This window comes from Brumimicrobium sp. (genome assembly GCA_023957385.1).
GTDB lineage: Bacteria > Bacteroidota > Bacteroidia > Flavobacteriales_D > Crocinitomicaceae > Brumimicrobium.
Genome location: JAMLGZ010000001.1, coordinates 1,903,156 through 2,018,498 on the forward strand (window position 1 = coordinate 1,903,156; position 115,343 = coordinate 2,018,498).

General features: G+C 33.6%; 100 protein-coding genes, 1 tRNA gene, 2 other RNA genes and 1 pseudogene (2 of these 104 only partly in view). 62 read left to right on the top strand and 42 right to left on the bottom strand.

Going from position 1 to position 115,343, the window contains the following annotated elements; all coding sequences use genetic code 11:
• Together M9897_08350 and M9897_08355 are read right to left on the bottom strand one after the other, a co-directional pair.
• Positions 1-540 carry the 5' portion of a VTT domain-containing protein gene (locus M9897_08350; protein MCO5268891.1) on the bottom strand. It extends 12 nt beyond the left edge of the window, so 540 of the gene's 552 nt are visible here — the first part of the coding sequence; it begins with the start codon at positions 538-540; its stop codon lies beyond the left edge, outside the window.
• Positions 541-553: 13 nt separating this feature from the next.
• Positions 554-1,645 (bottom strand): ionic transporter y4hA, encoded by a 1,092-nt coding sequence (locus M9897_08355; protein ID MCO5268892.1) that lies wholly within the window; start codon positions 1,643-1,645, stop codon positions 554-556.
• A gap of 787 nt (positions 1,646-2,432) precedes the next feature.
• Here M9897_08355 and M9897_08360 point away from each other — a divergent pair.
• The 8 genes from M9897_08360 (at position 2,433) to M9897_08395 (ending at position 15,814) form a co-directional block, all read left to right on the top strand.
• Positions 2,433-3,236 (top strand): SWIM zinc finger family protein, encoded by an 804-nt coding sequence (locus M9897_08360; protein ID MCO5268893.1) that lies wholly within the window; start codon positions 2,433-2,435, stop codon positions 3,234-3,236.
• Between the two features lie 26 nt (positions 3,237-3,262).
• The gene (locus M9897_08365; GenBank protein ID MCO5268894.1) at positions 3,263-5,941 is read left to right on the top strand and encodes a DEAD/DEAH box helicase; all 2,679 of its coding nucleotides are present in this window, start codon (positions 3,263-3,265) and stop codon (positions 5,939-5,941) included.
• 208 nt (positions 5,942-6,149) lie between these two features.
• A complete protein-coding gene (locus M9897_08370) occupies positions 6,150-7,460 on the top strand; it encodes an ATP-binding protein (GenBank protein MCO5268895.1) in 1,311 nt (436 codons plus the stop codon).
• A 307-nt stretch (positions 7,461-7,767) separates the two neighbouring features.
• A complete protein-coding gene (locus M9897_08375; GenBank protein MCO5268896.1) occupies positions 7,768-9,468 on the top strand; it encodes a site-specific DNA-methyltransferase in 1,701 nt (566 codons plus the stop codon).
• Between the two features lie 141 nt (positions 9,469-9,609).
• Complete coding sequence (locus M9897_08380; protein ID MCO5268897.1) at positions 9,610-10,017, top strand: GxxExxY protein; 408 nt, start codon at positions 9,610-9,612, stop codon at positions 10,015-10,017.
• Between the two features lie 74 nt (positions 10,018-10,091).
• Positions 10,092-12,641 carry a DEAD/DEAH box helicase family protein gene (locus M9897_08385; protein MCO5268898.1) on the top strand — a complete coding sequence of 850 codons (2,550 nt, stop codon included), beginning with the start codon at positions 10,092-10,094 and terminating at the stop codon, positions 12,639-12,641.
• 541 nt (positions 12,642-13,182) lie between these two features.
• Positions 13,183-14,469, top strand: a complete 1,287-nt coding sequence (locus M9897_08390) for a hemolysin family protein (GenBank protein ID MCO5268899.1) — start codon at positions 13,183-13,185, stop codon at positions 14,467-14,469.
• Between the two features lie 220 nt (positions 14,470-14,689).
• Positions 14,690-15,814, top strand: coding sequence for a hypothetical protein (locus tag M9897_08395; GenBank protein MCO5268900.1), 1,125 nt, complete (start codon positions 14,690-14,692; stop codon positions 15,812-15,814).
• A gap of 295 nt (positions 15,815-16,109) precedes the next feature.
• Here the strand turns inward: M9897_08395 and M9897_08400 are convergent, their stop codons facing one another.
• Entirely contained in the window at positions 16,110-16,760 is a 651-nt protein-coding gene (locus tag M9897_08400; protein ID MCO5268901.1) for a T9SS type A sorting domain-containing protein, read from the bottom strand.
• Positions 16,761-16,785: 25 nt separating this feature from the next.
• Here M9897_08400 and M9897_08405 point away from each other — a divergent pair, with 25 nt between their 5' ends.
• Entirely contained in the window at positions 16,786-17,202 is a 417-nt protein-coding gene (locus tag M9897_08405; protein MCO5268902.1) for a hypothetical protein, read from the top strand.
• A 2-nt stretch (positions 17,203-17,204) separates the two neighbouring features.
• Positions 17,205-18,113: an IS3 family transposase gene (locus M9897_08410; protein ID MCO5268903.1), complete on the top strand. Its 909-nt coding sequence runs from the start codon at positions 17,205-17,207 to the stop codon at positions 18,111-18,113.
• 200 nt (positions 18,114-18,313) lie between these two features.
• Here the strand turns inward: M9897_08410 and M9897_08415 are convergent, their stop codons facing one another.
• The gene (locus M9897_08415) at positions 18,314-19,054 is read right to left on the bottom strand and encodes a beta-lactamase family protein (protein ID MCO5268904.1); all 741 of its coding nucleotides are present in this window, start codon (positions 19,052-19,054) and stop codon (positions 18,314-18,316) included.
• Positions 19,055-19,211: 157 nt separating this feature from the next.
• The gene (locus M9897_08420; protein MCO5268905.1) at positions 19,212-20,873 is read right to left on the bottom strand and encodes a T9SS type A sorting domain-containing protein; all 1,662 of its coding nucleotides are present in this window, start codon (positions 20,871-20,873) and stop codon (positions 19,212-19,214) included.
• Positions 20,874-20,943: 70 nt separating this feature from the next.
• Between M9897_08420 and M9897_08425 the strand changes: the two genes are divergently transcribed.
• From M9897_08425 to M9897_08435, 3 genes are all read left to right on the top strand, one after another.
• The gene (locus tag M9897_08425; protein MCO5268906.1) at positions 20,944-21,282 is read left to right on the top strand and encodes a hypothetical protein; all 339 of its coding nucleotides are present in this window, start codon (positions 20,944-20,946) and stop codon (positions 21,280-21,282) included.
• A 55-nt stretch (positions 21,283-21,337) separates the two neighbouring features.
• Entirely contained in the window at positions 21,338-21,616 is a 279-nt protein-coding gene (locus tag M9897_08430; GenBank protein ID MCO5268907.1) for a hypothetical protein, read from the top strand.
• 241 nt (positions 21,617-21,857) lie between these two features.
• Positions 21,858-22,223, top strand: a complete 366-nt coding sequence (locus M9897_08435; GenBank protein MCO5268908.1) for a nucleotidyl transferase AbiEii/AbiGii toxin family protein — start codon at positions 21,858-21,860, stop codon at positions 22,221-22,223.
• A gap of 81 nt (positions 22,224-22,304) precedes the next feature.
• Here M9897_08435 and M9897_08440 read toward each other — a convergent pair whose 3' ends face one another.
• The 4 genes from M9897_08440 to asnB form a co-directional block, all read right to left on the bottom strand.
• Positions 22,305-22,712, bottom strand: a complete 408-nt coding sequence (locus M9897_08440) for a lactoylglutathione lyase (protein MCO5268909.1) — start codon at positions 22,710-22,712, stop codon at positions 22,305-22,307.
• A gap of 108 nt (positions 22,713-22,820) precedes the next feature.
• Positions 22,821-26,006, bottom strand: a complete 3,186-nt coding sequence (carB, locus tag M9897_08445) for a carbamoyl-phosphate synthase large subunit (GenBank protein MCO5268910.1) — start codon at positions 26,004-26,006, stop codon at positions 22,821-22,823.
• Positions 26,007-26,045: 39 nt separating this feature from the next.
• Positions 26,046-27,134, bottom strand: coding sequence for a glutamine-hydrolyzing carbamoyl-phosphate synthase small subunit (carA, locus tag M9897_08450; protein MCO5268911.1), 1,089 nt, complete (start codon positions 27,132-27,134; stop codon positions 26,046-26,048).
• Positions 27,135-27,429: 295 nt separating this feature from the next.
• Positions 27,430-29,349, bottom strand: a complete 1,920-nt coding sequence (gene asnB, locus M9897_08455) for an asparagine synthase (glutamine-hydrolyzing) (protein ID MCO5268912.1) — start codon at positions 29,347-29,349, stop codon at positions 27,430-27,432.
• Positions 29,350-29,640: 291 nt separating this feature from the next.
• Between asnB and M9897_08460 the strand changes: the two genes are divergently transcribed.
• Positions 29,641-30,666, top strand: a complete 1,026-nt coding sequence (locus M9897_08460; GenBank protein MCO5268913.1) for a rod shape-determining protein — start codon at positions 29,641-29,643, stop codon at positions 30,664-30,666.
• Between the two features lie 55 nt (positions 30,667-30,721).
• An RNA gene (gene ffs, locus M9897_08465) (signal recognition particle sRNA small type) lies at positions 30,722-30,819 on the top strand.
• A gap of 42 nt (positions 30,820-30,861) precedes the next feature.
• Here ffs and M9897_08470 read toward each other — a convergent pair.
• Together M9897_08470 and M9897_08475 are read right to left on the bottom strand one after the other, a co-directional pair.
• Positions 30,862-31,827: an aminodeoxychorismate synthase component I gene (locus M9897_08470; GenBank protein ID MCO5268914.1), complete on the bottom strand. Its 966-nt coding sequence runs from the start codon at positions 31,825-31,827 to the stop codon at positions 30,862-30,864.
• A 1-nt stretch (position 31,828) separates the two neighbouring features.
• Positions 31,829-32,338: a gamma-glutamyl-gamma-aminobutyrate hydrolase family protein gene (locus M9897_08475; GenBank protein MCO5268915.1), complete on the bottom strand. Its 510-nt coding sequence runs from the start codon at positions 32,336-32,338 to the stop codon at positions 31,829-31,831.
• Between the two features lie 352 nt (positions 32,339-32,690).
• On the opposite strand from M9897_08475, the gene M9897_08480 reads away from it, so the two are divergent.
• From M9897_08480 to M9897_08495, 4 genes are all read left to right on the top strand, one after another.
• Positions 32,691-33,929, top strand: coding sequence for an IS4 family transposase (locus M9897_08480; protein MCO5268916.1), 1,239 nt, complete (start codon positions 32,691-32,693; stop codon positions 33,927-33,929).
• A 323-nt stretch (positions 33,930-34,252) separates the two neighbouring features.
• Positions 34,253-35,884 (top strand): CTP synthase, encoded by a 1,632-nt coding sequence (locus M9897_08485; protein ID MCO5268917.1) that lies wholly within the window; start codon positions 34,253-34,255, stop codon positions 35,882-35,884.
• A 65-nt stretch (positions 35,885-35,949) separates the two neighbouring features.
• Positions 35,950-37,854 carry a membrane protein insertase YidC gene (gene yidC / locus M9897_08490; GenBank protein ID MCO5268918.1) on the top strand — a complete coding sequence of 635 codons (1,905 nt, stop codon included), beginning with the start codon at positions 35,950-35,952 and terminating at the stop codon, positions 37,852-37,854.
• Positions 37,855-37,894: 40 nt separating this feature from the next.
• Positions 37,895-38,506, top strand: a complete 612-nt coding sequence (locus tag M9897_08495) for an L-threonylcarbamoyladenylate synthase (GenBank protein MCO5268919.1) — start codon at positions 37,895-37,897, stop codon at positions 38,504-38,506.
• 38 nt (positions 38,507-38,544) lie between these two features.
• On the opposite strand, the gene M9897_08500 is transcribed toward M9897_08495, so the two are convergent.
• The 8 genes from M9897_08500 to M9897_08535 all read right to left on the bottom strand — a co-directional run bounded on the left by M9897_08500 (position 38,545) and on the right by M9897_08535 (position 47,081).
• Positions 38,545-39,444, bottom strand: a complete 900-nt coding sequence (locus M9897_08500; protein MCO5268920.1) for a hypothetical protein — start codon at positions 39,442-39,444, stop codon at positions 38,545-38,547.
• Positions 39,445-39,446: 2 nt separating this feature from the next.
• Complete coding sequence (locus M9897_08505) at positions 39,447-40,274, bottom strand: phosphosulfolactate synthase (GenBank protein ID MCO5268921.1); 828 nt, start codon at positions 40,272-40,274, stop codon at positions 39,447-39,449.
• Positions 40,274-41,689 (bottom strand): tetratricopeptide repeat protein, encoded by a 1,416-nt coding sequence (locus M9897_08510; GenBank protein MCO5268922.1) that lies wholly within the window; start codon positions 41,687-41,689, stop codon positions 40,274-40,276. Before M9897_08510 ends, M9897_08505 begins: the two co-directional genes overlap by 1 nt.
• Positions 41,690-41,759: 70 nt before the next feature.
• A complete protein-coding gene (locus M9897_08515; protein ID MCO5268923.1) occupies positions 41,760-42,224 on the bottom strand; it encodes an FKBP-type peptidyl-prolyl cis-trans isomerase in 465 nt (154 codons plus the stop codon).
• Between the two features lie 80 nt (positions 42,225-42,304).
• Positions 42,305-43,024, bottom strand: a complete 720-nt coding sequence (locus tag M9897_08520; GenBank protein MCO5268924.1) for a hypothetical protein — start codon at positions 43,022-43,024, stop codon at positions 42,305-42,307.
• 101 nt (positions 43,025-43,125) lie between these two features.
• Complete coding sequence (locus M9897_08525) at positions 43,126-43,908, bottom strand: MBL fold metallo-hydrolase (protein ID MCO5268925.1); 783 nt, start codon at positions 43,906-43,908, stop codon at positions 43,126-43,128.
• 25 nt (positions 43,909-43,933) lie between these two features.
• The gene (locus M9897_08530) at positions 43,934-44,728 is read right to left on the bottom strand and encodes a DUF4249 domain-containing protein (protein MCO5268926.1); all 795 of its coding nucleotides are present in this window, start codon (positions 44,726-44,728) and stop codon (positions 43,934-43,936) included.
• Position 44,729: 1 nt separating this feature from the next.
• Positions 44,730-47,081, bottom strand: coding sequence for a TonB-dependent receptor (locus tag M9897_08535; GenBank protein MCO5268927.1), 2,352 nt, complete (start codon positions 47,079-47,081; stop codon positions 44,730-44,732).
• A gap of 151 nt (positions 47,082-47,232) precedes the next feature.
• On the opposite strand from M9897_08535, the gene M9897_08540 reads away from it, so the two are divergent.
• From M9897_08540 to ung, 6 genes are all read left to right on the top strand, one after another.
• The gene (locus tag M9897_08540) at positions 47,233-48,138 is read left to right on the top strand and encodes a hypothetical protein (protein ID MCO5268928.1); all 906 of its coding nucleotides are present in this window, start codon (positions 47,233-47,235) and stop codon (positions 48,136-48,138) included.
• 42 nt (positions 48,139-48,180) lie between these two features.
• Positions 48,181-48,612: a hypothetical protein gene (locus M9897_08545; protein ID MCO5268929.1), complete on the top strand. Its 432-nt coding sequence runs from the start codon at positions 48,181-48,183 to the stop codon at positions 48,610-48,612.
• 22 nt (positions 48,613-48,634) lie between these two features.
• The gene (locus M9897_08550; protein MCO5268930.1) at positions 48,635-51,715 is read left to right on the top strand and encodes an ATP-binding cassette domain-containing protein; all 3,081 of its coding nucleotides are present in this window, start codon (positions 48,635-48,637) and stop codon (positions 51,713-51,715) included.
• Between the two features lie 115 nt (positions 51,716-51,830).
• Entirely contained in the window at positions 51,831-53,717 is a 1,887-nt protein-coding gene (locus M9897_08555; protein MCO5268931.1) for an LTA synthase family protein, read from the top strand.
• Entirely contained in the window at positions 53,714-54,580 is an 867-nt protein-coding gene (locus M9897_08560) for a hypothetical protein (GenBank protein MCO5268932.1), read from the top strand. Before M9897_08555 ends, M9897_08560 begins: the two co-directional genes overlap by 4 nt.
• The gene (gene ung, locus M9897_08565; protein MCO5268933.1) at positions 54,577-55,242 is read left to right on the top strand and encodes a uracil-DNA glycosylase; all 666 of its coding nucleotides are present in this window, start codon (positions 54,577-54,579) and stop codon (positions 55,240-55,242) included. The genes M9897_08560 and ung overlap by 4 nt, the downstream gene beginning before the upstream one ends.
• 6 nt (positions 55,243-55,248) lie before the next feature.
• On the opposite strand, the gene radC is transcribed toward ung, so the two are convergent.
• The 8 genes from radC to pyrE form a co-directional block, all read right to left on the bottom strand.
• The gene (gene radC / locus M9897_08570; protein ID MCO5268934.1) at positions 55,249-55,941 is read right to left on the bottom strand and encodes a DNA repair protein RadC; all 693 of its coding nucleotides are present in this window, start codon (positions 55,939-55,941) and stop codon (positions 55,249-55,251) included.
• 125 nt (positions 55,942-56,066) lie between these two features.
• A complete protein-coding gene (locus M9897_08575; protein MCO5268935.1) occupies positions 56,067-58,340 on the bottom strand; it encodes an aconitate hydratase in 2,274 nt (757 codons plus the stop codon).
• A gap of 143 nt (positions 58,341-58,483) precedes the next feature.
• Positions 58,484-59,869, bottom strand: a complete 1,386-nt coding sequence (locus M9897_08580; protein ID MCO5268936.1) for a tyrosine phenol-lyase — start codon at positions 59,867-59,869, stop codon at positions 58,484-58,486.
• Between the two features lie 218 nt (positions 59,870-60,087).
• Positions 60,088-61,236, bottom strand: a complete 1,149-nt coding sequence (locus M9897_08585; protein MCO5268937.1) for a toxin-antitoxin system YwqK family antitoxin — start codon at positions 61,234-61,236, stop codon at positions 60,088-60,090.
• Between the two features lies 1 nt (position 61,237).
• Positions 61,238-61,636 (bottom strand): acyl-CoA thioesterase, encoded by a 399-nt coding sequence (locus M9897_08590; protein ID MCO5268938.1) that lies wholly within the window; start codon positions 61,634-61,636, stop codon positions 61,238-61,240.
• Positions 61,633-63,531: a polysaccharide biosynthesis protein gene (locus tag M9897_08595; protein MCO5268939.1), complete on the bottom strand. Its 1,899-nt coding sequence runs from the start codon at positions 63,529-63,531 to the stop codon at positions 61,633-61,635. The genes M9897_08590 and M9897_08595 overlap by 4 nt, the downstream gene beginning before the upstream one ends.
• A gap of 128 nt (positions 63,532-63,659) precedes the next feature.
• The gene (locus tag M9897_08600) at positions 63,660-64,061 is read right to left on the bottom strand and encodes a hypothetical protein (GenBank protein MCO5268940.1); all 402 of its coding nucleotides are present in this window, start codon (positions 64,059-64,061) and stop codon (positions 63,660-63,662) included.
• A 6-nt stretch (positions 64,062-64,067) separates the two neighbouring features.
• The gene (gene pyrE / locus M9897_08605) at positions 64,068-64,709 is read right to left on the bottom strand and encodes an orotate phosphoribosyltransferase (protein MCO5268941.1); all 642 of its coding nucleotides are present in this window, start codon (positions 64,707-64,709) and stop codon (positions 64,068-64,070) included.
• 8 nt (positions 64,710-64,717) lie between these two features.
• On the opposite strand from pyrE, the gene M9897_08610 reads away from it, so the two are divergent.
• Positions 64,718-65,335, top strand: a complete 618-nt coding sequence (locus M9897_08610) for an NUDIX domain-containing protein (GenBank protein ID MCO5268942.1) — start codon at positions 64,718-64,720, stop codon at positions 65,333-65,335.
• Here M9897_08610 and M9897_08615 read toward each other — a convergent pair.
• Positions 65,328-66,185, bottom strand: coding sequence for an OmpA family protein (locus M9897_08615; protein ID MCO5268943.1), 858 nt, complete (start codon positions 66,183-66,185; stop codon positions 65,328-65,330). The genes M9897_08610 and M9897_08615 overlap by 8 nt on opposite strands.
• Positions 66,186-66,261: 76 nt before the next feature.
• The gene (gene priA, locus M9897_08620; protein ID MCO5268944.1) at positions 66,262-68,730 is read right to left on the bottom strand and encodes a primosomal protein N'; all 2,469 of its coding nucleotides are present in this window, start codon (positions 68,728-68,730) and stop codon (positions 66,262-66,264) included.
• Positions 68,731-69,784: 1,054 nt separating this feature from the next.
• On the opposite strand from priA, the gene M9897_08625 reads away from it, so the two are divergent.
• The 29 genes and pseudogenes from M9897_08625 to M9897_08765 all read left to right on the top strand — a co-directional run bounded on the left by M9897_08625 (position 69,785) and on the right by M9897_08765 (position 96,984).
• Positions 69,785-70,153, top strand: coding sequence for a hypothetical protein (locus M9897_08625; protein ID MCO5268945.1), 369 nt, complete (start codon positions 69,785-69,787; stop codon positions 70,151-70,153).
• A 67-nt stretch (positions 70,154-70,220) separates the two neighbouring features.
• Entirely contained in the window at positions 70,221-71,387 is a 1,167-nt protein-coding gene (locus M9897_08630) for a DUF4221 domain-containing protein (GenBank protein MCO5268946.1), read from the top strand.
• Between the two features lie 158 nt (positions 71,388-71,545).
• Positions 71,546-71,949, top strand: a transfer-messenger RNA (tmRNA) gene (gene ssrA / locus M9897_08635).
• Positions 71,950-72,185: 236 nt separating this feature from the next.
• Entirely contained in the window at positions 72,186-72,629 is a 444-nt protein-coding gene (locus M9897_08640; protein ID MCO5268947.1) for a carboxypeptidase-like regulatory domain-containing protein, read from the top strand.
• Between the two features lie 404 nt (positions 72,630-73,033).
• Positions 73,034-73,537, top strand: coding sequence for a hypothetical protein (locus tag M9897_08645; protein ID MCO5268948.1), 504 nt, complete (start codon positions 73,034-73,036; stop codon positions 73,535-73,537).
• Positions 73,538-73,733: 196 nt separating this feature from the next.
• On the top strand, positions 73,734-74,297 hold the full coding sequence (locus M9897_08650; GenBank protein ID MCO5268949.1) for a restriction endonuclease subunit S: 564 nt from the start codon (positions 73,734-73,736) through the stop codon (positions 74,295-74,297).
• Between the two features lie 147 nt (positions 74,298-74,444).
• The gene (locus M9897_08655) at positions 74,445-74,813 is read left to right on the top strand and encodes a four helix bundle protein (GenBank protein ID MCO5268950.1); all 369 of its coding nucleotides are present in this window, start codon (positions 74,445-74,447) and stop codon (positions 74,811-74,813) included.
• 167 nt (positions 74,814-74,980) lie between these two features.
• Entirely contained in the window at positions 74,981-76,498 is a 1,518-nt protein-coding gene (locus M9897_08660) for a type I restriction-modification system subunit M (protein ID MCO5268951.1), read from the top strand.
• 4 nt (positions 76,499-76,502) lie between these two features.
• Positions 76,503-77,270 (top strand): metallophosphoesterase, encoded by a 768-nt coding sequence (locus M9897_08665; GenBank protein ID MCO5268952.1) that lies wholly within the window; start codon positions 76,503-76,505, stop codon positions 77,268-77,270.
• 66 nt (positions 77,271-77,336) lie between these two features.
• Positions 77,337-78,347, top strand: a complete 1,011-nt coding sequence (locus tag M9897_08670; protein MCO5268953.1) for a MarR family transcriptional regulator — start codon at positions 77,337-77,339, stop codon at positions 78,345-78,347.
• The gene (locus M9897_08675) at positions 78,341-79,114 is read left to right on the top strand and encodes a hypothetical protein (protein ID MCO5268954.1); all 774 of its coding nucleotides are present in this window, start codon (positions 78,341-78,343) and stop codon (positions 79,112-79,114) included. Before M9897_08670 ends, M9897_08675 begins: the two co-directional genes overlap by 7 nt.
• A gap of 135 nt (positions 79,115-79,249) precedes the next feature.
• A complete protein-coding gene (locus tag M9897_08680) occupies positions 79,250-79,639 on the top strand; it encodes a virulence RhuM family protein (protein ID MCO5268955.1) in 390 nt (129 codons plus the stop codon).
• Positions 79,640-79,722: 83 nt separating this feature from the next.
• Complete coding sequence (locus M9897_08685; GenBank protein MCO5268956.1) at positions 79,723-79,950, top strand: hypothetical protein; 228 nt, start codon at positions 79,723-79,725, stop codon at positions 79,948-79,950.
• Positions 79,910-80,758, top strand: a complete 849-nt coding sequence (gene dinD / locus M9897_08690) for a DNA damage-inducible protein D (GenBank protein MCO5268957.1) — start codon at positions 79,910-79,912, stop codon at positions 80,756-80,758. Before M9897_08685 ends, dinD begins: the two co-directional genes overlap by 41 nt.
• Complete coding sequence (locus M9897_08695; GenBank protein MCO5268958.1) at positions 80,755-82,011, top strand: restriction endonuclease subunit S; 1,257 nt, start codon at positions 80,755-80,757, stop codon at positions 82,009-82,011. The genes dinD and M9897_08695 overlap by 4 nt, the downstream gene beginning before the upstream one ends.
• A gap of 96 nt (positions 82,012-82,107) precedes the next feature.
• Positions 82,108-82,500 (top strand): GxxExxY protein, encoded by a 393-nt coding sequence (locus tag M9897_08700; GenBank protein ID MCO5268959.1) that lies wholly within the window; start codon positions 82,108-82,110, stop codon positions 82,498-82,500.
• A 5-nt stretch (positions 82,501-82,505) separates the two neighbouring features.
• Positions 82,506-84,146, top strand: coding sequence for a putative DNA binding domain-containing protein (locus M9897_08705; GenBank protein ID MCO5268960.1), 1,641 nt, complete (start codon positions 82,506-82,508; stop codon positions 84,144-84,146).
• Between the two features lie 304 nt (positions 84,147-84,450).
• The gene (locus M9897_08710) at positions 84,451-87,693 is read left to right on the top strand and encodes an HsdR family type I site-specific deoxyribonuclease (GenBank protein ID MCO5268961.1); all 3,243 of its coding nucleotides are present in this window, start codon (positions 84,451-84,453) and stop codon (positions 87,691-87,693) included.
• Positions 87,694-87,788: 95 nt separating this feature from the next.
• Positions 87,789-88,143: pseudogene (locus M9897_08715) on the top strand (four helix bundle protein).
• A 23-nt stretch (positions 88,144-88,166) separates the two neighbouring features.
• Positions 88,167-88,973, top strand: coding sequence for a M48 family metallopeptidase (locus M9897_08720; GenBank protein MCO5268962.1), 807 nt, complete (start codon positions 88,167-88,169; stop codon positions 88,971-88,973).
• Between the two features lie 112 nt (positions 88,974-89,085).
• On the top strand, positions 89,086-90,309 hold the full coding sequence (locus M9897_08725) for an NAD(P)/FAD-dependent oxidoreductase (protein MCO5268963.1): 1,224 nt from the start codon (positions 89,086-89,088) through the stop codon (positions 90,307-90,309).
• Positions 90,310-90,641: 332 nt separating this feature from the next.
• Complete coding sequence (locus M9897_08730) at positions 90,642-91,589, top strand: endonuclease (protein MCO5268964.1); 948 nt, start codon at positions 90,642-90,644, stop codon at positions 91,587-91,589.
• Positions 91,590-91,680: 91 nt separating this feature from the next.
• Complete coding sequence (locus tag M9897_08735; GenBank protein ID MCO5268965.1) at positions 91,681-92,112, top strand: peptidylprolyl isomerase; 432 nt, start codon at positions 91,681-91,683, stop codon at positions 92,110-92,112.
• Positions 92,113-92,276: 164 nt separating this feature from the next.
• A tRNA-Lys gene (locus tag M9897_08740) sits at positions 92,277-92,349 on the top strand.
• Positions 92,350-92,616: 267 nt separating this feature from the next.
• Positions 92,617-93,876: a site-specific integrase gene (locus tag M9897_08745; protein ID MCO5268966.1), complete on the top strand. Its 1,260-nt coding sequence runs from the start codon at positions 92,617-92,619 to the stop codon at positions 93,874-93,876.
• Positions 93,877-94,035: 159 nt separating this feature from the next.
• The gene (locus tag M9897_08750; GenBank protein MCO5268967.1) at positions 94,036-94,884 is read left to right on the top strand and encodes an RteC domain-containing protein; all 849 of its coding nucleotides are present in this window, start codon (positions 94,036-94,038) and stop codon (positions 94,882-94,884) included.
• A 238-nt stretch (positions 94,885-95,122) separates the two neighbouring features.
• Positions 95,123-95,410 (top strand): helix-turn-helix domain-containing protein, encoded by a 288-nt coding sequence (locus tag M9897_08755; GenBank protein ID MCO5268968.1) that lies wholly within the window; start codon positions 95,123-95,125, stop codon positions 95,408-95,410.
• Position 95,411: 1 nt separating this feature from the next.
• Positions 95,412-96,188 (top strand): transcriptional regulator, encoded by a 777-nt coding sequence (locus tag M9897_08760; protein ID MCO5268969.1) that lies wholly within the window; start codon positions 95,412-95,414, stop codon positions 96,186-96,188.
• Positions 96,189-96,417: 229 nt separating this feature from the next.
• Positions 96,418-96,984, top strand: coding sequence for an ATPase (locus tag M9897_08765; protein MCO5268970.1), 567 nt, complete (start codon positions 96,418-96,420; stop codon positions 96,982-96,984).
• 11 nt (positions 96,985-96,995) lie between these two features.
• On the opposite strand, the gene M9897_08770 is transcribed toward M9897_08765, so the two are convergent.
• From M9897_08770 to M9897_08810, 9 genes are all read right to left on the bottom strand, one after another.
• Positions 96,996-97,754, bottom strand: a complete 759-nt coding sequence (locus M9897_08770; GenBank protein MCO5268971.1) for a DUF2971 domain-containing protein — start codon at positions 97,752-97,754, stop codon at positions 96,996-96,998.
• A 92-nt stretch (positions 97,755-97,846) separates the two neighbouring features.
• A complete protein-coding gene (locus M9897_08775) occupies positions 97,847-99,139 on the bottom strand; it encodes a TolC family protein (GenBank protein ID MCO5268972.1) in 1,293 nt (430 codons plus the stop codon).
• A complete protein-coding gene (locus M9897_08780) occupies positions 99,136-100,455 on the bottom strand; it encodes an HlyD family secretion protein (protein ID MCO5268973.1) in 1,320 nt (439 codons plus the stop codon). Before M9897_08780 ends, M9897_08775 begins: the two co-directional genes overlap by 4 nt.
• A gap of 29 nt (positions 100,456-100,484) precedes the next feature.
• Positions 100,485-102,677 (bottom strand): peptidase domain-containing ABC transporter, encoded by a 2,193-nt coding sequence (locus tag M9897_08785; protein ID MCO5268974.1) that lies wholly within the window; start codon positions 102,675-102,677, stop codon positions 100,485-100,487.
• On the bottom strand, positions 102,677-105,505 hold the full coding sequence (locus tag M9897_08790; GenBank protein ID MCO5268975.1) for a lantibiotic dehydratase: 2,829 nt from the start codon (positions 105,503-105,505) through the stop codon (positions 102,677-102,679). The genes M9897_08785 and M9897_08790 overlap by 1 nt, the downstream gene beginning before the upstream one ends.
• An 11-nt stretch (positions 105,506-105,516) precedes the next feature.
• Positions 105,517-106,530 (bottom strand): ThiF family adenylyltransferase, encoded by a 1,014-nt coding sequence (locus M9897_08795; GenBank protein MCO5268976.1) that lies wholly within the window; start codon positions 106,528-106,530, stop codon positions 105,517-105,519.
• On the bottom strand, positions 106,530-107,360 hold the full coding sequence (locus M9897_08800; protein MCO5268977.1) for a lysophospholipase: 831 nt from the start codon (positions 107,358-107,360) through the stop codon (positions 106,530-106,532). Before M9897_08800 ends, M9897_08795 begins: the two co-directional genes overlap by 1 nt.
• 124 nt (positions 107,361-107,484) lie before the next feature.
• On the bottom strand, positions 107,485-107,667 hold the full coding sequence (locus M9897_08805) for a hypothetical protein (protein ID MCO5268978.1): 183 nt from the start codon (positions 107,665-107,667) through the stop codon (positions 107,485-107,487).
• 72 nt (positions 107,668-107,739) lie between these two features.
• Positions 107,740-108,885 (bottom strand): hypothetical protein, encoded by a 1,146-nt coding sequence (locus tag M9897_08810; protein ID MCO5268979.1) that lies wholly within the window; start codon positions 108,883-108,885, stop codon positions 107,740-107,742.
• A 1,108-nt stretch (positions 108,886-109,993) separates the two neighbouring features.
• On the opposite strand from M9897_08810, the gene M9897_08815 reads away from it, so the two are divergent.
• From M9897_08815 to M9897_08845, 7 genes are all read left to right on the top strand, one after another.
• Positions 109,994-111,166: a toll/interleukin-1 receptor domain-containing protein gene (locus tag M9897_08815; protein MCO5268980.1), complete on the top strand. Its 1,173-nt coding sequence runs from the start codon at positions 109,994-109,996 to the stop codon at positions 111,164-111,166.
• The gene (locus M9897_08820; protein MCO5268981.1) at positions 111,148-111,738 is read left to right on the top strand and encodes a hypothetical protein; all 591 of its coding nucleotides are present in this window, start codon (positions 111,148-111,150) and stop codon (positions 111,736-111,738) included. The genes M9897_08815 and M9897_08820 overlap by 19 nt, the downstream gene beginning before the upstream one ends.
• A 26-nt stretch (positions 111,739-111,764) precedes the next feature.
• Positions 111,765-112,280, top strand: coding sequence for a TIR domain-containing protein (locus tag M9897_08825; protein ID MCO5268982.1), 516 nt, complete (start codon positions 111,765-111,767; stop codon positions 112,278-112,280).
• A 7-nt stretch (positions 112,281-112,287) separates the two neighbouring features.
• Positions 112,288-112,593: a hypothetical protein gene (locus tag M9897_08830; GenBank protein MCO5268983.1), complete on the top strand. Its 306-nt coding sequence runs from the start codon at positions 112,288-112,290 to the stop codon at positions 112,591-112,593.
• Positions 112,590-112,925, top strand: coding sequence for a hypothetical protein (locus tag M9897_08835; protein MCO5268984.1), 336 nt, complete (start codon positions 112,590-112,592; stop codon positions 112,923-112,925). The genes M9897_08830 and M9897_08835 overlap by 4 nt, the downstream gene beginning before the upstream one ends.
• 11 nt (positions 112,926-112,936) lie before the next feature.
• Positions 112,937-113,314, top strand: a complete 378-nt coding sequence (locus M9897_08840) for a TIR domain-containing protein (GenBank protein ID MCO5268985.1) — start codon at positions 112,937-112,939, stop codon at positions 113,312-113,314.
• Positions 113,315-113,747: 433 nt separating this feature from the next.
• Positions 113,748-114,155, top strand: coding sequence for a hypothetical protein (locus M9897_08845; protein MCO5268986.1), 408 nt, complete (start codon positions 113,748-113,750; stop codon positions 114,153-114,155).
• 224 nt (positions 114,156-114,379) lie between these two features.
• Here the strand turns inward: M9897_08845 and M9897_08850 are convergent, their stop codons facing one another.
• The 4 genes in view from M9897_08850 to M9897_08865 are tightly spaced (at most 57 nt apart) and all read right to left on the bottom strand, a layout consistent with a single transcriptional unit that may run on beyond the window.
• The gene (locus tag M9897_08850; protein MCO5268987.1) at positions 114,380-114,601 is read right to left on the bottom strand and encodes a hypothetical protein; all 222 of its coding nucleotides are present in this window, start codon (positions 114,599-114,601) and stop codon (positions 114,380-114,382) included.
• 46 nt (positions 114,602-114,647) lie between these two features.
• Complete coding sequence (locus M9897_08855) at positions 114,648-114,866, bottom strand: hypothetical protein (GenBank protein MCO5268988.1); 219 nt, start codon at positions 114,864-114,866, stop codon at positions 114,648-114,650.
• A 57-nt stretch (positions 114,867-114,923) separates the two neighbouring features.
• On the bottom strand, positions 114,924-115,214 hold the full coding sequence (locus M9897_08860) for a hypothetical protein (GenBank protein MCO5268989.1): 291 nt from the start codon (positions 115,212-115,214) through the stop codon (positions 114,924-114,926).
• A gap of 10 nt (positions 115,215-115,224) precedes the next feature.
• Positions 115,225-115,343, bottom strand: the end of a protein-coding gene (locus M9897_08865; protein ID MCO5268990.1) for a hypothetical protein. Its footprint extends 631 nt past the window's final position; the window shows 119 of its 750 coding nt (coding positions 632-750); the start codon falls outside the window, past its right edge; its stop codon occupies positions 115,225-115,227.

A 115,343-nucleotide genomic window follows, 5' to 3' on the forward strand; every position in this document is an offset into this window, starting at 1 on the left:
GGATGAATGTGATCCTATTGTCATTAAACTTCCAACCCATAAAATACCCCCAATAATATTGTAGTAGGCAAATTTCCTATATTCCATCTTTACTGTTCCTGCAATAATAGGTGCAAAGGTTCTTACAATAGGTAAAAATCGAGCAATGGCAATAGCAAAACCACCTCTTTTATCGTAGAACTCCTTTGCTGTTGCAATATGTTTTCTTTTTAAAAACCATGTATCTTTATCCCTATTTATAATATGTGAAAATTTATTTCCAAACCAATACCCAAAGAAATTGCCTAAAATGGTTGAAGTCATAAACATAATCATCCAAAAAGGCAGATTGAATAGACTACTTTCAAACGGATAGTGTACTTCATTTGCCGAGGCAATCACCATTCCTGAAATAAAAAGCAAAGGGTCTCCAGGTAAGAAAAACCCAACGATTATACCTGTCTCAATAAATAAAATTAAAAGAACTAAATAAAGTCCGCCATTTCTCATTATCCAATCTGGATCTAAGATATGTTGAAATGTTTCAATAATGACTTCCATGTTTTGAAGGATTTTAAGGGTTAATAGTTAAGAAAATATAGGCTACGAGATTCACTAATAGAACTACTCCATATACAAAATTACTCCGCCCACCAATTAATGAAAGCATTACTGTAAAAATGGAAATGACCAATAAAATGATTGGGAGAATCTCAAGCCCTAGCACAATTGGAAAGTCATAGATATAACTTGCTACAGACACTGCAGGGATTGTTAATCCAATGCTAGCTAAAGCAGAACCAAGAGCTAAATTTAAGCTCGTTTGTAAGCGGTTGTTTCTCGCAGCACTTACAGCGGCAATTCCTTCAGGCAATAGAATAACCATTGCAATGATGATTCCCACTAAACTTTTCGGAAGACCATAACTCACCAATAAATCTTCAATCGGATGAGAAAGTGATTTTGCCAATAACACAACAATAATCAGACTAATTAACAAAAACACTAAACTGATAACTAACGACCAATTGGAAACATCATCCATTTTCGAGTGTTTTTTATTTGGCTCATCATCAGTTATTTCAGGAATAAAATATTCGCGATGTTGATTGGTTTGAGCGGAAATAAAAGCGACATAAATTGTTAAACACGCAAAAATTTCAAATATCAATTGTGAACGGGTGTAAAAAGGACCAGCATGGCTATTGGTAAACGTAGGTAAAATCATTGTAAAAGCAACGATAGACACTAATGCAACCAATGCAATTTTGACCGAATGAAAAGAAAACGTTTGGGTATGAAATTTTCGGCTACCGATGAATAAAGAGAGTCCGACGATTCCATTGAGAATTAACATCACTGCGGCATATACCGTATCTCTGGCAAAGGAGGCATACTCAGAACCGCCCGTAGTCATTAAAGAAATGATAATTGCCACTTCAATGATGGTGATAGAAACAGCCAAGATAATCGTTCCGAAAGGTTCTCCAACCCGATGAGCCACAATTTCGGAATGATGAACTGCACTCATCACACACAAAATCAGAAGAATACCAGCAATGGATTGATAAAAGATATTGTCATCTAATAACCCTGAATAATATAACCCGCTGGCTATAAGAGGAATTGATGTAGTCCATTGATAGAGTTTTCTGATTTTTTTCATTCAATTGATTTATTTTCGTTTTATCAATTGCCAAAATTATGTTTATCTTGTTTTTTTTTAATTATTAAAATGTTATTTTTTCACAAAAAAAGAATTAAAAACTCATTTCTTTATTATCAATGTAGATGGAATGTGCGACAACCAAAGGCTTTTTGAATCAACTAATTTCTTCCAGCTCCTTTTGACTTAAAGGTAGAACAGTTTCAGAACCTTTTATTTGGAAAGTTTCAACGGTAGTTTTTGGTTGTGTGACTATGGATTTTGTGGCATTACTAAATATTTTGGGAGAAGAAAAAAATAAGTTTTGAAGACGAAGCTACAAGAAACAGTAGTACTACAGTGTTTAGGCTAGAGAACTAAAAAAATGAATTTGTTTTTAACACAGAATCTATGTGGTTTTTTAAACTCGCTCCGCTCAAACACTAATTTTTGTTATAGTGATTACACTGTTTTGGTACCGATTAAAATTTATGCGACATCCCAATCACGGCAATAATTCCAATAGAAATACTTATTTAAAATCGCAGATTAAAAGCAGATATCCTTCTACTCTTTCATAAAATTTTTAGTATAGCCTGATTTTGTTTTCGTTTTTGGAATTGCACGTAGCAAGGATATTCCGGTCAATAGTATTATCTTTTCAATTAAAATTGGTACAAATATTCTGATTCATTTGAAAGGCAATAAAGTCGTCAGTGAACATTGTAAAAATTACCCACATTCAATAATTGTCAAATGCATATATCCTCAAAAAATCCATTATTTTTGAAAATTCAATTTCAAAAAAATGGCAAAAAAATTCGGAAAAACCTGGTGGGGAGAAAAATGGTTGTTGGCATTAAATAACATCGATTACAGTAATCGACTTCCACGAGGGGCAACTTATGCAAGGAAAGGCGCAGTACAGCAAATAAAAATTACTGAAAATAGAATTTCAGCCAAAGTTGCTGGAAGTAGAAGAACACCTTATAAAGTTGATATTATTCTACCGCCTTTTTTTGAACCTGAATTAGGGAAATTTATGGATGCTATTGCCAAAAAGCCATTCATTATTTCCAAATTATTGAATCGAGAATTGGACCCATCTTTATTGGAAATGGCCGAGAAAGAAGGCTTGAAGGTTTTTCCACAGCAATGGACGGATTTCAAGATGCAATGCAGTTGTCCAGATTGGGCGGTGCCGTGTAAACATTTGGCTTCGGTAGTTTATAAACTAAGCGAAGAAATAGACAACAATCCGTTTCTTGTTTTTGAACTCCATTTGCTCGATTTAATTGACGAATTGAAGAAAAGAGGATTGAACATCAATTCAGAAGTAGTAGAAATTCCAGTTTTGACCGATTTTTTCTTTGAGAAAGGAAAAACAAAATCGAAGAAGAAATTCGAATTTGATAATCAGAACGCTTATCAAAAACTTTCTTTTGCTGCACTTTCACCCATTCATGAATCGCTGTTTTTGCTTTTAACAGAAAATCCTGTTTTTATGATAGTAATGCCGACTTTAAAGAAAAATATGCCAAGCAAATTCAACGAATTGTCAAAAATGGACAGCGTATTCTTAGTGGGAAAGTCAGCTTTTCTAATGCATTAAAACAAGCAGAAAAAGACACATCTTCTGTGAATAAACACAGTGTAAATAAAGTTTTGATTGACGAAAATTTTGATGCTTTAATCAAGATTAATGAAACTAATTTCTCTGTTCGGGATTTTATGTTGGAAATCAGTCAAATTCCATCTAATAAAACCTTGGATTATCAACCGTCCACGGCATCTTTGCATACGTTATTTCATTTGGCTCTTCATCTGGTTTCCAACGGTGCAATTGTTCCTCAAATTGTGATAAAACCAAGTAAACAATACGGGATTCGTTGGTTGCCTGCGTTTATCAGTAAAGATGTAAGAGCATTAACGGAGAAAATGACTGAAATTTTACCACCAGATATTTTTTGGTGGCAAACTCCGAAAACTGAAAAAATCATTGAGAAAGATACAACCACTAACTTATTGTCGGTTTTCATTACCGAATTGATGGATTTGTTGTCAGGAGAAGAAACGCAGGATGTTTTTAATAATTTATTTTTCAAAAATCAAGAATATGCATTTGATGCCCCAGGGGAAGGAGCGTCGGCTGGAGGAATTCAAACATGGTTGCAGAAATACTATCTGACGCAAGGAAAAATAAGACCTCAATTAGTAGTTTCAGAAGGCATTAACGACAGTTTTTTATTGGAAATTAACGTAACTGGATTAGATGAAACGTCAGAAGAATATATTCCGTTACGGGAAATTCTTTCATTAAAAAAATATGAAAACCAAAAGTTGGAGGTGCTACAAACCATGGCTACACTCAATGATTTTATTCCAGGTTTGGAAGCGTATATCAATAGCAATGGAGCCGACTTCATGGAAATGAATACCGAAACCTTTACGCCGTTTTTACTTCTTATGATTCCAGTAATTCGTTTGCTGGACATGGATATTTTATTACCCAAATCTTTGCAACAAATTTTAAAACCAAAGCCGAGTGTAAAATTAAAAGCAAAATCAGGGAAATCATTCTTGAGTATTGATAAAATGCTTGAATTTGATTGGCAAGTTGCCATTGGCGATACCGTGATGAGTGAAGATGAATTTAGAAAATTACTCAAAAAATCAGACGGACTGATAAAATATAAGTCGCAGTATATTTATGTTGGGCAAGACGAATTGGCAAAACTTCATAAACATTTTTCTTCCACGAATGAACTTTCTGCTTTTGAGATGCTACGAGTTGCGCTAAGTGGCGAATATGAAGGCGCAAAAGTGGCTTTGGACAAGGAAGTAACCCAATTGATGAAAGAATTGACAGAAGTAAAAGAAATTCCTTTGCCAAAAATCAATGCGACACTTCGTCCGTACCAAAAACGAGGTTATTCCTGGATGTATCGAAATGCCAAAATTGGGTTCGGTTCGGTACTTGCCGATGACATGGGATTGGGAAAAACTTTACAAGTTATCACCACCTTACTGAAATACAAAGAAGATGGAATGCTCGATGAGAAAAAAGCATTGGTGATTGCCCCTACAGGATTGCTAACCAATTGGCAAGCCGAGATTGAAAAATTCGCTCCATCACTTTCTGTGTGTTTATTTCACGGAACAAATAGAAAAGTAGCGGATGAATATGATATTTTACTTACTTCCTACGGAGTTGCTCGTTCAGATGCTACGAATTTAAAGAAAATGCCTTGGCATTCTGTAATTATCGACGAAGCCCAAAACATTAAAAATCATGATACGGCACAATCAAAAGCTATTAAAAGTATCAAAGCCGATAATTTTATTGCGATGAGTGGAACGCCTGTCGAAAATAGATTAAGTGAATTGTGGAGCATCATGGATTACAGCAACCGAGGGTTTTTGGGCAATGCAAAAACGTTTAAGGATGATTTCGGAACGCCGATAGAAACCTACAATGATATTGAAGTTGCTGAAAAATTGAAGAAAGTAACGGCTCCATTTATGATGCGGCGTTTGAAATCCGATAAATCCATTATTAGCGATTTACCAGACAAAATAGAAATGGATGTTTTCGGAACTTTGGCAAAAGAACAAGCCAGCCTCTACGAAAAAACTTTGGAAGAAGCTTTAATGGCCATCGATGCGATTGATGCTACAAATAGCAAGGAATTATTTCACCGACAAGGTTTAGTTTTACAAATGATTTTGGCATTGAAACAGATTTGTAATCACCCTACGCAATTCTTGAAAAACAACAAATTAGACGCTTCGTTAAGTGGAAAAATGGATTTGCTTTTCGATAAATTAGATGCCATTCTTGAAAGCGGTGAAAAAGTATTGATTTTTACACAATTCAAGGAAATGGGCAATTTATTACAGCATTTTATTGCCGAGCGTTATAACGAAACACCTATGTTCTACCATGGTGGTTGCAATGTGAAGCAACGCAATGAAATGGTGCATAATTTCCAAAACAATCCAGCAGATAAAATCTTCATTCTTTCCTTAAAAGCCGCAGGAACGGGATTAAACCTAACCGCAGCCAATCATGTTATCCATTACGATTTATGGTGGAATCCCGCAGTAGAAGCCCAAGCCACCGACAGAGCTTACCGTATCGGACAAAAAAGCAATGTGATGGTGCATCGTTTCATTACCAAAAATACTTTTGAGGAACGCATTAACGAGATGATTCAATCCAAAAAAGCACTCGCAGAAATGACGGTTTCGACAGGAGAAAATTGGATTGGTAATTTAAGTAATAAGGAGTTGAAGGAGTTGTTTGAGATGGGGTAAATGCGTATATAAATAGCAGCATTAAAAATAAAAAGAGCGAATAAGAAGTAAATTAATTCTGAAATGTTGACTTTCTATTTTATTGAAATTTTAAAAGTCCTATTAAAAATGTGATAGATCACACGAAAGTCCTTTGAAAAATGTGATAATTTACACAAAAGTTCCATGAAAAATGTGATACTTGTTGTTTTTATCGTATTTTTGTGGAATGGAAAGAGCGATTTTAACGAAATTAAACCATTGGAAGCAAGCTGATAATAGAAAGCCTCTCTTATTGAAAGGTGCTCGTCAAGTTGGTAAAACTTGGGTTATGAAAGAATTTGGTCGTAAATATTATGAACAGGTGCTTTATATCAATTTCGAACGAGATAAATTATTGCAAAATTTATTCAAAACCGATTTTAATATTTCCCGAATTTTAACTGCTTTACAAGTTCAATCTGGAATAGACCCCAAGGCTGAAAATACACTTATTATTTTTGATGAAATACAAGAAGCTGAAGGTGCATTGACCGCCTTAAAGTATTTTCAGGAGGAAACGCCTGAGTATCATGTTATTGGAGCCGGTTCTTTATTGGGAATTGCATTGAACAAATCATCTTTCCCTGTTGGTAAAGTTCAATTTTTAGAGATGCATCCCATGAGTTTTTCAGAGTTTTTGGAAGCAATGGGAGAAGGTCTTATTTTAAACTTGTTGAAAGAAAAAGATTGGAATTTGATGCAGACTTTTCATGAGAGAATTGTCGATTTATTAAAGCAATATTATTTTGTAGGCGGAATGCCGGAAGCCGTTAAAAATTATGTTGATCATCGAAATTTTGAAGAGGTGAGAAAATTACAAAAAGATATTTTAACAGCTTATGAACTTGATTTTTCAAAACATGCACCTCCGCAAATTATACCTAAAATAAGGATGGTTTGGAACAGTTTGCCTTCACAGTTGGCAAGAGAAAATAAAAAATTTATTTATGGTTTGGTAAAAACCGGTGCAAGAGCGAGAGAATATGAAGACACACTGAATTGGTTGGTGAATTACGGTTTAATTCATCGTATTTATAGAATCACCAAACCTGGATTTCCGATTCGCTCGTATGAGGATCTGAAAGCGTTTAAGATATTTGCTTTGGATACCGGACTTTTAGGAGCTTTGTCGGGTTTGGATGCTCAAATTTTACTTCAAAAAAACAAGCTTTTTACAGAATTTAAAGGTGCGTTGACCGAACAGTTTATTTTGCAACAACTTATTAGCGAAAATGAAATTCATCCTAATTATTGGTCGAATGATACATCGAGCAATGAAGTTGATTTTATTATAGAACATCAACAAAACCTGTATCCGTTAGAAGTGAAAGCAGAAGAAAACCTACAATCAAAATCGTTAAAAAGTTACCATCAGCATTTTGAACCAAAAATGAGTATTCGAACCTCTTTGGCTCATTTCAGAAATGATGATTGGTTAATCAATATTCCGTTGTATGCCATTCGAGAAATTCAGTCGATGATTCAGGGGGTGGAATGATTCTTTGTCGGATACTTTTCAAGTAATTTTGCACACATATTAGATAAAATAAAATTATCTTAGCACCAACAAAAAACAAAGACTATAAGAATAAAATAAAAAATAGATAAAATATTAGCGTTACTAGCTAATTTCTTTCCTCATAAAATCGCCAATTTTAGAGTACAGAGAGAAAAAGCGAAGGGAATGCGCCTGTATAGGCGTGTTCTTTGCTGTTTTTCAATTCTGTACAGGTGTTTGGCGATACCGATGAGGAAGAGAAGATGTAAATGCAAAGACACGCTTCTTTTTTTTAATACAGGCAAATATGAAATTATACCAAACTCTCGAATCCCAACTCAAAAAAGAACCCAATTACGTTTCTGACAATGGCGAACTCAAAAAATGGGTAGTTATTAGCAAAGCGCAAAATTTTGATGAAGAACTTATCGCCCTTTTGTTAGAAAATGAAACAATAAAAGCCTATTTCTTTAAAGAAATTGTAGGCGTAACTGTTTTTAATCAAGTTTTATTTCTTCAGTTTTTAGAACAGAAAAACTACCTCAATGACAGTTATACCCAATTCAAAAACAAAGTGGGCTTAACCATTGATGGGAAATACCTCAAACAACGCAACGAAGTAGCTTTAGTTTGGCCATTTAAGGATTGTATCTTGGAAGGCGGACAATCTCGTGAAGAAGACAAACGAGAAGAAATTTTCTTTAATGAAGTTTTGGCACAAGATGAAATTACGCAATTGTTAGAACCAAAGGTGTTGACCAATGCTAAACATTTTTCTAGTGATGGAGAGAAACCTTTTGAAAAATTCAACAGAAACGAAGAAGGAACAATTACCGACAACTTGATTATCAAAGGGAATAACTTATTGGCATTACACTCTCTTAAACAGGAATTTGCTGGGAAAGTAAAGTTGATTTATATCGATCCGCCGTATAATACAGGAGGAGATTCATTCGGATACAACGATAGATTTAATCATTCTTCTTGGCTGACCTTTATGAAGAGTAGATTAGAGGTGGCGAAAGAAATGCTTTCGAATGACGGAAGTATATTAGTGCAAGCAGATTGGAATGAGATACATTATTTAAAAGTATTACTCGACTCAATATTTAAACGAGAAAATTTCAGGAATGAAATTATTTGGGCCTATCATGGGCCTGGCTCACCAAAAATGAAACAATATAATAGAAAACATGATACTATTTTATGGTATTCAAATACTGATACTTGGATTTTTAATGGTGATGATGTTCGTATGTCTTCAGAGGTACACGTAGGAGGTTTTAATAATGAAATGAGTTCTTCTGTTAGTAATGAATATACGAATAAGGGAAAAATACCGGAAGATTGGTGGGAATTAGGACGAGATAAAGAAGAGTTTGTACAAGAGATGAGTGTTCTCTATGATGAATACGAAAAAATTAAAAATAAAGATTGGTGGAAAATGGCGGTTGCAGCAAGAATTAGGGTTGATGGACAAAGACGATCAGGTTATTTAACTGAAAAGCCATATAAGTTAATAGAAAGACTTATTAAGGCTCATACAGATGAAGATGATTTTGTTCTTGATTTTTTTGCTGGTAGCGGAACTACAGGTTTTGTTGCAAATTATTTAAATCGAAAATTTATATTAGTAGAACAACTTGATAATACGCATTCAATTATTGACAAAAGATTTAAAGGGATTGATTACACCTACCTTGAACTCAAAAAATACAACCAAACCTTTATCGAGCAAATAGAAATAGCAAAAACCACCGATGAATTATTAAGTATTTGGGAGCAAATGAAAGAAAAATCATTCCTCAATTACAATGTAGATATTCAAAAACAAGAGAAACATATCGAAGAATTTAAGTCACTTACATTGACGGAGCAAAAACAACACTTGATTGAGGTTTTAGATAAAAACCAGTTGTATGTGAACTTGTCGTCATTAAATGATGAAAAATTTGAGTGTACGGAGGGGGAAAAACGTCTTAACCGGGATTTTTATGAAGGAAAATAACTATCTTAATGTTAAAACCACATAGATACATAGAAAAAACTATGTTCCTATGTGGTTAGAAAATAAATAAACTGTGTATGTACATAAAAAACTATGTCACTATGTGGTTCAAGAAAAAAACATGTGGTTAAACTATAAATTATGGTAACAAAAAAATATTTAGATGAATTAACTTATGAGGTAATCGGAAGTGCAATTGAAGTTCATAAAATAATGGGTAGAGGCTTATTAGAAAGTGTATATCATCAATGTATGATAGAAGAGTTAAAACATAGGAAAATTAATTTTCAAACAGAGATGAAAATCCCCGTAGATTACAAAGGTAAAACACTAAATATTGATTTCAGATGTGATTTGTTTATTGAGAATTGTTTGGTTGTGGAACTAAAAGCAGTTCAAGAAACGAATTCTATTTTTGAAGCTCAGTTGCTAACCTATATGAAACTATTGCAAATCCCTAAAGGAGTTCTTATCAATTTCAATTGCTCAAACATTTTCCATGAAGGACAACAAACTTTTGTTAATGAATACTTTAGGAAATTAATTTAAACCACATAGATACATAGGAAAAGACTATGTTACTATGTGGTTCAAGAAAAAACAAGTGGTTAAAAAAATAAACTATGGCATTTTTATACGACACATTATTACAAGAATTTGGAAAGAGAGAAATTTCAAGAGTTGAAGTTCCTTCGTCGATTTCCGATAATTTAAAATACCAGCAACGCCCGTATCAAATCGAAGCTTTTCAGCGATTTATATTGTGTCATTCCGAGAATTTTGAAGGAAAACCAAACAAACCCTTGCACTTGCTTTTCAATATGGCAACAGGAAGTGGAAAAACGCTAGTAATGGCAGGTTTAATCCTACATTTATACGAAAAAGGATATCGCAACTTCTTGTTTTTTGTGAATAGCAACAATATTATTCAGAAAACAAAAGATAATTTCTTGAATAGCAATGCTTCTAAATATCTATTTCAAAATAAAATTGTCATTGACGGAAAAGAAGTGCAAATTAAAGAAGTGGAGAACTTTGATGAGGCAGATTTACAAAATATCAATATCAAATTTACCACGATTCAGCAACTGCATATCGACCTAAACAATACAAAGGAAAATAGCGTTACTTATGAAGATTTTGAAGACAAAAAAATCGTGTTGATAGCCGATGAAGCTCACCATTTGAGTTCGGGAACAAAAAGTGGTGATTTGTTTGGAAGTTGGGAACAAACAGTTGTCGAAATTCTCAATCAAAATTTTGATAATTTACTATTGGAATTTACAGCTACATTGGATTATGGAAGCCGTGAAATCGTAGAGAAATACCAAGATAAAGTGCTTTATAAATACGATTTAGCTCAATTTAGGATTGATAAATATTCCAAAGAAATCAATTTGATTCGTTCACAATACGATGAAAAAGAACGGATTATTCAAGCTTTGTTACTGAATTTATACCGTCAGGAATTAGCAAGTTTACACAATATCAATTTAAAACCTGTTGTTCTTTTTAAGGCAAAAAAAACGATTAAAGAATCAGAAGAAAATAAGCTGAGATTTCATCAATTGATAGATGAACTTTCTGAACGAATGATTGAACTAATACAACAGACATCAACCGTTTCTATTGTTCAAAAAGCATTTCATTTTTTTGAAAAACAAAACATTTCTAAGACTGAAATTGTCAACCGTATTCAACGTAATTTTAAAGAAGAAAACTGTTTGAGTGCGAATAATGACAATGAAGCTGAGCAAAATCAAATATTATTGAATACTTTGGAGGATGAAAACAATCCCATTCGTGCGATTTTTGCTGTTCAGAAACTAAATGAAGGTTGGGATGTGCTGAATTTGTTTGATATTGTGCGTCTATACGAAGGTCGAGATGGAAATAACAACAGACCAGGAAAAACAACGCTTTCTGAAGCACAATTAATCGGTCGTGGTGCGAGATATTATCCTTTTGCATTGGAAGTCGGACAAGACAAATACACCAGAAAATACGATGATGATATTGCCAATGATTTAAAGGTGTTAGAAGAGCTGTATTACCACACCAAAGAAGACAGCCGCTATATTTCTGAATTGAAAAAAGCATTGATAGAATCGGGAGTTTATGAAGATGAAAATAATTCTACGATTAAACAATTACAGCTAAAACTAGATTACAAACAATCGGAACATTATCAGAATGATTATGTTTTCTTCAATCAAAAAATACCAAAAAGTTTTGACAACATTCAATCTTTTTCAGATATAGGTGTAACGAGAACCGATTATCGTCATACACTTTCTTCAGGAATCGGAAAGATATCCAGTGCGTTTTTTGAATTGGAAAGTACAATTTCTGATGTAGAGGTTATCAAAACAAAAGAAATTCCGCTAGCTAATATTCCAAAGCATATTATTCGCTATGGGTTGAGTCAGTTGCCATTCTTTTATTTCGACAATCTTTCGCATTATTTTCCAAACATCAAATCCTTGTCTAATTTCATTGAAAACAAAGATTATTTAGGTGGATTGAAAATAACTTTTAAAGGAACACATCAAAGACTACAAGCAATTACGCACTTTGATTATTTACAAGCCATCAACGGACTTTTGCAAATGATTGAAGCAGAAATTAAAGGAAATTCGACAGAATATGAAGGTTCTGAATTTGTAAAGAAATATGTGCATCAAGTTTTTAAAGACAAAGAAATTCGAGTACCAATAGGTGATGAACGAGAAAACGGACAAGAAGATTTAGTCCTCAATGAGCCTTGGTATGCTTATAATGCCAACTATGGGACAAGTGAAGAAAAGCGATTTATTGAATTATTCGCTCGAAAATTTGAAAGTTTACAACAGCGTTACGAAGATATTTACATTCTTCGAAATGAAAGAGAATTAGCAATTTACGACAAAAAAGGAAGAAGATTTGAACCTGATTTTTTATTGTTCTGTAAGCAAAAAGAAGAAAATGTCGCTTATCAAGTTTTTATTGAACCAAAAGGGCAACATTTGATTGCACACGATAGATGGAAAGAAGATTTCTTAAACGAAATAGCAAAGGATAAAACCTTGATTGAAATTCATTCCGATAAGTATTTGTTGACTGCCGTTCCTTTTTATAATTATAACAATGAAAATGAGTTTGCGAAGATATTGATTGATGTTTTGGAAAATTAGATGAATCTAAAAACAGTAAGTTATGGGTACAAAGAAAAAAAATTGCTTGATTAAAAGGGTATTACTAAATATTTTGTGAGAAAATAAAAATAAGTTTTGAAGACGAAGCTACAAGAAACAGTAGTACTACATTGCTTAGGTTAGAGAACTAAAAAAAATGTGTTTCTAACACAGAATCTATGTGGTTTTTTTAAACTTGCTTCGCTCAAACAGCAATTTTTGTCACGGTGATTGCGCAATTTGACTTCCGATTAAAAATTTATGCAACCATCCTATTCACGATAATAATTCTTGTAGAAACATTCATCATTAAAATCGCAAAATGATATCCCATATTCATCTTCTAGCTCTCATAAATTTTTTAGTATAGCCAGAAAATATTAATTTCATTCAAAAACATTTCTTTTATTAAAAACTCTACGTATATTTAATTTAAGTTAGATTAAAAAAGTAGAATGAAAGACAAAAGATATAATTTATTAGGAAATTCTGCATTGTTTAGAATTAGGATAGAATCCAAGAATAAATAGAGATAATATAAGTGGAAATTTTAATAATAATAGGTCTAATCCTTCTTAATGGAATATTCTCAATGGCAGAAATGTCCTTAGTTTCTTCCCGAAGATTTAAATTAGAAAAATCCCAAAAGAAAGGTCATAAAGGAGCTAAAGCAGCTTTGAAACTTACAGATAAACCTACAAGATTTCTAAGTACGATTCAAATAGGAATAACTTTAATTGGAATTTTACTTGGAATTTATAGTGGAGATAGTTTAGTTAAGAATTTTGCTGGATATTTAGACCAATTTGTTTTCCTGCAAGGTTATTCTCACAAGCTGGCAACAGTGATTATTGTTTGTGTTGTAACTTATTTCTCTATTGTATTGGGTGAACTTCTACCAAAAAGACTAGGCATGACTTTCCCTGAATCCATTGCTTCTACATTAGCAATTCCGATGAAGATACTCTCCATTCTAACTTCGCCTTTTGTCTGGCTATTGACTGCTTCTAATGAGGTTTTACTTAAATTATTAGGAATTAATAGTAAATCAAAAAGTAAGGTTTCAGAAGAAGAAATAAAATCTATCATTAAAGACAGTGCAGATGGTGGAGAAATTCAGTATATTGAAAGGGATATTGTAGAACGAATATTTGAATTAGGTGATAGAAAAGTCAATTCTCTATTTACTTATAGAAGAGATATTATCTATTTTACTATTGAAGATACTTTAGACGAAATAAAGTCTAAGATTAATCAAGAAAAACATTCTGCTTATCCAGTTACTAAAGACAACAATATTGATGATATAATTGGAATTGTGCTTTTAAAAGATTTATTTACTCATGTGGATGATGTCGATTTTAATATTATAAACATTATAAGAGAACCTTTATATTTTATCGAAAGTACCTTTGCCTATAAAGTACTTGAGTCTTTCAAAAAAGAAAAGATACACTATGGAATCATTGTGGATGAATTTGGTTTGACACAGGGAATTGTTACCATGGATGACGTGGTGGATGCCTTGGTAGGTGATATGTCTGAAATTGATCAATACGACTACCAAATAACTCAAAGAAATGAAAATTCATGGTTAGTGGATGGTCAATATCCAATTATTGACTTCTTAAAATACTTTGAAATTGAATTAGAAGACCAACACAAACGTAATTATACAACTGTTGCTGGGTTACTGATACATAATCTACAGAATTTACCAAATGTTGGACAAAAAATCATAATTGATAATTATGAGCTTGAAATAATTGATAAGGATGGGCAACGGATTGATAAAATTATGGTTTCAAAAAATATCCCTCGTTCTTAAAAAAAAAATATGAAAAGTAGGAGAAATAAATCAATAAAATCTTTATGTTTTCAGTAAATTACGATTAATAAGATTGAAAAACCTTTAGAAACATACGGTAGGAGATAATATTCAAACATCTTTCTTTCCATCATATTCTCTAAATATACATAGAAATTAGGGTAGTATCGCATTTGAAACTTGAACCTATCTCATTAAATAATTTAAAAAAAATAGTGGTATGAGAATTAAAATTAATTATAACTTAGTAATCTTAAGTAACTTCTTAATTATGAAAAATAATATTTTAATTATTCTATTTGTTTTTGTCTATTCTTCACTTTACTCAAAAGACAATCCAATTGAAACAAATAGCAATCATGACAATACAACTTTTCTTGCAATATCAATGGATGTTGATTCAGATAATTTTGCAAAAAGAACGAGTGAATTTATCCATAAATATGACGATTTAATCAATTTTAGCCCAACTAAGAGATTAACATTAATTGAAGCAAAAAAATTCTCAAGTTTTAAGGATGATAGTGATGAATGGAAAAAAGAATATATAGCAAAAAAAGAAACCTTAAATGATGAGTTCAAAATTGCACATAAAACTACTGGTATAATTGACCATTATAGTAAAACTGCACGATATTCTGAACTCCTTTTAAAAATTGAAAACATAACTTCTAACCTTCCTTTAAAAAAGGAATTGGAAAGAAATGTTCAATATTATATGAATATCTTTAATTCGAATTTCAATGATTACCATAAACTATTCCCCGATTTTTTCATAAGTACAACTGATAAAATTGCCATCTTTTTTGAATTATATAGTGACTTAGGATTTGAGGCTGAAAGTAATTTACTAATCGAAATAGACACAATTTATGCAAAAGAAGAACAACTAATCCTATATAAAACCACACCTGAATTTGAAGCAAATTGTGCCAAAAGCAACAGTAATTTATTGAGTTACGAATACCTCAATACAACCGACAATTCGAGCCCATTTAAAAAATATACTTTCACAAAAGCAACTGTCAATCCAACTTTTTTACGCTGGCTAAACAAAGAAGGATCTATCTTTCAAATTGATACAAAAAATTATTCTATCATAAACATCATTCCTATTTCAGAGCCATTCGGAAGATACAATTGGGGAGTATGGACCGATACTGATGGTACAATTGTTAAAAATGCGTATGCACTAAAACAAAATTTTATTGTTGTTTACAAAGATGTAACATCCAATAAATGTTTTGCTTCAAATTTCACAGCTTCTTTCTTGGAAAAAAACAATGTCTTAGTTAGTAATCAAGATATAAAGTTTACGCACACAAGAATTGTAAGCTGTAAATAACCCGATTCAAAAAAAATCAATACTCAGTGTACGCATAAATTTACTGTAAGTTCAATTAATAAATATAGCACAGGAAAAGACAGTATTCAATTCGAGTTGTACTGCTTAGAGTATTGAATTTATGAAAACAATAAAGATTGGTTAATTGGATTTTTTGTAGATTGCTTGTCATTGACAAACTTTGGTTTCGTAGAAGAAAACACCAATCCATAAGTAGGAAGACCTGTTTATTATCCAAGTTTCATTCTATTGAAGTTGATTTTATATAGCTATATGAGCCACATATTGGCAGTAGTTATTTCTTTATCAGTTTATCTGTCCATATTTTTCCGTCTGTCAAACTTACACATACAAAGTAAAATCCACTTTGTAATTCTTTGATTGAGATGCTAATTTCTTTTGTTGCTGTGTTTTCAGTTTTTACTAACTGTCCGCGAACATCGTAAATTCTTACTTTTGAAATTTCTTTGTCTGATTTTAGACTTACCATTTCATTGCTTGGGTTTGGGAATAATTGAACAAAATTATTCTGATAAACTTCGTTGTCTATTCCTGTCGATGCACATTGCAAGTCATTTACATATTCCCAAATATCGTCATTTAGTAAAAACGGAACTAACGAATTGTTAGGTTCTTCGCCCATTCTTATCCAAACTAAATTTTCACTTGGCACTACGTTTAAGAATTGTCCGCCTTTACCCATTGCAGAAATCATATCACTTGGGGCATTAGGAATTAAAGTACCTGGTATTACCACTTGCAAGCCCGGCACCATATATGACTGTTTTCCGTTCAACCACCACAAATAACCGTAAGATTTGTTTAAGTTTTGTGAAGTAGTTACCATTTGGTTAAAATAAGCGTTGTCCGTCATAATTTGGTTTCCGTTCCAATTTCCATTATTTAAAATCAGCAATCTGTCTTGTCCTGAAATAGGTTTACACATTTATTAACCATAAAAAGTGTAAACAATGCAAAAAAGTAAAGTCAATTTAGGACTAAAATCTTCGGGAGAATTTAATTTAGAAGAACGGAGGCAAATCATTGAAGAATATCTTCAATCAGATTGTACTAAAAGAGAAATCTGGTATAAATATACCGGTCAAGAACATGAAAAAGGTTATCTTTTAAATTGGATGCGTCAACTAGGTTACCAAGTTCCAGAGAAAAGAGTTAAATTTGTTTCGACTAAAACACTAGCTATGAGCAACAAAGCCAAAGAATCGGTAGAAGTAACTCAATTAAAGGAAAAAATTAAACAGCTAGAAAAGGCACTAGTCAGCTCTGAACTAAGAGCCACTGCGTATGAAACAATGATTGAAATTGCAGAAAAGGAGCTAAAAATAAGTATTAAAAAAAAGTCCAATACCAAACAATCTTTACGATAAAAATGCGTCAACCTAAAATAGGATTAAGCAAATTATGCTGGTTGTTTGGTGTTACTCGTCAGGCATATTATCAGAGTTTTTATAGAGCAGAATTTCAAGAAATTGAACAAGCTTTAGTATTAAAAGAAGTCATTTCTATTAGAAATAATCATCCAAGAATAGGAACTAGGAAGCTGTACATTATGTTGGAAAGTTTTCTGCTAGAGCACCAAATAAAAATGGGGAGAGATGCTTTGTTTGACTTGCTTTCCCTACATACTTTATTGATTAGAAGGAGAAAAAGAGTCATCAGAACAACCCAGTCTAATCACTGGATGAGAAAATACCCCAACTTAATAAGAGCATTTATTCCAACTGCTCCTAACCAGTTATGGGTAAGTGATATAACTTATTGGAAAACAGGATTTGGTGTTTTGTATATTTCTTTAATTACAGATGCTTTTAGTCATAAAATAATTGGTTATAACCTAGCTCAATCTCTTGAAGCCATTGAGAGTTTAAAGGCTCTTAAAATGGCATTAAAGCAGGATATATTGTCGCAAAATCTTATTCATCATTCTGACAGAGGGAGTCAGTATTGCAGCTATAAATATGTAAATCTCTTAAATAGTTATGATGTTCAAATAAGTATGACTGAATCTGGAGATCCGTTAGAAAATGCCGTTGCAGAAAGGGTTAATGGAATACTAAAAGAAGAATATTTAGAGTATTATAAAGTAAGAACTTTTAAGCAGGCTAAGGAGTTATTTGACAAGGTGGTTGTTCTGTATAATGAACATAGACCTCACATGAGTATTGGGAATCAAACTCCTAATAAGGTTCATTTAGGAGAGGTGGAAAAGGGCGAAAGGAAATGGAAAACATATTATAGAAAAGTAAATCAAGAACAAAAAAGTGAAGAGTGTGTATAGGTTTTTTTTAGGCATTAAGACCTCTAAAGTATTTAGAAAAGGGCTAACAAAAGTTAGCCCCATAACAAAGTTTAATACTTCGTCGGTCGTCGATTTATCCCTGATAAGTTGCTCCTCAGCAGAGCTTATTTCCGTTTCCATCGATAATGCAAAAATAAATAAAATGTAAATGAATTTTAGGATTAAAATAAAATGTAAATTTATAACAGGATTAAAGAGAAAAAGTGTAAACTTTTTTTAGGACGAGACAATCCGAACCTTGCCATGCTTCTTGCATTACTAAAAAACACGTTATTGTATCCAACCGAAACAAATGTTCCAGTCATTCCTGTTGGGTTTTTGAGTTTTTGTGTTGTATAACTGTTTAGTGTTTGTCCTGTTGCGTTTTCAATTACTTCGTCAAGAAGCGTGTAAGGTCCGTTGTGATATGCCCAACGTGTGCCTGCATCTGCTTTGTAAATTAAACAAGTGTCCAACGTGCAAAAATGGTCGGGAACTCCGTCATCTAACCCTGATGTCATTGATAATTGATGTTTGATAGTTATTTTTTCTTCTTGTGTAGGTGTGCAATCTGTCCAACCCTGACCAAGATAAGTAGAAGTTGTATCGGAAATTGATAAAAGCCCATCTTGCTGAGCAATACCTACCATAAATGCGGTAATTGTTTTTCCTGCTGAAGCCCATTGCCAAGGTGTGGTTTGTGTATGCGTTCCAAAATATTTTTCCAAAACGATTTTCCCGTCTTTTAGCAAAATAAACGCTTTGGTGTTTTCACTTTCCAAAAAATCATATAAACTATCAATTTTTGATTGACAGTAACCTAATGTTTGTGGAGAAATTGTATCCCAAGTATTCCCTGTTGTAGGTGGGAAATAAAGAGACTGTGCGTTAATATTAAACGAAACAAAAGTCGCAACTATAAAAAAGTAAATTTTTTTCATTTCATATTTTTTGTTAAACGAACGAATTGTCAAATGGTTTATTCAAAGTTATCCTTTTTCAACTCGTAAGTGTCGTCCTTATAATTACTGCTAACTATGATTTATTCTTAGTTGTATAGATGATTTTTTTGTCTTCTGATTCAAGTTATACATTTTTCTATTCCTTGATAAAAAGTTTGGAATAAATGGTGTTTGGAGTAATCACCTTAATTAAATAAGTGCCCATTGGTAATGTAGCACAATTTATCATTTTCGTATTTTCTTCTGTAACCAATAACTGGCCTTGCAGAGAATAAATAACCACCTTAAAATTATTTAAAGGCAGTTGAATGTATAATATTTCAGTCGTAGGATTTGGAAAAATCTTTAAATCTGATAATTTAGATTCTTCAACTGAAGCAGTAGAATTTGGAAGTACGATACTAACTACACCAGCATCTTTATCGGTAGCACCCATGGATGAAATCGTATTGTTAAAAGTCAAACTTCCATATAAAATTACATCTAAAAATATGCGATTACCACTTCTGGCAATTTCTCCAAACGTACCGTTCCCTGAATTATTATCCGAAAACTTGGTGAATGATATGTTTCCTTGTTTGTCATATTGCAAAATAAAAGGATAATAATTTCCCATAGCATTAGGCAGAGGAAAGGCGGTAAAATCATTTCCATCTTGCATATAAAGCGTGTCTGTTAAGCCGATTCCCATAACCACTCCACCTTTTCCATCATTTACGATTTCCCCTCCATATAAAATATCATCTGGCGAATATAGGTGTCTTACCCATTGCGAATTTCCATCGGTATCTAATTTCCAAAAATAAAAATCTTCCGTAGCATCTCCCACTATTTGTATTGTATCAAAATTTACAGTCTGGAAAAATGGACCCGCTGCATATACAGATAAGTCATCGGTTGTAGTTAACCCTTTACACATATCATTGCCCGAACCTCCCCAAGTTTTAAACCATCTTAAATTTCCAGTGCTATCCCAGCTTGTCAAATAAGCATCACGTTGACCATTGGACTGAATGTTGTGATGAACATTGTTTTCATCTACAATATAATTAGGACCAATAAAATCACCACCCGCATAAACATTTCCAAGGCGATCAACAGCAATGGATTTTAATTGACAACTGCCTAAACCTGAAATAGTTCTCACCCAGTTTACGTTTCCGTCAGAATCTAAAGAAATTACATAAGAATCCCTTAAAGCGTGATTTGGATTAGTAAAACTGAAGGATTCAAAACTAAAATCACCTAACGAAATAGCTCCTATAATGATTTGACCATTTGTGCCAATGGAAACTTCGTTTCCTCCATCGTCTCCTGTTCCGCCATATTGTTTTGCCCAAATTACATCGCCATCTTTACTTATTTTAGCGATAAAGGCATCAAATCCACCGAGAGAGGTTAGCGTAATGGTATCAAAAGTGATTGTATTTTGAAAATAACCGCTTAAGATTACGTTTCCTGCTTGATCGCAATCAGCATCAAATGTATTGTCTTCTCCTGTTCCTCCATAAAATTTAGTCCACTGTAAAACTCCCAATGAATCGTATTTTGCCAACATAATATCCGCCATTCCATTACTAACGACCCAATCTGGAGAACCGCTAATTTTTAAGGAATCTTCAAATTTTCCACTGATAAAAACATTCCCAAAAGCATCAGCACCTACTGCATCAATTTCATCTTCATTGGAAGGTCCATTTATTTCTCTTCCCCATTCCCATATTCCTGATTGTGCTATGCTATTTGATGTAAATGAAAAGAGTGTAATAATGAGTAGGTAAAATATTTTTTTATTCATAATGCCAATAATAGTTCTAATCAAAAATACAAAATATTAATTGGTTAAGTATAAAACAATCGATTATTGATTGTCTTACAATGAGAATGGCGTGCCTCTTTCTGACGCTAAATATTCTGATTTTAAACCCACGTCAAGAGAAGGGATTTTTGAAGTAACCACAGCTTATGTCAATTCGTTTAGATATATTGCCAATCTTTCAGGCATTGTAACTAACCAAGGAAAGGAACTGATTCCAACCAAATATCTTTGGATTAAATTAACCGACGACGGTGGATATTGTGCTTTAAAATATTCACAGACTTTTCAAATCAAATTTGATGAAAACGGAAAAGAAGGAGAACGCTTCGAAAACAAGTCAAAAAACACCGTATTAGCCATCAGTATAGATGAGTATAGCACTCGGTGAGTATTATTTCACGATAAAAACAAAAGATTTTGATTATTTTTTGTATATTTGAGAGATGGAAACGAGTGAAAAGATACATGATTTTCTAATACGAAACAGAGATCTATTTTGGCATTTTGACAAATCAAAATTAGATACATTGCCTCTTGATGTCATAGTGGAATACATTCTGAATTATGGAAGTCAAGACGATGTCAAAGAATTAATTTCTATTTTTGGTATTAAGAAGGTTTCAGAAACATTTTTCAAGAATACTAAAGGCAGACAACGAACAAATTATTTCCCCGAAGTTTCCAATTTCTTTACCTTATACTTTAACCGGAATGCACACTGAAATTCTAAGTGATGAACAACGAGCATTATTACCTTTCATTCAACGATTTAAAAATAAATTTTATTTGGTTGGATGAACTGCTATTGCGTTACAAATCGGACATCGTTTTTCGATAGATTTTGATTTATTTTGTGAACAACCATTTTCTGTTTCTACACTACATAAAAAAATAGCAACTGAATTTCCAAACTACAAAATACTTCACAGGTCTGAAGACCAAATTCACTATATCTTAAATGGTGTGAAAGTAACTTTTTTTCATTATCCATATCCAATAGAACATCCTTTAAAGTTTGACAAGATTATTACTACACCTAATTTAATGACATTATCTGCTATGAAGGCATTCGCATTAGGTCGCAGAGCAAAATGGAAAGATTATGTTGATTTATATTTTTTGTTTAAAAATCATATTTCTTTGACGGAAACAATTGCTAAGGCAAAGGAAATATTCAAAGATGAATTTAGCGAGAAACTATTTAAACAGCAATTAGTCTATTTCAATGATATTGATTATCAAGAAGATGTTGTTTACTTACCCAATTTTGCCGTTAACGAAGAGGAAGTCAAGACCTTCTTGATTGAAGTAGCGACGAGAGAATTTTGAGCAATTTTCTACCGTTCGTTTTATGATGGAAAAAATGCATCCCTATAACCATTTCTCAATGCGCTTAGTATAGAATCATATTCAAAAGGGAAGATTTACTCGTTTTTCAGCAAAAGCAATAATGTGTCCGTCAATGTCTGCAAAGTAGCAAACTTTGTCGCCCCAATCTCGATTTTTAATTTCACTGATGAGTTTTGCTCCGATTTTTATGGCATTTTCAAATTCGAGTTCGATGTTTTCCACATAAAAATAGAGTTCACACCGTGGTATTCCATTTCCATGGTCTGGATGTGGTGTTTTGTCCGAAAGTATTTTTGCAATTCCTTTGTTGGGCATTAATCCCAATTTGAAATTTTCCGCAAGCTTAAATTCAGCCATTCCCGGAACATTCAGATCGGGTTTTTGTCGAAATAGTTTTGTGTAAAAGTCAGCACTTGCTTGTTGATCATTTACGTAAAGTATCGTTTCTAAAAATTGAATATGTTTCATTTTGTCTGTCATTAAATTTAATTTGCTTAATGATTTTCATTAAAATCAATATCTGTATTTGAATTCGGGAAAGATTACAGTAAATGCGTCTTTTATTTCGGATACCTACTACATCCCCATTGGATCCATTTTAAACGTCATACTCTCAATTACTTTAAGCAATGCCTCTACCGTATCCATTGAAGTTAAACACGGCACACCGTTTTCTACCGATGCTCTTCGGATTTGGAAACCATCTCGTTCTACTTTCTTTCCTACAGTGGTTGTATTCACTACGTATTGCACTTTTCCTTTGTGAATTAAGTCAATCAAATTGAGTTCCTCCTCCCCTATTTTGTACCCGATTTTACACGGAATTTGTTTGCTTTGAAAATAATCGGCTGTGCCTTTGGTTGCCCAAACTTGAAAACCAATATTATGAAAGCGATTCGCCAAAAGCGAGGCCTCTTCTTTGTGCTTATCTGCAACGGTAAACAAGATAGAACCGTGTGTAGGCACTTTGTTTCCAGCACCGACTAATCCTTTATACAATGCTTTTTCCAGAGTAATGTCTTTTCCCATCACCTCTCCTGTGGACTTCATCTCCGGGCCGAGTGAAATATCTACTTTGGACAATTTTGAAAAGGAAAAAACAGGTACTTTCACATAAATACCCGATTTATTTTCAATAATTCCTGAAGAATATCCTAAATCCTTTAATTTTTTTCCTAAAATAGCTTTCGTTGCAAGCTCAGCCATGGGTACTTCTGTGATTTTAGATAGAAACGGTACCGTTCGAGAAGAGCGAGGATTTACTTCAATCACATACACCTCGTGGTTAAATAAAACGAATTGAACATTCATCAAACCAATGGTATTGAATGTTTTTGCCAGTTTAATCGTATAATCTTCAATAGTTTGTATCTCTTCTTTAGTGATGTTTTGAGGTGGATAAACCGCGATAGAATCTCCCGAATGTACACCTGCACGTTCGATGTGTTCCATAATTCCCGGAATAATCACTGTTTCTCCGTCGCTAATCGCATCTACCTCCACCTCTTTCCCAAGTAAATAACGGTCAATTAAAATCGGTTGGTCAGGGCTAGCTTCTACGGCATTTTCCATGTAGTGACTCAATTCAGTTTCGTTGGAAACAATTTCCATTGCACGTCCGCCTAACACATAACTTGGTCGTACCAGCACGGGATAACCAATTTCGTTGGCAATCTTTATCGCTCCTTCTTTTGACGTTGAAGTTTTTCCAAGAGGTTGCGGAATACCTGCTTTCTGCAACCCTTTTTCAAATTTCTCTCTATTTTCGGTACTGTCTAAATCTTCAAACGATGTTCCTAAAATCGAAACTCCGTTGGCTTCTAATTTTTCGGCTAAGTTGATAGCCGTTTGCCCACCAAATTGCACCAATACTCCTTTTGGCTTTTCCAAGTCGATAATGTTCATCACACATTCTTCGGTTAACGGCTCAAAATAGAGTTTATCCGAAATCGAAAAATCGGTAGAAACCGTTTCAGGATTATTGTTGATAATGATTGCCTCATAACCCATCTCCTGAATTGCCCAGATAGAATGTACGGTAGCATAGTCAAACTCCACTCCTTGACCTATGCGGATAGGTCCTGAGCCTAAAACAATGATTTTTTCTTTATCCGAAACTATACTTTCATTTTCTTCTTCATACGTTCCGTATAAATAAGGTGTATTCGATTCAAATTCGGAAGCACACGTATCCACCATTTTGAAAACAGGTAAGATGCCATTGGATTTTCGCAATTGAGAAACCGATTTTTCGGTTGTATTCCAAAGGTGTGCTATAAACGAATCGGCAAATCCCAGGCGTTTTGCTTCAACAAGAATCTCCGTATCATTCGGATGAGTTTGAATTGTTTTCTCAAAGTCGATTAATTTTTTAATCTTCCAAACAAAAAACTTGTCAATTTTACTCCATTCCACCACTTGTTCCCAAGTATATCCGAGGCGCAATGCCTCTCCGATGATAAAAATTCGTTCATCGTCACAAATGCGAATTCGATGTTCAATTTCTTCTTTGGTTAAATCTTGTAATTGCTTCTTTTTCAATCCAATATGATTATGACCAGTTTCCAAAGAACAAATGGCTTTTTGCAAGGCTTCTTCAAAATTTCGACCAATTGCCATTGTTTCTCCAGTAGCTTTCATTTGAGTATATAATCTTCTGTCGGCAGTTTCAAATTTATCAAATGGAAAACGAGGGAATTTAACAATCACATAATCCAAAGTCGGCTCAAAGCACGCATACGTTTTTTGTGTTACGGGATTCATAATTTCATCCAACGTGAGTCCAACCGCAATCTTAGCCGCAATTTTGGCAATTGGATAACCAGTGGCTTTACTTGCCAATGCAGAAGAACGTGAAACTCTAGGATTTACCTCAATAATATAGTAGTTGAAAGAATAAGGGTCGAGCGCCAATTGCACATTACATCCACCTTCGATTCCGAGTGCTCGAACAATTTTTAAGGAAGCATTTCGCAACAATTGATATTCTCTGTCGGACAACGTTTGGGATGGAGCAACCACAATAGAATCACCCGTGTGAACACCCACTGGATCGATGTTTTCCATGTTGCAGACGATAATCGCATTATCGTTGGAGTCGCGCATCACCTCGTACTCTATTTCTTTATATCCGGCAATGGATTTTTCTATCAGGCATTGAGAAACAGGACTGTATTTCAACCCTAATTCAGTAATTTCACTTAATTCGTGTGCATTTTCTGCAATTCCTCCACCGGTTCCTCCCATGGTAAATGCTGGACGTACAATAATCGGATAACCTATCTTTTCGCCGTATTCCAATGCCTCTGCGACTGTGTGTGCAATGTACGATGCAGGAACAGGTTCGTTGAGTTCATTCATCAGCTCACGAAAAAGTTCTCTGTCTTCCGCTTGATTGATGGCCGAAAGTTTTGTTCCTAAGACTTCCACTTTACATTCATCCAGCACGCCCGATTCTTTCAATTTTACCGCCATATTTAATCCGATTTGTCCTCCTAGCGTAGGCAATAATGCATCGGGGCGTTCTTTGCGAATAATTTTAGAGACAAATTCAAGTGAAATCGGTTCGATATACACCTTATCGGCAATATCGACATCCGTCATAATTGTTGCCGGATTGGAGTTAATCAAAATCACTTTGTAGCCTTCTTCTTTCAGAGAGAGACAAGCTTGTGTACCCGAATAGTCAAATTCTGCCGCTTGCCCAATAATGATTGGCCCTGAACCGATGACCAAAATTGTTTTTATATCTGTTCTTTTCATTTTCTTATTTTCAAAAAATTCTACGTTTTTAAAGCCCTATTACCTGTTTTCTTGGTTTTTTTCAAAGGTTTCCATCAAGGTAAGGAAATCATCGAAGAGATAATTCGCATCTTCAGGTCCAGGACTGGCTTCAGGGTGATACTGAACGGTAAAGCAGGGATATTTTTTATGTCTTAATCCTTCGTTTGTTCTGTCGTTTAATGCGATGTGCGTTTCGATTAAATCAGTTCCTTTCAACGACTCTTGGTCAATCGCATATCCATGATTTTGAGCAGTAATACTTACTTTATTTGTTCTCAAATCTACCACAGGGTGATTACCTCCACGGTGTCCAAACTTCAGTTTATAGGTTTTTGCTCCGCACGCCAAACCGATTAATTGATGTCCCATACAGATACCAAAAACTGGTATTTTTCCAAGTATTCCACGTATCATATCTAACGCATACGGATAATCTTTTGGGTCACCAGGACCGTTAGTTAACATCACGCCATCGGGTTTCATTAACAGAATATCTTCTGCTGATGTGGAATGAGGAACAACGACAATGTCACAATCCCGTTTTGACAATTCTCGAATAATGCCTAATTTCGAACCAAAATCTACTAATACTACCTTAAACCCTCTTCCTGGACAAGCATACGCTGTTTTTGTAGAAACGTGTTCAATCAAGTTGGTTGGGAAAACGGTTTGTTTTAGTTCGGAAATTACCTCCTCTGTATTTATCGTTTCATCTACTATTTTTCCTTTCACCGTTCCTTTATTGCGCAACACCCGCGTCAATCTTCTGGTATCAATTCCTTGAATACCCGAAAGATTTTTTCGCTTAAAAAACTCGTCCAAATTCATTTGATTTCTGAAATTGGAAGGAAATTCACACAATTCCTTTACGATAAGTCCTTTGATGGCAGGAGAAATACTTTCAAAATCATCTGGATTGATGCCATAGTTACCAATCAATGGATAAGTCATGCATACTATTTGACCACTATATGACAAATCCGATATCACTTCCTGATACCCTGTCATTCCCGTGTTAAAGACTACCTCGCCCGAGATTTCATTTTCTACGCCAAAACCAGTACCGTAAAAGATTTCACCAGATTCTAACACTAACTTTTTTTTCATTTATCTAATAATTAAGCAAAAAAAAACGAAGCCTTTTGGACTCCGTTTTTATTAAAAATAATATCTTATAAATAGCGATTTCGTTTGACGACAAAACATATAGTTGCTATTTCTCTTTTTCACGGCAACAAATTTAGTTGAAAGTTTTTGAAAAATAACTTTTTCTTTAAAAAAAAAATATACACTTTCATTTTTTCAGGTGTTTAACAAAAAAAAAACAGATGAATTAATGGTGTTTTTTAACCTGAGTTCGATTATTAAATCCGATAGCTATCGGATTGCGTTTAGGTTAATATTAATACATCCATCGTTCCCACCACATTTGAAACATCAGCAAGTACCATATTTTAACACCGTATTCCGATTTTCCATTCATAAAACGTATTTTTAAACGCTCCACTTCTTCGGGGTTAAAGATTCCTTGGGTTTTAATTCTGTCTGTTGAGAGATAATCATCTATTCGTGAACGCCAATCTTCCCGCATCCACTTTTCAATAGGAATAGCAAACCCCATTTTTGGTCTGTCCATCAATTCTTTAGGAATATGTTTATAGACAATCTGCCTTAAAATATATTTCTTTATTCCATTGTTGTACTTGAAATTATCAGGTAATTGCGCAGCCCATTCCACCAATTTATGATCTAAGAATGGCTCTCTCCCCTCTAAACTAAAACGCATTGTTGCTCGATCCACTTTTGTCATAATATCATCCGGCAAATACGTTTGAAAATCAATAGCCTGCATATAGCTCAGCACTGAATAATAGGTTTTTTCTAATTCTGTACTTTGATAAGCCGTTTTCAACGAATTTTCACGTTGGAGAACTAATCGATTCATTTCCAATTCATTAAACTGTGATGACAAACTCCACATCATTTGTTCAGGAGACGGATCTTTCAGCAAATACTTCAACTTTTCATAGCGGTTGGCAAAGTTGTACTTATTTTTCAAAAAGGGAATTTTCTCTGCCTCCATTTGTTCCATTGCAACACTCATCAATTTCCGAAGCACTTTTGGCGTTCTGTTTAATAGTTTGCCATATTCTAGTAGATAATCATAGCGATTATACCCTGCAAAAAGTTCGTCTCCTCCATCCGCACTTAATGCAACCGTAACATGTTGTCTGGCTACTTTGGCTACTAAACTTGTTGGAATAGCGCTACTATCGCCATAAGGCTCATCATAATAATAAGGCAAATCATCAATAAGACCAATGGCCTCTTGGTGAGAACATTCCATTTCTGTATGCTCTGTTCCTAAGTAATTAGCTATCGTTTTTGCATACGGGGCTTCATTTAGTCCACTGTCAGGAACGGCTATTGTGAATGTTTTTAATGTTCGTTGTTCTGCCTTTTGAAGAATAGAGGCTACTGCAACACTGTCAAATCCTCCACTCAAAAAGACTCCTACCGGAACATCGGAAACCATTCGCAATTGAAAGGATTCTTTCATAAGCTCTTCTGTTCTCAAAAGTGCTTCTGAAAACGAAATATCTAATTTAGGCTGATTATAGGCATCATACACCGACCAATATTGCCTCTGTTCTAAGTCAGTCGAATTTTTTTTTAATTCATCAAAAGAAAAATGTATCAAATGACCAGGTTGTAATTTAAATGTATCTTCAAAGATGGTGTATGGAGCAGGAATATTCCCAAATTGTAGATAGAGCTCCACCGATGCTTTTTGAATTCGTTTTTGAAATGTGGGATGAGAATAAAATGCTTTCAGTTCACTAGCAAATAAAAACAATCCATCTTTGAAATAGTAATAAAATGGCTTAACTCCAACACGGTCTCGCACACAAAAAACGTCTTTCTTTTTATTATCAATAATAACAAAAGCAAACATTCCTCTAAACTTGTTTAAGCAAGCTTCTCCCCATTGTTGATAAGCGTGAAGAATCACTTCTGTATCGGAAGAGGAAACAAAAGAATGTCCTAATGTGATGAGTTCTTTCTTTATTTCTCTATAGTTATAAATTTCACCGTTAAAACAAATCCAAAATTCTTCCCACCTCATAGGTTGAGTTCCCCCCTCAGAAAGATCAATAATTGATAACCTGCGATGACCTAATCCAATTGAAAAGTCTGTTAATGTATAAAAAATATGATTTCCTCCATCTGGTCCTCGATGTACCATAGTATGAGTCATTTTTTCGAGAATAACTTCAGTTGAGGTGTTTTGTGCGTCAATAAATCCAGTAATTCCACACATCTTATTGTTTTATATCTTGTTTCTTCACATTCATGTATCTATTCACCTGTTAATTAAAAAGATAATGTATGTTAATCACACCTCAGATGAGTGAATTAATAACTTCTATCCGTTTCAAAATTAATTAAAATGACTTTTATAGATTCTATATTATTTTTTTTAACATTATTTTTTCTAAAACAGGAAGCTTTTTTTTCAATTTAATTAATTTTAACGGATGAATCAAAAGTATATGTATTGTCTTACTTGTACCGATGCACATTCAATATCGCAAATATTAGATAAAAGTAAATGGGTTTACTCAATTTTTTAACACAAGAAATGGCTATCGATTTAGGTACAGCCAATACACTAATTATAATAGACGACAAAGTAGTTATAGATGAACCATCTGTTGTTGCCAAAGACATTCAAACAGGAAAGGTTGTAGCTATTGGTAAGAAAGCCCAGCAGATGCATGGAAAAACCCATAAATTAATAGAAACGGTGTGGCCGCTTCAAAATGGGGTAATTGCAGATTTCCAATGCACCGAGCAAATGATGAGAGGCATGATCAGAATAGCACAACAAAAACGAAGTATTATTAATTCATCTATTCGCATGCTGATATGCATTCCATCTGGGATTACTGAAGTAGAAAAAAGAGCAGTACGTGATTCGGCGGAACATGCTGGTGCAAAAGAAGTATATATGATTCATGAGCCCATGGCTGCTGCAATAGGTATTGGGATTGACGTAGAAGAACCTATGGGAAATATGGTTATAGACATTGGAGGAGGTACTTCTGAGATTGCTGTTATAGCATTGGGAGGAATTGTGAGTGATAAATCTATTCGTATTGCAGGAAATGAATTTACTGCCAATATTGAAGAATACATGAGAAAACAACACAATATATTAGTAGGAGAACGAACAGCAGAACAAATTAAAATTGAAGTTGGAGCTGCAATACCCAACTTAGACAATCCTCCTATTGACTTTGCTGTTCGAGGTCGTGATTTAATGACGGGGATTCCTAAAGAGATAACTGTTAGCTACGATGAAATAGCTTACTGTCTAGATAAATCTATTTCTAAAATTGAAGATGCTGTTTTAAGTGCGCTTGAACAAACACCCCCAGAGCTTTCCGCTGACATATATAAAACAGGTATTTACCTTGCTGGTGGAGGTTCTCTACTGAGAGGCCTTGATAAACGAATATCATTAAAGACTAAATTACCTGTTCATATTGCTGAAGATCCATTAAGAGCCGTTGCAAGAGGTACAAGCATAGCTCTAAAAAAAATCAATCATTATCCTTTTATTATAAGAGATTAAAATATCCTAGCACTTTTACTTGCTAAAATTAATCTTATTACTATTTTTGCGCCCGGAGTAAGTCTTATACGACCAGCTCCCTCTGAATCCCCCAGGATGGGAACATAGCAAGGGTATGAGGTTGTAGCGGTGCGATATGAGTAGCTTACTCCACTTTTTTTTGTATTTAGTCTATCACAAAAGAGATTCTCAAAACTAAATCGGAATATAAATTTTTTGAAGTAACTCCTTATATTCTTTCTCCACATCACTATTTGCTGTAATCCCTCCTCCACTTCTAAATAGAAAATCTTCCTTTCTTTTCTCTATAAATCGAATAGCTACTGCTGAATCCACATTGTATCCATCAAATATCCCAAATACACCCGTATAATAGCCTCGTTTTTGCCCCTCTACAGCTTGAATGATTTCAACGGTTTTCTTTTTAGGTGCACCACTTATTGAGCCTGCAGGTAATATCTTAAGAAATCGCTCTCCAAAATCTAACTGCCAATTCTCAGGCAAAGTACCAGAAATCGCTGTGCTAGTTTGTAATATTTCTCCTTTATGGGTTTTGATTTTATCAATAAATCTAAATTTGTCCACTTGAATGTTTTCTGCAATAATAGACAAATCGTTACGCATTAAGTCAACAATCGTATGGTGTTCCCACGCTTCTTTTTCATTATCTAACAACTGTTGCTCTGCATGAGGTAAAGTGGCGTCTATCGTTCCCTTCATAGGATAGGTAGAGATTTTATTTCCTGTTATTTTAACAAAACTTTCGGGTGAAAAAACAACGAAATCATTTTTAAAGAGCAATTTATAGGAAGCTTTACTCTTATGGAATATTTCCTGTAAACTCAAATTGGTATGAATAGGAGTTGGAAATGTAAGGTTCGTTAAATAAGTATCACCATTTTTTAAGTGTTCGACTACTCTATTTAATTTAGATGAGTATTCTATTTTATTTATAGGGAAGTAATCTAAAACAGGAGTTTTATTAATTACTTCTTCTTGGACATTCGTTTTTCCATTCAAATTGTAAAACACCTCAAAATCTCTTGCTTCATCCAGTTTACATATAAAAGGCTTCTCCATTTCAAAGTCAATCAGAAAAAAATAAGGGATTTTTTCCTTGGTGTAGGTTGACAAAATTTCTGAAAATTGACTTCTGTTCATCTTACAAGCTCAAAAAATTAGTTAGTATTTCCTTCCCATAGGAAGTTAAGAAAGATTCCGGATGAAACTGGATACCATATATAGGTGAAGTTTTATGTTGAATTGCCATTATAAGCTCCTTTGAATAAGCCGTGATTTCTAATTCTTCTGGGAAATCAGTTGTAGAAAGCACCCACGAATGATATAAGCCAACGGAGAAAGAAGTTGGCAATGAGTCAAATAAATCATTTTTTTGCGTTACCTCAATAGTATGTTGTTGTCCATGAATCACATGATCTAAACGTGTGAGTTTCGCTCCGAAATACGTCCCAATAGCTTGATGCCCAAGACAAATTCCAAGTAAAGGTTTTCCGCTTGTCAAACAATACTCGATTACATCTTTTAAAATAGGGTAATCTGCTGGAGTCATGGGACCAGGAGATATTGCAATATGTGTAAAAGAAGTTAAATCCTCCGATCTTAATTCCTCAGAATTTATGACCTGAAAATTACAATTTTCTATTCCACGCAACAAATCAACGATATTAAATGTAAATGAATCGTTGTTATCTATTAGTAATATGTTTGCCTGTTGTGTAATTTTCTGACTTTAAAATATCACAAAAATAATATTTAACTACATCAAATTGTTTTCCTAGAACTTGAAAAATACGTATTTATTTTTTATTTACCATTCATTAAATTACATATACTATTCATACACTTATACTTACGTTTTGTCAAATTAAATAATTCTAAAAAATATTAAATAAAGTTTGTTTTAAAGTCATAACTATCCGAAACTTTTTCAGAAAATCATATTAAAAATTAAAAAACCGAAACAGTCTTCTTAAATTTGAAAATCACGACAAAATTCAAATGAAATGGGACTGTTTCGTAGGAACAAAAATAACAATAAGCCTGTAATTCGTCAAATTATTGACTTAATTCCTCAACATTTATTAGCAAGAGTTATTCAACAGCATAATTCTGACAAGGGATGCCATAAATACAAGACTTATGACCAACTTGTTGCAAATTTGTTCGGACAGCTGTCTCGATGTAGTACTTTAGAGGATATTTCTGTTGGTATTGGTGTGTCGAAAACCTTTATTCGGGACTTAGACTTAAAACAAAGTCCTGCAAAATCAACGATGAGTGATGGGAATAAAAAACGTAGCCACAAAGTCTTTGAGAGTCTGTATATGAGTTTGTTAAGCTACTACGGTAATTTATTGAAAAGACATACTCATCGAAAAGTAGTAGAAGAAGTTAAAAATCAAACTATTCTTCTTCGTGATAGCAGTACAGTTAGCGTGTGTCTAGGGCTTTTTGATTGGGCAAAGTTTCGGACAGCAAAAGGAGGAATTAAAATCCATACGCAATGGGATGAGGCGATGATGATGCCTAACCTTGTGAATATCACTAATGCATCTATTCATGACAGAAAAGGATTTGAAGAAATTGTTTTCCCAAAGGATACGATTATTGTTGAAGATAAAGGATATTGGGATTTTAACATCATTAAAGCTAGGGTGTTGTCCCAAAATGTTTTTGTTACAAGAATAAAAGAAAACACTGTTTATGAAGTAGCTGAAGAATTAGATCTTCCAGAAAATGAGGATCAACATATTTTAATAGACGAGATTATTTATTTGACAGGACAAAAAGCAAAAGAAGTTGGGATAAATCAAATGAAATTCAGAAAGGTTGTAGCCTACCATGAAGAGAAAAATACAACGATAGAAATTATAACTAATAATCTTTCTTGGAAAGCTTCAACAATTGCAGAACTATACAGAAGGCGTTGGGATATAGAAACTTTCTTCAAGCTTTTAAAACAAAATCTCAATGTCAAAACTTTTATAGGAACTTCTGAAAATGCAGTAAAATCACAAATATTTATTGCATTAATTACCTATTTACTACTTGAACTTTTACGAAGAGTTGGGGTGTCAGGGAAAACGGCTTTTTCAAACTTTGTAGAAAAAATAAGAATTTGTCTGCCATTCTATCTTTCCTTAGATTATGTTATAAATACTATCCGACCGATTGTCCAAAAAGCAGAGAAACCTCCTCCAGAAGATGATTTGTGGACAACGGTACAACTCCAAATGTTTTAACTGTTTGACTTTTTTTCTCACATTATGATTATTGACTATTACAAATAGGACGATACAGGATGTTTTGTATCAAATTTTAAAAAACTTTCGGATGAATGTGTTTTAAAGTAAAATAATAGATATATTTGTCATGATTTAGGTGGTTAAGTTAGGTTGATTGCGAGAGGGGAAAACGCCTGTTTTTCTCTCTCGTTTTTTTTTATCCCTTCCTACCGACTATATTATTCCAAATTATTTTAATTGTTCAAAAAAAAAGAGATTTATACGAATTGAATCACAACTTTACTTTATATTTGTACCCCGTAGTTACAAAATAAAATAAAATGTCAAATTCAACAAAATACATTTTTGTAACGGGCGGGGTTGCTTCTTCACTAGGAAAGGGAATCATTTCAGCATCGTTAGCAAAACTTCTTCAGGCCAGAGGCTATTCTGTCACCATTCAAAAAATAGATCCTTACATCAATGTGGACCCTGACACATTAAATCCGTATGAACATGGGGAATGTTATGTAACCAATGATGGCGCTGTAACCGACTTAGATTTAGGTCACTATGAACGTTTCCTAAATGTCCCAACCTCAAGTGCGAATAGTGTAACTGCGGGTAAAATTTATCTTTCGGTAATTGAAAAAGAAAGACGTGGAGAGTATCTAGGAAAAACTGTCCAAGTAATCCCTCATATTACAAATGAAATTAAAGAAAGAATTCAAATCTTAGGTAAGAGTGGAAAATTCGATATTGTTATAACTGAGATTGGTGGAACCGTTGGAGATATTGAATCTCTACCTCATATTGAAGCGATTCGCCAAATGCGATGGGAATTTGATGAGGATTGTATTGTAATTCACCTTACTTTAATTCCATATTTAAGTGCTGCTGGAGAATTAAAAACAAAACCTACTCAACATGCTGTAAAGCAGCTATTAGAATTAGGAGTTCAACCTGACATTTTATGTTGCCGAACAGAACATCACTTAGATATGCCTTTGCGCAAGAAAATCGCACAATTTTGTAATGTCACACCTGAAGCTGTTATAGAAGCTATGGATGCTCCTACAATATATGATGTTCCAATTATGCTGCAACAAGAAGAGTTAGATGAAATCGTTCTTAAACAGCTTAATTTATCTAGAAAATCTCTTCCGAACCTTGACTCTTGGAAAAAGTTTTTATATGATTATAAAAATCCGACCTCTGAAATTACTATTGGCTTAGTTGGGAAATACGTTGAATTACACGACGCTTACAAATCAATTACGGAAGCATTTATTCATAGTGGAACCGAAAACCTATGTAAGGTTAATATTGACTGGATTCACTCAGAGAAAGTAACTAAACAAAATGCTAAAGAAATATTAGGTCATCTTGATGGGGTTTTGGTTGCTCCAGGGTTTGGTTCACGTGGCATTAATGGAAAAATAGTAGCTACACAATATGCTCGAGAAAACAATATACCTTTCTTAGGAATTTGTCTTGGGATGCAATGTGCTGTAATTGAATTTGCAAGAAATGTAATTGGCTGGAATGATGCTAATTCATCTGAAATGTCACAAGACACTAAACACCCTGTGATTTCAATGATGGATGAACAAAAGGCTATTCTCGATAAAGGAGGAACTATGCGTTTGGGACAATTTAAATGTGAGTTAAAACCCAATACAACAGTTTATGATGTTTATAGAAAAGACACTATTCAGGAACGTCATCGCCATCGTTATGAATTTAATAATAAATATATAGCAGATTTTGAAAGTAAAGGAATGAAAGTTACAGGAACCAATCCTGAAACGGGACTTGTAGAGGTGATAGAAGTTGAGAAACATCCTTGGTTTGTTGGAGTTCAATATCATCCAGAACTTAAAAGTACTGTTGAAAATCCACACCCTTTATTCGTAGGTTTTGTTAAGGCTGCAATGGATATTAGAAACAATTCTACTAAAGATAAATTTTAACAGTTTGCTTTACAATTGAATTTGTATCTTTGCACTTCTTTTATTAAAAATAGAAAATAATTTAGATGGATAAAAATACACTCATTGGTTTAGGATTAATAGGACTTATTTTAGTTGTCTTTACATTTTATAACCAACCTTCAGGCGAAGAATTAGATAAATTAATTGCTCAACAAGAACAAGCTGACAAAGCTGCTAAAGAGAAAGCTGATAAGCGTACTGATAATAAAGAAACTGAGGCTAATAAGGTTTCTGTGATTGATACACTTTCTTTATCAAATGATAGTATTGTTTCTGCACCCTTAAATACTATTATTTCCTCTCAAGATGCGCAAGAAGAAACTTATTTTCTAGAGAATAATAAAATCAAGGTTATCCTTACCAACAAAGGAGGAGGTGTAAAAAGTGTATTTCTTAAGGAATATCAAACATATACTGATTTTGCTAAGAACAAAGAAGGAAAAGAAATTAATCCACTTGAACTTTTTAATGAATCAGTAGCAACCAACGGATTGATATTCAGCGAAAAAGATAAGGAAATAAATACGAAAGAAATAGCCTTTCAACTGGATAAACAAACCGAAGAATACATCTCTTTTATTGCGAATTTTGGTGAAGATAAAACTATTGAACAAATTTATTACATTACTCCCGACCAATACCATATTAACTATGAGGTTAAATTAAATGGCTTCGGAGAAGTTAAGCCAAATACCGTACTCCTCGATTGGAGGGCTGATTTACTCAAAACAGAGAGATTACTATCTGAGCAAAGAAGACTCTCTACTGTCTTTTTTAAATCGAGTAAAGGGAAGTATGATTACTTATCAGAGATGTCTGATGACGAGGAAAAACTTGAGGCAGATGCTGAATGGGTAGCATTTAAACAAAGCTACTTCTCCTCCGTTATGATGCCCAAAAGTGCATTCTTGAAAGAAGGTTCTTTCTTAAAGATACATAAGATTGGAGAAAATACAGAGAAAGATTCCACACATATCAAGAGTTATACAGCCATTGTGAATTTAGGACTATCTAATACCAATAGTGCAACAGCTGAGATAAAATGGTATTTTGGACCAAATGATTATGACATTCTTTCTTCTTACCAAAATGGTTCTGAGGATATTATAAATTATGGATGGGGATTATTCAGATGGTTGAATATCTATATCATCCAACCTATCTTTGTTTGGTTAGCCAACTTTGGAATTAATTTGGGAATTGCTATTTTATTATTGACTATAATCATTAAACTAGTCCTAACTCCTATCCAATGGAAAATGTATGCTTCTTCTGCCAAAATGCGAATTTTGAAGCCAGAAATTGATGAGTTGAACAAGAAATATCCGAACAAGGAAGATGCTATGAAGAAACAAATGGAGATGATGACGCTCTATAAAGAATCAGGTGCCAGTCCTCTAGCTGGATGCGTGCCTATGCTTATTCAAATGCCTCTTCTATTTGCCGTGTTTAGATTTTTTCCTGCTACGTTTACTTTGAGGCAACAAGGATTCTTATGGGCCGAAGATTTATCTAGCTATGATTCTGTTTGGGACTTTGGATTTCATATTCCGTTGTATGGTGACCATGTGAGTTTATTTACTTTGTTAATGGCTATTACGACTTTCTTCTATACAATTTTGAATAACAGTACAATGGCACAACCAACTCAGCCAGGTATGCCTAATATGAAAATAATCATGTATATTTTTCCATTCATGATGATTTTCTTCTTTAACAATTATTCTTCTGGATTGAGTTTTTATTATTTTATATCTACTTTGATGTCTATTCTTACAATGATTATGATTAAGAAATTCTTTGTAGATGAAGAGAAATTAAAAGCTAAAATGGCTGCAAAGAAAGCAGATGCACAACAATCTGGAAAGAAGGCTGGAAAATCTAAGTTTCAAGAAAGATTAGAACAAATGCAGAAGGCTCAACAGGAAAAATTAAAGAATAGAAAATAATTTTTTTGGACAGTCATATATTATAACGTATCTTTAAGATATGTTAATAGAAATAAATAACCATAATATTGATTATCGTCTTATTGACGATATTGTGAAAGAGCTAAAGAAAGGTGAAAATATTATCTATCCTACTGACTCTGTATACGCTATTGGTTGTGACTTAAAAAATAAAAATGCCTTAGCAAAACTGGCAAAGTTCAAAGATGTAAAACTTAAGCATGCACGATTTTCTATCATTTGCAAAGATTTAAGTCAAGTACAAGAGTATGTAAAACTCCTTCCCCAGCCTACTTTTAAGCTTATGAAAAGGACGCTTCCCGGTCCATATACCTATATCTTGAATGCATCTAATGAAGTAACCAAACTTTTTGAGACTAATCGTACTGAAATAGGTATCCGTATTCCAGATAATAATATTCTTTTGGCAATTATTGAAAAACTTGGAAATCCATTGGTAACAACATCTTTACACAATGAAGAAGATGAATATTTAGAATATTATACTGACCCTTATAAAATATATGAACAGTTTGACGATCAGATAAACACAATTATTGATGGAGGGTATGGTAAAGTTGAAGCTTCTACTGTAATTGATTGTACGGGAGATGAGCCTGTATTGATTCGTCAAGGAGTTGGAGAAGTATAGTTTAATCCAATTTGCATTTAGAATAAGATATTGATTATCTACCTTAGTTTCCAAACTTTAATTTTTCTATCATCACTAATTGTAGCAAACATATTTTCGTCAATTTTAGCAATACGATTAACTACGTGTCGATGCCCACCTTGTCGAAATTCAATTTTTTCAATAATTGATAAATCTTCTGCATTCCATAGTTTGATGCTTTTATCAAAGCTAACTGATACAATTTTTGTTTTATTATCCAAAAATGCTAAATCATATACAGCAAAATTATGAGCTGGAATATTGAGTAAACGCTTCTCATCTCTCCAATTCCATTTTCGAATATAAGCATCCTTCCCTCCTGTGTATAGATTTTCATTATCAAATAAAGCACAATTCAATCCATCTTCATGTGCTTTAAAAGAGTAGACAACATTAAAGAAATTGGTTTCTAACACTCTTACGACACCGTCTTGTCCACATAAAACGAGATGACTTTCATCTTCATTCAAGGAAATCTCCCTGATTTTACCACAAGCAAATGGAAGAGTTATTAGTAAATCCAAGGTGTTTCCATCCCAAGCACAAAAAACCCCATCTTTATCAGTCGTATAAAACTGATTATTTTTACTACAATACTTTACTGAAAATACGGCACTCTTATGATGTTGGATGAGCTTTATCTCCTCTTTCTTAGCTAGATCTATTACATGAATCTCTCCCCTATTATTTCCTAAAACTAATAGATTTGATGTGGGAGAATAATCTATATTGTAAACAGAGAAATCAGATTTAATTGAAAAATTAGTTTGTTGTCCTGTTGTTACATCCCATTGTGCAACAAATTTGTCGGCACTTGAAGTAAATAGAAATCCATCCTGATAGATAATATCATAGATTGCCCCGTTATGGCCAACTATAGTTTGGATATTGTCAAGATATTTTGTTTTTTGTATCAAAACTATTCTCCATCATCATCTGCTTCAGGATCATCTGAATCGACTTGTTTTAATCTTGCTGCATAATCAGCTGGTAAACTTTCGAAAAATGTATCACCTCTTAATCCTATACGTAAACATTCCAAAGGAATAACTTCGTTTGGAGCAATATTTCCAAGATTCACATCTGCACCAAATAATTTTATAAACCAAACTTGCTGGTTTTTCTGAGGAGCTTCCCACAATATATTTTCTGGTTTTACCTTTGCGATAATTTTATTAATCAGCATAGTATGGGCTGTTCCATTAGGTCTAAACACTCCTACGTTACCACTTTCTCTTCCTTCAGCAATAACTTTCCAAGAACCAGCACTTAATTCATTGCTCATCATTTTAATCCATCTTCCTGGAGAAATTAGAATACCTGAGTCTTTTGAGCCAACTTCAGAAAGAACTGTTCTATTTTGTGATAAGGTTTGTATGATTTCGCATTTTTCATCGTGAGGAATAATGATACTTCCGTCAGAAACTTCTACCAAATCAAGGTCATATTTATCTAACATTCTTTGATAATCATTAAAGATACCTCTTGCATAGAAGGCTTCAAATAATGTTCCTCCAAAATATGGACGAATTCCATTGTCTTTATAGAGTTTAATCTTTTCTTCAAGTTTATTTGTTATGAAGGCAGTACCAAAACCTAATTTAACTACATCTGTAAATTCTCCATTTGCTTCTATAAAGTTTTCAGCTTCTCTTAGACTTAATCCCTTATCCATCATCATGGTGATACCTTTGTTTCTAGGTTTGCTCTCTCTATTAGGGATGTATGTTAATTCAAAATTATTCATTATTTATTTCGTTTTTTAAATTCTTCCATTAGGTTCCAAAAGTAAGATTCTTCTTTCATTTCAGGGAAAAATGAAAAGAATTTTTTTGCATATTTAATGTCTTCTTGTAGTAACTCATCAAAAATCAGTAAAGACTCTGTTTGGTCACCATTTTTCCATTTTGCATAGCAATATATAATTTTAGCTACTCCTTTATTATCCATTAGTGGATGGTCAAACGCTCCTAAGAGTTGCTCTATACTTTCATTATTTAAAAGATGTAGCAAATATTCTTCAATGATATTATCATCAAAAGGAGCTAATTCAAATGCATTTTTGTAAGCCTCCGATGCCAATTCCATTTGAAAATCACTCTGATAAATGTCCCCTAGTGTTTCCCAATACTCTGGATTGTTGCCGTCTATATCGATAGCTAGTTTAATCTCTTGAATTGCTCTTGGAAACATTCCGAGAAGTTTACTTACTATAGCTCTTCCTAGCCAGGCTTCTCCTAAGTTTGGCATTAACTCGCAACTTTGAGAATAATAATCATAAGCAGCTTCTAGATCTCCTAATTCTTCGTGACATTCACCGATTGAACATAATATGATAGGGTCTTTGTCATCAATCTCGAGGCATTTATAAAAACTCTCTAAAGCCTCTTCAATGTTGTCAGCATCAAAATGAGCGGTAGCTAGGCTATACAATGCTGGAATAAAATCCTCATGAATCACAATTGTGTATTCATACGCCCAAATAGCTTTTTCTGAATTACCAATCTTTGAATACGTGTTTCCTAAATTATACCAACTCATGTAAGAATATGGGTTATCATCTATATAATCTAGAAAGCATTGAACAGCTTTGTCATATTCATTTAGTTTTTCATAACAATGTGCTATTTCATATACGATAGATTCACTTATGCCAATATCATTAATCGCTTGTTCCAATAAGGAAATAGCCATTTTATATTCTTCTTTCTTTTCTAATTCAATTGCAAAATCTATAGCCACATCTTCTTTTTCTTCTAACCCAGCCACTTCATAAGCTTTTCGATAGTATTTTATAGATAAGTCACTATTCTTTAACTGACTATAGCATGTAGCCAATCCTACTAGCACGTCTAAATTTAAAGGCTCTAATTGCTCTATCCGCATCAATATTTTAAGCGCAATGGTAAAGTCACCCTGAAGCGAATGTATTTGAGCTAGACGTATAGAGAATAAACTATTTTGTGGGAAATGTTCTAATGACTTTTCTGTCAACCACATTGCTTTCTTTATTTGATTTGAAATTAGCAAATGATCTAAAAGAAATTCGATATTTTCAGGGTCTAGATAGGTGTAATTATCGTTAATATACATTGCATCTAGAGCAGCGAGCTGCTCATGAAAGTCAGCCTCAAAATTATCGTCATTTTCTTCGTCAAACATGTTACTAATTTACAAAATTATTCACCACCCACCTACGATTCTATTAAGGAAAATATTAACATATGAAAGTTTAATACAGAATACTCAATAATTCCACATCAAACACAAGCACAGTATTAGGCTTAATACCATTCGCACCTTGTTTTCCATAAGCGTATTTAGAAGCTATTAACAATATTCCGCTTCCTCCTTCTTTAAATTGAGGAATACCTCTTGTCCATCCTTCTATTACATTTCTTAAATTAAAGGAAATCCCTTCTTCACCGCTTTGATCAAATACACTATTATCAGTTGTGTATCCTTTATATCTTACTAGTACATTATCCTTGTCTTTTGGATGATTACCTGTTCCTTCTTGGATTGAAACATAATATAGGCCTTTGATTATCTCTTTTGCATCTAAATTATATTCTTTGCAATATGATTCTATTTCTTCTATATCCTTCTCTAATTGCTCTTCTTCCGTAATCCCCTTTTTACAACTCATCATAGATAAAGTGAGTAAAGCAATAAAAACATAGACTATCTTATTCATATACTAATTTTGTGTAAATGTACAAAAAAAAAGAGGACTACAACTTTGTAATCCTCTGTTAAATATTCTAAAATAAACGATTAGAATCTCCAACCTAGACGAACAACAGCATGTGTTCCTAAGTGATTTCTTTTATATGCAGGAGTAACATTCTTTATTGGAGGAATTCCAGTTATTGTTACTTCGCTCTCCGCATCTTTGAAACTTAGAGCGTGAAATCCTAATCCAGCCTCAAGTCCAATGAATACATTTTCAACAAAATAGAAGTCAGCACCTAAAGCTAAAGTTCCACCCATTGAGCTGTATTTTCCTGCTCCATTGTACTTGTAATCTTTATTATAAGCACTTAAAACGGGATCTACTTTATCGCCTTCAGATTTCTGACCACCAAAACCAAAATCAATTCCCAATGCTGCATAAGGATCTAGCTTTTTAGTTCCGATAAAATGATATTCAGCGCCAATTTGTAAAGAAACAGCAGAACGGCTAATCTTTTCAGTACCAACACCTCCAGTTCCATCAGCATTTTCATAATAATTATTTTTATCAGTCATTGGCTTACCAGAACCATCTCCCAATCCTAGTTGAAGGCGAATACCCAATTTATCACTAATAAAATAACGACCTCTTAACGAAGCTGTTCCCCAATTGAAACCATTGACAAGGTTTCCAGAAGTAATCTCAATAGACCAAGGAGTCTCTGATGTAGTTTTTTCAACTTCTGCATACGTTTGTGCATTTGCTCTACCAGCAAATAGCAACGCGATTGCTAAGCAACCAGTCATAACAACTTTTTTCATAGTTTAAATTTAATTAATATTTAAAAAATTATCTCGTTTAACGTATAAATGAAAATTATGTTGTATTAAAGTTCGGTTTTTTTATAAATAAACGGTTGATTTTAATCATGAATGGTTAATTTTAGTCCGTCAAAGGCAGTGTACACGTTGATTGGGAGTTTTTTAAGAATATCTATATTTTTTCCAAAAGAATGAGAAATATGGGTTAAATAACTCTCTTTTGGATCCAAAATTCGAATAATTTCTAATGCTTCTTCTAGATTTAAATGAGAAATATGTGGTTCTTCACGCAAGCAATCTATTATTAAATACTCCACACCTTTTAGTTTATCTAATTCCTCGGGTGAAATAGTTTTAAAGTCGGTTAGGTATGCAAAATTCTCTATACGGAAGCCAAAAACAGGCATTTTATAGTGATACATTAAGATGGGAGTTACAACGGGTCCATTAGGAAGTTGAAAGGGACGATTTTCAATAATATTAAGGTTTACTTGTGGAACTCCAGGGTATTTATGTTCCTCAAAGGCATAATAAAACTCTCGTTTTAAAGCGACACTAACTTCTGTTGAACAATAGAGTTCCATATCTCTTTTTTCAATAAAATTAAATGCTCGAACATCATCCATACCTGCGATATGATCTTTATGCTCGTGGGTATATAAAACAGCGCGTAGGCTCCGTATATCTTCTCGAAGCATTTGTTGTCTAAAATCAGGACCCGAATCAATTACATAGTTTTGTTGATCCCATGATATCAGTATAGAACTCCTTAAACGTTTATCTTTACTGTCAGTAGATGTGCATACAGGGCATTGGCAACCAATAAGTGGTACTCCTTGGGATGTTCCTGAGCCTAATATTGTAACAGTAAAAGTTTCATTCATCTTTTATAATCATAAAGATCCCCCCTTATTCACCTATTATTTTCTTTTTGGTATCGTAGCCAAAAGCGGTGAAATGTCCTAACGCTCCATTTGTCCAGTCTTTAGGAGGGTTTGCTGGCGCAGGCGATGAAGTTGATCCTCCTGCTGTGGCTGATAATCCCAGATAGTATTTAAAAGATTTTTCACTATAAGAGATTAAATCTACACTTACAGAATCACCTATTTTAAATAATTCAAAAATCATAGGTGCTTTTTGTTGATTTCCATCTGTCCAACCATCATCAAATAAATGTAAGTCGCCTACTTTATCTTTCAATGTGTCGTTAACCGTACGGATTGCCCTGTAATAATTAGGTCCAACCGGATCCATAAAAGATAAAAAGGTAACATAACCTTCTCCCATTGGGGTAAAAGGCTCAAAATCTGCTACGATAGAATCGAGAGGAACAACAGGCATTAAGCGATCAGACGAAGTGTATTCTTCTCCCTGAATCTGAACTCTCATTTTATATACGCTATTAAAAACAGGAACGTAGTTGCTCAATAAATAAGTTCCATCGCCCTGATCTGCCAAAGTAGAAGACACTCCATTTTCATCGAATATTTCTACTACAGCACCAGTAATGGAAGGAAATTGAGGTTCATCAAAAACATTAATAGATTTTGAAATTTTCACAAAGACTTCTTCTTTATTAGCATTATATAAAGCTTCTATAACAATTATCGGGTCTGAGTCATGGACTTTTAACTTAATCACTTTTTGACATGATGTAAATAAAACGACCAAGCACAATGACATATATATACATATTTTTCTCATACTATTTAATCTTAAAGTTATAAGTAATCGAAGGGATTATCTTAAATAATGCAGTCTGTACTGCTTCAATATTTCCCTTAGGATTATCTTTATAATCGTCAGTAAAGCGAACTGAAAAAGCATTTTCTCGATTATATACATTATAAATTGAAAAATTCAAACTGTGCTCAAAATGCTTTCGTTCTTTCAAATACCATGTTAATCCAATATCTAAACGGTGATAATCAGGAAGTCTATTTGCATTTCTTTTCCCAATATAAGGAACTTTGAATCCTTCTATCTCATAAATAGCACTAGGATATGTTACCGCATCTCCTGTATAATATACAAAGCTGGCGCTCACATCCAATTTTTTATTAATAGAATACATCAATACTACATTCACATCGTGGATTCTGTCTTGACGAGCGGGAAATTCGGCTCCTTCATCAATTACATCAAACTTACGAAGTGCTCGGGATAGTGTATAATTTACCCATCCTGTGAATTTTCCTTTGATTTTTTTTACCTGAAATTCGATTCCATAAGCCCTTCCCTTTCCATATACTAACTGATTTTCATAGGTTTCATTTAGCATCAATTCGGCCATAGGTTTATAGTCAATTTGATTTTGTAGCCATTTATAATAAGTTTCTACTGAAGTTTGGTACTCATCTTTTTTGAAATTATAATAAAAACCTAAGGCTACTTGGTCACCTATTTGTGGTTTTATATTGTTAGATGTTGGTATATATAAATCCGTTGGACTACTCGTAGTTGTATTTGATAGTTGATGAATATATTGGAAGTTTCTATTGTATCCTAGTTTAATAGATGTAGCTTCTGTAATGATAAAACTAGCAGATGCTCTAGGTTCCAACCCGTGATAATATTTGATAGATTCCCATGATTTGTAGTCTTGGTCTTTGGTAACATTACCCTCTTCATCAAACTCATAGGTTGTTCCTTTACCCATATAGTTAAAGCCAGAATAACGTAAACCATACATTAATGCAATCCTATTTCCAATTTTTTGTTCATTTTGGATATATGCGCCAAGTTCTAGTCCATGTCTATCTTTTAGTTTTATTTCATTTACTCCATAAGCCAATCCATCTCCTTCTAAAGAGCCAGGCTGAAATGTATGGTGTATTCCTACTACTCCAAATTTCAATGTGTTGTTCGTATTTATATAGTAAGTATAATCTTGTTTTAGATTATAATCTGTTATAGACGAATGCATTCCTATTTTCAATTCATTATGGGTAACTGTAAATTTGTAATCGAAGCGACTAAATATAAAGGAAGTGTTCACAAACATCTTGTCACTAATCACAGCATTCCACCTAAGAGTTGCCGTTTTATTTCCCCAATCCAAACTGAAGTCTTTATTAAAATCAAATTTATCTCTTCCAAAATATCCAGACAAATAAATACGGTGCTTTTCGCCAATTTTATAGTTCAATTTAGCATTCACATCATAGAAGTAAAGTTTGGTTTTCTTAAGCATATCTTGTTTGGAAAGTTTTAAGAAAATATCAGCATAACTTCTTCTTCCCGATACTATAAAAGATCCTTTATCTTTCACTATAGGGCCTTCCACGGTTAGTCGCGAAGAAATCAATCCTATTCCCCCTGTGGCCGAATAATTTTTTAGACTTCCATCACGCATATATACGTCCATTACAGAAGAAGCCCTTCCTCCGTATTCAGCAGGAATTCCAGATTTATAAAGGGCAACATCCTTTATCGCATCAGAGTTAAATACAGAGAAGAATCCCATTAAATGCGTAGCATTATATACAATAGATTCATCCAAAAGAATTAAATTTTGGTCCGCACCCCCACCGCGCACGTAAAAACCAGAACTACCTTCGCCTCCCCCTTTTACGCCTGGCGTAAGTTGAAGTGTCTTCATAATGTCTTGTTCTCCAAAAATAACAGGAATTGTTTTGATTTCATCAGGTGTTAGTCGGGTCACCTCCATTTGAGAGGAAGTAATATTATGGTTTCCTTTTTGGGAAGTGATTTTCACTTCTTCTAATTGTTGTACATCTTTTGGGGTAAATAATTCAATATGAATAGTAGTGTCTTTAGAAAAATTCTTGTGAATTTCTAAATTTTCCATTCCTGAATAGCGATAAATCAGTGTGTAATCTCCAGATGGAATCGTAAGGGAATAAAAGCCATATACATTAGTACTAGCGCCTGTATTTGAAAGTTCTTTCACAACTACAGTTGCTCCAAATAAATCTTCACCACTTTTGCCATCGGTAATCCTACCACTGATGGTAATCTTTTGAGCGTTGATTAGCGATATTGTTGAAATGAAAAAAAGAAATAGCGCACAACTAATTCTTAGGATATTTTGCATTTAATCAATTTAATTAATTTAACAATAAATTAGTATTACATTACTTATTTAGATACAAAATTATAAAAATAAGTTGTTATAAATTTATTGTCTAAAAAAGATTGTATTCTATTTTTTTTATATCTTAGCGTTTAAAATTAACAAATTTACTATGACCTATAAGAAAATATACTTGATTTTTGGACTTATCACACTTTTATTGATGGCTAACTCATGCAAAGATGATAACAATTCTAATGGAAATTCAATAAATGATACGATTAAAGAAGTATTTAATCCAGATCGTTCTTTTAATGCTAATTTCGATGGAAAATTATTTTCTATCCCTTCTCCTATACAAACAGCGTTATTGATAAAATCTTTGTCACTCCCATTCAATGAGACATTATTAAACAACAAAGATAACATTAGTAAATATGTTCAAGAAGATATGAAAGCTATCAATTTGGGGGTTTATAGTGCAGACTTAGGATATGTATCTTTATATAACCAAAGCGCGAAATCTATTAACTATATGAGTTTAGTGGAATCTTTAGCAAATGATTTAGGTATTTCTGGTGCTTTTGATAAAAATTTCATTAAACGTTTTGAGAATAATACAAGTAACGAAGATAGCTTATTAGTACTCATCTCTCATGGTTTACGTAAAGCAGATAATTTCTTAAAAGAGAATGATAGAAAGAATATGTCTGCTCTTATCTTAACAGGTGGTTGGGTAGAGTCTATGTATTTAGCTACTCAAATCTATAACTCTTCAAAAAATAATGAGATTTTAATTAGAATTGGAGAACAAAAACAGAGTTTAACAACTATTTTAGAATTATTAGAACGATATAATTCAGACGGAGCGAATGATAAATACATTACTCTTTTTAATGATTTACAAACTTCTTTTTCTCAAATCGAGACAAATTATGAATATATTGAACCAGTAACTGATAAGGCAAAAAAATTAACAACCATTAAAAGTAAAATGACAATTGTAATCTCAGACGAATTAATGACGGAAATTATAGAGAAGATGCAATCAATCAGATCTACGATTGTAATGGGATAATATTTAATTTAATACACACTTCATAACATAACAAACACTTATATGAAAAAAGGATTTATTTTCGGACTTTTATTTATAGCCTTTAGTGCATTCTCAGGATACACACAGGATTGTGATTCTATTTATCGCGTGGTTGAGAAATACATGTCAACATCAAAGGATGGACGTTCATTTGTTTCTGACGGACAAGTTTATGCTGCTTTCTTAGATAATGAAAAAGCAGAATTTAATGCTACATTATATGGAAATTCTTATTATCGTATTGCTGCTTCCGCTGGAACAAAAGATGATTATGCAATTTTCACGATATATGACATAGATGATAATGTTTTATTTACAAATGCTGACCAAGCAAATAGTCCTTATTGGGATTTTAAAGTAGAAAATACCATTCCTGTTCGTATTCAAACTGAATTTGATACAAACAAAAGAATTACAGGTTGTATCATTATGATGATTGGTTTTTTAAAATAACTTTTTAGTTTAGATTTTTTAAATGAGTGAGAAGGTACTTCAGATTTTAATGCAATTATTTGCAATCATTGCATTAGTTGATGATACACCCGATTCCTCTACAGATCAAAATAAAGGAAGAAAAATTGTAAAGCAATTTCTTGGTCAAGAAATTGGTTTAGAATTAGTGGATAAATACCTCGCTGTATTTGATTCATTTATTGAAACATATCACGAAAAACAAGACGAAAACTCAAAAAAGAAAAAGACTTCTGTTAATTCTGTTAAAATCCTTAGAATTTGTGCGGAAATTAATAAAGAACTTATTCAAATTCAAAAGATTATTGTTATCACACGTTTGATTGAGTTTGCAAATTCTAATCAAAACATTACTGAACTTGAATTTGAATTTATTAAAACGGTGGCTGAATCATTTAATATTACAGATACTGAATTCAAAAATATTTATGATTTTGTAATTTCTGATGAGATATCCACTAAAGATTCTGAAGATTTCTTATATATCACTACAGATCAAAAGGTAAATTGGGAGAAATCAAAAAAAATAATTATTGAAGGTTTAGAGGGTGAAATCGTCATCTTACAGGTGAAGAGTGTAAATGCATTCTTTCTCAAGTATCTCGGAACTGACCAAATTATCTTAAACGGGCAAATTGTTCCTTCAAAAAGGCAACATATGTTTACGCCTGGTTCTTCCATTAAAACTACCAGATCACGCACAATTTACTATTCTGATGTTGTTACAAAATTCTTGGACAATATCTCTGAGGAAAAAATAACTTTCTCATGTAATAATATAGTGTACAGATTTAAGGGGCACAAGACTGCCCTCCACAATATTCATTTTGAAGAAAATGGAGGTGGACTCATTGGAATCATGGGTGGATCTGGAACTGGAAAATCCACTCTACTAAGTGTACTAAACGGTAGGTTAAAACCAACTGAAGGAAGTGTAGTAATAAATGGGGTTGATATTCATCAAAATCCAAAAGAAATTGAAGGGGTTATAGGTAATATCTCTCAAGATGACTTGTTAATTGAAGAACTTACAGTTTTTGAAAACCTTTATTTCAATGCACAGCTTTGTTTTAAAGAATTATCTAAAAGAGAAATAACAATCAAGGTAATAGAACTATTAAAAGTTCTTGGGCTGTATAATAGCAAAGACTTAAAGGTTGGTAACCCTCTCTCTAAAACAATCTCTGGCGGTCAACGAAAAAGGTTAAATATTGCACTAGAATTAATTCGTGAACCTTCCGTATTATTTGTAGATGAACCTACATCTGGATTAAGTTCTCGAGATTCTGAAAATATTATGGACCTACTTAAAGAGTTAGCTTTGAAAGGAAAGTTGATTTTTGTAGTTATCCATCAACCTTCTTCAGATATCTTTAAGATGTTTGATCGATTGCTCCTTTTGGATCAGGGTGGTTATCCTATTTTTTACGGCGATCCTATCGACAGCGTTGTTTATTTTAAAACGGTTATTGCACACGCCAATTGTGAAGAAAGGTATTGCCCTGTATGTGGAAATGTAAACCCTGAACAGATATTTAAGATTATCGAGTCAAAGGTGATTGACGAATATGGTTCTGCTACAGATGTTAGAAAAATTTCGCCTAAGGAATGGAATGAGCGATTTTTAGAAGAAAGAAAAATAATTGAAGTAGAAAGATATACGGATAAGCTAAATAAGCAAAATAAAATACCTGGAAGAATAAAGCAATTTATTGTCTTTCTAAAAAGAGATACGCTTTCCAAATTATCTAATAAACAATATGTGCTTATCAATTTCCTAGAAGCTCCGCTTTTAGCAATATTATTAGGATTCTTTGTTAAGTATTTCTCAACAACTGGTCAATTAGCCTATTCCTTTGAAGACAATGAAAATCTACCTCAATTTTTATTTATGTCTTCCATTGTTGCGCTCTTTATCGGTTTAACAGTCGCATCAGAAGAAATTATTAAAGATGCCCGCATACTAGAGCGTGAATCCTTCTTGAATTTATCTAGAGGTAGTTACCTCATGTCTAAATTGGTAATTATGTTTACCATTTCAGCAATTCAATCTGCCTCTTTTGTTTTAATTGGGAATTTTATACTTGAAATAAAAGGAATGTGGCTAGAATATTGGCTAATTTTGTTCTCAACTTCTTGCTTTGCGAATCTGTTGGGTCTCAACATATCAGCTACATTTAATTCAGCTAAGGTAATTTATATTCTTATCCCCTTAATGATTATTCCTCAGTTAATGTTTAGTGGAGTTATCGTGAAATTTGATAAGTTACATCCTTGGTTTGCCAAAGAAGAAAGTGTGCCATGGATTGGAAATATTATGGCTTCCCGCTGGTCATACGAAGCTCTCGCTGTTTCTCAATTTAAAGATAATCGATACGAAGCCCCTTTCTTTGATATACATCAAAAAATTAGTGAATTTTCATGGAAGAGAGATTATTGGTTGACAGAAATTAAGAATCAACAAAATATCTATTCTCTTTATTTTAATACACTAGAAAAAGATAAAGTAAAAGTAGCTGAAGATGCTAGATTGATCTTGTTAAAAGAATTAAAGAAGGAAAGAAATTTATATAATCCTACTCCAGAGTTAAAGAGTGACGAATGTATTGAAGCTTTGGAGAACAAAACTTGGAATGATAAAACAAATGCTATTTTAACCGATTACCTCGCTAAGCTCAAAACTATTTATACGAGAGGTGTTAATACCAACTTCAAGCTGCAAAATGAATTGATTGTTAAAATTGGAGACTCCACTTTCCAACAAATGAAAAGCGATTATTTTAATGAATCTCTTTCAGATTTTGTTACAAACCGAAGAGAACTAAACAAAATCATTATTGAAGATGATGAGTTAATTCAAAAAGCAGACCCTGTATATAAAATATCTCGTGATAAAGGATTTTTCGAAAATCATTTTTATGCTCCTATTAAAAAGATATTTGGCTTCTATATTGATACTCTTTTTGCCAATCTAATTGTATTATGGGGAATGATTCTACTCTTCTTTATCACCTTATATATAAACTTCTTTAGGAAGATTATGGATCTATTCAATTTTTATATCTCTACTCTTTTTAAAGATTAGAATAATCTATTTATTTCATATTTGTTAATATTAGGTTAAATCTTTCACAAAAAGAAGAATACATACTTAATGAACTCTCATTTTTATTATTTTAGACTCGTCAAGTATATTTATAATGGGAGGGTTACAACTTAAGACTTTATGGAAAAAAGATTTTAGCCTGCTAAAACAATTGGGAGTCATTCTTCTCGTAATGACTATTACCCGAATTGTTTTTTTTATTGCCAATCGCAACTCTTTTGAGAATGTTGTCTTATTTGATTTTCTGGCTGGTATCTGGATTGATGCTATTACGATAGGAATATATTTCCTTCCCTATTATTGTATCTCACTTCTACCCTTCCCTCTCATAAATTTTAGATGGTTTCAGCTTTTTTTGAAAGTACTTTTTATGGTCACTTCGATTGTTATTTTAGTGTTTAATTTAATCGACGTTGAATATTATAAATATACATCTAAACGAAGTACATCAGATCTATTTACAATGATTACAACTGGAAATGATGTGAATCAATTGATTACAACCTTTATAATAGATTTTTGGTGGTTGATTATCTTACTTATCCTCTTTATAATTTTAATAAATTATCTATTTAACAAAACTTTACCTAAAGAAAAATTAAATTACTACCCTATTCTCGAACTATTAAATTGCGGATTGGGGGTTGCTATTTTTATCATAATTGGTCGAGGGGGAATTGGAATACGACCTGCAGATATGCTTACTGCTTCTCAATTCACCACTCCTCAAAAAATTGCTTTAGTAACAAACACTCCGCTATCTATTATAAAGACTATGGGAAAACATTCTTTAGAAGAGAAGAACTATTTTCCTGAAAATAGCCCAATCATTTATCAACCTATACATAAAGGTTCACAAGAGCATCAAATTAATCCACAGGCAAATGTCATGGTTATTATTTTGGAAAGCTTTGGTAATGAATGGCTTGGTAAAAAGAATGGAAAAAATTACACTCCTTTTCTAGACTCTTTGTTAGACCAATCTCTTTATTTTACAAATGCTTTTGCGAATGGTAAAAAATCTATTGAGTCTCTACCTTCCATTTTTGCAGGAATTCCAAGTCTTTTTGATAATCCATATATTTCATCTAAATATGAGACAAATGAAATTAATTCACTTGTAAGCATCTTAAAAGATCAAGGTTATTCCTCTGCTTTTTACCATGGGGCAACAAATGGCTCCATGAAATTTGATGTGTTTACATCTCATTTAGGATTCGACCATTATTTTGGGCGAAATGAATATGACAATGAGGCGCACAGCGATGGAACATGGGGAATATTGGATGAATATTTTCTACCTTGGACTGTACGCTCTATAACCAAAGAATTGCGTGAACCTTTTATTGCTAGTGTTTTTACTCTTTCCTCTCACCATCCTTTTTATGTTCCTGAAAAATATAGAAATATTCTCCCAAAAGGAAAACACCCAATGGCACAAGCTGTAGCATACACAGATATGAGTTTGCGTTTATTCTTTGAGGAGGCAAAAAAACAACCTTGGTATGACAATACAATTTTTGTATTAGTAGCTGATCATACACCAACCGGAGTTACTTCAAGATTCGCACAACAAATCGGAATGTTTGAGATCCCTATTGCCTTCTTTGACCCTTCTGGAAAACTTGAACCAAAACAAGAGGAGAAAATATTCAATCAAATTGATATAATGCCTACTGTGCTTGATTTACTCGGATATAATAAAGATGTATATTCCTTCGGAAATTCCTACTATTCAGATAAAAAGTCATTTTCAATTAATTACATTGAAAACACTTTTTTATATTTCCAAGACAATTATATGATAAACTTCATAGGAGATAAGATAAATGCTTTATATAATTACAAAATAGATACGATGATGTATTATGATTCGTTGAGTCAATACGCTAATATCGGAAAAGAGATGGAGACTAATTTGAAAGGATTTATACAACGTTACAATAGAGACCTGATTAACAATTCTATGACCCTTAAATGAAAAAACGAATACAATTCATAATTAACCCAATATCAGGGATAGGAAAGAAAAATATCTTACCTTCTCTCATAGAGAAAAATATTGATCATTCTCAATTTGATTATGAAATCATATATACAGAACATCGTGGACATGCTCATGAACTGGCTAAACAAGCCGTGAAGGATGACATAGATGTTGTTTGTGTAGCAGGAGGTGATGGTTCTGTAAATGAAGTGGGAAGCGCTCTTATAGGCTCTGAAACCATACTTGCTATTTTACCTGCCGGATCTGGGAATGGAGTGGCTCGCCACTTGGGAATACCTTTAAAAATAGATAAAGCTATCCAACAAATTAATCAATTTAGAACAATTACAATCGATACGGTTTTATTGAATGATAAAAAAGCAATTGGTGTTTCAGGATTTGGTTTTGATGCTCTTATTTCTAAAGAATTTGATGAGCATCATACGCGAGGTATTTTTGGATATATTCAAGTTATAGCAAGAGAATTTCGTCATTTTTCAGGAATAAAGGTTATGTTAGACAACAAGAAGGAGTTTACAAACTTACTTTTATGTAGTGTAGCCAATACTTCTCAATTTGGTAATGGTTTTCATATATCTCCTGAATCTAATAATCAAGATGGAACTATAGAATTAGTATTTGTAAAAATCCCAAACTTATTTGGCTTTATTCGTATGGTTATTTCATCCTATAGAAAAAAACTCCATCTATTGAAAGATGTAGAAATTGTAAGCACAGTCGAGGCTGTCTTATCTGTACCCTATCGTATAGGTCATATTGATGGTGACCCTGTCTTGTACGAAGAAACTTCCATTCACTTGAAATGTGTTCCGCGATCTTTAAAAGTAATCATCTGATGAGTTCTTTAAATAAAACATGGAGTTCAATCCTAGATGAAGAATTTAAAAAAGAATACTTCATCCATTTAAAAGAGTTTATAGATACATCATATCAATCAAGTACATGCTACCCTCCTAAAGAATTAATTTTCAATGCTTTGAGGTTAACTCCTTTTGAAGAAGTAAAGGTTGTTATCATTGGACAAGACCCCTATCATGGACCCAATCAAGCGCATGGTTTATGCTTCTCTGTGAACGATGAAATTGCCTTCCCTCCTTCTCTTATCAATATCTTTAAGGAAATTAATCAGGATATTGGAAAGCCAATTCCAACAACTGGGAATTTAACTCACTGGGCAAAACAAGGCGTTTTCCTTCTAAATGCAACGCTTACTGTAGAAGCTCATCAAGCAGGATCTCATCAAGGCAAAGGTTGGGAGAAATTTACCGATGAAGTGATACGCATTCTTTCCAAAGAAAAAGAAGGACTCATCTTTCTTCTTTGGGGTGGTTTCGCTCGAAAAAAAGCCCAATTAATCAATAAAGAAAAGCATTATATCTTGGAAACAGGTCACCCTTCTCCATTAAGTGCTAACAGAGGTTTATGGTTTGGAAACAAGCACTTTAGCAAAACCAATGAGCTACTTCAAAAGTTAGGAAAAACTCCTATAGCTTGGTAACCCTCCTTAAAAACGACCATTCTCTAAAAGGCTGTAGTATCCATTGTCTGTAATGATGACATGGTCTAACACGGGTAAATCTATCATCTTACCAAATTCTGCAATACGTTTTGTAACGCTCACATCTTGCACACTGGCTTCCAATTTTCCAGAAGGGTGATTATGCAATAAAATACAAGAAGAAGCTTTGATGTCTAGCAATTCTTTGAAAATCAATTTCCCATCGGCAATAGTTCCCGATCGACCTCCTTTGGAGATGAGGATATTTCCAAGTACTTTGTTACTTCGAGATAAACCCAGCACACGAAACTCTTCATGTTGTAAGTCGAGAAAATCTGACTTTACGTAGTTATAAATATCTTTTGCTGTATTCATGATAGGGTTTTTAGGTGTATCTTCATTACTTCGTCTTCTGCCTAATTCTAAAACAGCTAAAATACTGATTGCCTTAGCTTCTCCAATACCATTGAATTTCATCAAATCAGCAAGAGTCAGTTTTCCCAACAAATAGAGGTTGTTGTCACAAGTCGTTAATATTTCAGATGCCACTTGTACAGCTGATTTCTTCTTTGTTCCTGAACCTATTACAATAGCTAATAACTCTGAATTAGATAGATTTGCTTTTCCTTTTAGCATCATTTTTTCGCGTGGACGATCATCCTCCGCCCATTGTTTAATTGAGGTGGTATTTTTGTACATATTTTTTGATTTAGGTTATTTAAGTTAAGAAATAAAATGAGTTGAAGCAATCGTTTTCAGAAAAAAATCCACAAAAAAAAAAGGGAATGCTTTCACAATCCCTTCTTTAACTATTTTAAAATGTATTAAGCGTTTGCAGCTTGTTGTTTAATTAAATTCAACGCGCTACCTGCTCTATACCAGTCTATTTGCTGTGCGTTATACGTATGATTCAATTTGATTTCATCTTTTGAACCATCCGCATGTACCAACTCAAGTGTAATTTGTTTTCCTGGAGCAAATTGATCTAAATCTAAGAAGTTAAATGTATCATCTTCTCTTACTTTATCATAATCAGCTTCATTTACAAAAGTTAACCCTAACATACCTTGTTTTTTAAGGTTTGTTTCGTGGATTCTTGCAAAAGATTTTACAATTACAGCAATCACTCCTAAATGTCTTGGTTCCATGGCAGCATGCTCACGAGAAGAACCTTCACCATAGTTATGGTCACCCACAACTATAGATGGAATACCAGCTGCTTTATAAGCTCTTGCAGTTGCAGGAACTTCACCAGTTGATCCTGTTAATTGATTCACAACCTCATTTGTCTTATTGTTGTATGCGTTTACAGCTCCAATTAGACAGTTGTTAGAAATGTTATCTAGGTGACCTCTGTAACGTAACCAAGGACCAGCCATAGAGATATGGTCTGTTGTACATTTTCCAGATGCTTTAATTAACAATTTAGCACCGGAAATATTTTTTCCATCCCAAGCTGGGAATGGAGATAATAACTGTAAACGATCAGAAGTTGGGTTTACATCTACAACAATTCCGCTACCGTCTTCGGCAGGTGCTTGATATCCGTTATTTTCAACATCAAATCCTTTAGCTGGAAGCTCATCACCGAATGGAGGATCTAATTTCACCTCTTCCCCATCTTCATTGATTAAGGTATCTGTAATTGGGTTGAAATCTAATCTTCCTGAGATAGCCATTGCAGCAACCATTTCTGGAGATGCCACGAAAGCGTGTGTATTTGGATTACCATCTGCTCTTTTAGAGAAGTTTCTGTTGAAAGAGTGAATGATAGTATTCTTTTCTTGTTTATCAGCTCCTTCTCTATCCCACTGACCAATACAAGGTCCGCAAGCGTTTGTGAAAATTCGAGCATCTAAATCTTTGAATACTTGTAATAAACCATCACGTTCAGCAGTGAATCGAACTTGTTCAGATCCTGGGTTAATACCGAAATCTGCTTTTCTTTTGATTTTCTTGTCTACTGCTTGTTGAGCGATAGATGCTGCTCTTGATAAGTCTTCATAGGAAGAGTTTGTACAAGAACCGATTAATCCCCATTCAACATCTAATGGCCATCCTTCTTTTCTCGCTTTTTCTCCTAATTCAGATACTTCAGTGGCTAAGTCTGGAGTAAAAGGACCATTTACGTGTGGTGATAATTTATCTAAATCAATGACGATTACTTGATCGAAATATTTGTCAGGGTTTGCGTAAACTTCTGCGTCACCTGTTAAATGTTCTGCAATTACATCAGCAGCATCCACTACGTCTTGTCTTCCAGTAGCAGCTAAATAACGACGCATAGAATCATCGTAACCAAATGTAGAAGTTGTTGCTCCAATCTCAGCACCCATGTTACAAATAGTACCTTTTCCAGTTGCTGAAAGTGATTGAGCACCTTCTCCGAAGTATTCAACGATACAACCTGTACCACCTTTTACTGTAAGGATACCAGCTACTTTTAAGATAATATCTTTAGGAGCAGCCCAACCGTTTAATTTTCCTTTTAAATGAACACCGATTAGTTTTGGCATTTTTAATTCCCATGCCATTCCAGCCATTACGTCAACTGCATCAGCACCACCAACACCAACAGCTACCATTCCTAATCCTCCAGCGTTAACTGTATGTGAGTCTGTTCCAATCATCATTCCTCCAGGGAATGCATAGTTTTCTAATACAACTTGGTGAATAATACCAGCACCTGGTTTCCAGAAACCGATACCGTATTTATTACATACAGAACTTAAAAAGTTAAAAACTTCATTGTTCTTATTTAAACTGTTTTGTAAATCCACATCTGCACCAATCTTAGCTTGAATTAAGTGGTCAGCGTGTGCTGTTGAAGGAACAGCTACTTTTGATTTTCCAGCTTGCATGAACTGTAATAAAGCCATTTGAGCTGTAGCATCTTGCATCGCTACTCTATCTGGAGCAAAATCTACGTAATCTTTACCTCTTTCAAAAGCAGAAGTTGCTGCTCCTTCCCATAAGTGAGAATACAAAATCTTTTCAGATAATGTAAGTGGTTTATTTCCCAATGCTTTACGTGTAGCTTCAATTCTTGCAGGATATTGTGCATACACTCTTTTTATCATGTCTAAGTCGAAAACCATACTTGTATTAAATTTTATAGTTAATAATCTGTTTAATAGCTTGCAAAAGTACTGAATTTTTACTGGAATATGATGTATATCTATCAAAAAAAAGGTGAAAACTATTGTTTCCACCCTTCTTCATATTGAATCTAAATAATTTCTTAGATCTCTTTAAATCTTGCAGTAAAGAATCGTAATTGTTTGGGCTCATATACAAATTCTAAACCTTTGATTTGTTCTTTGTTTTCAAATAAATGAATCACAGAGTCTGCCACGTAATCCATGTGACGGTATGTATATACTCTTCTAGGAATAGTTAAACGCACTGTCTCTAATTTTGGCTTATGGTGTTCTCCTGTCTCAATATTTCTTCCTGCAGAGATAATACCTCTTTCCATACTTCTAACTCCAGAATCTAAGTAAAGATTAGCAGCTAAACTTTGTGCTGGGAATTGTTCTTGAGTTAAATGTGGACAGAAACGTCTAGCATCCAAGAATACAGCGTGACCACCAATAGGCTCAATGATAGGAACTCCTGCTTCTTTCAATCTATCTCCTAAATATCTAACTTGCTTTACACGATGTTCTATGTATTCAAACTGCATAGATTCATTCAAACCTATCGCCATTGCTTCCATATCTCTACCGGCAAGTCCACCATAAGATGGCATTCCTTCGTAAACAACAACAAGCTCTTTTGAATCGTTGAATAATTCCTCATCGTTCATGGCTAAGAAACCACCGATATTTACCAAACAGTCTTTTTTACCACTCATGGTACAACCATCTGAATAGCTAAACATCTCTAATACGATGTCTTTAATGCTCTTATCAGCAAATCCTGCTTCTTGTTCCTTAATGAAATAAGCGTTTTCAACACATCTTGTTGCATCGAAGAACACTTTAATACCGTACTTATTAGTTAGTTCACGAACAGCTTTCATGTTTCCCATAGAAACGGGTTGTCCTCCTGCTAAGTTCACTGTAACAGCTAAACAAACATAAGCGATATTTTCTGCTCCTTTTTCATCAATTAATTTTTGTAATTTATTGATATCAACATCTCCTTTAAAAGGAACGTTTAAGGATGCATCATGCGCTTCGTCTTTAATAATATCATAGAAAATTCCACCATTTCTTTCTTGGTGGTAACGAGTAGTTGTAAAATACATATTTCCTGGCACATATTGTCCCGGTTTAATCGCTATCTGAGATAATAAGTTTTCAGCTCCACGACCTTGGTGCGTTGGAACAATATGCTTAAACCCAAATAGTTCTTGAACTGCTTTTTCTAATTTATAGAAGTTACGACTTCCAGCATACGCCTCATCCCCTACCATCATCGCTGCCCACTGCTTATCGCTCATGGCATTTGTTCCACTATCCGTCAGTAAATCGATGTAAACATCTTCAGAGTCTAATAGAAATGTGTTGTAGCCAGCCTTCTTAATTTTTTGTTCACGCTCTTCACGAGAGATCATTTTAACTGGTTCTACACTCTTGATTCGGTATGGTTCGGCTGGATAATAATCAGAAATCTTATTCATTTTCTTTTAGTTTAATTTTTAATTTTTCAAATTTAGGATATTTTTATCCGAAATAAAGTTAATAATATAAAAAATAATAAAAAAAGATATAAATCATTTTTTAAAGAAAAAGTGGATATTATCTATTGTAAAGGGAATATTTATGACTCAGATTTCACGCTAGACACATTATAACAAACTCAGTTCAAGTGATTTTGAAATGAAACTATAAAAAAAGGTTATTTCTTTGGTTTCTTCTCTTTCTTAGGTTTTTTCTCTTTTTTAGGTTTTGGTTCTTTCTTAGGTTTTTCCTTTGCTTTAGCAACTGGAACATCTTCATCTTCATCCTTCTGATTCAAAGCATTCTCCCCAGCATTCCGAATTTCATTTCCATATTTGTCATATTCATGTTCTTCAACGAGTACATCGTTCTTATAGATAGCTTCTCGTTTTATCTTATTATCAGGATAATTTTCTATGAACCTTCCATTTTTTTGACCTTTTTTATATGTCTCCAATGTCTGAATAAACCCTTGAATATAAAAGGTTTTAAACTCACCATCTTTTACACCCAATTTCCAGTTCTCTGTTCGTAATAAACTGCCATCATTGTAATAATATTTTTGGTTTCCATCCTTTTTACCAGCTACATATCGCAATTCTTCCATTACTTTTCCTTTCGTATCATATTGAATGAATTTTCCATTCATTGTTCCATTTAAATACTCAACTTCTTTCTTGATTTTTGATCCTGGCCAATATTCTTTTTTAGTACCATGTAAGCGCCCGTACTGATATTGCTCGATTTTTAATGTATCATTATCATACGTTGGATAGGTAATGGTTTCTTCTGCACCTCTAACGATTACTTTGACAGAAGCTGTTCCTACTTTATGTTGTTGATAATAAATGGCTTGCCCATGTTTTTCACCATTTTGATAAGTTAATTGCCAAGCAATCAGTCCACTTGTGTCGTTAAAATAAGTCCATGTTCCATTTTCTACACCTTGTATGTGACTTCTAACAACTTGAGGGCAACCGGATTTGTAATATGTAGAATCAATTCCATCTACTTTTCCATTAACAAAATGAACTACATGTTCACGCAAACCATTGTTGTGACATGTTTCACAATCACCTGTAAAGGGCTTTCCATTAGAACGGCTAAATACCATATTTGAGCCAGGGTCTGACTCTAGTTTTTCATTGCAATCTACAACCTTACCTGTTTGATCACATTCCCAATCTACATACTTTTTCCCTATTCTATCTAGGGATTTCTGGAAACAAGGCCCTCGTTTAATCCCTATAGTAGAAGGTAAATTACCTTGAGTAAAAGATACTGTGAGACTAAAAGCAAAAACAAAAAGTAGAGATATTTTTTTCATTTCAATATTCTTTTAATTGTGAGAAAGCTTTGACAAATTCCGGATATACAGGAACACTCTTATTTTGGTGAAAATCAAAACATACCAACACAGAAAGTCCTGTCGTTTTAAGTTCTTTTCCCACCATTACTTTATATCCCAATGTAAAGCTTTTTGTGCCTATCTCTACAAGATGAATGTATATCTCTGGTTTATCATGTAAAAAGACAGGTTTGATATATTCGATTTCATTTTTAACTAAAATCATGCCTTGCTTTTGAAAATCCCATTCATTGCCAGCCATTTTTTCAAAGTAATGCAATCTTGCTTGTTCGAAATAGCTTAAATATACGGCATTATTAACATGTCCCATCATATCGCAATCTGCGAATCTCACTTGTATCTTTGCTGGTTCTATCATTTATCTAACTTTGAAAATATGGAGTTATTGCTAACATATTCTGGCACGATATATTTCATTTTAGCAACAATTTGTTCGTTGTCTTGTCCTTTGAAAAGCTCAATTAACTCAGTAATATCTTCCAAAATAGAATCGGGAGTATCTGAACTCTTTGCTTTTAGGATTTGTGGGTGATCTGTAGGGATGGTATTTTCTGCATCGGCTAATAATTCCTCATAGAGTTTTTCTCCGGGACGTAAACCTACAATCTTCAACTCAATATCTTTACCTATGGTAAGGTCTGAAAGTTGAATCATCTTTTTAGCTAAGTCAATGATCTTAATTGGTTCTCCCATGTCAAACACAAAAATCTCCCCTCCTTTTCCCATAACTCCTGCTTCTAGAACTAATTGACAGGCTTCAGGAATTGTCATAAAGAAACGCGTAACACGTTCATCTGTTACGGTGACAGGTCCTCCTTTTTCTATTTGTTTTTTGAACAAAGGAATGACGGAACCATTCGAACCTAACACATTTCCAAAACGTGTAGTCACATATTGTGTTGCAGAAGTTTTATTCTTCGCTTGGGCATAAATCTCTGCTATACGCTTGGATGCTCCCATTACATTTGTTGGGTTGACAGCTTTATCCGTAGAGATAATTACCATTTTGCTTACCTTAAATTGGTCGCATAAATCCACAATATTCTTAGAGCCTAAGACATTGGTTTTGATAGATTCCGAAGGGTTATCCTCCATCAATGGCACGTGTTTATACGCAGCTGCGTGAAATACGATGTTGGGTTGTAATTTATTGAATACGTTGTACATTCTATCGTAATCACGGACATCGCCAATAACTACTTCGATAAATGTTTCTTTTCCACTATTTCTTAAGTCTATCTGTAAATCATACAAACCTGATTCCCATTGATCTAATAAGATAACTTGTTTAGGCTTGTATTCAATGACTTGACGCACAATTTCACTTCCAATAGAACCAGCAGCACCAGTCACCATAATTACTTTATCTGTCAATTCACTCTTTATTTCATCTAAATTGAGTGAAATAGGTTCTCTTCCTAATAAATCATCAATGTTTATTTTACGAACCTGACTGATGCTAAATTCTCCGTTAATCCATTTATAAAAACTTGGAACACGTTTGACTGTGACATTGTGCTTTAAACAGATTTCAGCTATGTTAGCTAGTTTACTCTTGTTTGGTGATTGAATAGCCACAACGAGTTCTGAAACTTGATGCTTAACAATGAGTTCTTCTAATTTACTACTATGGAATATATCTAGACCTTCTAAACGATTTTTGTCTAATTTTTTATTCTCATCAATAAATGCAATCAACTTATAATTAATCGTAGGATCTTTCTCTATGGTACGTTTTGTAATTACTCCATAATCCCCTGCTCCGTATATAATTACATTTGTTCTATTGTCCAATTTAGATTTATTGGCTTCATAGAAAAAGATTTTAAGAGAGAATCGTAAACCTATCATTAAGACTAAGGACACGAGAAACTCTATAATTACAATGGAAGTCGGTAATAAAAATTCATCATCGATAAAAAGTCGTTTGATACCACCAACCAAAAAGATGAGAAGAGTGAAAGTTAGCAAAGAAAAGAAGATACGTTTGACATCTTCTAATGAAGTATGACGGACCAAACCTTTATGTATTTTAAAGAGATAGAAAACGCCAAATTTTATAAAGAGGAAAATAGGAATAACCGTACTCACGTATTCCCATTGCTTGAAAGTACTATAACCTTTAGCTTGAAAATCAAAGCGAATAGCATAAGCCAAAGCAAGTGCAAAAAGAGAAATAGCCAAATCAATGAGCATGACTACCCAACGAGGCGTATTCTTTACAAATAAAAAATGATTGTTTTCCTTTTGCATACAATAAGATTGTGTAGGTAAATTTAATACAATCTCATAATAGTTCGCGAGAATCCAAGGAATTAAATTAAAAGAAGATTGTTATTAACCTTTATAAGTCCAACAAAAACAGAAGAATGAGCATTCAATTAATTCTCAAAAACCTTCTTTAGTTCTTTAGACATATAGTTAAACAAGTTGGTCAAAGGAGTTTTTACCATCATTTGTAAAAACATATTCACTTCACCATCAAAAGCAATATAGCCTTCTGTATTCCCGTCTTTCTCGCTTAGTAAAACGGATAATTTGAAAGGAAATGGTGATTTTTCACCTGAAACTAAACGAATTTCGTTGGGAGCTAATAATTCTTTTTGAATTAATGAAATAGTGATACCACCTTGCACTTTAAAAGAACATGTAGTTTGATCCCCTTCAAAATCTTTCACTTCTCCTTTAGGTAATAACTCACCGATATTGGCTGTATTTGTTAAATATTCATACACCTTTTCTACGGGTGCATTTACAATTTCTTTGTTACTATCTATATTCATAATCTCTTATTTACCCCAAGTTGATGGTGCTACTCTCCAATTTGATAATGATTCCAAGTCTTTCTCAGCGATGTATTGTTTTTCTAAGGCAACTTTAGTTAATGTTTCATAATCACACAATACATTTAAAGGACATTTTGCCTTTTCAAATGCAACTTTTGATTCTTCAAAGCCATAATTAAAGATTGCAACAACTCCTTTTACATCCAAGCCAGATTCTCTCAATGCTTCAACGACACTTAAACTACTTCCACCAGTGGAGATTAAATCTTCAATCACAACCACGCTATTTCCTGTAGAAAAGTCACCCTCTATTCTATTTTGTAAACCATGTCCTTTGGCTGAAGAACGTACATAAATAAATGGTAAACCTAATTCTTGCGCTACAATGGCTCCAATAGCAATACCTCCTGTTGCAACACCTGCAATAACTTCAGGATTTCCATACACATCATCGATTACGCTTGCGAATGTCTGACGAATGAAAGTTCGGATTTTTGGATAAGATAAGGTCTTTCTATTATCACAATAAATGGGTGATTTCCAACCGGATGACCAGGTGAAAGGATCTTCAGGTTGTAATTTGACAGCTTTTATTTGTAACAAATATTCTGCTATCTTTGCGGCTTTGTCAATGTCGTTAATCATGGTTGCAAATGTATAAAGTTTTTATTGATAATACGTTTATTTCTTTTCGAAAATCTTTCTTTTATAAAACAGATATCCCAGAAGAATTTCTCCCTGCTCTCCAAACAGAAAAACTGGAAGAGTTTTTGAATTATATAAACAGTAAGGCAAGTGATGAGCCTATCTTAACATTGTCTCCAAATCCTTCACATGCACTACGTTCCTTTTTTAAAAATTTTCGTTGGATAGAAGCTGCTGGTGGAATTGTTCGAAATACAAAGACCAACAAATCTCTTTTCATGATTCGTCATGGAAAATGGGATATTCCAAAAGGGAAGATTGAAGAAGGTGAAAGCATTGAAGAAGCTGCAAAGCGTGAAATCACTGAAGAATGTGGCATCCAGCACTTGGAAATCACCAAAGAGCTCTCTCCTACTTATCATGTATACCACGCTTATGGAGATTTTTGGATTAAAAAAACATATTGGTACGTATTAGAAACGGAAGAAACTGAAGTCAACCCACAAAGCGAAGAAGGAATTTCAAGCATAGAATGGCTCGACGCTGATGAAATCAGTAAAGTAGAAGAAAACACCTATGCTTCGATTTTGGATGTAATAGCGGAGTACGGGACCTCCCTTATATAAACTCAAACACAACTCTTCGATTGAGCTGTCTTCCTTCGGGAGTTTCATTGGTTGCCGTGGGTTCACGTTTCCCTTTAAAATCAATGTCTAATTTTTCAGGTTCAACTCCTCTGGATTTAAAATAATCTCGGATGGCATCTGCACGACGTTCAGATAAACCGATATTATATCCATCTGTTCCTTCACCATCGGTGTGTCCTGTGATTTTAACACGTAAATCATGTATAGCATCTAAGATACGTGCCATGCGATTGAGGTAATCTTGAAATTCGGGGCGTATATCAGCCTCATCGAAATCAAAGTAAATGGTCTGAAATTGAAAGTTTTCTTGTTCCTTTTTGAGAATCTCTGGAGCTGGATAGCCTTTCTTATAGTTACGGATAAATAAATGTGTCCACAAATGCGTGGCTTCAGGTTCTTTTTCGGTTGTTACTTCGTATTTGGATCGGAATAGCACAACTTTTCCTATTTCTGCGCGACAATCACTGCTTGAATAGTCACCTGATAAATAACCGGTCTCATTGTCGTAACTTAGTGTGTAAATCAATTTACAATTTGGTGATAAACGAGTACCTGAACTCCGATTGATAACTCCTTCCGTGACTTTAATTTGATTATTATCCTTCTTTCCATCAATGGATTTTACTGAAAAGTCAACTCCATCCATGATTTCAATGCGGGTTTTCCCTTTGCTCCCATCTTCATCTTCAAAGTTGAGATAGATAGGTTTTGCTTTGTCAAAACTTTGTCCATTTGGAATTAAAATGCCTGCCCAATTCCCTTTTAGATTCTGAGAAAAACTAAAACTGGTCAGTACACTTACTAGAAATATGAATAATGGCTTTTTCATGGAACAACAAAGATTCAAAAAATGTTCCAAAGGGAAACAGAGGACATAAATTGATTTCCACAACGAATTGTTAGCGTCACAAAGGATCGACGTCTATGACAAGACGTATCGATTTATTACGGGGCTTGGTATAAAAGTCATCGATGAGTTGTTGCAAGACTTCTTTTACCTTGCTCTGCGAAGCTTCTCGCTCTATTTTTAAACGAATTGATTTCAGGTAATAATTCTGTATCCTTTTTACAATGGGAAATTCTGGACCTAATACACGCGTTCCAAATTTTTGCTGCATCATTTCAGCTAATTCAAAGGACATCACGTCTAATTCAATGGGATTTCGATGCTTTAAGGTAATATTGATGAGCTTGTAATACGGTGGATAGAAATAGTTTTTGCGTTCTATCAATTCATGTTTGTACAATCCTTCATAATCGTGTTCTATGACATGTCTAATCACCCAATTATCGGGATCATAGGTTTGAATAATCACTTTACCACGCTTGTTTTTTCGCCCTGCTCGCCCGGCAACTTGTGACATCAATTGATAGCTCCGTTCATTCGCTCTAAAGTCGGGACGTTTGAGCAAAAGCTCAGCATCTAAAATCCCAACCAAACTCACATTATCAAAGTCTAACCCTTTGGTAACCATTTGAGTACCCACCAATATATCAATAGCTCCTTTATCAAAGTCTTCTAAAATACGCTCGTAACTATTTTTCTTACGGGTGGTATCAAAATCCAAGCGTTCTACACGAACTCCTGGGAATAAAATGGTCAATTCGTCTTCGATTTTCTCTGTTCCAAAGCCTATCATTTTTAAACGGTTGCTGTTGCATTTGGGACAGGTACCTATAGGAGGTTCATAGTAACTACAATAATGGCATTTTAAAATATTATTATGCATGTGATAGGTCAAGGAAACATCACAGTTTTTACACAAAGGATTCCATCCACACACCTCACATGCCCAAACGGGATTATATCCTCTTCGGTTTTGGAATAGAATGATTTGCTCGCGATTATCCAAGGCTTCTTTCATGGCATCCATTAAAAAGCTGGAAAAATCAGATTGCATCGTCTTACTTTTCTTCTCCTGCTTGATATTAGCCGTCAGTATTTCAGGAAGCATAAGGTTTCCAAAGCGTTCTTTTAAGGATACCAAGCCATATTTCCCAGTAGTCGCGTTGTAATACGTCTCCACGGCTGGTGTCGCTGAACCTAAGAGTACTTTCGCTTTAAACATGGAAGCTAGCACAATCCCAACGTCTCTTCCGTTGTATCTCGGACTCGGATCGTACTGTTTAAAAGAAGATTCATGTTCCTCATCCACGATAACCAGTCCTAAATTGCGAAAAGGAAGAAACACAGAACTTCGAGCCCCCAATATGATTTGGAATTGCGAGGTATCATTTTGCAATAAGGCATTCCAGATTTCTATACGCTCATTTTGATTAAATCGAGAGTGATATACGCCTACTTTAGCACCAAAATACTTGCGTAAACGCTGAATTAATTGAGTGGTTAAAGCGATTTCAGGTAAAAGAAAAAGTACTTGTTTTCCCTGCGCTAATTGCTCCTTGATTAACTCTACATAAATCTCTGTCTTCCCCGAACCTGTTACTCCATGTAAGAGTACAATATCTTTTTCTGTGTATAAATCTTTAATCTCTTTGAGCGCAGTGGCTTGACTTTCAGACAGCGTTTTGCTTTGACTAATTTTCGCGTCTTCCAACTCAATCCGAGAGACTTCTCTCCGTTGAGCCACTAAAACTCCATTTTTCTCCAGCGTATTGAGTGCAGAAACAGAAGCTCCTTTATCCGTAAGTTCACTGCGCAGCGCAGATTGAGACGGACCACCTATCTGAATCAATAAGAGAATAACATCCAATTGTTTGCTTTTCTTTTTGTCCGTCGAATATGCATCCATCAAGGCTTTGAGCTTATCTTCTTGTTGATATTCGCTGGTTAATTCAATAAAGATTTGTGTTTTAGGCGTATATTTTTCTTGTACATCCTCGAGCGTCATAATCACTCTTTTTTCCATCAAATCCTTGATAATGGGTTGTATCGTTTTAATGCCAACGATTTCGGAAATCTCTTTTAAATCCAGCTCTTTTTGAATCTGAAGTGCTTCGTAAATTTGATATTCCCTATCCGTCAAAAAATCTGGGTTCACCTCTGTATCTGGGTGAAGTACCACTTTTGTTTCGCTTCCCAATTTAAAATTAGAAGGCAAAGCAGCGTTCATGACGTCGCCAAGAGCAGCCATGTAATATTCTGCCATCCAAGACCACAATTTGAATTGTTTTCCAGTAATAATCGGCTGTTCATCCAACACAGACTCCACGTATTTCACCTGATAATCTGGAACATTTTCATGAATCTTAGTAATAATACCTGTCTGTAGTTTAGATCTACCAAAAGGAACTACTACCCTCACCCCTTCTTTTATAAACTCGTTTAATTCAAAAGGAACACGATAGGTAAATGCCTTGTGTATAGGCACAGGTAAAATCACATCTACAAAATAGGTCTTTCTATTCGGCATGTTCCAAAGTTATAAATGGGAATTGAAATGCGAAGAGAATAACAAAAGAAAAGATGGAAAGTTTTTAACAATGTACTTGGTAGGATTTAACCGCAGTTTAACAGCAAAGGTCGGATTTAACCGCAAAGGTCGCAGAGGGTTTATCTACTTTCTTTTTTGGCATCGCCCCAAAAAAGAAACAAAAAATCCCGACAGCTGTACGGGACTAGCGCTGTATATTTTGCCTTGATAATATTTCTAAAAACTGATAATGTCGGCGATTTCCTTCGCTAAAGCTCGCTCCTCCCTGCACTACCGTTTGGTCTTCAAAAGCTTCGCTTTTTCTCCTCCATTATTAGCAGTTTTTAGTTCATATTCTCTGCGTTAAAATATAATGCGCATCCTTGCGATTGGCAATCTTCATTATTTTAATGTTTTTTGTTTGGATTTAAAATAGATTTGAGATCTCTGAGTATTCATCACGCCCTCCACCAAACCTTCGCGCCCTTCGCGAAAAAAAAACTTCGCGTTCTTTGCGGTTAATTCACCTAATAAATATGCATTTTATGCATTTCATGCGATTTTCCAAAAACATTTTTTTCTTTTTAAGATTCGTTTTATAATTGTAAGACTATAATTTATAGGGGGCTGATTTAGATTTAGAAGAAAGTTCAAACCCTCCAGCTCCTCTTTTTTTTTGATGAACATTGTGTTGCCTTCGAAATTTAACATGAATGTATTCGTATTTTTCTTGGCATCTTGCTCTTCAAAAAGTTTAGGTTATTTATGAATGTTGCGTTGGTTTATATAAAAGAAAAGTCAACATCATATTTAAATAAATAAAAGAACGGTTCACTGTACTTGTGCAACAGGAATATGTTACATAAGGATTATTGAGTGAGGCGAACACGTAAGTATGAGTAATGGTGATTTGACTCAAAAGCGGTAAAGAATAGCAACTTAGGCTAAAAAACAACTAGAATACCGACTGTTTGACACAAAGAAAAATTAAGAATAGCTTACAAAAATTAACGCTTCAATGATGAAGCAAATTATTAATTAAAATTTAAGTAAGATGAAAAAAATAATTTTTCGAACTCTATTTTTAGGGATAATATTTTTGGTGTTTTCTTGTAGTAAAGATAATATTTCTGAGCAAGTTAAATTTTCTGAGAGTGAAATGGTATGGGTTACACCAGATGGACATGTTATTCCTGCAGTAGAGAGACATGATTGGGAAAAATATGTAGCAAACAATTTCTCTGACTCCTCTACAAACCCTCAAGAGAGACCGGGTGGTTATACAAGTGTATCTTGTACTACAGAAACCATTAGCTGCGGATTAATGTGCGTTTATTCAAGAAAAGGAGGTGACTGCAATAAAGCTACTAGTTGTGCTCCCTGTATGAATTGTGGATGTACACCAATTGCTAGTCCATACTAAAAATAATTCATAAAAAGTTATAGCATTGTATCTTCAATGCTATAACTTACTTAAAAAATAATAAAGCATGAGAAAACCAACAACTATTTTGCTTCTAATATATCTAGGAATATGTTTTTTGATTATTCAAAGTTGTGAAACGTCAAAAGAATATGCAGAGAAACCCAACTTTAGTTATGAGTTTGATACTATTTTAAAAACATATAAGCATGATTTCACAGCTAATTATACAGGAGGAATTGATATTCTAACTATAGGTGAAAACAATTTTGTTGCCTATAATTATTGTGGTGACAATACAATTAAAATCATTAATCATTTTAACGATTCAGTGAATATAATACCTCAGTATAATATGAATTGTGAAGCAAATTACACCCGAATAATTGGTGATAAATTTTATGTAGTTGATACACGGAACAAAGTTCGTATTTTCGATGATTGTGGTCAAGAGCTTGAATCGTTCGATCTCATGAAAATTGAAAAATTTAAAAACTCTGGTCTTACGGCTGAATGGTATAAAACAGGAAGTGATCAAAATGTAAATATCCCAAAAGATATTTTATATTTCCGAGTAAATCAGAACTATGATGATTCTTTGGGAGTATATTCTAATTATGATGTTGATTTTCCTGCATTTGCAAAACTAAATGTTCAATCTAAAGAAATAGATTTCTTTGGAAAAACACCTTATTATTCATTGTACTATGAGTATGGTTTGAACAGCCAATATTATGACCTTTATGTGGGAGATTCCATTATCACTTCAACAGCTATAAATGGCCAGATTGAAATCATAAATACGATAGATGGTATGCTTACCAGTAAAGAAGTCAAAAGTCAATATGATACTACACCGATTGAAAGAGTTCATTATACAGAAGATGATGAGAATATAAATGAAATCAAAACGAAACACGCTCTAGTTTCAGCTAATTATGAGGCTTTGTTTTACAACCCATGGACTAAATATTATTATCGCATATTCCATACTGCAATAGATGAATACAACGAAAATGGTAGGTTAAACACTGAGTTTGACAAAAAAAGTATATTAATGATCTTGAATAAGGATTTCGAGTTGCTTGATGAAATTGAAATACCGGTAAGGAGACAAATGATTTTAAAGCTCTATCCTACTAAAAATGGAATAGCAATTTCATTACCTGAATTGTTTGAAGTTGACAAGGAGAGTATTACATTTAAATTTCTAGAAATAAAACATGTACAATAAATAATAAGTTAACTACTCTCTAGACTTTATTTTAAGCACAAAGTTCACAAAACTTCACGTCCTTCGCGAAAAAAATCTTCGCGCTCTTTGCGGTTAAATAAAAAAACTATTTTTTTCTTTTCAATTTTTCGCTTATCTTTGTAAGACTAAATTTATATGGGGCTGACTTGGAATTGACAGCAACTGATGATGAATAGTATAAGCATGTCGAGTCATGTGGTGAGACTCGTTAATCTCTGGTCACAAACAATAATTGACAACAATATGTCATATAACCTCGCAGCATGATCATTAGATGATTTTGCTTAATCCACTCCGAAGCATAGTAAGAGGGACGAGATTCTCGCGGAACTCCCTTCCTAAGAGGTCCGATCACGGGAGTTTACAAAGTTGGGAATAGCTTGCAAACGGCTTCTGAATGCGAGCGAAATTAAATGAAGATAAGCTTAAAGTAGGGTGTTTACCTCCAGCTTTGAGTCGAAAACCGAAGTGTAAACTAAACATGTAGAAGGCTTTTTATTGCTTTGTTTGGACGAGGGTTCGAACCCCTCCAGCTCCACAAATTGTTCGAAATGCTGCGTTGTCTGCAAAAAATAAATGCAGTCACATACAGGAGTATGCTCCCTGTTTATTTTTTTGGACGCCTTGCCTTTCAAACAATTTAAAGTTTTTTTGGGAGAATGCTGCGTTGTCAGCGTAAAATAAATGCGGTTACATACAGGAGTATGCTCCCTGTTTATTTTACTTGACGCCTTGCCTTTCAAACAAATTAAAGGTTTTTGATGAACACTATGTCCTATGATGAAATTTGTATTTTTAATAATTTTAATTTTTGTTTTTTCCTTTGCTTCTTTGAGCCAGGAAACAGGGACAATCGTGGGGAATTTAATTGCCGAAGAGACCAAAGAAGCGCTTCCTGCCGTTAATATTTCGCTTTATTTGACAGATTCTTTGATACAAACAACTACTAGTGACTCTAACGGTGAGTTTTCCTTTAAGGGATTATTGGAAGGAGTATATCAAATGGAGTTTGTACTTGATGGATATCAAACCGTAATGCTTGTTAATATAAAAATTGAGACCGGGCAAAATATTGATTTAACAGATTTTTCTTTATCTCCCCCTCAAACAATATGTGGAAATCCTTTAAGGAATATTCATCCAAGATTTAATAACAGTCCAGAAGCTCAAGGACGAACTTTTTCAAGAGAGGAGCTAAATGAACTTCCTTATCGAAGATAAAAACTTGTAAATTCATAATTTCTTTACCAGCAATAAAGACATTAAAAAAAGCAAGGCGGGAGAAATGTTCTATTTTAATCCTGATTGCTGTTGGGATTTCGTAAATAAAAAAGTCTTAACTTCGTGTTTAGGTTTAATGGATAAGTAAGTCGAATTTAAAACAGCTAAACCGTTGGAGGTTCAATTGGAATAGCTGGTAGAATAGGAAGATTATTTAGCTAATAAAATTCAAATGAAATATTTTAAAACAACGGTTGTTATAATGATTTTTTTAGTAATTATATGGATTCCTTACATTTTTAATGGTTACGATTGGATAACTGCTCTCTTGATAACATTAGGTTTACCAGTATTTTCCATATTAATTTCAAAGAAATTTAGAGTATAGAATTTATTTGAATATAATGAGAACGAAGAGAGATAATACAACATTGAAAGTTTTAATTATCATATTATCAATATTGCTTTCGACAGGTTTTACAACTGCTGACAGACAAGAAATGGCTGAGCAAAACTTTAAAATTGAAATCTCTTATGCAGGACTTCCTAGTTTTACAACAACAAAGTACTTTATTGACAATAATATACTAATGGTTTACCTAACACGCTACAACATTACAAAAGATAGCTTTATAGATTTTAATAAATTATCATTTCAAAATTTTGACAAGGAAAAACTAATTTCATTTCTTAATAGAACAAACTGGGCAAGTATTCCAGAAAAACTTGTGACCCCTACTATAGATGGCTATCAGTATTCGATAAGTATAGAATTAGACAAATCTTCATACTCCTTTTATATTGATAATACATACCACCCTACATTTGACAGTTTGTTTACTATTTGTAATAACATAATCCCAAATAAAAAAGTACGAAAAAAATATTATTTACCTTATTCAAACTAGAGAAAATAAATGGGAAGTAAAGAAAAAAGTATTATATGATAAAGTGATGAGTAGGTAATTAACTGAGATCAATAAAATTCATATATTCAATCTTTTGTACATCTTCTGATTTAAAAAAAAATATCAATAATCTATTGGTTTTTTCAGAAATTATTTTAATTTTGTAGAAGTTGTGATATAAAAAATATATCTTAAAATGAAAGTTAAACTTAATAAAATAGCAAGAATAAGGTCTGGAGCTTATATTAAACCAGAGCAATCAGGAGATTATCTCTATCTTCAAATCAAGCATTTTATTGATGGAACACTCGACAGAGAAAACCTATTTTTGGATATTAAAAAAGAAAATGTTTCAGAAAGTCATGTTTTAACACCAAGAGAAGTGATTTTCGCGGCTAAAGGTGATTATAACTTTGCGTTTGTCTATACAGAAGACCTCCCTCCTGCTGTAGCTTCCACATCGTTTTTTGTATTAACTTTAAAAAATGAAAATGTATTGCCTGAATATCTAGCGTGGTTTATCAATAGACCTGATTCTATTGGGAAAATGACTGCTTTAAATAATGGGAAAATGATGATTTCTATCTCTAAACAAATATTAGGAGATTTAGAAATTGATATTCCAACGATTGAAATACAACGAAAAATAGTAGCAATTGCTTCGCTACGAAAAAAAGAAAATAAAATAAGAACGAAGATTGAAATGCTTCGAGATAAAATGATAGAACAACAATTAATTAATGCGATAAGTGATAAGTGAAAAATGATAAGTGATAAGTGAAAAATGAAAAATGATAAGTGATAAGTGAAAAATGAAAAATGATAAGTGATAAGTGAAAAATGATAAGTGAAAAAGTCGTAATTGAGTTTCACAATTTTTCATTTTTTAATTTTTAATTTAAAAAGTATGGCGAATAATAAAAAGAATCCTCTTAAAACTAAAAGTTATGATTTTGCACTATTGATTGTAAGACTAAGTCAAAAGTTAGTGTCTGAAAGAAAAGAATTTGTATTAAGCAAACAGATTTTACGTTCTGGTACAGCAATCGGGGCTTTGATTCGTGAGGGAGAATTTGCAGCAAGTAAAAAGGATTTCGTAAATAAACTTACTGTTTCTTTGAAAGAAGCAAACGAAACGGAGTACTGGTTGATGTTACTTCGTGATACAGATTATCTGGAAGATAGTGCTTATGATGATTTGGTTGCTAAGAATAAGGAACTTATGGCAATGCTTGTTTCTTCGATAAAAACGTCGAAGGGGATAAATGAAAAGTGATAAATGAAAAGTGGGAAATGAAAAGTGATAAATGAAAAATGAAAAATGAAAAGTGATAAATGGGAAGTGGGAAATGAAAAATGAATAGTGAAAAGATAAAAATGAAATGATTGTGATCTGATTTCACAATTTTTCATTTTTAATTGTTAATTTTTAATTTAAAAAAAATGGTAACACAAGCCGACATTAATAACGCAGTATGGAATGCCTGCGACACCTTTAGAGGAACAATTGACCCGAGTACTTACAAGGACTATGTCCTTACAATGCTCTTTCTTAAATATCTGAGTGATGTTTATGATGACAAAATGAATGAGTATTTAGCAAAGTACGATGGAAACAAAGAGCGTGCATTACGTGCTATGCAATTCGAGCGTTTTAATGTGCCAGAAAATAGTCATTTTGGGTATTTATATGAACACCGAAACGACACTAATATCGGAGAGTTAATTGATATCGCCTTTGCCGATTTAGAAGATGCAAACCGTGATAAATTATATAGCGAAGATGGCGCAGGTATCTTTAAAAATATCAGTTTCAACAGTAGTATCTTGGGTGAGCCTAAGGATAAGAATCAACGATTAAAGACGCTTCTTACAGATTTTAATGATGACCGATTAGACTTAAAACCTTCCAACATTGATGGAGAAGATATTATTGGAAACGCCTATCAATTCTTAATCGAAAAATTTGCTAGCGACGCAGGAAAAAAGGCAGGGGAATTTTACACGCCTTCAGAAGTATCTTCTTTACTAGCAAAGCTAACCAAAAGTAAACCAGGAGCACGTATTTGTGATCCAACTTGTGGCTCAGGGTCTTTATTGATTAAAGCAGCGCAAGAAGTAGGTTCGTCTAATTTTTCTCTTTTCGGGCAAGAAGCAAATGGAAGTACTTGGGCTTTAGCGATGATGAACATGTTTTTACATGGATTTGACGATGCTACAATTCGTTGGGGAGATACCATCCGCAATCCTAAACTAATAGAAGGTGATTCATTAATGAAGTTTGATACCGTTGTAGCCAATCCACCATTTAGCTTGGATAAATGGGGCGCAGAAGAAGCAGAGAGTGATAGATACAATCGTTTTTGGCGTGGAATTCCCCCGAAAAGCAAAGGAGATTGGGCGTTTATTTCACACATGATTGAAACGCTTAACGAGAATGGAAAAGCTGGTGTGGTTGTTCCTCACGGTGTATTATTCCGTGGAGCTAGTGAAGGAAATATTCGGGAAAAGGTAATCGATGAAAATCTGTTGGAAGCAGTAATTGGATTGCCTGCCAACTTGTTTTATGGAACAGGAATCCCTGCTGCTATCTTAATTTTAAATAAGCAGAAAACAAACAATGATGTGCTGTTTATCGATGCAAGCGAGCATTTTGAAAGTGTGAAAAATCAAAATAAACTGCGTGATGAAGATATTGAACACGTAGTAAAAACCTATCGTGATTTCACTGAAGGAAAACTAAAACAAGGAGTTGCTGAAGAGAGGTACAGTTATGTAGCGACAAAAGAGGAAATTGAAGAAAATGACTTTAATTTAAATATCCCTCGCTATGTGGACACTTTTGAACCAGAACCAGAAGTGGATATTGAAGAAGTACAAAAAGAAATTGATAAACTGGAAGGGGAACTGAAAGAAGTGCAAGCGGAAATGGAGAAGTATTTAAAGGAATTAATGAATTAAAGGTATGAAGTTTCAATATGCATCCGATCTGCATTTAGAGTTTTCGTTGAATGACGCATTCATTAAGAAGAATCCTCTTATCCCTTCAGGAGACATTCTCTTGTTGGCAGGAGACATTGTGCCCTTTCATTTGATTGACCAACACCGTGACTTTTTTAAATTCTGCTCCGATCATTTCGAATTTACTTATTGGGTGCCTGGGAACCATGAATATTATAATGGAGACCTGTTGAATCGTACTGGACAATTCATGGAAAATATTGAACAAAATGTCCATCTGGTAAATAATACATGGGCTCATCATGGAAATACACGTTTAATCTTTTCAACTCTATGGACTCCTATCTCAAATGAAAAAGCATGGCATGTCCAAAACGGATTAAACGACTACAGCACAATCAAGGATAACGGAAAATTGTTTACGCCATCACGCTCGACAAAGCTATTCAAAGAAAATTTTGATTTTATTAAAACTGCTGTTGCGAATAATGAGCGTGATACGTGTATTGTTGTCACACATCACGTACCTACACTTCAGCATTACCCGAATGAATACAAGGATAGCATCATTAACGAAGCTTTTGCGGTTGACCTAGATTACTTTATTGAAGATAGTGGCATTGATTATTGGGTTTATGGGCATCATCACAGAAATGTTCCTTCATTCAAGATAGGAAATACAGAATTGTTGACCAATCAGATGGGGTATGTGAGTTGCAATGAGCATATAGATTTTAAATCTAAACAATTAATTGTAACGAAATTAGAATGATAAACGTATATTTGCATAATAAACAGCATTTGTTTATTGTGCGTAATTGCATTTATTATATTATATATGAGTAAATTAAAACAATACATAGAAGAAATAACTGGGGAGACTATGAATCCTACTCCTGTTCGTGCTAGTCAGTTCGGTAGATTACCTTTATACTTAACAGAGGGCTATCGCTTTTTTGATGCTAAATTAATGCAACAAGACCTCCTGTTAGTGTTTCCAAAAATGGTTGATAGGATAAGCATTCTACAGCTCAGTAAACACAATAAAATACTCCGAAACACGGTAGGAAAGCCAGTGGTTTTCGTATTTGATAACATCGAAGCATTTAATCGAAAAAGGCTCATTGAAAAGCACCTCAATTTCATTGTACCTGATAAGCAATTGTTCATCCCGGAACTATTTATAGACCTACGTGAAAGTTACAATAGACCGAAAACCCAACGTGAACAGGAAAAATTATTGCCAACTGCCCAATTTCTTCTGCTCTATCATTTATTACATCGTAACGACAACAATAGTATTGAACATTATGCATTCAAAGATTTGGCAAAAAAATTAGGATACACTCCTATGGCAATCAGTAAAGCGGTTGGCAACTTAAAAAGCCATGACTTGATTAGCGTAGAAGGTAGCAAAGAAAAGCGTATTGTGTTTAATCGGGAACGAACCGAGTTATGGCATTTCGTAAATAATGAAAAACTTTTACTCATCTCTCCTGTACTTAGGCGAGTGTATGTAGATGAATTGCCGAAGCAGGCTGTTTTAAAGACTAACACTTCGGCTCTTCCAGAGTACACGGATATGAATCCAAGCAGACAACAATTTTATGCAATTGAAAAAACTTTATTTTATGCACTGCAACGCAACAACGAATTGGTCAATCTAAATGAATACGAAGGAGAATACTGTCTAGAATTATGGAAATATAATCCCATTTCTTTAATGGAAGGACTTGACCTTGACAGAAGTGTCGTGGACCCATTATCACTGTATCTAAGCTTGAAAGACGAACACGATGAACGAATAGAAATGGCACTTGATCAAATTATTGAGAACTATATATGGTAAGAGGAATAGAAATATTTAAACGCTATTTTGCAGCATATCCCGAAAATTACGTGATTATCGGTGGTACGGCTTGCGATATTTTGATGGAAGAAGCGGGATTTAATCCACGAGCTACAAAAGATATTGATCTCATTCTAATTGTAGAGGCGCTTACTCCTGAATTCGTGAAGAAGTTCTGGGATTTTGTGAAAGATGGTGCGTACGAACGTCAGGAAAAAAGCAGCGATGAACGAAAATACTACCGTTTCATAAAACCTGATAATAAAAATTTTCCTTTTCAGATAGAATTGTTTTCTAGAACTCCGGATAATGTTGAACTTCAAGAACCTGCACACCTCACTCCAATACCCGTAGATGACGATTTATCCAGTCTTTCGGCTATTCTAATGAGTGATGACTACTACAACTATTTGCGAAGAAATTGCGTACAAGAAGATGGTTTGCAATTGGCTAATCTGGATGCGCTTATTTGCCTGAAATCCAAAGCTTTTTTAGAGATTAATGAACGCATTTCAAATGGCAAGAAGGAAGATACAAAACACCTAAGAAAACATAAGAATGATGTGTTTAAATTAGCAGCAATGCTTCCTGGGAATAGCGAATTTGAACTTCCTGAAAGCATAAGACAAGACCTCAATAAGTTTTTAGTTGTAATTAAAGAACAATTACCTGATAAGGTCATTTATAAAGACATGGGATTACCCACTTTAACTTCAGACTTAATTTTAGAACAGCTGATTAAAAGTTTTAAATTGAAAGAAGTGTAAGCGAAAATGAAGAAATATTTAAAGGAATTGATGTGAATTTTAGAATGAAGTCCTTCGACAAGCTCAGGATGACGATGGAGAATTGGAGAATGGCAACTATTGCAAAAATTGCACAAGTTCGATAAGAAATAGAGTATGAAAGAAAACGATATCATATTATACACAACACCAACAGGAGACATAAAGGTTGATGTGCGATACGAGGATGATACATTTTGGCTTACGCAACAGCAAATAGCTGAGTTATTTGGCGTACAACGTCCAGCTATTACTAAACATTTGGGGAATATTTTCCAATCCGGCGAATTGGATGAAGAAGTGGTTAGTTCCATTTTGGAACATGCCACCCAACACGGCGCTATGAAAGGAAAAACTCAAAATGTTAAAACAAAATATTACAATCTCGACGCTATCATTTCCGTTGGTTATCGTGTAAACTCTTCGCAGGCTACGCAATTTCGTATTTGGGCTACAGAACGATTAAGAGACTATATCATAAAATGGAAAGTGATAAACGAAAAGTGATCCTTCGGCAAGCTCAGGATTTTAAAGTGAAAAATCGAAGTTATAAATGGGTTGGGTATAAACTGGGGTATAAATTGAATGACATGACAAAAAAGAAAGAAAATAGCGCAAATAAAAATGAATTACAGGAATTCAGCGAATTTGTATTGTTGACTAATGAAAGTTCAGTATGTGCAAATTTTGCACATGCCACTAAAAATTCAGTATGTCGAAAATCCCGACACACCACTCAACAACTTGCTATTATTAGATTAATGAAGAAAATAAGATATGAAAAAAGAACTCATCAACGAACTGTTTTTGCAGTTTGAACAAGCCAAACAAATTCAAAACAATATAGAGTTTTGGAGTGCAAGAGATATGCAGGACATATTGGGATATGCACAATGGAAAAACTTTGAAAAAGTAATAGACAAAGCCAAAACAGCTTGTTTAAATGCCGATGTAGAAATTGAAAACCATTTTTCCGACATCGGAAAAATGGTAGAAATTGGTAGCGGAGTAAGTCGGGAAATACAAGACGTAGCACTCACTAGATATGCTTGTTATCTCATTGCTCAAAATGGCGACGCTTCTAAAACACAAATTGCATTTGCGCAAACTTATTTTGCCGTACAAACACGCAAACAGGAAATTATTGAGCAACGCTTAATTGATGTAGCACGAGTTTCTGCACGGGAAAAATTAAGCATATCAGAGAAAAAACTTTCGGGGATTTTGTACGAACGTGGTGTGGATGACAAAGGTTTTGCCATTATACGCTCTAAAGGCGACCAAATTCTTTTTGGTGGTTACAATACCCAAATGATGAAAAAGAAATTAGGCATACCCGAAACTAAACCTTTAGCTGACCAACTAAATACCTTAGCCATAAAAGCAAAAGATTTTGCTAATGAACTCACCAGCCACAACGTAGTAGAAAAGGATTTGAAAGGCGTACAAAAAATAAGCACCGAACACGAAGAAAACAACCGTGCCGTACGCAAAATGTTAGGCGAACGTGGCGTAAAACCTGAAAACTTACCAGCAGGCGAAGACACCAAAAAGCTAAAACGCAAATTGGAAAGCGAAGACAAAAAGTTGTTGAAAGAAGTAAAAAAACTACCTAAGAAAAAATGAAACAACAAACAAAATATAAAGATACAGCCGTTGGGAGGATTCCTGAGGATTGGGAAGTGAAAGAGTTGGGAGAGTTATCTATAATTAAAGGGGATTATGGCATAAATGCTCCTGCGGTCGAGTATTCTGATTCATTACCAACTTATTTAAGGATTACAGATATAGATGATGATGGTAACTTCATTCAAGTGGACAAAAAATCTGTTAATCATAAAGATTCTAACAATTTCTATTTAAACAAAGATGACATTGTATTTGCAAGAACAGGGGCTACTGTTGGTAAGAGTTATCTTTATAAGGAAAAGGATGGCGAGTTAGTTTTTGCAGGATTCCTTATACGTTTTAAAACTGATGAAGATAGTCTAAATCCAAGTTTTTTGAAATATTATACCGAAACATCATCTTATTGGCATTGGGTGAAAGTGGTTTCTATGAGAAGTGGACAGCCCGGAATCAATTCAAAGGAATATTCTTCGATGAAACTCCCCATCCCTCCCCTCCCCGAACAAAAAGCCATCGCCAATGTCCTTTCCACTTGGGATAAAGCCATTGAAAAACACGAACAATTGATTGCACAAAAGGAATTGAGGAAGAAAGGATTGATGCAGAGGTTGTTGAGTGAAAAGTTTAAAGAGAAAAATGAAAAATGGGAGGAGGTGAGATTGGGGGATTTATTTGAACGTGTTACAAGAAAAAATAAAGAAGAAAATAAAAATGTAGTAACTATTTCAGCGCAACGTGGCTTTGTTAAACAAACCGATTTCTTCAATAAATCAATCGCTAGTAAAAAGCTAGATAATTACTTCTTAGTTGAAAAAGACGAATTTTGCTATAATAAAAGTTATTCTAATGGATACCCATGGGGTGCAACTAAAAGATTGAGAGATTTTGATAAAGCCGTTGTTACTACGTTATATATATGTTTTGGAATAAAAGATAAATCATTAACTAATGTGGATTTTTTCGAACAATTTTTTGAAGCAAATTTATTAGACAGAGGGTTGACTAAAATAGCTCATGAAGGTGGAAGGGCTCATGGTTTATTAAACGTAACACCTACTGATTTTTTTAATCTAAAGATTAGAGTTCCCTCAATTGAAGTACAAAACCGCATTGCTAAAATCCTTCAAGCTGCCGACAAAGAAATTCAGTTGTTAAAAGAAAAAACAGAGTGGTTAAGAGAGCAGAAGAAAGGGTTGATGCAGGTGTTGTTGACGGGGAGAAAACGTCTGAACTATGATTTGGTTGATTGATGTGATTCGTATGATTAAAAAAGAAATCAAGGCTATCATACAAATCATACAAATCACCGTTCAGACAACTGATTAGATGATTAAAAAATAAATAATATGATAAACGAGCAATATAAATATTCAGAATTAACTTCAAAAATCATTAAATGTGCAATGACTGTTCATAGTGCCTTGGGCAACGGATTCCAAGAAGTTATTTATCAACGTGCATTAGAAATAGAAATGCATTTAGCAGGCATTGAATTTAACCGTGAGTTTGAAATGCCTATTTACTATCGTAATGAACAAATAGGAACAAGGCGTGTTGATTTTTTAGTAGAAGGTGTAATCTCTGTTGAATTAAAAGCATTGACTAAATTAGAAGATGTGCATTTTGCACAAGCTATAAATTATTTAGAGGCCTACAATTTAGAGATTGGTTTACTAATTAATTTTGGAGAAAGGAGTTTGAATTTTAAACGCCTTACCAATAAGAAATTCAAATCATAGGCAATATGACAACAAACGAATTAAAACACCTCAAAGAAACCGAAGACAAGGTTGAGTTCAAAGAAGCTAAAAAACAATACGCTTACAACAGAAGTCGAAATAGTGTTCTAGGTTATGTTGTTGCCTTAGCCAATGAAGGCGGAGGAAAACTCATTTTTGGGGTTAAAGAAAATAAAAATACTCCACATGAAATTGTAGGTTCTTTGGCTTGGAAAGGGCAAGAAGGAAAACTGGAGCAAGATATCTACCGTGATATAAAAGTGAGGGTGACAACAGAAGAATTGTTTGAAGGAGAAAATCGTATTTTGGTCATACACGTCCCTTCTCGTCCAGTTGGAAAAACATTAAAGTTTGAAGATGTTCCCCTAATGCGTGTGGGAGAAGAACTTCTACCAATGAGCGATGAACAGATTTATAAAATTCTGCAAGAGCAAGAACCTGATTTTTCTGCCAAGGTTTGTAAAGGATTGTCACTTTCAGATTTAGACGAGCAGGCCATCAAGAAGATGAAAGAAAGTTATGCCTTAAAACAAAACAATCCTGCCTTTATCCAATTGAGTACAGAGCAAGCGTTAACTGATTTACATTTATTAAAAGGTGGTAAATTAAATTACGCTGCACTTATTCTTTTAGCTAAAAAAGAGGTAATACAAGAAAAACTACCTCAAAGTCGTACAATATGGGAGTTTAGAAATAGTGAAGCTCAAATTTATCACGATACAAGAATAGTTATAGAAGACCCCTTATTTATTGGTGTTGATAAAATATGGAGATTGATTAATCAGCCTAATTTAAACCGTAAACATCCGGTGCAATCAGGTGCTTACATTTTTGATTTATTTGATTTTAACGAAGAAGTGATTCGTGAGGCTATTCTTAACGCAATCGCTCACCGTGATTATACCATTACCAGCGAAGTAGTCATTAAGCAATATCCAAATAAAATCTCTATTATCAATCCGGGAGGTTTTCCTAAAGGTGTAACCACAGAAAATATCTTAACAGTTAGCAGTACTCCGAGAAGTCGCCTGATGACTGAAGTATTAGAAAAGACAGGCTTAGTTGAACGCAGTGGTCAGGGAGTTGATAAAATCTACGCCATCACACTTATGGAAGGAAAAGCAGCACCCGATTATTCAAGGTCGGATATGCTTCAAGTTGAACTTGTTTTGAAAACGGAGATTAGCAATAAAGCCTTTCATGTTTTTATCAATCAATATCAAAGCGGTGAGCGCGAACCAAAACTAGGCGTGGAACAAGTTATTACGCTTTATTTAATTTACACGCAGAATTTTAATCATTTGAACGATGGAATTGTTGAGGGATTGTTGGCTACAGGGTTAATAGTTGAACATGATGGGGATTATAAGTTATCTAATGAATTTGAAAGGATTGAAAGAGAAATAGAAAAGGCAGAGAGGTCTGAAACCATTGACTTTTCTCAATTATTAGAAATAGAATCCACTATATTAAAACTTATTATTCAAGATAATTATATCACAAGAAAAGAGTTATCTGAACAACTAGAAATCGCTCAATCTACTGTTCAAGTGTATCTTAAAAACTTAGAGAAAAATGGATATATTAAACGAAAAGGGAAAACAAGAGGGAGTCATTGGGTTGTATTAGTAGATTATAAAGGTTAATCGGTCAAATAATCGGTCAAAATCGGTCAAATAATCGGTCAAATATATATTTAACAACACGTTGATAGACAGCAGTATATGAAAAACGAATTAAAAACAACAAAATAAAATCGGTCAAATAATCGGTCAAAATCGGTCAAATAGAATGATGATAATTAAGGGTGGTCAAATGGGCGGTCATATGGGCGGTCAAATGAAAATTAAAAACCATGTAACACTTTGATATACAGATATATGTAATTACGACAAGGGGGCGGTCAAATGGGCGGTCAAATGGGCGGTCAAATGATTAAATAAAAACGATATGCAAACACCAAGTTTTAAAGAAGATCATATTAGTCAGATTCCAGCATTACAAATGCTAATAAAAATGGGTTACTCGTACTTGAGTCCAACGGAGACTGATGAATTACGAGGGAATAAAACGACAAATGTCTTATTAGAAGATGTGTTGCGTAAGCAATTAAAAAAGATTAACAGCACGCGAATCAGTTCTACCAAGACCAGTTATTTCACTGATGAAAATATCGAGCGAGGAATACAAATCCTAAAGGATATTCCGATGAACGACGGCTATATTTCGGCTACGGAACGAGTGTATAATTTGTTGACATTAGGTAAAGCACTGGAACAAAGCATTGATGGCGATAAAAAAAGCTTTACGCTACGCTATATCGACTGGGAAAACATAGAAAACAATGTATTTCATGTCACAGAGGAATTCAGTGTAATGCGAACTACGAGCAAGGAACATTATCGCCCAGATTTAGCACTTTTTGTTAATGGAATTCCATTAGTAATTATCGAATGTAAACGCCCGGATTTAAAAGATCCGATAAAGCAAGCTATTAGCCAGCATTTGCGCAACCAACAAGAGGATGGAATACCACATTTATATATTTATGCGCAGCTTTTATTAGGAATCGCTTCACAAGAGGCAAGTTACGCTACCAATGCAACTCCCGAGAAGTTTTGGTCCAAGTGGAGAGAGAATAAAAATAGTGAGGTGATTGGTACATCTAGTGCAACAACAACGGAAATCAATCCAAAAATAAAGCAACTGAAAAACACACCACTTTCTGAATCGGATAAAAAACATCTATTTTCTGAACGGTTCAATTATGTCAGAAAACATTTTGATGATTTGGAGTGCGAGGAAATTCTACCAACAGAACAAGATATTTACTTGTATGGTTTATGTCGCCCAGAACGATTATTAAACTTCGTCTTCAATTTCATTCTATATGATGATGGTAGAAAAAAAGCAGCTCGATATCAGCAGTTCTTTGCTGTTAAAAAAGCAATGAAACATTTAGAAATCATTGAAGAAGGACGAAGAAAAGGTGGTGTGATATGGCATACCCAAGGAAGTGGAAAATCCCTCACGATGGTGATGTTGGCACAAGCAATTGTTCTCAATAAAGATATTCTAAATCCTAAAATTGTATTAGTAACTGACCGAACAGATTTAGATAGACAAATTACCGGTACCTTTAAAAAATGTGGAAAACTTGTAGAGAATGCTAAAACAGGTACTCGCCTAGTTGAATTATTAGAAAGTAGTAGTGATGCTGTTGTAACAACGATTATCAATAAGTTTATCACGGCCACAAAAAAGATAAATAAACCATTAGGTAATCAAAATATCTTTGTCTTGGTGGACGAAGGACATCGTTCACAACATGGAGCATTCAATATTGAAATGCAAAAATCCATGCCCAATGCGTGTTACTTTGCATTTACAGGAACACCGCTCTTTAAAAAAGAAAAGAGTACTGCCAAGCGATTTGGAGGGATTATTGATGCCTATACAGTTGACCAAGCAGTAAAAGACAAAGCTGTTGTTCCACTATTATATGAAGGTAGATTAGCTTATCAAACAGTAAATGAAAATCCCCTTGATACATTCTTTGGAATGATTTCAGAGCCATTAACAGAATTCCAAAAGTCAGATTTAAAGAAAAAATTTGCCCGAACCGATCACTTAAATGCAGCTGAACAAACCATGCGTATGATTGCTTGGGATATTAGTTATCATTTTAGAGATAATTGGAAAGGAACAGGATTTAAAGGGCAATTAGTTTGCGATAAGAAAGTAAACGCCATCAAGTACAAACAGATATTGGATGAAATAGGAATTGTAAGCAGTGAGGTGCTTATTTCTTCTATTGATGATAGAGAGGGAGAAGAAACAGTGTTTGAGAAATCGTCCAAACTTGTCAATCAATTTTGGGAACGCATGATGAAAGAACATGGAAATCCTAAAAAATATGAGGACAATATCATTAATCGTTTTAAGCATTCTTCTGATCCCGAAATCATCATTGTTGTAGATAAATTATTAACCGGATTTGACGAACCTAAAAACACAGTATTGTATCTAACTCGTAACTTGCTAGGACATAAACTTTTACAGGCAATTGCAAGAGTTAACAGAGTTTGTCCAGATAAAGACTTTGGATACATCATTGACTATTATGGTGTCATAGAGAATTTGGATGATGCGCTTATCCTCTACTCTTCTCTCGATGAATTTGACATGGAAGACTTGGAAGGTACGCTAATTAACATTACGGAAGAAATCAATAAACTCTCACAACGACACGCCGAATTGTGGGATATTTTCAAAACCGTTCGTAATAAGCTAGATGCAGAAGCATACAAAGTAATTCTTAGAGACGAAGCCATTCGTAACGTGTTTTACGACAAGTTGAGAGAATTTGCCCAATCATTGAAAGTGGCACTATCTTCTATTGACTTTCATAACCGTGTGGATGAGGAAACTAGGAAGAAATATAAGGAAGATTTAAAAATGTTCTTAGATTTGAGAAGTGCAGTCATCCAACGATATAGTGATACTGTAGATTACAGTCAGTACGAAGGACAAATCCAAAAATTAATTGATACGCACATTACTACGGAAAAGATAGAAGTTATTACGGAATTGGTCAACATCTTCGATACCGAGAAATTTAAAGAGGAAATTGAAAACACCGTAGGTAAGGTGGCACGAGCGGACAAAATAGCCAGTCGTACGGCTAAGCATATTTCTGAAAAGATGGAGGAAGACCCAGCTTTTTATAAAAAGTTTTCTCGCTTGCTTCAAGACGTAATTGATGATTACACCGCAAAACGAATTAACGAAATACAATACCTTAAACGGGTACAGGAAATTATGGATAATGTCTTATCACACACGGATAGCGATATTCCTGAAGTACTGCAAAATAAAGATGTTGCAAAAGCCTATTACGGTTTAACAATGACCGCTTTAGAAGGAAAAACAAATGACTTACCAACACTTAAAAGCATTTCAACAGAAACTGCTTTACAAATTGAGAACATCATTTATCAATCCATTTTTGACAATGATAAGCTCATTATTGATTGGCAGACAAAAACCAACATTACAGGTAAATTACAAATTGATATTGGGGACTATTTAATCGATGAAGTGAGAGATAAACATTCAATTCAATTATCTTTTGGTGAAATGGATAAAATAGCGGAAGAATGTATTGATGTGGCTAAGATAAGGTATAGATGAATTATAGAATGGAGAATGGAGAATGAGAGAATGGAGAATGGGAGAATGAAGAATTTTAGAATTTTAGAATTTTGAATAAATAAAATAGAAAGAATATGAGAGAAAATATTTTGAGAACAAAAAGTTTTGATTTTGCTTTAAGGATCATCAAACTGTTTCAGTATTTGAGTGAAGATAAAAAGGAATATGTATTGAGTAAACAATTATTAAGAAGTGGAACTTCTATTGGAGCAAATATTCGTGAGTCGGAACATGCGCAGAGTAGAGCGGATTTTATTCATAAACTATCGATTTCACTAAAAGAGGCTAATGAAACTGACTACTGGATTGAGTTACTGTTTAAGTCTGGGTACTTAGAGGAAAAGGAGTATAAATCATTTGTTTAATGATATTGATGAACTTCTTCGGTTATTGGTGTCAAGTATTAAAACTGCTAAAGAGAAAAAATGAATTTTTAGAATGGATAATTGAGAATGGTAGAATTAGAGAATGATAGAGTGGAAAATGATGGAATGGAGAATTCAGATATTTTGACAAATTCTGAAATTCTCCATTCTCCATTACCTAAATTCTTCATTCAATTTGGTTCAAAAAAAATAGAATTTAACCTAGTATTTGCAGAGCGAAAAACATTGGGGATTACGGTTACGCCTGAAATGGATGTTTTGGTAAAAGCGCCTATTAACGCACCTCTTCCAAAAATAAAGGAAAAGGTTAAAAAACGTGCTTCATGGATTTTAAAACAGCAGAATTTCTTTTTGTCTTTTCAGCCTAAAATGTCAGCTCGTAAATTTATCAATGGCGAAACACACTTATATCTTGGAAGACAATATCGAATTAAGGTAATGCCATTATCCAAGAAAACGCCTGACGAGAGTATAAAGTTGAAGGGGGGATTTATCGAAGTGTATACAAACACAAAAACTAATGTAAAACCCTTATTGGAAGCATGGTACAAACAAAAGGCCGAAGAAAAGATACGTCCACTTACTCTTGACTTATTCTCTTCTTTTACTGAGCGACATAGATTAAATGACGTTCCTTTTCAATTTTCCTTGCGTTCGATGCGATTGCGTTGGGGAAGTTGTTCATCAAAAGGAAAAATAACGTTAAACCCGGAACTAATAAAAGCCCCGAAGGGGTGCATAGAATACGTAATTACCCACGAATTATGTCATTTAATACATTATAACCACACACAAAAGTTTTTTGATTTACAAGAGAAGGAAATGGAAAACTGGGAGAAGTGGAAGATGAAGTTGGAGCGGATGTTGGGATAAGATAAAAATGTACCTTCAGCAAGCTAATAACACCCTCTCCCCTCTCAAAACTTCTTTTTAAATCCTCTCAAATTCCCATTTTCCTCTTACCTTTCCACCAAATATCTTTTTTATGCAATCGAATCGTAAATATGACGTGGTAATTATTGGAGGCGGTGCTGCTGGGTTTTTTGCGGCTATCAATATGAAAATAAAGCATCCAAAGAGAGCCATTATTATTTTAGAAAAAACGACAAAACTCCTTTCAAAAGTAAAAATCAGTGGAGGTGGAAGATGTAATATCACACATCATTGTGATACAATCTCCGAACTATTAAAAGGATATCCCAGAGGAAGTAAGTTGTTGCGAGAGGCTTTTCACACGTTTTTTGTTTCAGATACCATTCAATGGTTTGAAGAAAGAGGAGTGAAATTAAAGACCGAAGAAGATGGGCGGATGTTTCCTGTTACAGATAATTCTCAAACAATTATTGATTGTTTATTGGGTGAATGTGATCGATTAGGAATACCAATTTACACGAAGATGAATGTGGTAAAGGTAAAGCAAGTAGCCACTGGATTTCATGTTGAAACAACGGAAAACGAGGTCTTTGAGTCAGAAAAAGTAGTTTTAACAACGGGAGGATATCACTTAAAGAAAGACTACGATTGGATTAAGGAAATCCCTTGTATCATAGAAGCGCCCTATCCATCTTTGTTCACATTTAATTTAAAAAAACACCCCATTACCAATTTAATGGGAATTGCCATTGAGCATGCTGTCGTTAAGATACCGAGCTTAAAAATGGAACAAACTGGACCTGTTTTGATTACACATTGGGGATTGAGCGGTCCGGGTGTATTGATGTTGAGTGCATGGGCAGCGAAAGAATTGCACCAGAAGAATTATCATTTTGATTTTCATGTCAATTTCTTACCCGAATTTCATTCCGATGGATTGGGACATTTTTTGATGGATTATAAACAAAAAAATGCCTCGAAATCAGTACAAAAGAAAGTATTTTCAGAGCTCCCTCAACGATTTTGGAATTATTTGATTGAAACAGTTGAGATTCAAGATAAAAACTGGTCGGATTGCAATAAAAAACAAGTATTTAAACTAGCAGAATTGCTCACTAATCATCCTTTTCAAGCGCATGGGAAAACCACGTTTAAAGAAGAGTTTGTATCAGCGGGCGGTGTTGACTTGAAGCAGGTTAACCCCAAAACCTTGGAAAGTAAAACTGTTCCTAATTTGTATTTTGCTGGAGAATGTTTGGATATAGATGGAGTTACGGGAGGGTATAATTTTCAAGCGGCTTGGTCAACGAGTTTTGTGCTAAGTCAGTGTGAATAGAGAGTGATCAGTGTTCCTAAAATAACACACTGATGACACAGATGACACAGATTCACACAGATTCACACTCTTAAAAAATCAGTGAAAATCAGTCAGATCAGTATAATCAGTGTTCCTAAAATAGCACACAGACGCTGTATCGAGTTTACCGAGATATGACACAGATGACACAGATTCACACAGGTTCCCACTCTTAAAAAATCAGTGAAAATCAGTCAAATCAGTGTTATCAGTGTTCTAATTTAGCGTAGCTAATAAAATCAGTGCAATCAGTGTTCCATCTGTTGTTCCATTTTAAAACATTTCTTACTTTTACAAAAAAAAAATCATATATGTATAACAAAATCATATCCTCTCTCCTATTTGGTTTTTTATTTATCACCGCTACTTTCTCTCAAATCCCTATGGGGTATTATGATGCTGCGCAAGGTTTAGATGGAAGTGATTTAAAAGCTGCTCTTCACACTATCATTAAAGGACATACTAAGTTTCCATATACCAGTAGCGGCACAGATGTATGGGATATTTTAAAAGAAACCGATAAAGACCCTAATAATCCCAACAATGTTATTTTAATTTATTCACGTTTATCTGTAAATGCCACACAGGAATACAACGGAGGAAATGGATGGAACCGAGAACACGTTTGGGCTAAGTCTCGAGGTGATTTTGGAACAGCTCAAGGTCCCGGAACAGATGTACACCATATACGTCCAGAAAACGAGAGTGTAAACGCAGCGCGAAGTAACCGTTGGTTTGGAAATGCTTCTACTCCCTACAACTATAATGGAGCCTTAGTTGCAAATATAGATGAAGATAATTGGTTGTGGGAGCCTTTGGATGAAGTGAAGGGAGACGTTGCCCGCATGATTTTCTATATGGCTGTTAGGTATGAAGGAGATAACGGAGAACCCGATTTAGAAATCATTGATTATATCCCTACGAATAAGAGCACAAAACAACCCATTCATGCGCTCTTAAGCGATTTGTTAGCTTGGAATGACTTAGATCCGGTGGATGACTTTGAACGAAATAGAAATGATGTCATTTATTACAGCTACCAGCACAACAGAAATCCATTTATAGACCATCCCGAATATGCTATGCAAATTTGGGGGAATAGTTTATCAGGGATAATGGAAAACACTACTGTAGCTACCACCCGTGAATTGGTGAAGATTGTGGATATACTAGGAAGAGAAAGTGAAGTGAGTCCCAATCATTTATACATTTATGTGTATTCAGATGGAAGCACAGAAAAGAAGGTTGTGGTGGAGTGAGATAAATCTTTACAATTAAAAACACCAACTATTATTTGGTCAGTTTCAGGTATTCTCTACCTTTGCCCTCATTATAAATAAAAAAGAATAAATGAGTCAAGTTAAAAAGAATGACAGCGTAAAAGTGCACTACACAGGTAAATTAGCTAGTGGAGAAGTGTTTGATAGTTCAGAAGGAAGAGAGCCTTTAGCTTTTGTTGTAGGTGCAGGACAAATGATACCTGGATTTGACAACGGAGTAGTTGGAATGGCACTCAATGAAAAGAAAACCATAGTTATCCCTGCAACAGATGCTTATGGAGAAGCTCGTGAAGATTTAATTGTAGAGGTACCAAAAACAAATTTACCACCTGATTTAACGCCAGAAATTGGAATGGGATTAGTTTCTACTACACCGACAGGAGAGCAAATACAATTTGTTGTTACCGAAGTGAAAGAAGAAACTATTATCGTAGATGCAAATCACCCGTTAGCTGGGAAAGAATTGACTTTTGAGGTAGAAATGGTTGAAATAAACGGATAATTTATTTCTGGGAATCAACTATAAACCAGTCTCTTTGAAAAAAATAATTTATTTTATTTTAAAAATTTTATTTTTTTCCTTGTCAATTAAAATTATGAGGCTATATTTGCACCCGCAATTAGTTGCATTTAGGAATAAAGCGATATTCCAGAAGAAATTAGGTTGATCTCGTAGCTCAGCTGGTAGAGCACTTCACTTTTAATGAAGTGGTCCTGGGTTCGAATCCCAGCGGGATCACTGAAAGCCACCTCCAAGGTGGCTTTTTTCGTTAAAAACAGTCAAATCCTACTAAAATCGACACTTTAGCGGTTCTTTCAAAAAGAGGTGAAAACAAATAAAACTATTGGAATAGAAACTTTTTGTCACCTATTCTGTCACCAGTTTTTTTGCTTTATTTTGGTGACAGAATACACAGATACACCTGTGTAGTATTATTTTCTGATTTCGTTCGTCACATTTATTGAATGATTTTTTGATACAAAAAAACATCAAAAATTCAACGCTATGGTTACAAAACAAAAGGTAAGAGTTGTGTATCGTCTAAATACACAAAAAGAAAAAAACGGAAAACATCCTGTTTTCATGCGAATATTTGTAGATAACAAGAAGTCCGAAGTCTTTACAGAACAGTATGTCTCAAATGCACATTGGGATAATAATGCTAAGAAAGTGAAGTCAGCTTGTAAAGAAGCAGATTACATCAACAGTTATTTAGACAACTTGAAGGCTAAAGTTCAAAACCAATTTTACGAGCTGAGAAGTCAGGGAAAAGAAATCACTTCGGAACTACTGAAGAATAAATTCTTAGGCATCGAAGAACAATCCAAACACAAAACCATCCTCGAAGCTTTCGACTACCACAATCTAAAAATGAGTGAACAAGTCAAAATCAGCAAAATAGTTTCAAAAACGCACACCCGTTACATCATTACCAAAAACAAGGTAGAAGCATTTATGCAGCACCAGTACAAAAAAGACAACATGCCCCTACCCGAAATGCGGCTGCGATTTGTAACAGAGTTCGAACACTATTTATTGACAGTTGACAAACTCCAATCCAATACCGCCCACAAATACATCAAGAATCTAAAAAAGATTATGAACATGGCGGTAGGTTTAGACTGGATTCCGAGTAATCCGTTTAACCAGTTCAAATGCTCCTACTCCAATCCCGAAAGAGAGATTCTAAACCAAGACGAAATCAATCTTATCATCAACAAAAAATTACACGCTCCACGCTTGGAAGAAGTTCGGGATGTATTTATTTTTTGCTGTTACACAGGCTTTGCCTATTCCGATGTGTATGAATTCAGAAAAAATGCGATCATGAAAGGACTGGATGGTAATCTGTGGCTGTCAACACTCCGTCAAAAAACAGGAACAAAAGAAAGTGTTCCTTTGCTTCCTGTGGCCTTGCAAATCATTGAGAAATACCGCAACCACGAATATTGTACTAAATACGACAAGTTACTTCCTGTCAATAGCAATCAGCGTTACAATGCCTATTTAAAAGAAATAGCCGACATCTGCGGAATCAACAAAAAGCTGACTTCTCACATTGCACGCCATACCTTTGCAACAACCATCACGCTCGCAAACGGAGTTCCGATTGAAACCGTCAGTGCAATGCTTGGTCACAGCAGCATCCGCACCACGCAGATTTATGCAAAAGTCGTAGAACAAAAAGTAAGTGACGATATGCAGCTGCTCAGAGAAAAACTATTCGCACAATCAAATAAACAATCTCTGACCAACATCGGATAATCCTAATTTAGGGAAAATACATACACCAACCGCCTGGCATAAGCTAGGTGGTTTTTTTATCTTCAACTTTCCACTTTCTCCAAAATTTTCCACTTTTCATTTCCCCAAACACTTCCTCTTTCTGGACGTAAAAGGAAGGAATTATAAAACTTATATACTATGAAAAAATATTTTAGTCAATTAACCGAAAAACTGGAAAATGAAATTACTAAAATTAGTAATTCAGACCAGACAGAAATTCAAAAGTGTGAATCTTGTAGATTATTGATTTTTAAGTATTATCAAGAATTACGTAAATTTATGTCCAACTACCAGTTCAAATCCGAACAGGAAGAAATAAACTATTTCAGAAATTTAAAACCTGAACTGGTGGCCACTTTTACGTTCTACTACAAAAAATCAAAAATCATCAAACAGCATTTTTTTAGCGATTCTGAGATTACAAAAAACTACCTTCAATATGAACTGCAGAAAGTAGAAAAATTCCATTTGCAGCACCTCGATTTTATAAGTTATTACAATAGCGGACAAACTAATTTTGATGAAATTTTGTTTTTGAGAAAGAATTTAGACCTCTCTACTATTCCTTCCTATATTCTTTTAAGAGATGATTTAGGACACACCACAAACGGAGATTACTTGGTCACAAAATTACTTTTGAATGCAAAACTCTACAAATTCATTCAAAAAGAATTAATCGTCCCCACGGAAGAAAGCCTCCACCAAGAAAATACCAAAACTATAAAGTCGGGATTAAATTGGACGGCTCCGAAATCCGCATTAATAGAGCTTTCCTATGCACTTTTTTGTAAAGGTGCAATCAATAATGGAGACGTTGAAATCAAACAATTAATCAGTCAATTTGAACTCTTTTTCAACATCGAATTGGGTGATCCTTACCGTCATTTTACTAATATTAAACAGCGTAAAAAGTCATCGGCAATATTCCTTGAATCCCTTACGGATAGCCTAACACAGTACATGAATGAACAAGAGGAATTACCTTAATTTTAAAGTAAATAGATGGTTGTTTTCTTCCTATTCAACAAAATTTACAAAAGGTGGCTAAAAAAATAGCCACCTTTATAGTTTTGGCATCAAATTTAATGAAAAACACTTTTTTAGCACTAATAATCAGTTAGTTGTATTTTATTTTCAAGAAAAAACTATCATCTTGATAACACCTTTATAAATAAACTCATTCAAATGTCAGAGTTTTGTTCCATAAATACTTAAAAGAATAAATATGGCAACAGAAATTATTACACAGGAAGATTTGGAGAATTTCCGCACGGAATTAATAGTAGAAATTCGTGAGTTATTAACAGAAACTCAACCTAAAAAGGTACAAGAAGAAGAGATTCGCCTACTCAAATCACATCAAGTGCAACGTATGCTTGGAATTTCTCCTGGCACATTACAAAACTTGCGCATCAACGGAACACTGCCTTACTCCAAGATAGGAGGCGTAATTTTCTATGATAAACAGGAGATTTTAAAAGTACTAGAGATCAACAAACGTAATATCTTGTAAGATGATGAACAATTCACAAACGCCTGTCAACTACATTCAGCACTTGACAGGCTTCTTCGAAACGGTTGCCCAAGACAACCGTTTATCAATGGGGCATATTACCTTGTATATGACTCTGTTTCAGTTTTGGAATCTAAACAGGTTTCAAAATCCTGTTTCAATTTGTCGCACAGAGGTAATGGCAGTTTCAAAAATAGGTTCCACTAATTCTTACACAAAGTATTTGAAGGAATTAGACAAGTTCGGATATATCCAGTATTTACCGTCCTTCAACCCCATGAAAGGAAGTTTAGTCAACCTGTATAATTTTGATAATGCTACTGATAAAGGTTATCGTAAAGGTTGTGATAAAGGTACTGATAAGGGTAGTGAAAAGGTCGTGCGACCTTCTATAAACAGTATAAACAATAATAAACATATAAACATTAAAACTATAGTGAGGAGAAATTCGTCGAACGAATTTTCCTTCCCTCCTAAAAGTGAAAATATGAAAATTACCTCCGGTGCTTGCTTAGCAGGTCAAAAAATGTCCATTCCGGATTTACAGGTAATCAAAAATTACTTCCTCGAAAAAGAAAACACCACAACCGAAGCCGAGCGCTTTCTCAATTATTACCAATCCAACGGCTGGTTGGTCGGCGGAAAAACAAAAATGAAAGACTGGAAAGCAGCTGCACGAAACTGGATGCTCAATACAAAACGTTTTGAAAAACCCGAACAGAAAACCTCATCACATCTCCACGTAAACGAAAACAAACGTTACGACATTCCCCTATAATTTTTTACTTTTTCCCATTACGATTCATTTTTAACTTTTAGTTTTTCACTTTTAATTTCCTTATGAAAACAGATGCCATACTATCTTCTCCCAACCTTTGCGAACATTGCGCCTCCTTTGCGTGCATTGCGGTTCACTTTTAACTTTTCATTTTAACTTTCTTCCCATGGAACAGAAAAAACATTACATCATCAAAGACAACGAAATCATCTACGATTTTATGCTCACAATGAAATACTTATCTCATTTCGGACAGAAACGATTTGGTAGTGACTTCCGCATCATGCGAGTAAACAAAATCATTCTCAAAAAACTAATGATGTACGCCATCCAAGATCAAGAGAATTGCAAGAAACATAACATTGATCTCAAAAAAGGGATTCTACTCGTTGGCACCATTGGTTGCGGAAAAACCTCTTTGATGCATCTCTTCAATATTCTTACACATCCACACCGAAGACACATTGTCAAGCCTACCAGAACCATTGCTGGAGAGTTTCTACAAAACGGTTATGAAGCAATTCACAAATATGGAAACACAGATAAAATCTATTGTTTTGATGATTTAGGAATTGAGCAAAATATGAAGCACTTTGGTAATGAATCAAACGTAATGGCTGAAATTTTGTTAAGCCGTTATGACTTGTTGCGTTACCGAGGAATTATCACCCACGCCACCACCAACCTCAACGCCAACGAACTCGAAAAACTGTACGGCAACAGAGTTCGTTCTCGATTACGTGAAATGTTTAACCTCATCACATTTCCTGAAAATGCAGAAGATTTGAGGAAGTGATTAATATTTAATCAAATTGATTTAAAATTCAACTTATATTCATTCGAATCCATTATGGCTTGACTAAACTTCACATGAGAAAATCCAGATTTATTAACTAAATCTATTATTTCATTTATTTTTTGTGGCTCTGTTTTACATCCAAAGATAATCTCTCTTAAAGCTGTCTTTTTGAATGTAAATTTGTTTTGATTAGAAGAGGGTTTAATCACCCTTATTTCTTTTTCGTATTGCCAATCTATTGCTTTGGTTGTAAGAATAGAATTAATAGTTTTATTTTCATTCTTAATGTAATTCTCTTTTGGATAGCTTTCACTATAATTGACATGAATAGGAGTACAGAAAAAATCAGTATCTTCTGTTATATCAAATTTTAAACATACCCCGGTATGACCATTTGTATAATGTGACCACATTAATAAATTATCATTCTTTTCAGCAAAACAACAGACATAACTTTTTGAAATGTTTTCTTGGACGGTTGATTCAATAATTTCTTTTAATTGTTTCTCTGTAATGGAACAATCTTTTAATTCTTCTATACTCATTCCTTGTTTTTCAAACCATTTAATTACTGTATTTTGAGGATAATCATGTTCTAAATTAGCTGTGCAATCAAATGGATCATTAAAAGAATTTGGTCTAGAAAACCACATTGCACTATTTTCTAGTATCCCATTAAACTTATCGTCAAGTTGACGAAATCGGTATAAGTGTTGAGGATATTGCCCGTTTTTAACACCAATTTTAATTAATTCTGAAATTTTCATTACTATTTTATTTTAACTATTATACGTTTTCAATCATAAAATGTTTAATAATAAACATAGTAAACAATAAAATTCTATGATTAAATTTGTATTCAATAATAAAACCCCAACACTGTCTGTTTAAACAATAATTGATACTTTACTTGTATCAATTCCGATTCGGCTTGAAACAGCTTGTTTTTAGCTTCAATCAATTGTGTGTAGGTTGCATTACCTGTTTCGTAACGAATTTGGAAATTTTCATAATTCAATAATGCAGATGAATGTACTTTTTCTAATGCCTCTAGTTGGGAACTCGTATTGAGAATATCCGTTAAAAGCTGTTCTATTTTTTGTTTGAGTTGATTGTATTCGTTTTGTTTATTGATGTATAACGATTGTAATTCCAGTTCCTGTATTTTCACCTGATTGCGTGTAGCGTTTTTATTAAAAATGGGAATATTCAATGAAAATGAAATGGATTGATACAAATTATTGTTAAACTGTTCTCCAAATGGTCTTGGAACAAAATCTCCATTGGAATTGAGCATTTTATTATTTCCAGAATAACCGCTTCCGATTGACCCATTTAACAGAATTGAGGGGTAATACCGTCCTTTTATTGATTTAATCAAATATAATTGCTTTTGAATCCCTAATTCTATTTTTACTATTTCGGGCAGTGTGGATATAGCTGTATCAGATATAAGAGAGTATGTTAACGAATCCGAAAAAGACGCAGAAACATCAAAACTATCATTGATTGGAATGTTTAACAATTGCTGAAGTAATAATTTAGAATAGCGTAAATCGTTTTCCGCTTTGGTTATGGTGTAATTATCCAAATGCTGTTGGGCATCTATTTCCGATACTTCAAATTGTGTTGCCTGATTAGCTAAAAGAAGCTCTTGTATTCTTTTATATTGCTGTTTTGTCTTTTCTAAATTATCTTTAGATAATCCTACAATTGCTTTGTTAAGTAAAACCTGTAAAAAAGCAGCCGCAACATCTATTTTCACATTCCGTTGAAAAATTTCCTGTTCCAAATAACTTTCCTGAACAGCAACATTATTGGATTTTATTGTGTAGTAATTTTGAAGCCCGGAGAATAATGTAATACTACTGCTTAAATAAAAATTGTCAAACATAACTCTATTTGTTGCAAATTGATTGGTAAACAAATCAATCGTTTGTCCCCAGTTATAACCGTGTGTTACTCCTGCGTTCAAAGAAGGTAATAAATTATGTCTTGAGTTTTTAAGATGAACAGAAGCTATCTGTGAACGGATAAGTCCTGATTTCAACGTCAGATTATTTTGTAAAGCAGTATCAATACAGTTGTCTAATGTCCAATTTTGAGAGAACACCAGGACAGGAAAAAGAATAAATAATATTGCTAATCTCATCGGTCAAAAATCTTTCTGAACTGGTTAAATATTCTGTCTGTAATCCGTAAATCTTCTGTAATAATTTCTGCTGTACCGCTCATTTCGGGGGTGTAATTCAATTCTTTGTTGTAAGTAGTTTTTAATCCGTTGGTTAGTTCTACTTTAACCAGGTAATTTTCCTCATTGGCAATCAAGGAAATAGATTTTACTTTTCCGATTAATTGACCGTATTCATGAGCGGGGAAATTGTCAATTTTCAACATGACTTTTTGCCCTTTTTTTACTTTTCCATAACCGCTTTTGGGAATTTTCAGTTGAGCGATATACGATTGATTGGAAGGAATGATGGCAAACAATGCTTTTCCCGATTCAATAAACTGATTTTCTGATAGTATCTGTAAATAGCTTAATTTTCCGTTGATTGGTGCAGTTAATTGATAGGTTCGTGTCCATGTTTGTAAACTGTTTTCAATAGTAGAAAGCTGGGTTTCTATTTCTATCAGCAATGATTTTCGTTTTTGTTCAAAAGTAAATTTCAAATCATTGAGTTGTTTTTCTAAATCTGTGATTGAGATAGCTGTTGAAATTTTATTTTTCTCTAAATTATTAATTTCATTGATAGTTGTTTCGTGGGTTCGTTCACGTTCAAAAAAATCAGTTTGTGAAATAACACCTTTTTCAAATAGCGTTTTATCAGATCTAAACTTACTTTCCGCATTATTTAGTAATTTATGGCTACTGTTTAATTGTTTGGCAATCAATTGTTGTAACGCCTTCTGATTGTTGATTTGTTTGGATGTATTGGCGATATTAAAAGCCGTGTTATCTTCATTGATGAGGAATTGATAATTCTTGAGAGCTGTCGTTAATGCAGAAACATTCGGTTGCACATCTCCAAAAACCAGCGTTGTAGATCTAAGTTGTAGTTTTTCCAATGAGTTGTTTTGATATGCTTTCTTGATTTTAGAAAGTTCAAGGGTTAAGAAATCTCTGGCACTATCCGAAAGGGTGCTTTTAATGGTTGCTATCACTTGTCCTTGTTGAAGAACTGAATTTTCTTTGTATTGCAAAAGTTCTATTTCTCCTGCCGACTTTGCCACTAATTTTATCGGCGGTTCAGCTGTTGTGAGTGTCGTTGTTCCTTTAATAACATCCGGGTATTTAATTAACCACGACAAGAAAATAAATAACAGTAACAAAACAAAAATAAGCGTAATACCCCAACGAACCATCCAACCAGGTGGATGAGACATAATCTCCTGTACCTCATCACTTCTTAATTCGATAGATGATTTGTAATCAGTATGTTCGTTATTATTTTGTATTTCACTCATGGTTTTTATTGTTCATTATCCATTCTTAATTAGTTTCCCAACTCCAACTGGTTTTTTACCAAATCATAGTATTTACCTCTTAGATTTACTAACTCCTTGTGAGTTCCTCGTTCAACAATGATTCCGTGTTCTAAAACAACGATTTGATCGGCATTTTTTACGGTACTCAATCTATGTGCTACCACAACTGCGGTGCGTCCTTTGAAGAAGTTATTCAAATTGTCCATGATGACTTTTTCATTGTTCGCATCTAAAGCACTTGTTGCCTCGTCAAAAAAGATGAATTTCGGATTTTTATACACCGCTCGGGCAATTAAAAGCCGTTGCTTTTGTCCCGTACTCAATCCCATGCCCTCCATGCCTATTTTGGTATTGAAACCCAAAGGCAATTCTTCTACCAACTCCAAAATATTCGCTGTTTTAACCGCTTGGTGCAAACGTTCTTTGTTTATGATATCTTCTCCCACAGCAATGTTGTTGGCAATGGTATCGTTAAAAATATATCCTTCCTGCATAACAACACCACTATTGCCTCGCCATGTTCTTTGACTAATGCTGCTTAAATTCAATTTTCCTACTTTGATTTCTCCTCCCGAAGGTTCGTAAAACTTTAACAGCATTTTCATCAAAGTAGTTTTTCCGCTACCACTTGTTCCTACAATGGCAGTTATCTTATTGGCAGGGATATTCAAATTTAAGCCTTTAAGTACTTCTTCATGGCTACCAGTATAGCGAAAATGTACATTAGATAACGTAAAATCAGGATTTTCGGGGATTTCATCATTTTTTTCATCGCCCAATACTTCTTCATCCTCTCGGTTGTGAATTTCAGATAATCGCTCTAATGCTATTTTTGCATCTTGTACCGAATATACAAAACCGATGAGTTGTTGGATAGGACTATTCAATTGACCAATAATGTACGAAATTGCCATCATCATCCCAAGTGTGATCTGTCCATCAATAACCAATTTAGCTGAAAATACGGTAATCAAAATATTCTTTAATTCATTGATAAACCCTGAACCGATGGACTGTGTTTGCTCTAATACCAAACTTTTGATAGAGATTTTAAACAAACGTGCTTGCAAAAACTCCCATCCCCAGCGCTTTTGTTTTTCGGCATTGTGAAGCTTTATTTCTTGCATTCCGTTGATAAGTTCTATCACCTTACTTTGTTCGTTGCTCATCTGAGAAAACCGCTTATAGTCCAAATCTTTACGCCGTTTTAAAAATAACACCACCCAGATAAAATACAAAATACTTCCCACAAAGAAAATAGCAAATATTTTGACATCATACCACGCCAAAACTGCTCCAAACACAATGAGATTAAAAAATGAAAATAAAGTGTTGAGCGAAGTAGAGGTAAGCAAACTTTGTATGCGGTGATGGTCGTTGATGCGCTGCATAATGTCGCCAGTCATTTTCGTATCGAAATAAGCTATGGGTAATTTCATTAACTTGATAAAAAAGTCGGAAATTAACGAGATATTAATGCGTGTGCTTAGGTGAAGCAATATCCAACCGCGTATAATTTCTACACTTGTTATTCCCAAGAATAAAAAAAGTTGAGCAATTAAAATAAGATAGATGAAATTAACATCTTGATTTTGAATACCTATATCAACTATACTTTGTGTTAAAAATGGAAAGATCAATTGAATTAAAGAGCCGATAAAAAGACCTAATGATAGTTGAAAAATAAACTTTTTGTATCTAAATAAATATTGATAAAGGAAAGAAAAACCTTTCGCTGTTTCCAAATCGTCTACCTCTTTTTTTCTTAGACGTGGTGTCGGCTCAAATAGTAAAGCAATACCTTCATCTGTTGTTATATCCGCCCCCTTTCCTATCCAGTTTTCAATAAAACTTTGATCTGAATAGTTTAATAATCCATGACCTGGATCAGCCACATAAACTGTTTTTCCTCTTATTTTATAAACAACGACAAAATGTTCCTGTTTCCAATGAACAATACAAGGAAGCGGTACTTCTTCTTTAAGCTTTATAAAATCTATTTTCACTCCCAATGTGCGAAATCCTATTTTTTCAGCAGCATCAGCAATACTTTTCATACTACTACCTTCACGAGTTGTTTCAGAGAGTGTTTGAAGTTTTTCCAATGAGATACTTCTACCGTAATATTTTGCAATCATTCGTAAACAACTTGGACCACAATTCATCTGGTCAGGTTGCTGATAGAAGGGGAATTTTTTCATCAGTTTATAGTCTTTTTAATAGCAATTTTTCTTTTTAAATATTTTACAACCAATTGATAGGTCATAAGTTCATTATTTAAATGATCAAATTCAAAATACCGATTTAAAGACATATGAATTATGCTACTGTATAAACCATTTTTATTTACTAATTTTTTAATATTAGCTTTTTCTAACATTTCAGTTAAGTTTTTTTTGTATGAATTAGAATCTTCATCAAACAATAATTTATTTTGAAGTACTCTAAAAATATCACTGCTTTTTTTTCGAAAATATTTCTGATTTTTAATATCTATAAGTAAATTATTAATCCATCGGTTCAAAAAATCAATTTTTTCATGGTCATTAATATTAAAGAAACTTAAATAATTGTCTACTATATGTATTGGGGCTATCCAAATACTATTATTATTATTATTATTATAAAACTTAAAGTTATTAATATGAAATAGTGAATCATTACTAAATAAGTTTTCGATTAGCTCCATATTAATAGCTCCGTAACGATCTATTTCTTGTTGATAAGATTTTATTTGATAATCATATATACCATAAATTGGTTTATCTGTTTTAATATATTTATTAAATTGAGATAAAAATTTAATTAAAACAGCTTGATTTATAAATTGGATTCTTAATCTTAGATGAAATTTGGGATCATAATATCTAACATAAAAGAAATTTTGAATTTCAAAATTCAACAAATATTGATTTTGAAATTCAAAAAGAAATTTATTTGCAATTTCTTCTGTAAGATATATGTGTATATACAACCACTCTTTATCAAATGGAAACATAGATTCTATTACAATATCATCATCAGAAAATTCAAAATTCGAATTATTAATTATATTGTTTGGACTCATTAATATAGGAACTATAAATTCACTTTCATATTTGTCCTCGTTTTCATCCTTTGTAATTGAAGATTCTAGATATTCGCTTAATATTAACGTTCTATTTGCTTTAATTTTTTTTAAAAAAGATTCTAGTGATAAATCTTCTAGAGTGTTAACATGAAACTCTTTATCTCCATCTTCTAAAATAAATTGTTCATGTATGCCCAACTTTAATAAATAGTGTCGTAAATCGGATAATTTTTCTAGTTTATTAAGTTCTTTAGACTTGATATTCCATTTCTTTGGTGATAAAATTATATTGTGAAATTCAACTCTAGGTAGAGTTTGAAATATAGCTGACAGGCTACCCCAATTGAAATAAAAACTATTTTTATAATAAAAACTATGATAATCACATAAAAACTTATAAATAGGGAAGTTAGTAATATTAGAATTAAAAGCTGTTGAGTTTATAGGTATAATACGTTTTTTTAAATTCTTTGAAAAAATTACAATTTGTTTATCCTCCATTTTTAAGAAAATATCATTTAAAGGAATTCTAGTACTATTGGATTGTTTGTCCATTCCACCAAGTATATCAATATAATAGTCATAGAAATTTTTTCTGTTAATAACACTAAAAGAATTTTTGTCATGTAAAAATGAGAGATCACATAAAAGATAATCTTCGCCAAAATATTCTTTATCATGGCGAGCTATATTTTGAGAGGTAGTTTGAAAGTCATTAAATGAATTTGAAAATCTATTAAGATGCCTTAAAGAAGTGGGGCCAGATATATACTTTATCCAAATTTTATCTTCTCCTTTATCTTTTACTATCTTAAAACTTACATTTAGTGAGCTAGGGAATTTTTTAAATTCATTTAAATTCATTAACGAATCAGTATCTATTTCAAAAGTATCTATTTCAATATTGATATTCTTAAGTTTATTTATTAATTTAAACTCCTCCTTAGTTATCAATAGTTCATTGTCTGATTTTCTATGTATATCAAGTAAACTATGACTTTCTTTTATGTCACTTTGCGATTTATAAGGCATACCTATAATAGGATTAAATACATCAAGTATTGATATAGTATTATTGCCGTATCTTCTTTCAAAATAATCAATAAAATCTTCAAATGATTCTGCTGTTGGTATATTTAGGTTATTCAACATGAACTTTATTCCTTCAATAAGAGATTTTTTAATCTTAGGAGTTATTGAAAAATCTTTAATATTTAGACCTAAATCTACATGGTATTCATGTAAATTTAGGTCTTTGAAAATAATGTGTGAGTTTTCATTGTCAACAGAATGATTTTGAATGTCTTCATATACTGATGTTCTTTGATCCGAAATGAAGATGTTGATATTTACTAGTAAATTGACACTTTCGATAGAGTCTTTCTTCGAATATCCAATTTTTTCAAAATAATCAGTGATTTCCCTTACATTATAACAATCCTTACTATTAAGACTGTTTATTAAATCGAATAATACCTCATCATATTCAATCTCTGATAACTGATACGTAACTTGTGGCTCACTTCCATGGATTTCATAATAGAATAAACTATTATTATGAAATCTAATTGTAGAATTGAGATACAGACTTCTATTATTTTCAGTTGTATTATTTTCAGTTAGAAACTGACCATTTAACCTATAAATTATATTCTTACGATTTAAAATTAATAATTGATTATCTTCAGAAGTTTTTATATCACATAAGCCTGTTCCCGCCATAAAACCAAATGGGGTGCATCTATTGGACATCCTTTTTGCATATGTAAACAATGCTATCTCCTCAGTTTTTGATATTGATTGATTTAAAGATACTTGTTCGTATAAATTTTTTGAAGAATGCTTTATAGCTGTGATAAAAAAAGTATCTTTTAAAAGATTAATTATGTTACTTTCATTCAGAAAACCTTTTTTAAAAACGGGGGTTCTGACTATGATTTTATTATATAATTTAAACATATATTATTTAATTATAAATACTCTGAGCATTCACAATCCGCATCGCACAAGAGCTCCAACTGATTTGCTTCCATGGTCATTGAATTTAAAAAAAGTATTTTGTTATGACTTAGCATTTTTTCAGTATTACCAGATAAATATAGTAGAATTTCTTTTAGAGAAAACGCCCCTAATATGTTGATATTAAACGAAGTAGATGGATGTATGTTTCCTTGTATTTTTAAGGGTTCTATTTTTTCAAAATCAATAACATTATGTGAGGTATTTTTCACATGCCTATTATAACTATTATAACAAACATTAGTCCTATATGAAAGAAATGGACCAAGAATTATAGTTTCATATGAATATGCCATAAAAAATACTGGCAGTTTTAATTTAAAACAAAGTCTATTTAACCACATTTTATGTGAAGGTTTTGGGTCTATAGCATTTATTATAATATCAGGTTTATATTCTATTATTATTTTTTCTAAATTACTGTCATTACTTAAATGTCTATTTTCATAACTAAAATTCACATTAAAAAAATTTTCGTTTATTATTTTTTTTAGAGCAATTGTCTTAAACTCTCCAATATTATTATTTCGATAAACAAAAGTCTTTTCTATATCACTTATTTCGACCTTATCAAAATCAATACATTTTATATTATAGATACCTATTTGTGCGAGAAGATATACAATTGTCCCTCCTCCTCCTCCTGCTCCAAGTACTAATATTTTTGATTTTTGAACTTCTTCCTTTTGAAAATTAATACCTAAACTTTCAAAGAAATATGATAACCGATCACCTGATTCATTTGCATCTTCATGCTTACATATATAACCACTAATATTTAACTCTTCCAATGCTTCGCTTTCATAAGGTGTATTACATTCAAAAGACTTTTTGTCAATAATTAATGTCATCATTCGAAACGCTTGTTTTTTATCAAGAACTATACTTTTTTCACCACCAGAGAGTACGTAATATAATTCATTCTCTCTTATATCTACATAAGGTTTTAGTGTATAAATAGACATTATTTTGTAAGCTTAATTATTTCAGTTAGATATAAATCTCCATAATAATTTTGCGTTAAACTTTCCATCCCTTGCAGATGTCCACCACTATAATGTTTTATTTTCCAATTAAATTTGCCAAGTGTCTTTTCATCAAATTGTTTATTAATCATATAATCGGTTTCTCCAATAAAAATTAATTTTTTAAGTTTTTTAAGTTTTTTAAGATCAATATTTGGACTATTTGAAGGGATCAACGTGTTTTTTCCAAGACTTTTTAATTCTTCAACTATTAATTGGGGTTTTATCATAATACCTTCCATAACAAGATAATCTATTGAAACTTTTTTATTATGAGAAATATTATCAGTACATGCTCTTAATGAAATGTAACTACCCATTGAAAGTCCATATAATATTAATTGATTTGTTTTCTTTTCGGAATAATAGTCTATTACTTTATTCAAATCTTCAACAAATTCCTCGTAATATAAAAAATCAGAATTTAAATTCATGAAACTTGAATGTCCAAAACCTCTATAATCATATGTAATAACATTGTAACCTATTTGCGTCAAAATAGTAGCATTATTGATAAAATAACTCATATTTCCATAATCGCCATAAGACAAGATTATAGTTTTATTTAACGAATTTGCATTATTTTTAGGGGTAAAATACCAAGAAATAATCGAATCTTTTGTTCCTTCATAATTTATGTAGTGTTCTTCATAATTCACTAAAGAAGTATCAGGTAAAGCTACATAGTCAGCACTTGGTTTCAGTGCAAATGAATAATTAAACAAAATGGTGTAAAATAACATTAATATTATTAATTTAAGTTTTGCCATAAGAATTTAATTTATAGATATTTATTTGACTTAACAAAGATTAATACTTTGTTTGTTTTAAGGAGACTTTTAGATAAAAAAAATAAGAGCTAGCCTTTTTAAGGCTAGCTCTTTTAACAGTAGTTTAAACATTATCACAACACCCATTAGTTCTGATGGTACATTTTCCATCATTTGAAATGCAATTTTGAGTAATATAAGGTGTACAACCTCCAGTTGTTACAGGAGCACCTCCAATAATTTTGTCCAAATTTTGAACTGCTGCAACTTTCATTTTTGTGATTTGCATTAATTTCATTTTTTTCATAATATAAATTATTTAAGATTATAGCCAAATATATAAATAATATTTTATATTTTCATAAATTACTGTTTTATTTTACACCAAAAGGATCTCTTCCCAATTAAATGTTTGTTTTTCTAATAAAGTTAAGCATACCAAACCAATACCTGAATAACCTAAAAGTATTCCATTTTTTTCACAATATCCCTCTATATCTTTATAATCCATACTTTTTACCCCATAACGGTTATAAAATGCTATAACTTTCATCAGATATACATTGATAATCGAAGAATTACTTTCTTTTAATATATGGTTACATATTTTGTAGTATAGTAATAAATTCCCCATTAAACCATGACACACTGAAAAATCATAAATTTGTGATTGTTTTAACGTAGTTTTGCTTATTGTAAAACGAAAAATATCAATAGATTTTTTAATAAAATATGACTTATTTAAAGTTTTTCCTGCTGCATAGAAAGCCAAACCTATGCCAATATCACCATAACACCAGCCATTTCGAATGTTTCTATCCTTAAATCCATCTTCGCTGGGAAAAATAGATTTTTCACCATACTTAAAATTTGATACAAGTATGTCCATATGTGATTCAATCATATCTTTAACAAATTCGCTTTTTGTCAATTTGAACAATTCACAACTTACAATAATATAACTAGCTATTCCATGAGCTAAATGTAAATTAATTCCTTCAGGCCTATATGATGGTTTTAGATTAGTTTTATATATCCCCGTAATTGGACGGTTTTTTTCTAGTTCTGTAACTAATAATGATAATTCAGAGTCTGTTAGAACATTCGAAATTATTAAAGAGTAAAGAATTCCAAATGAACCATACAAAAAATCATTATTTTCATTTTGAATCTCGAATATAAATGAATTTATACAATGATCTTTAAGATCTTGCAATAAACAATCTTCAAAATCTACTATGTTATTTAGTTTTATTTTGGAAAGTAGCCAGAGTATTCCTGCGCTTCCACTGCAAAGACTGCCATTTGTCACTTCTTTTTCCTCAAGGATTTTCTCAAGGTTAATTAAACCCGTTTCTTTTTTTATTGAATAACTTTTTTCATACATTAGATTAAAAAGGCATATTCCTATTCCCCCATCAAGTAGACTGTTAGGATAGTTTATTAAATTTAACTCTGATGTTTTACTATAGCAATCATGAAGTATCATTTCAATTCTATTTTTTTGATAATCTGAAATTTTCATAATAGTTACTCTTTTTATTTTAACAATGTAATAATTTCTAGTAATTAATAATACATTTCAAATATAATATTTTTTTTACGTAAAGGTAAAAAGGTCTTCCTCCTAGCCCTCACAGCTTCGGAAAAACATAAAAACAAGGGTATACAAGCTGCGTCCTATCGTCCTTGCCCTTGTTTTTAACGTTCGGCGGCGTTCGTTCAGAATTCACTCTCAGTCTGCTCACTTGTTTTCCTCGCCTGTTCGTTCGTCGTCGTCAGTCGCGGCTACTTTGCCACCCCAAAACCCCAATAAGGTAGTCATGGCAGCTCGTCCCTCACTCCATTCCTGAGAATTAAATGGGGTGTCATCGCCGCTTGTGTTTGGCTCGCCTGCTAAATCGCTCAGGCTACGGGTTTGTCACAGTTTTTGAGAGATTCTCCTTAAGTATGCATTGTTCCTTTCGTGCCTCCAGTCACAAAGCATATTCAATTCCCCCTTCGATACACATTTACAGTAGTCAAGCGTGTTCATTCCTTACACTCTGTTCCGACGTTTCAGTCATTTCACACCCTTGAAACAATCCCTCTTCGAAAATCAAAAACTCCGCCAAACCCTTGTGCATACTGCATAGGTCATTCCCACAGCTTACCAGCTGTTCTCCTCTCCCACCTTCGCTCAACTCGCAGTCGGCTCGCGGCGTTCCATTCAGCCAGTCTCCATTGCATTCCGCCTGGCATTCATTCCACTTGCTACCCACACTCAAGGAAGCCAATTATCATATCTATTAAAAATCTCTACTGATGAGGTTATTTTGAAATGCTAATACTAATTTATTCGAATGGCTTCCTTTCGCTTTTTCAACGCACAGCTGAAGGCTCTTTTACCTTTTTACTTTACTGCCAATTAGTCGAGTATAGGAAGGAGGAGGCAAGACAATTTGTCACTTTTCAACATTTTAAATCAATGGTATCTTATTTGATGTCAATTTAGTATAGATATTATTAACAAATTAGACCATAATTACCATGGTAATATTCATACGAAGAGAGCTTCAAACAATTCCATATGATAAGGCAAAAAATAAAAAAAGTACTCGTCATATAATACTTCTAAAAGCTTGTTTTTCAAAATGACAACAAAATATCAACTCATAAAAATTGGAGAAAATAACTCATTTTATAGTGAGATATTAGAAGTCTTTTATCTCCATATTATAGAACTAGGGCTTCAAAAAGATTGTATTATTGAAATAGATGAAAATAATTTTTCAGCAGAATACAAAGCTAATGCACCAACCTTTTGTCTTTATTTCGGAAGTACTTCAGGTATTTTCCCAAACCAAGATATTTTAAATAATCTTTTAGAAGATGCTACTTTGCTTTTACCTATTGTTTCAGATTTGACGAAATTCACACAACAAATTCCCAAAGAACTACATAATATCAATGGTTTTCAGCTAACAACAAAAGAAGATGTTGAACGTTTGACTTCTTCCATTTTGGAAGGATTAAGTTTATTAAGACTTTCAAGAAGATTATTTATTAGCTACAAGAGAGATGAATCAACTTCCGTAGCAATACAGCTATTTGAACAGTTTGAAAAAAATGGCTTTGATGTGTTTATAGATACGCATAGTATAAGACCGGGCGAACCGTTTCAGGAAGAACTTTGGCACAGAATGGCAGATACCGATGTTATTGTTATGTTGAATACACCAAACTTTATGAAAAGCCATTGGACAACACAAGAACTTGCACAGGCAAATGCGATGTCAATCGGGGTAGTTCAATTAGTTTTTCCAAATCACAAACTTGAAAGAGAAGCCGAGTTAAGCATACCAATTCAATTAACATACAAAGATTTTGACAATTGTGTTTTAGGCACTTCTACCAAAAGCTTAACTGAAAATTCAATTCAAAAAATTGTTAGTCAAGTAGAATCCATAAGAGCAAGAAGTTTGGGGGCAAGGCAAGACAACATAATATCGGAATTTATTTCTTTCGCTCAAAAGTTGAAAGTCAAAGCACAATTACAGCCTGAAAAATTTATTACAATTACAAAAAGGGATGGCAAAGAACTTATTGTTATTCCTACGGTTGGAATACCACAAGCGTTTACCTACCATCAAAAAGATGAATTGATAAAAAGGATTAAGAAGAATGATGAAGAAGTAATTTACATACTTTACGACCATATAAATATAAGAGAACGTTGGCTAAAACATTTAGATTGGTTAGACACTTACTTACCGATTAAAACAATTAAATTATTGAATAGTGAACAATGGCTACAAAAACTTTAAATAAAATTTTTCTGTCTGCAAGTATTCCTTATCAAGAAAGGGATAGGAGATTCTATGACACAGCGGATATAGTTGCAATTAGAGATTCTGTCAGGGCTTTGGCAACTGTTGTAATTCCAAATGCTCATTTAATTTGGGGAGGACACCCTGCAATAACACCTTTAATTCGTTATGTTATGGAACGTATGAATACAAATCTCAAAGATCATATAACACTTTATCAATCTAAATTTTTTAAGACACATTTTCCCGAAGACAATTTTCATTTTGAGAACATTCAACTAACAAAAGCATTGGATGACCGAGATAACAGTTTGAAAAAAATGCGTTATGAAATGATTGCACAAAATGAATATAAAATTGGGATTTTTATTGGCGGAATGGAAGGAGTTCTTGAAGAATATGAATTGTTTAAAAATTCAAATCCGAATGCGCTTATTTTGCCTGTTGCAAGTACAGGCGCAGCCGCAAAAATAATATACGATTCATTGGAACAAGGAACCAATGAAAGATTAACCTACGACTATGCTTATATGGCGTTGTTTAGTGATTTACTTTCAGAACACTTATAAATTAACATTTTACAAAAACTATAATTATGGCTAAAAGACAAATTTTCTACAGTTTCCATTATGATAATGATGTTTTCAGAGTGCAACAAATCCGCAACATTGGTGCATTAGAAGATAATAAACCAGTTTCTGCTAATGATTGGGAAACAGTAAAGAAAGGTGGGGATAAAGCCATTGAAAAGTGGATTAATGACAATATGAATCATAGAACTTGTGTTGTAGTTTTAGTGGGAGAAGAAACACATAAAAGACCTTGGGTGAGATATGAAATAAAAAAGGCGTGGAACGAAGGTAAGGGTGTATTGGGCATTTATATTCACAATATTAAATGTGCGAAAACGATTAAAGACAACCCATATTCAAGTGGAAAATGTTCACAGGGAAAAAATCCGTTTGCCACATTTACTTTAGATGGGAAAGATATGTCAAATATCGTTCATTGTTACAATCCTGACCCAAATGAACCATACCAATCAGTAAAAGACAATTTAGAAAATTGGATTGAAAAAGCAATTCAAATAAGAGCAAACCATAACAAATGAATTTACTATGGTTAAGGAATTTCAGCAAACATATAATGTTGTTTACATTAAGTGCCACGAAGCGGCAATCAATCTAAATTTCAATATTACTAAGGAAGACATTTCAGAAGGCGAAATTCTATTCAAAGTTGGTTGGTCGCTTTGGTCTTTCGGTGAACAATTCAAAATAATTATTACAAATGTTTCTACAAATCTTACCAAGGTTGAGGTTGCCTCGGAAGCGGCTTTTAAAGCACAAATAATTGATTGGGGTAAAAATGATAAGAACGTTAAAGCTTTTTTTGAAACACTAACAGAACTTCTGAAAAAATGAAAATATTTTGTAGCTGCAATATCTGTAATAGTAGAATATATTTAGCTTCTACTGCTCAATCCCGACACCATTTAGCAAGTAATTTTGGGATGATCTTTACAATTAGTTGTACAAATTGTCATTCAAAAAACCAGATTCACGTCAATTTAGTAACTGCCGAATCTTCCTATGGGAAAACTTCCTATGTCACTGCAGCGGGAGGTGGGTTAATGGGAATTGTAGCTGGTCCTTTAGGTATTCTTATTGGAGTAGTTATAGGTGGAGCGGCAGGTGGTTTTGCTGTTTCAAAAGAAAAGGAGGCCGTTAGAAGGTTTAATAATAATTATCTTTAAAATAGAATAAAATGAGTAAATCAATTTTTATCAGTTGCGTATATGAGGACAGTCATAGGATTGATACAATTAAAAAATGGGCTGCTGATAACCGACTTAGTAATATTGTAATAACACACGAAACAGAAGATAAAAGACAACAAGGAAAGGAAGCCATTAAGCGACACATTAAAAGTAAAATTCAAGGTGCAGCCATTATTTTAGTTTTAGTCGGTCAGGATACACATAACCACAAATGGATAGAAGCTGAAGTTGAGCTTGCAAACAGCTTTCATAAAGAAATTATTTGTGTGAGAGTTCCACATACTACAGGAGCAGTCCCACCTTTACTTGCAAAGTTCCAGCTAATCAATTTTAATCCAGAGGCAATTAAAAAAATAATCTCATAACTAAGGTTATACCAGTAAAATGGGCAAAAACACTTAGATTAACAGACAGATTAATAATGAACTAATATTATTTTTCTATTCACGCTTCGATGACAATTTAAAAATAAAAAATGATCGCAAAATTAGGGCTTGTCTTTCCTTACTGCAAGGTCAAGCCCTTCGGGTTTTACTAAAATAATCTCCACCCTCCATTTCTCTTTCCACTCCTACTTCTTTTTTAAAAATCAATTTCCATTTTAATAACGATTTTGTTCAAACGTCGGGTAGTATTTTTTTAGCAAAAAACCTTGCATCCAGTTCATCCAATCCCTGAAAAATGGGCTTTCTTTTTTCTTTTTTTTCGGCTTTTTAGTCGTTTTTTTTCTCTCTTTCTTTTGGAAATATTAGGCGGAGCGAAGCGACAGAAAAGAAGCATAATTTTAAACCGATAATTATGTTTCAATTAAAAACCTATCGCCTAGAAATGAGAGTGGAAAAACATTCCTTTTTTATTCTAAGTCGCGGATTAAACACAGGAAAACCCATGAATGAACCTTGTCCAAATTGCTTTGTATGTATCTGTAATAGCAGAGAAGATAAAGAGAATTTGTACTGGTTGTTGTTTGCATTGTGGCAAAGTAAAGAAATCAAACGGCAGTTAATCGGCTCGGTCATTCTGTATATTCGTAAAAGAGATTTGGAGAAAATAATCCAGAAAAAAGCGCAAGGGCATATTTTGTCAACTGTTAAAAAGTCCATACCTGTACTACGTGAGTTTCACCGAAAAGAACAAGCATTTCTCAAAATGTCCGAACAGGTTCGTGAACTAAAAACAGCTTTTTTAGGTAGCTTGGTTAGATAAAATGGAAAACGCCCGACTAATCGGGCGTTTTCTTTACTTTTTACTTCTTGTGTCGAAGCTTACTCCAACACCATTTAAGAAACTTGGAAACCATAAAACTCACCAGTGCACCTATCGAAGCCAAAATTATTGTTTTCACATAGTCTTGAACGTCGATTGTAGCAAACAGTGTTAATAACGTTCCTGTAACTGTTCCTTTCACAGTGGAGTAATCTGTTTGCATGCTATGATTCTAAGTTTGCAATTCCTGCAGCATTCGTACAAGTTTTGAACTGCAACGTGATGTCAAAAGCTTCCGCATCTTCGGTTGAAGTATCTTCTACTAAAACATCCACACTTTTTAAGTTGACACGTCCAGATAATTCCGAACCTGCTTTAAAACGTGGTCTGCGTTTGATGGATGCTTTCACAATCAAATCACTACATTGGTTTTTTTCCTTTTCCATTTTTCTTTGGTATTATGTCGGAGTACATTTTTCACACTCCGACTGATTAAACAATAATTGCAAGTCTTTCAGCATTTGCACAAGTTTTGAACTGCAACGTGATTCCAAAAGCTTCCGCATCTTCAGTTGAAGTATCTTCTACTAAAACATCCACACTTTTTAAATTGACGGTGTCAGATAATTCGGAACCTGGCTTAAAACGTGGTTTGCGCTTGATTGAAGCTTTCACGATCAAATCACTACATAGATTTTTTTCCTTTTCCATTTTTCGGGTATTTATGTCGGAGTGCTTTTCTTTTTCACACTCCGACTGATTAAATAATTAATTTTCCTCTTCACAGTCTGAACCATCACTGATGGCCGCCTGACTGACTGCCGTTGCAACAGCTCCCGCAGTAGCTAAGTAACCTGCAATAGTTACCGCCAAAACAGGTAAAGCAATCGGAGCAGCAAGAACCGTTGTTCCCACGGCTGCAATGATTAACCCTGCCAAACGCAGTTTCTTGAAGAAGGGCGGCGTTTCTTTACCACATCGTTTGAAGTAAGACTTCAATTTGTCCTGTTTACGCTCCTTACTTTTGTTCTTGAGCTTGTCGAAAGATTCCTTTTCCATGTTTTTAGAATTACTGGATTTCAATAATGCTCAGCACGTTAAACGCTCCATTTTTAAGCGTGTACTGCACTCCGTTGACCTCCTGAAAGAATTCCAACATCAGTAAATACAAATCCGTCCCTGTACCCG

Bases quoted from the DNA above. Each gene is read 5' to 3' on its own strand.
- M9897_08810 (MCO5268979.1), bottom strand. From the start codon at position 108,885: ATGAAAATTTCAGATTATCAAAAAAATAGAATTGAAATGATACTTCAT.
- M9897_08630 (MCO5268946.1), top strand. From the start codon at position 70,221: ATGAGAAAACCAACAACTATTTTGCTTCTAATATATCTAGGAATATGT.
- M9897_08685 (MCO5268956.1), top strand. From the start codon at position 79,723: ATGACAAAAAAGAAAGAAAATAGCGCAAATAAAAATGAATTACAGGAA.
- M9897_08610 (MCO5268942.1), top strand. From the start codon at position 64,718: ATGTATAAAGTTTTTATTGATAATACGTTTATTTCTTTTCGAAAATCT.
- dinD (MCO5268957.1), top strand. From the start codon at position 79,910: ATGAAAAAAGAACTCATCAACGAACTGTTTTTGCAGTTTGAACAAGCC.
- M9897_08785 (MCO5268974.1), bottom strand. From the start codon at position 102,677: ATGAAAAAATTCCCCTTCTATCAGCAACCTGACCAGATGAATTGTGGT.
- M9897_08665 (MCO5268952.1), top strand. From the start codon at position 76,503: ATGAAGTTTCAATATGCATCCGATCTGCATTTAGAGTTTTCGTTGAAT.
- M9897_08745 (MCO5268966.1), top strand. From the start codon at position 92,617: ATGGTTACAAAACAAAAGGTAAGAGTTGTGTATCGTCTAAATACACAA.
- M9897_08355 (MCO5268892.1), bottom strand. From the start codon at position 1,645: ATGAAAAAAATCAGAAAACTCTATCAATGGACTACATCAATTCCTCTT.
- M9897_08485 (MCO5268917.1), top strand. From the start codon at position 34,253: ATGTCAAATTCAACAAAATACATTTTTGTAACGGGCGGGGTTGCTTCT.
- M9897_08555 (MCO5268931.1), top strand. From the start codon at position 51,831: ATGGGAGGGTTACAACTTAAGACTTTATGGAAAAAAGATTTTAGCCTG.
- M9897_08405 (MCO5268902.1), top strand. From the start codon at position 16,786: ATGCAAAAAAGTAAAGTCAATTTAGGACTAAAATCTTCGGGAGAATTT.
- M9897_08820 (MCO5268981.1), top strand. From the start codon at position 111,148: ATGGCTACAAAAACTTTAAATAAAATTTTTCTGTCTGCAAGTATTCCT.
- M9897_08410 (MCO5268903.1), top strand. From the start codon at position 17,205: ATGCGTCAACCTAAAATAGGATTAAGCAAATTATGCTGGTTGTTTGGT.
- M9897_08705 (MCO5268960.1), top strand. From the start codon at position 82,506: ATGACAACAAACGAATTAAAACACCTCAAAGAAACCGAAGACAAGGTT.
- M9897_08700 (MCO5268959.1), top strand. From the start codon at position 82,108: ATGATAAACGAGCAATATAAATATTCAGAATTAACTTCAAAAATCATT.
- M9897_08385 (MCO5268898.1), top strand. From the start codon at position 10,092: ATGGCATTTTTATACGACACATTATTACAAGAATTTGGAAAGAGAGAA.
- M9897_08860 (MCO5268989.1), bottom strand. From the start codon at position 115,214: ATGGAAAAGGAATCTTTCGACAAGCTCAAGAACAAAAGTAAGGAGCGT.
- M9897_08535 (MCO5268927.1), bottom strand. From the start codon at position 47,081: ATGCAAAATATCCTAAGAATTAGTTGTGCGCTATTTCTTTTTTTCATT.
- M9897_08615 (MCO5268943.1), bottom strand. From the start codon at position 66,185: ATGAAAAAGCCATTATTCATATTTCTAGTAAGTGTACTGACCAGTTTT.
- M9897_08680 (MCO5268955.1), top strand. From the start codon at position 79,250: ATGAAAGAAAACGATATCATATTATACACAACACCAACAGGAGACATA.
- M9897_08375 (MCO5268896.1), top strand. From the start codon at position 7,768: ATGAAATTATACCAAACTCTCGAATCCCAACTCAAAAAAGAACCCAAT.
- M9897_08830 (MCO5268983.1), top strand. From the start codon at position 112,288: ATGGTTAAGGAATTTCAGCAAACATATAATGTTGTTTACATTAAGTGC.
- M9897_08625 (MCO5268945.1), top strand. From the start codon at position 69,785: ATGAAAAAAATAATTTTTCGAACTCTATTTTTAGGGATAATATTTTTG.
- M9897_08725 (MCO5268963.1), top strand. From the start codon at position 89,086: ATGCAATCGAATCGTAAATATGACGTGGTAATTATTGGAGGCGGTGCT.
- M9897_08580 (MCO5268936.1), bottom strand. From the start codon at position 59,869: ATGAATAAGATTTCTGATTATTATCCAGCCGAACCATACCGAATCAAG.
- radC (MCO5268934.1), bottom strand. From the start codon at position 55,941: ATGTACAAAAATACCACCTCAATTAAACAATGGGCGGAGGATGATCGT.
- M9897_08765 (MCO5268970.1), top strand. From the start codon at position 96,418: ATGAAATACTTATCTCATTTCGGACAGAAACGATTTGGTAGTGACTTC.
- M9897_08545 (MCO5268929.1), top strand. From the start codon at position 48,181: ATGAAAAAAGGATTTATTTTCGGACTTTTATTTATAGCCTTTAGTGCA.
- M9897_08655 (MCO5268950.1), top strand. From the start codon at position 74,445: ATGGCGAATAATAAAAAGAATCCTCTTAAAACTAAAAGTTATGATTTT.
- M9897_08360 (MCO5268893.1), top strand. From the start codon at position 2,433: ATGGCAAAAAAATTCGGAAAAACCTGGTGGGGAGAAAAATGGTTGTTG.
- M9897_08840 (MCO5268985.1), top strand. From the start codon at position 112,937: ATGAGTAAATCAATTTTTATCAGTTGCGTATATGAGGACAGTCATAGG.
- M9897_08850 (MCO5268987.1), bottom strand. From the start codon at position 114,601: ATGGAAAAGGAAAAAAACCAATGTAGTGATTTGATTGTGAAAGCATCC.
- M9897_08650 (MCO5268949.1), top strand. From the start codon at position 73,734: ATGAAAGTTAAACTTAATAAAATAGCAAGAATAAGGTCTGGAGCTTAT.
- M9897_08380 (MCO5268897.1), top strand. From the start codon at position 9,610: ATGGTAACAAAAAAATATTTAGATGAATTAACTTATGAGGTAATCGGA.
- pyrE (MCO5268941.1), bottom strand. From the start codon at position 64,709: ATGATTAACGACATTGACAAAGCCGCAAAGATAGCAGAATATTTGTTA.
- priA (MCO5268944.1), bottom strand. From the start codon at position 68,730: ATGCCGAATAGAAAGACCTATTTTGTAGATGTGATTTTACCTGTGCCT.
- M9897_08670 (MCO5268953.1), top strand. From the start codon at position 77,337: ATGAGTAAATTAAAACAATACATAGAAGAAATAACTGGGGAGACTATG.
- M9897_08560 (MCO5268932.1), top strand. From the start codon at position 53,714: ATGAAAAAACGAATACAATTCATAATTAACCCAATATCAGGGATAGGA.
- M9897_08595 (MCO5268939.1), bottom strand. From the start codon at position 63,531: ATGCAAAAGGAAAACAATCATTTTTTATTTGTAAAGAATACGCCTCGT.
- M9897_08470 (MCO5268914.1), bottom strand. From the start codon at position 31,827: ATGAACAGAAGTCAATTTTCAGAAATTTTGTCAACCTACACCAAGGAA.
- M9897_08750 (MCO5268967.1), top strand. From the start codon at position 94,036: ATGAAAAAATATTTTAGTCAATTAACCGAAAAACTGGAAAATGAAATT.
- M9897_08780 (MCO5268973.1), bottom strand. From the start codon at position 100,455: ATGAGTGAAATACAAAATAATAACGAACATACTGATTACAAATCATCT.
- M9897_08710 (MCO5268961.1), top strand. From the start codon at position 84,451: ATGCAAACACCAAGTTTTAAAGAAGATCATATTAGTCAGATTCCAGCA.
- M9897_08505 (MCO5268921.1), bottom strand. From the start codon at position 40,274: ATGAATAATTTTGAATTAACATACATCCCTAATAGAGAGAGCAAACCT.
- M9897_08420 (MCO5268905.1), bottom strand. From the start codon at position 20,873: ATGAATAAAAAAATATTTTACCTACTCATTATTACACTCTTTTCATTT.
- M9897_08855 (MCO5268988.1), bottom strand. From the start codon at position 114,866: ATGGAAAAGGAAAAAAATCTATGTAGTGATTTGATCGTGAAAGCTTCA.
- M9897_08400 (MCO5268901.1), bottom strand. From the start codon at position 16,760: ATGTGTAAACCTATTTCAGGACAAGACAGATTGCTGATTTTAAATAAT.
- M9897_08770 (MCO5268971.1), bottom strand. From the start codon at position 97,754: ATGAAAATTTCAGAATTAATTAAAATTGGTGTTAAAAACGGGCAATAT.
- carB (MCO5268910.1), bottom strand. From the start codon at position 26,006: ATGAAAAGAACAGATATAAAAACAATTTTGGTCATCGGTTCAGGGCCA.
- M9897_08550 (MCO5268930.1), top strand. From the start codon at position 48,635: ATGAGTGAGAAGGTACTTCAGATTTTAATGCAATTATTTGCAATCATT.
- M9897_08495 (MCO5268919.1), top strand. From the start codon at position 37,895: ATGTTAATAGAAATAAATAACCATAATATTGATTATCGTCTTATTGAC.
- M9897_08440 (MCO5268909.1), bottom strand. From the start codon at position 22,712: ATGAAACATATTCAATTTTTAGAAACGATACTTTACGTAAATGATCAA.
- M9897_08370 (MCO5268895.1), top strand. From the start codon at position 6,150: ATGGAAAGAGCGATTTTAACGAAATTAAACCATTGGAAGCAAGCTGAT.
- M9897_08645 (MCO5268948.1), top strand. From the start codon at position 73,034: ATGAGAACGAAGAGAGATAATACAACATTGAAAGTTTTAATTATCATA.
- M9897_08575 (MCO5268935.1), bottom strand. From the start codon at position 58,340: ATGGTTTTCGACTTAGACATGATAAAAAGAGTGTATGCACAATATCCT.
- M9897_08515 (MCO5268923.1), bottom strand. From the start codon at position 42,224: ATGAATAAGATAGTCTATGTTTTTATTGCTTTACTCACTTTATCTATG.
- M9897_08640 (MCO5268947.1), top strand. From the start codon at position 72,186: ATGATGAAATTTGTATTTTTAATAATTTTAATTTTTGTTTTTTCCTTT.
- M9897_08675 (MCO5268954.1), top strand. From the start codon at position 78,341: ATGGTAAGAGGAATAGAAATATTTAAACGCTATTTTGCAGCATATCCC.
- M9897_08660 (MCO5268951.1), top strand. From the start codon at position 74,981: ATGGTAACACAAGCCGACATTAATAACGCAGTATGGAATGCCTGCGAC.
- M9897_08815 (MCO5268980.1), top strand. From the start codon at position 109,994: ATGACAACAAAATATCAACTCATAAAAATTGGAGAAAATAACTCATTT.
- M9897_08825 (MCO5268982.1), top strand. From the start codon at position 111,765: ATGGCTAAAAGACAAATTTTCTACAGTTTCCATTATGATAATGATGTT.
- M9897_08730 (MCO5268964.1), top strand. From the start codon at position 90,642: ATGTATAACAAAATCATATCCTCTCTCCTATTTGGTTTTTTATTTATC.
- M9897_08600 (MCO5268940.1), bottom strand. From the start codon at position 64,061: ATGAATATAGATAGTAACAAAGAAATTGTAAATGCACCCGTAGAAAAG.
- M9897_08755 (MCO5268968.1), top strand. From the start codon at position 95,123: ATGGCAACAGAAATTATTACACAGGAAGATTTGGAGAATTTCCGCACG.
- M9897_08510 (MCO5268922.1), bottom strand. From the start codon at position 41,689: ATGTTTGACGAAGAAAATGACGATAATTTTGAGGCTGACTTTCATGAG.
- M9897_08430 (MCO5268907.1), top strand. From the start codon at position 21,338: ATGGAAACGAGTGAAAAGATACATGATTTTCTAATACGAAACAGAGAT.
- yidC (MCO5268918.1), top strand. From the start codon at position 35,950: ATGGATAAAAATACACTCATTGGTTTAGGATTAATAGGACTTATTTTA.
- M9897_08795 (MCO5268976.1), bottom strand. From the start codon at position 106,530: ATGTCTATTTATACACTAAAACCTTATGTAGATATAAGAGAGAATGAA.
- M9897_08775 (MCO5268972.1), bottom strand. From the start codon at position 99,139: ATGAGATTAGCAATATTATTTATTCTTTTTCCTGTCCTGGTGTTCTCT.
- M9897_08590 (MCO5268938.1), bottom strand. From the start codon at position 61,636: ATGATAGAACCAGCAAAGATACAAGTGAGATTCGCAGATTGCGATATG.
- M9897_08835 (MCO5268984.1), top strand. From the start codon at position 112,590: ATGAAAATATTTTGTAGCTGCAATATCTGTAATAGTAGAATATATTTA.
- M9897_08845 (MCO5268986.1), top strand. From the start codon at position 113,748: ATGTTTCAATTAAAAACCTATCGCCTAGAAATGAGAGTGGAAAAACAT.
- M9897_08760 (MCO5268969.1), top strand. From the start codon at position 95,412: ATGATGAACAATTCACAAACGCCTGTCAACTACATTCAGCACTTGACA.
- carA (MCO5268911.1), bottom strand. From the start codon at position 27,134: ATGAAAAAAAAGTTAGTGTTAGAATCTGGTGAAATCTTTTACGGTACT.
- M9897_08415 (MCO5268904.1), bottom strand. From the start codon at position 19,054: ATGAAAAAAATTTACTTTTTTATAGTTGCGACTTTTGTTTCGTTTAAT.
- M9897_08480 (MCO5268916.1), top strand. From the start codon at position 32,691: ATGGGACTGTTTCGTAGGAACAAAAATAACAATAAGCCTGTAATTCGT.
- M9897_08540 (MCO5268928.1), top strand. From the start codon at position 47,233: ATGACCTATAAGAAAATATACTTGATTTTTGGACTTATCACACTTTTA.
- M9897_08695 (MCO5268958.1), top strand. From the start codon at position 80,755: ATGAAACAACAAACAAAATATAAAGATACAGCCGTTGGGAGGATTCCT.
- M9897_08530 (MCO5268926.1), bottom strand. From the start codon at position 44,728: ATGAGAAAAATATGTATATATATGTCATTGTGCTTGGTCGTTTTATTT.
- M9897_08460 (MCO5268913.1), top strand. From the start codon at position 29,641: ATGGGTTTACTCAATTTTTTAACACAAGAAATGGCTATCGATTTAGGT.
- M9897_08800 (MCO5268977.1), bottom strand. From the start codon at position 107,360: ATGGCAAAACTTAAATTAATAATATTAATGTTATTTTACACCATTTTG.
- M9897_08790 (MCO5268975.1), bottom strand. From the start codon at position 105,505: ATGTTTAAATTATATAATAAAATCATAGTCAGAACCCCCGTTTTTAAA.
- M9897_08520 (MCO5268924.1), bottom strand. From the start codon at position 43,024: ATGAAAAAAGTTGTTATGACTGGTTGCTTAGCAATCGCGTTGCTATTT.
- asnB (MCO5268912.1), bottom strand. From the start codon at position 29,349: ATGTGTGGAATTACTGGATTTATTGACGCACAAAACACCTCAACTGAA.
- M9897_08585 (MCO5268937.1), bottom strand. From the start codon at position 61,236: ATGAAAAAAATATCTCTACTTTTTGTTTTTGCTTTTAGTCTCACAGTA.
- M9897_08525 (MCO5268925.1), bottom strand. From the start codon at position 43,908: ATGAATGAAACTTTTACTGTTACAATATTAGGCTCAGGAACATCCCAA.
- M9897_08720 (MCO5268962.1), top strand. From the start codon at position 88,167: ATGGTAGAATTAGAGAATGATAGAGTGGAAAATGATGGAATGGAGAAT.
- M9897_08805 (MCO5268978.1), bottom strand. From the start codon at position 107,667: ATGAAAAAAATGAAATTAATGCAAATCACAAAAATGAAAGTTGCAGCA.
- M9897_08735 (MCO5268965.1), top strand. From the start codon at position 91,681: ATGAGTCAAGTTAAAAAGAATGACAGCGTAAAAGTGCACTACACAGGT.
- M9897_08395 (MCO5268900.1), top strand. From the start codon at position 14,690: ATGAGAATTAAAATTAATTATAACTTAGTAATCTTAAGTAACTTCTTA.